Genomic DNA, 110289 nt, shown 5'->3' with positions numbered 1-110289 from the left:
AGCCGGTGCATCTCAGGCAGCACGGCGATGCCGCCACCGACCGAGACCAACGAGATCGCGCCGAAGCCCAGCACGAGTTGCCAGAAGACCGCGGCGGTCATTTGGCCGAGAGCGCCCGCCAGGCGCCCAGGATGCCGAAGGGGGCGAGCCCCAGCACGACATAGGGCAGTGGCACCCGGAACACGCCCGCCGCCAGCAGGGCGCACAACCCGACCGCCAGCAGGGCAGGGGGTGGCCTGATTTTCTGCGTCATCTTGGCCGCGGTGCCGAGCACCATCCCCGCCGCCGCCGCCGCAACCCCCGCCAGCACCGCCTTCACCGCCGGCACGTCGCCATAGGCGTCGTAGAACATCGCCAGGCCCGCCAGCAGCAGCAGCGGCCCGCCGAACATCGCCCCGGGGCCGACGATCGCCCCGGCCGTGCCATGGAACCGGTCGCCCACCATGATCGCGGCATTGAGCGCATTCGGGCCGGGCAGCACCTGCCCCAACCCCAGCGTCTCGGCGTATTCCTGGTCGGTCAGCCAGCGCTTTTCCTCGACCAGCACGCGCCGCGCCCAGGCATTGATGCCGCCGAACCCGATCAGCCCGATCCTGCCGTAGGTGAGGAACAGGTCGAGCAGGGTGGGTACGGGACGGGGCGGCGGGTCGGGCTCGGTCATCGCCCCCCAGGGGACAGCGGCGGGCGCGCTGGATCAATACCCGGCCCGAGTCGCCGCCGCTTCACCTTCTGCGGCGATCGGATTACAGCGGCGGAGGCCCATGCCGGCATCGGCCGGCCCAACACGCAAAGGCACCCCCATGATTACCCGCCGGACCCTGATCGGTACCATCGGCGCCGCCGCCAGCATCGCGGCGCCCACCGCTGCGCAGGAGGCTGCCTTCCCGAGCCGCCCGGTGCGCATCCTGCTCGCCTTCGCCCCGGGCGGCGGCACCGACCTCATCGCGCGCACAGTCGCCGCTTCCATGCAGGGCACGCTCGGCCAGCCGGTGGTGGTGGAAAATCGCCCCGGCGCCGGCGGCAACATTGCCACCGAAGCCGCCGCCACGTCGCGGCCGGATGGCTACACCGTGCTGATGGGCAATCACGGCCCGATGAGCGTGAATGTCTCCCTGTTCCGCAACATGCGCATCGACCCCGAACAGGCACTCGACCCCATCGGCCTGGTCGCCGATGCGCCGCTCGTCGTGGTGGTCGGCCCGAAATCACGCGCCCAGAACCTGCAGGAGCTGCTGACCGAGATCCGCACCGGCGACACCACCTACGGCTCGGCGTCCAACGGCTCGGCGAGCCACTTGGCCGCGGCCCTGCTGCTGCAGATGACTGGCCTGCGCGCCGAACACGTGCCCTTCCGCGGCGCCGCCCCGGCGCTGACCGACGTGGTCGCCGGCAATCTCGACTTCATGATCACGACGCTGCCCTCGGTGGTGGGCCTGATCAATGGCGGCCAGGTGCGCCCCATCGCGGTGACTGGCGAGACGCGCATCGCGGTGCTGCCCAATGTGCCGACCGTCGCCGAATCCGGCGTGCCTGGCTACAAGGCGACCGCCTGGTACGGGCTGCTGGTGCCGCGCGGCACGCCGGCCGAGCCGAAGGCGCGCCTGTTTGCCGCGCTGCGCGCGGCGCTCGCCAATCCCGACGTGATCCGCCGCCTGCGCGACGAAGGCGCCGAACCGTCGGATCTCGACGGGGAAGGCTTCGCGCGGCTGATCCGCTGGGAGCGCGAGCGCTGGGCGACGGTGATCCGCCAGGCCAGGATCACGGTCGACTGATACCATCGGCCGAAATTTTCGACCGTTGGTATCAGCTTGTTCGTACCTTCAACCGGGTGGCGCAAACCTCCGGTTTACTTGGCTTTCGCCGCACGACCGGCGGGCCGCATTCGTGGCCGCGGCACGAGTTGAAGACTCGTGCCGTTGGCATGAGAGGCAGTTTGGAATGCAGGCCACCGGCCCGCATCCCCGCCCGGTCACCCGGTCCAGGATACTGAGGTGGGTGATCGGACGTGGAGACGCGCCGAAAGGCGCGCTTCCAAACGGACTCTGAAGCCGGTATTGGCCGGCCTCGCCGCGCCAGCACCTTTGCTTTTCATCCCGCGATGTCTATGTGCCCCCGCCTGGGGAGTGTGGCGCCGTGGGCACATCGGCGATCGCGGCGGGCCCGCCGGCAACCGAGCCTTGACCGGAAGCGGTGGGACCGCCTAGGCCGCGCTACGCTTCCATGATAAGCGCCGAGCTCCGCGGGGGCCCGGGGCACGAGTCCGGCCGGTACCGGGCGGAACGCAGACGGTATTTTCGCACGGGTCAGGCCCGGCAGAACGGAGAGAGTAAACACGATGAGCGACACCGCCGAGAAGGTGAAGAAAATCGTCGTCGAGCACCTCGGCGTCGAAGAAGCCAAGGTCACCCCCGAGGCGTCGTTCATCGACGACCTGGGCGCCGACAGCCTCGACACGGTCGAGCTGGTCATGGCCTTCGAGGAAGCCTTCAGCGTCGAGATCCCCGACGATGCGGCCGAGAAGATCACGACCGTGAAGGATGCCATCGACTACATCGAGAAGCAGAAGGGCGAGTAACGCCCGAGACTGGCCCAGGGGGTAAAGCGCGTGTTCCAGAACGGTTTCTCGCCGCGACGCGTTGTCGTGACCGGCATGGGCATCGCTTGCCCGCTCGGCCTCGGTGTCGAGCATGTTTGGAAAAGGATGCTGGCCGGCGAATCCGGCATCGGCAGCATTCAGTCCTTCGACACCACCACGCTGCCCGCCAAGATCGCCGGGCAGATCCCGACCGGCGTCAAGGCGGATGGTCGGCTCGACATCAACGAATGGATCCCCGTCAAGGATCAGAAGAAGATGGATCGCTTCATCCAGTTCGCGCTCGTCGCGGCTGCGGAAGCGGTCGAGGATTCCGGCTGGGTGCCGCCCGATGAGGAAGCCCGCTGCCGCACCGGCGTTATGATCGGTTCGGGCATCGGCGGGCTAGAGACCATCCATGAGGCCGCGCAGCTTGCCGTCTCCGGCAAGGCGAAGCGCATCTCGCCCTTCTTCATCCCCTCGGCGCTGATCAACCTCGCCTCCGGCCAAGTCTCGATCAAATACGGCTTCAAGGGCCCCAACCACTCGGTCGTCACGGCCTGCGCGACCGGCGTGCATGCGCTGGGCGACGCGGCCCGGCTGATCTCGCTCGGCGATGCCGAGGTGATGGTCGCCGGTGGTGCCGAAGCGGCGGTGTGCGAACTCGGCGTGGCCGGCTTCTGCGCGGCGCGCGCCCTGTCCACCGCCTTCAACGACACGCCGGCAGCTGCCTCCCGTCCCTGGGACGAAGGCCGCGACGGCTTCGTCATGGGCGAGGGCGCCGGCGTCTTGGTGCTCGAGGAACTCGAACACGCCAAGGCGCGCGGTGCGAAAATCTACGCCGAGGTGATCGGCTACGGCATGTCCGGCGACGCTTACCACATCACCGCCCCGGCCGAGGGTCATGAAGGTGCCTTCCGCGCCATGAAGGCCGCACTCGCCTCGGCCAACATCACCCCGGCGGACATCCAGTACGTCAATGCCCATGGCACCTCGACGCCGCTCGGCGACGATCTGGAACTGGAAGCGGTGGAGCGGCTGTTCGGCGACGACGCCCGCAACGTCGCGATGTCGTCGACCAAATCGGCGATCGGCCACCTGCTCGGCGCGGCCGGCGCGGTGGAAGGGATCTTCTCGATCCTGGCGATCCGCGACAAGGTCGCCCCGCCCACGCTGAACCTGGAGAAGCCGTCGCGCGAAAGCGCCATCGACCGCGTCGCGTTGCAGGCCCAGCCGCGAAACATCAACATCGCGCTGTCGAACTCCTTCGGCTTTGGCGGCACCAACGCCAGCATCGTGTTCCGCGCCGCACCCTGATCTCGGTGCTGGCGCCGTCCGGGGCAGGACGACTGGAGGGGCTTTGCCCCTCCAGGCCACCCCACCAAAGGCCTCTGGACACCGTCACTTGGCCCTGCCCGCTGTGACCTACCTGTGCATTGGAACGTCGATTCGGGCGCGGATCGTACAGTGAGAAGGCGGACTGACCCCGCTTCCCCGCATCAGGAATCAGCCTTTCGCGGGCCTGATGCCCTGAGGACACCGATACTTGATACTTGGTTTACCCGGCGGGTTCAGTGCCCAAATTCACCTCCATGCCCAGGACGCCTTCTGTTACCGCAGACACCCTCCCGCCGAACACCAGGTATTGGTGTCCAAAGGCCCTTAGGCCTTTGGTGGGGGAGGTCTGGAGGGGGCAAAGCCCTCTCCGGTTCCGCCGCGCGACATCACCATCCTCGCGCTTATGGGGCGGCGCCCCTGCGCGGCACATGACAAGGCCCGGCGCCGCATGAGCGAGGCTACACCGCCAATCCCCGCGCCCCGCCGCCGCCGCGCCGCCGCGCTGCTTGGCCTCCTCGTGGGCATCATCCTGCTGGCCGCTGGTGGCCTCGGCGCGACCGCCGGCTGGCGCGCCTACAACCGCCCCGGCCCGCTTGCCGAGCCCGCGCAGATCGTCATCCCGCGTGGCGGCACCGAGCGCATCGCCGAAGCCCTGCTGGAACGGGGTGTGATCCGCGATGCCCGGACCTTCGCCATCGCCGCCTGGCTGACCCGTGACGCCGGCCCCCTGCGCGCCGCCGAATTCAGCTTCCCCGCCGCCGCCCCGCTCGCCGAGGTGCTGCACATCCTGCGCGAGGAACGTCCGGTCCAGCGTCGCCTGACCATCCCCGAGGGCCTCACCGCCCATCAGATCCGCGTCCTGTTGGAACGCACCGAGGGCCTGACCGGCGAGGTCCCGGCCTTCGACGAGGGCGACCTGCTGCCCGAAACCTATGCCTATGAATGGGGTGAGGCGCGGGCGGCCATCGTCCGCCGAGCCGATGCGGCGATGGACCGCGCCCTGGTCGAGGCTTGGGCCAAACGCTCCCCCGACCTGCCGCTCACCACCCCGCGCGAGGCGTTGATCCTCGCCTCCATCGTCGAGCGCGAGACCGGCAAGCCCGATGAGCGCGCCAAGGTCGCCGGCGTCTTCATCAATCGTCTGCGCCGCGGCATGCCGTTGCAATCGGACCCCACCGTCGCCTATGCCGCGACCGCCGGCGCGCCGATGGACCGGCCGATCAGCCGCGCCGACCTCGACCGCGACCACCCCTTCAATACCTACCGCAACCGCGCCCTGCCGCCGGGCCCGATCGCCAGCCCCGGCAAGGCGGCTCTGGGCGCTACGCTGCACCCCGACGCGAACGACTACCTGTACTTCGTCGCCGACGGCTCCGGCGGGCATGCCTTCTCCCGCACGCTGGACGAGCACAACCGCAATGTCGCCCGCTGGCGCGAGGTCGAGCGCGGCAGCGCTACTCCCGCGCCGGCAGAACGCTCTCCGTCCGCCCCATCAGTCGGTAGGCGATAAGCCCCATCCATTCGCGGATGCCCCATTCGAGCTGGCCGAGCCGCTCGGGGAAGGGCGCGTCGTACCAGGCCGCCCAGGAATGCCCGGTGCGGTAATTCACCGGCCAGGGCACAATGTCGCGCCAGCCCGCCGCCCGGAACACCGCCATTGATCGCGGCATGTGCGAGGCCGAGGTCACCAGCAGCCACACCTCGCCCGGCTTGGGCTGCACCATCCGGTAGGTGAACACCGCATTCTCATGCGTGTTGCGCGCCTGGTCTTCGTAGATGACGCGGTCCTGCGGAACGCCCATCGCGGTCCAGAGCTGCCGCGCCACATCCGCCTCGGTCAGGCCACCATGCACGAAGGACCCTTGGCCGCCGGTGAACACCAGCCGGGCATCCGGGTAGCGCCGCGCCAGGATGACGCCCTCGGTCATGCGTTCCGCCGCGCCATTGAGCGAGGGGATGCCGCGCGCCTCGGTGATGTTCTGCTCCACCGCACCGCCGAGCACGATGATACCGTCCACATGGGCGGGCGGCGGAGAAGGGCGGGCGAAGCGGTCCTCCAGCGGCAGCAGCAGCCACTGGTTCACCGGCGTGACCACCAGCAGGAAAAAGAAGCCGAGGCTGGCAAGGATGAGCCAGCGGCCCGAGCGCCGCCCGCGCCAGACCATGAACAGGCCAATGAAGCCGATGATGATGGCGAAGTGGCCGGGGCGTGCCGGAAACCACAGGATCTTGGACAGGGCGAAAAGCAGGTCGGTCATGGCCGCACCCGGTAGCACATCAGCGCGGTGTCCCGCTCCCTCGTCACGCTCGCCCCGCCCGCAGGCGGTCGATGAGGGCAAGGAAGGGGTCGAGTGCAACGCTCCAGTGCCCGGCCGTCGTCGCGGGCATCGGCTCCAGCCACAGGTGGTGGCGGTGCCCGACGATGCGAGAGATATTGGCCATGCATACGCGGATCTGCATGTCGCCGCGAAAGGACGGCACGATTTCCACCACCTCGCGGCCCGGCCGCGCCGTAGCGAGCAAAGCGAAGCCGGCGCCGTGCGCTCCGACAACCATAGTGGCCGCATCAACCCGTGCGACCTGTTCGGCGAAGCTCAGCGACGACATTGTGAGGATATCGAAGCCCCGCTCCGCAAGCGCGGCCTCGAGGTCGGGCTCATTCACAAGCGGCCGCTTTTGCGTATCGCGACGGGAAATATAGATCGGCCGCATCTCGGCGGCGGGCGTAGTGGACGCCGCCCGTTCGCGGATACGCGTGTAGAGTGGTCCGGCGAGGCCAGGCCGCGCCAACAGCACTAAGCGCGGATCCCCGAGATGGAGCTGGCGGACCATGATGGCATCGCCAGTGGACTCGATCGGCAGCGACGAGACCGCGCCCAGCTCAAGGCTTTCGTGCAGGAAGCGCGCAGCTTCGTCGCGGATCAGCAAGGGCATGTCGCTCGCCGCATCGCCGAGGCGCCAGGCAAGCGACGGGAACCATTGAACAAGCCAATGGAAGATATTGTTGTGAGACTCGACCGCTAGAGCGGCCTGAGCGAGTTCCCGCGCCGTCGCTTCCGCTGCGCGGGATTGAGGGGGGATCGGCCTGTTGTAAGCACGGAACACCCGGCCTTCGCGGGTCCATATTTGCCCCGTTCGGTTGACGAACACGTCGGTCAGCATCTTGACCTTGGGGTGCTGGGCGGTCGTGGCCATGCGCTCGAATCTGGCGATTGCCTCTGTGGTTTCGGTGAGGATCGTCACGGGCAGTCCGGGCGCCACATGCACGATAGTCTGGTCGCCGAGCATACACGCCTTGGCGGCGGCATTACCGGGATAGCCGTACGGCGATGCGACGAAGGGCGGTGTCTCTGTGGGCAGCAACCGGCGCAGCAGTGCCTCGGCCTGTTCGGTCACCAGGGACGCTGAGGTACCGCGGTTACGCACCTCGGCAAGGATGATGTTGCTGATTCGTACGAACCGAGGGTCCGGCAAGATCTGCGGATCGGCGAGCAGCACCGCGAGCGCCTCCGCCGCGAAGTCAGTGATCGCGAGCCGCCAGGCGATGTTCACGCGAATCCTGGGCGGCATGTCGGCGCCCACCGCAACCCGCGCGGCGACCGCAACAAAGTCCCGGCTGTTGAGGTTGATCGCGGCCACGACGATCCGCTTCACCTGGCGCGGCGGTACGGGGCGGCGCACGAGAAGGGCCGTCGCTTCGCTGGCCGCCTGGCCGTCACCGCGAACGGCGGCAGCATGCACCTTGGCCAGTATGACCTGCAGCGCCGCCGCCGCCGCGTCCGAATTCGGAAGCGCCACCATATTCAGGCTCCCATGTCCGTTTCACGAGAGCGGCATCCCGGCATCGCCATTCAGCCCTAGGCCGGCAGCAATGTTATGCTGCGCACTGCGAAGCTGCGCGGGCGATGGTCGTTGCTGGTCGGGTCGATCGCAGCGAAGGTCGAGGTATTCGGCCCATTCGGCCCAATCAGCCTGACGAGGACGGCGTTGCCATGCTGCTTGAAGGTCTCCGCATCGACGTGAAAGTTCAACTCTACGCCGGGATTGAGCAGAGCGGCCTCGACCTTCACCGTATGATCTCCGATCATCACGCGAATCCGTGCGGCGTCGAATTTCATCGTCTCGAGCACATGCATGCGAACGGTGACCGGGCGGCCGCTGGCCGATGCAACGAGCAGGCTTGGCGATGCGGACGACCACCAGTACTGATTTTCCGACCTAGCCTCGCCGACCCAGCCTTGCGCATACCAGCCTTCGTGGAAGGTGATGCCGGCATCTTCGATTTGCGAGAGGACCCAGGGCTTGGGACCGATGCCGCGCAGACCGGCTAGCAAATCTGCGCTGGCCCGCGCCGCGCGGCGATTGGACTGCCAGCGGTCGAGCCACTCCTCCGCTGCCTGGCGCAGGCTGAAGTCGGCATTGAGTCGCATCAGCCATTCGTCGCGCCGCAGCACTGCCTCGCAGGCCTCGATCTCATCGCGCGACGCCTGTCCCTCGTTTAGCCGCTGCGCGGGGAAGCTCGGTGCCCCATAGTGCTCCGACATGGCGTCGAGTGATTCCTGCATTCGCTCCGTCACGCCGACGAAATCCAGATCTTCTATCAGGGTGGCGCCGAGTTCGACTCCCTGACGCGGATCCGCGCCGCGCCGACCTAGTGCCTGCGCGAGGTACCGCGATTGCGGGTTATCGATGTAGAGCGGGTAGTGTCGGAGGAATTCGGCGATACTCAGCTGCTTCGCGACGTGATGCATCGGCAGTTCCGTCCGGTATCGGAAATACAAGTAGTGCGAGGCGACGCGGCGAACCGGGTGGCGGATGAAGGTGGCGATGCGGAGGTCTTCCGGTGGCATCAGTCTCTGCACAGGAACGCGCAGATGCCCGTGCAGGAACGCCAGACTCGGCATACGCGCGCGCGCGGGCGCGAAATCTGGATCCATGAGCGTTAGCTGCGGTGGCGGAGGGAAGACGCTTTCAACTGGCAGGAACGACAGGAAGTGGGACACCACCGTGTTGCCGCCCGTCTTTGGGATGTGCAGGAAGAAGATCGGACGCGTATCCGCGGCCTGAGCGCCGCCCTTCGCCGCCTCCGCGCGCGGAACCGGTAAAATGTCGTTCTCAGTCTCTTTGACAGTATCGGTATTGCTCATGGTGCCCGTCTCGTTCCGTTTCGGCTCACGTTGGCTCGACGCGCGCCACCAGGATGTTCTGCAGCCCGTCCGTCTGCGCGGCGAGCGCCGCCCATGTGGTCGGCACCACGCCGCCCTGCTCGTCGATGGTCCAGGCAGAGTGGCCAAGGCTTTCGAAGAACGCAGTCACCTCCGGTGCGCCGACCCCCGCGTTGCGCATCATGGCCGGCCCGAATTCCATCATGATGCGCACATCGGGCGAGCGTTCGAGGATGCGGCGCATGCCGCGCAAAGCCCGGCCCTCATGGCCTTCGACGTCCATCTTGATGACGTCGGGGCGATAGGTGGGGTCGGCGAACATGTCGTCGAGCGCGACCAGGCGGCATTCGACGCCCGGGCGCGTCTCGGCCGCGCTGCCGGCCAGCGCAACCGACCCGCCGCCCGAGAAATTGTCGTTGAACACCAGCCGCGCCGTGCCCATCGCTTCCGAAGCGCCAAGCGCATGCACCCGCGCCCAGGACGCGAAGCCGTTCAGCCGCAGCGACAGGTCCACCAGCTTGGACAGGCGCGGATTGGGCTCGAAGGCATCGACGCGTCCGGTCGGGCCGACGATCTGCGCCGCCAGCAGCGCATAGACACCGTGGTTCGCGCCGAGGTCGATCACCGTGTTGCCGGGCTTCACCAACCGGGTGAACAGCGAAGTGTAGGCCGTCTCCCACCGTCCGAGCGTCAGCAGATGGATGCCGATATCGATGCTGCGGGTGTCGACGAGGATGCGGATGCCGTTCTCGAGGAAGGTGACGGCCGTGTTGTCGCCGAGATAGACGGACTGGCTGTCCATCAACCGGTTCGAGCGAATGGCGAAATAGGCGATCGCTTCCTCGAGCCGCCGCTCGATGTGTTCGGCGCGCTCGGCCTGCTCCTTGAGGAGCTTCTCGAGCCGATCGAAGCGATCGAGCAGCCGCTGCCGGCCAGTGAGGGAATCAAGGAGATGGCCGGATTGCTCGCTCATGTGGCAGGTATCACAGTTCCCGATAGTTGAACCTGAAACATACAATGTGCGGCAGTGCCACGCCATGCCGGTGCCCGCACCTCTGCCGGCCCTTCATGGTCGCGCGGCCCGTTGACGGGCTCTCCAGACAGCCGCTCAGTCCTTCTCGTGATACGGATTGCTCGTGCCGCGCAACTGGAGGCGCACCGGCACGCCCGGCATGGTGAAGGCCTCGCGGAAGCTGTTCACCAGGTAGCGGCGGTATTCTTCCGGGATTTCCTCCGCCCGTGTGCCGAACACCGTGATGGTGGGCGGTCGCGCCTTGGTCATGGTGGCATAGCGCAGCTTCACGCGGCGCCCGCTGACCGCTGGCGGCGGGTGCCGCGCCAGCGCGTTCTCGAACCAGCGATTCAACTCGCCGGTCGGGATGCGCCGATTCCACAGCGCATAGGCCGCACGCACCGCCGGCATCAACTTGTCGAGCCCGCGCCCGGTCTGCGCCGACAGCGGCACCACCGCGATGCCCTTCAGCTGCGCTAGAGAGGCGGTCAGCACGTCATCGAGCTTCTGGCGCGTCGCCGTCCGCTCCTCGACAGCATCCCATTTGTTGAAGGCGATCACCACGGCGCGGCCCTCGCGCTCGGCCAGCCGGGCGATGCGCAGGTCCTGCTCATCCATGCCCAGCAGGGCATCGACCACCAGCAGCACCAGCTCGGCTTCCTTCAGCGCCCCCAAGGTCGAGGCGACCGACATCTGCTCCAGCTTTTCCTCGATGCGCGCCTTCTTGCGCATCCCTGCCGTATCGACGAGCCGCACCAGCCCACCGGTCGGATCGCGCCACTGCACCGCGACGGAATCGCGCGTCAGCCCCGGCTCGGGGCCGGTGATCATCCGCTCCTGGCCGATCAGCGCATTCAGCAGCGTGGACTTGCCGGCATTCGGGCGGCCAACGATGGCGAGGCGCAGCGGGCGCTCGGGGTCGTCGCCAGTGTCCTCATCCTCATCCTCGTCGGGTGCCTCGCCCAACGCCTCGGCCACCGCCTCATGCAGCGCGCCGAGGCCCTCATTGTGCTCGGCGCTGACCGCGATCGGCGTGCCGAGGCCGAGTTCGAAGGCCTCCATCGCCGCCGCCATGCCGCCGCGCCCCTCGGCCTTGTTGGCGATCAGCAGCACCGGCAGCGAGGCGCGGCGCAGCCAGGCGGCGAAGGCGCGGTCGGCCGGCATCAGCCCCGCGCGCGCGTCGATCACGAACAGCACCAGGTCGGCCGCCCGCAGCGCCGCCTCGGAGCTGTTGCGCATCCGCCCCGCCACCGTATCGGGCGGCGCCTCCTCCAGCCCCGCGGTGTCGACCAGCGTCACGTCGCGCCCGGCAATCCGCGCCGGCGCTTCCTTGCGATCGCGGGTGACGCCGGGCGTGTCGTCGACGATGGCGATCTTCCGCTGCGCCAGACGATTGAACAGCGTGGATTTGCCGACATTGGGCCGGCCGAGGATGACGACGGTAGGGTGCATGCGCTCTTTTGCTCAGCCGCCGCCCGACAAGGCAAGCAGCGTCGCGTCATCGGTGCTCGCCAGCAGCAGCCCACCGGCGACCACCGGCTGCAGCGTGAGCCCCGACGGCAGCGGCAGACGGGCCGAAACCTCGCCATTCGTCGGGTCGAGCGAGACCAGTTCCGAGGCCGAGGTGCCGACCAGCAGCCGCCCGCCCGCCAAGATGGGGCTCGACAACTCGATCCGCGGCGGCGGCTTGCCGTCCTCGGGTGCCGCGCGCAGCGAGGTCGCCCAGCGCACCTGGCCGCTCTCGCGCTCCAAGGCGGCGACCTGGCCGGCGTCATTGGCCAGGAAGACCCAGTCGCCGGCCATCCAGGCGCCCACCGGGCCGCCCGATTCCTGCTCCCACAGCCGCCGGCCCGACCGCAGGTCAACGCAAATGGTCAGGCCGCCCATGCCGACCGCGACGACGCGGCCATTGGCGACCGCCGGGCGCGCCCGCACGCTCGCGATATCCGACAGCGCGCCGCCGCCCGCGGCCGCGAGGCTCTCGGTCCACAGCACGCGCCCGTCATTGGCGCGTAGCGCGATCAATTCGCCGGAGGGGAAGCCGGCCACGACCACCTCGCCATCGACCGCCGGCGTGCCGAGGCCGAGCGGCAGGGTCGGATTCGGCGCTGCCCGATGCGTCCATTTCCGCGCCCCGTCCTCGGCGGACAACGCGACCAGCGTGCTCGAAACGGTCGGCACGAACACCGTTCCGCCAGCGACCGCGGGGGCACCGCGGGCCGGGGCGGGCAGGTCGACACGCCAGCGTACCGAACCATCGGCCACGTTGAAGGCGAGCAATTCCGAAAGGCCGGTGGCGACGAACAGGGTCTCGCCGCTCACCGCCAAGCCGCTGCCCATCGTGCCGTCATCGTCATTGGTGCGGTCGGTGTCGCGCCGCCAGCGGCGATTGCCGGTGGCGACATCGAAGGCCGAGACCGCCCCCAACGCATCGGAGACATAGACGGTCCCGCCGGCCACCACCGGCCCGGCCAGCAGCCGGCGGCGATAGGCGTTGCCGCTGCCGAACCCGGCGCTCCAGGTCCGGGCCAGGCCCGGCCCGAAGGCGATATGCCCGCCCGAATGGGGCGCATCGCCGCCGGCCACCGGCCAGTCGGCCCGAGGCACGGAAGGCGGCAGGGCGACGGCCGCGCCCTGCGCCGCCGTATCGGCCCGCAGGCTCCGTTCGGGAATGTCGAGGATCGAGCGGCGCTCGCCCGGAAAGCGCTCCCGGCGTTCGCCGAACCAGTCGCTGAGGGTGTCGCAGCCGCCGAGCAAGGCGGCCGCGCCGAACAGCGCGCCCCGGCGCGTCATCGCCCCGCCGGTCACGAGGCGAGCCCCGAGGCGACGCGCCCGGCACGGTCGCGGATCGCCTGCGGCGCGGTCACATCGCCGGCCAGCGCCTCGAAGGACCGGCGCGCTTCGTCGCGCTGCCCGGCCTTGAGCTGCACCAGCGCCGCCAATTCCCGCGCTGAGGCGCTGAACGGCGCCTCCGGGCTCATCAGCGGGGCGAGGCGGGCGGTCAGCACGGGGGGGGCGGCGGTGTCCATCGAGCGCAATACCCACATCAGTGCGGCGAGATTGCGATAGACCGGATCGGCCGCCGTATCGTTCGCCACGCGGTCATACAGCGCCAGCGCCGCGTCGCGGTCGCCCACCTCGGCCTTCAGCGCAGCGGCGCGCAGCAGGCCGATGACGCGATAGCCCTCCGGCGCCTCCGCGGTCAGCGCCTCGAAGCGCGTCGCCATGACGGCCAGGTCGGCACCTTCCGCCTCGGCGGCGCGATGGGCGGCCATGAAGGCGGTGGCGGCGGCCGTCTGCTGGCGGGTCTGGTACCAATGCCACCCTTGCCAGCCGCCAACGCCGGCAAGAACAAGCAGGAGGGCGGCGAAGATCGGCGTGCTGAAGCGCAACCAGAATTTCCGGGCGCGTTCGGCGCGGAGATCTTCCTCCACCTCGTCGAAAATGTCGGGCAAAGTCAGGCACCCCTGGGCTGCCGGCCGGCGCGGCCGTCCTGGAAAAGGGGCCGGACCATAGCCTCCCGTTGGCAAGGCGTTAAGCCCGTTCGGGGTTACCTGCCCCTCATGCGCCGGATCCTGCTGCCCCTCATGCTGCTTTTGGCCGGATGCGCGGCCGTCGGCGCCCCCGGCGCGCCGCTCATCGCCATCCCCGCGGTGGTCGAGGCCGTCTCCCTGCGCGCCTTCGGCCGCACCACAGGCGATTCGATCGTCTCGCTGGTCACCGGCGAGGATTGTTCGATCGCCCGCATCGGCCGGGGCGAGGCCTATTGCGGCCAGGACCCGGCCCCCACGCCCCCGCCCATGTGCACCCGTAGCCTCGGCGCGGTAGATTGCTGGACCGTGCCGCCCGCCGCCTGGCCGCCCTATCGCGGCGTCGCCAACGGCCCCTCCACCCTCACCGAGGCCCAGGACAACAACCGCATCGGCTGGCCGCGCCGCATCGCCCGCGCGCTGGAGCCGGCGCCCACCCCGCCGCCCGACCCCCCCCAGGGCACTGTCGAGGTGCTGGTGCCGGCGCCGCCCTACCCACCGCCGCCCCAATTCGGGGCGGCGGCGGCCGAGGCGGCGGCGCGCGCGCTCATCCCCACCCCAGGGGCCTCAGTGGGTATTGGCCTGAGCCAGAACTAGCGCCCCATGCCGCGTTTCGCCCGCCTCGCACAGCGCGGCGATGGCCGGCGCGACATCGGCCGGGCGCGCCATCCGCTCCGGCTCCTGCCCCGGAAAGGCATGGCCGCGCAGCCGCGTCGCCACCGCCCCCGGATCGGCCAGGTTCACGCGCAGCGCGGACGCCTCGGTCTCGGCTGCCCAGCAGCGGACCAGATACTCCATCCCCGCCTTGGCCGCGCCATACAGGCCCCAATAGGCGCCCGGCGCCGTCGCCACCGCATCGGTCAGCACCACCGCCCGGCCGGCCGGCGCGGCGCGCAACGGCGGGTCGCAGGTGCGGATCAGCCGCCAGGTCGCCGCCATGTTCACCGCGATCGATTCATCCATATCGCGGGGCTCGATATGTGCGACCGGCGTCAGCTTCGGCAGCGCTCCCGCCGCATGCACCAGAATGTCCAGCCGCCCGAACCGCGCCACGACCGACGGGCCGAGCATGTCGATGTCCGCCGCCCGCTTCTGCAAATCGAGCGGGAACAACGTCGCCGCAGGGCCCCCGGCGGCACGGATGGCATCATCCGTCTCCTCCAGCCCCCCCTGCGTGCGCGCGACAAGCACGCATTGCACGCCGCGCCGGCCGAGTTCGATGGCGACGGCGGCGCCGATGCCACGGGAGGCGCCGGTGATCAGCGCGACGCGGGCAGGGGTGTCGGTCATGGAAGCCTCAAGGAAATGCGGGCGGAGGCGGGCTCCGCCCGCGAATGATCGTCTGCGCAGCAAAAGTAGGCGCGCACGGAAAGGGGCAAAGCCCCTTTCTGGCTACTGCCCGGCGGGCTGCAACAGCGACAGCTGCTTGTCTGAATTGCTCTGCCAATCCGTCAGCGGGATCGCGTAATCCCCGGTGAAGCAGGCGTCGCAGAAATCCGGCTTCGATGCGTCCCGCCCTGGCTTGCCCAGCGCGCGATACAGCCCGTCGAGTGAGATGAACGCCAGGCTGTCGACACCGATAATGCGGGCCATTTCCGCCATGTCGTGCTTGGCCGCCATCAGTTCCGAGCGTTCCGGCGTATCGATGCCATAGTAGCAGGAATGCGTCGTCGGCGGGGAGGAGACGCGCATATGCACCTCCTTCGCCCCGGCCGCGCGCACCATTTCGACGATCTTGCGCGAGGTGGTGCCGCGCACGATCGAGTCATCCACCAGGATGACGCGCTTGCCTTCCAGCATCGGCTTGTTCGCCGAATGCTTCAGCTTCACGCCGAGGTTGCGGATCTGGTCGGTCGGCTCAATGAAGGTGCGTCCGACATAGTGGTTGCGGATGATGCCGAGTTCGAAGGGGATGCCGGCCTCGGCCGCGTAGCCCATCGCCGAAGGCACGCCGGAATCGGGCACCGGCACCACCACATCGGCCTCGACGCCGGATTCGCGGGCGAGCTCGGCGCCGATCCGCTTGCGCGTCTCATAGACGGGCGTGCCCTCCATCACGGAATCGGGCCGCGCGAAATAGATGTATTCGAAGATGCAGAAGCGGCTCTCGTGGCGCCCGAAGGGCTTCACGGAACGCACGCCCTCATCGTTGATGATGACGATCTCGCCCGCCTCGATGTCGCGCACGAATTCCGCCGACACGATGTCGAGCGCGCAGGTCTCCGACGCCAGCACATACCCGCCATTGGCCAACCGACCGAGCACCAGCGGCCGCACGCCGAGCGGGTCCCGCGCCCCGATCAGCGCGCCGTTATGCAGCGCGACCAGTGAATAGGCACCCTGCACCTGCTTCAGCGCGTCGATCAGCCGGTCGAGCACGGTGGAATACAGGCTGATGGCGATGAGGTGGATGAACACCTCGGAATCGGTGGTCGATTGGAACAGGCAGCCGCGCCGCACCAGCGCGCGTTTCAGCGCGGCGGCATTGGTCAGGTTGCCGTTGTGCCCTACCGCGAAGCCGCCGAACTCGAAATCGGCATACAAGGGCTGCACGTTGCGCAGCGCCGTCTCGCCCGTGGTCGCATAACGGTTGTGGCCAACGGCGGCCCCGCCGCGCAGCGAGGCGATCACCTTTGCCTCGCCGAAATTGTCGCCCACCAGGCCGAGGCCCTTATGCGCGTGGAACAGCCCCTTCTCGTCGAGCGTGACGATGCCGGCGGCTTCCTGCCCGCGATGCTGCAAGGCATGCAGCCCGAGCGCGGTGAGCGCGGCGGCATCGCCCCCGTTCCACACGCCGAAGACACCGCACTCCTCATGCGGCTTGTCGTCGTCCTGGTCGATGGTGGGGCGCATGGTGGTCCTCAGTTTCGGCTGCGCGCGGGGGGACGCAGCAGGTCATCAACGGTCGGGCCGCCCGGCCCGGGGGCTTCCACCAGGCGCGGCCGGTAGGCTTCGGGCACCTTCTCGACCAGCCGGCGCGCGGCGTCGGCGACGATGGGCAACCCGCGGGAATCCTTCACGGCGGTGGGCCAGGTGCTCGTCTCCGGGGCGAACATCCCGGCCAGGATATAGGCAAGCACCAGCACGAAAGCACCCCGCACCGCACCAAAGACCAGGCCGAGCACGCGATCGATGCCGCCGAGCATGGAATCCTGCACGCGATCGGCGATCATGTTGGTGATGATCTTCAGGATCACCAGCACCACCAGGAACACCGCGCCGGTGCCGACCGCATCGGCCAGGACCGGCGGTTCGATCCAGGCCGAGACATGCGGCCGCAGCGGCTCGCGCGCCAGGAAAGCCACGCCCGCCGCGCCGATCCAGGCGCCGAGGCTCAGCACTTCCCGCACCAGCCCGCGGAAATAGGCGACGGCGGCCGAGATCACGACGACCCCGATGAAAGCGGCATCAACCCAGTTCATGGCGCCCCCCTATAGCGGCGCGTCATGGCCGCGTCACCCGCCGGCCTTGCGCGGCTTGACGGTCTGCTCTGCGAAAACCGCAACGAGGTCCGCGAGATGCCCAATCTCGGCCAGCGCCATGCCCTCCGGCGGTGCCTGCGCCTTGCCGCCACGGGCGACGCGACGGGGCAGGGTGGCCCGGCCGAAGCCCAGCTTGGCCGCCTCGCGCAGCCGCGCCTCGGCCTGCGAGACCTGGCGTACCTCGCCCGACAGCCCGACCTCGCCGAAATAGACGCGGTCGGGGTCGGTCGGCCGGTCGGTCGCGGCCGAGACCAGCGCGGCGGCCACGGCGAGGTCGGCGGCGGGCTCGGCGATGCGCAACCCGCCGGCGATGTTCAGGTAGACGTCGTTCTGCCCGAGCGACATGCCGCAGCGCGACTCCAGCACCGCCATCAGCATCGACAGCCGCCCTGAATCCCAGCCCACCACCTGCCGTCGCGGCGACCCGCCCGCATTGCTGGGCGAGAGCAGCGCCTGGATCTCCACCAGCACCGGCCGCGTGCCCTCGATGCCCGCGAACACCGCCGACCCCGCCACATTGCCGCGTCGTTCGGCGAGGAACAGCGCGGAAGGATTGGCGACCTCCATCAACCCGGTGCCGGTCATCTCGAAGACGCCGATCTCGTCAGTGGCGCCGAAGCGGTTCTTCACCGCGCGCAGGATGCGGAACTGGTGGCCGCGATCGCCTTCGAAATACAGCGTCGCGTCGACCATGTGCTCCAGCACGCGCGGCCCGGCCAGCGTCCCTTCCTTCGTCACATGCCCGACCAGCACGATGGCGAAGCCGCGCGCCTTGGCCAGGCGGATCAGCTCGGCGGCGCAGGCGCGCACCTGCGCCACGGTGCCCGGTGCGGAATCGAGCGCATCGAGCCACACCGTCTGGATCGAATCGATCACCACCAGCGCGGCATCGGTCTCCTGTTCGAGACTAGCGACGATGTCGCGCAGCGCGGTCGCGGCGGCCAGTCCCATCGGGCTTTCCGTCAGGCCGAGCCGGGCGGCGCGCAGCCGCACCTGCTCGACCGCTTCCTCGCCCGATACATACAACACGCGCCGCCCGGCGGCGGCCACGCGGGCGGCCGCCTGCAACAGGATGGTGGACTTGCCGATGCCCGGATCGCCGCCGACAAGGATCGCCGACGCCGCGACCAGCCCGCCACCCAACACGCGGTCAAGTTCGGCGATGCCGGTCGGGATGCGCGGCGGCGGCGCGGAATGCCCCTTGAGCCCAACGAATTCCACGCGCCGCCCGCCGCCCGCCTTGGCCGCCGGGCCGGGGCCGCGCGGCGTGGGCGCTTCCTCAACGAGGGTGTTCCATTCGCCGCAGGCATCGCAGCGGCCCTGCCATTTCGGATAGGCGGCGCCGCAGGCCTGGCAGACGAAGCTGGTCTTGTCCTTGGCCATGCTCAGCGTTCTGCCAGAAAGGCGAGCACGTCACCCTGCGCGGTCACACCCTCGACATGCCGTTTGTGCCACAGCGCATGGAACAGCAGGTGCCAGGCGGCGAAGCCCTCGCGCTTACCGGCGGCCGCGCGGAACAGCGGCAGGATGCGGTCGGGCTCGGCGATCGCCGCCACCCCTGGCTGCGCTGCGACCAGCGGGGCGAGCTTGTCGGCGGCCTCCGCGATCCAGGCGCCGACCGGCACGGTGAAGCCCTGCTTCTTGCGGAACGGCTCGCTGGCCGGGAAATGCTGCTTGAGCCATTGCCGCAGCACCCATTTGCCCTGTCCGTCGCGCACCTTCATCGCATCCGGCAGGCGGAAGGCCGCGGCCGCGACGCCGCTGTCGAGGAACGGCGTGCGTCCTTCCACCGCATGGGCCATCAGGCAGCGGTCGAGCTTGGTCAGCAGGTCGTTGGGCAGCCAATCCGCGACATCGAGGGCCTGCGCGGCCTGAAGCCGCGTCCGGCCCGGGCTTGCGGCCGCCGCCGCGGCGGCCTCGATGCCGTCGCGCCAGAAGCGCGGCGGTGCGCGCAGCACGTCGAGCCGGTCGAAGGCGCCATGTGCGCGCATCGCCTTGCCGCCCATCCACCACGGCCGCATTGCCGAGCGATACCGGCCATAGCCGCCGAAGATCTCGTCGCCGCCCTCTCCGGAGAGCACGACCTTCACCTCCTGCACCGCGCGCCGCGCCAGAAACCAGGTCGGGATGATGGCGTAATCCGCCACCGGGTCGTCCATGCAGGCGACGATCTCGGGCAGGTGGCGGAACACCTCCTGCCGGGAGACGTTCAGCGTCACATGCCGCGCCCCGGCGGCCTGGGCGGCATGCGCGGCGGCCTCGCGCTCATCGGCCGCGCCGGCAACGTCGAAGCCGGCGGTGAAGGCGAGCACCGGGCGGTCGTTCAACCGCGCCATCATTGCCAGCACGGCCGCCGAATCCGTCCCGCCCGAGAGGAACATCCCATAGGGCACGTCAGACCGCTGATGCAGGTCGACGGATTGCTCGAAGGCCGCGTCGAGCCGCGCGATCGCCGCTTCCTCGGTGATGACCTCCGGCCCGCCGTCCGGCAGCGCGACGCGGCGGCGGCGCTCGACGATCCGGCCGTCGGCGATCACCACTGTCTCGCCCGGCAGCAGCCGCGTGATTCCCTGAAAGATCGTCTCCGCGCCCGTGGTGAATTGCAGCTGCAGCAGCTCATGCAGCGCCGGCTCGCGCAGTGACGGCGCCACCAGCCCAGCGGCAATCAGCGCCTGCGGTTCGGAGGCGAAGGCGATGCCCTGCTGCGTCTCGGCCATGTACAGCGGCTTGATGCCGAAGGGGTCGCGCGCCAACACGACATGCCGCGCGGCACGGTCATGGATGGCAATGGCATACATGCCGCGCAGCGTCTCGGCGAAGCCGGCACCGTCGCGGCGGTACAGATGCAGTGGCGGTTCGCAATCCGACCCGGTCGCGCAGGCGAGCTGATTCTCCATGCGCAATTCGCGGTAATTATAGACCTCGCCATTGCCGACCAGGCTGGCTGGCCCGGCATGCAGCGGCTGGTCGCCGGTCACCAGGTCGATGATGGCGAGGCGCGTATGCGACAGCGCGACATGCCCCTGCACATGATGCCCCGCCCCATCCGGGCCGCGATGCGCCAGCGCGTTGGTCATTGCCTCCAGCACGGTGGCCGAGGGTGTCTGTCCGGATTTCAGCGCGAGGCCGGCGATGCCACACATGGTTTCAGGCTGCCTTTCGCCGGGGGGCGACGTCCACCAGGAAGCCGCGCCAGCGCGCCACCACGGCGGTTTCGGTGAAGTCGCGCTCATAGGCGGCGCGGCCCTGCTGGGCGAGGCGCGCGGCGCGCTGCGGGTCGTCGGTCAGGCTGCCGATGCCGGCGGCCAGCGCCTCGGCATCCTCGACCGGCACCAGCAGGCCGGTTTCCCCATCGGTGATGAGTTCGCTCGGCCCCTGGGCCGCGGCGGCGACAACCGGCCGACCGGCCGACCAAGCCTCGAGCACGATGTTGCCCAGCGGCTCATGGCGCGATGAACAGACGAAGATGTCGCACGCCGCCAGCAGCGCGCCGATATCCGACCGCCAGCCGAGGAACCCGACACGATCGGCCACGCCAAGGTCGCGTGCCAGCGTCTCCAGCGCGCCGCGTTCCGGCCCTTCGCCGGCGATCGACAGATGCGCGCCCGGCAGCAGCGCCAGCGCTCGCAGCGCGATGTCGAAGCCCTTGTTGCGATGCAGCCGCCCCATGGCGAGCAACCGCGTCGCGCCGGGCAGTTCGGCCGGCGCCGCCCCGGCGAGGTCGGCCGCGAAATTCGGCAGGTAATGCACGCGGTTGGCCGGCCAGCCCTGGGCGATGACCCAACCGACGATGTCGCGGGTATTGCCTACCAGATGATCGCAGCGCCGGTAGTACTTCAGGTCGTAATAGCCGCCGAGCCGCCCCACCAGCGTCCAGTCTCCCTTCGGCGCGAAGCGCGCCGCGCGATTCATCCAGGCCACCGTGACGGCCGGCGCGAAGCGTGTCAGCGCGCGGTGCAGCCGCACGCCGGTCACCACGTCGAACAGCCCGCCGAAGCCGAGTTCGACCGGCGCCAGCCCGCCCGCGCGCAGCCGCGCGGCGCGTGCCGCATCGCTGCGGATGATGGGCAGCACCTCGGTTCCCGCCGCATGCAAGGCGATGCACAGCCGCTCGTAGAACGCCTCCGCCCCACCATGCGGCGCGCCGGCGATCACCTGCGCGACCCTCACCGGTAGCGATCCGGTTCGAGTGCCGCCTTCAGATAGGACAGCAGCGGAAACGCCCCGGTGCACAGCGCGAGCAACACGCCCCAGCCGCCTTCCCGATAGCCCTTGCGCGAAACATAGGATTTGAACCCGCGCGAGAAAAATCGCCGCACATTGGCGCGCAGCGTGCCGATATTGCCGCTGGCAAGCAGGTCCGCCGCCTTGGCCGAGGAATATTTGTCGAGCCGGCGCAGCATGTCCGAGATGTCGCGATCGACCAGATGCACCAGCGCGCCCTCGGTGATTTTCGGCCCTTCCTGCCCGGTCCAGTCGAGCCCCGGATGCACCCTCTGCGCCCGCCAATGCTTGGCCCCGCGCCGCGACAGGCGCGGGACGGAGGTGGTCCCGAAGGACCCCGCCCAGCCGAACCGGATCAATCGGTCGCCCACGTAGTTGTCGACCGGCACCTGATGCCAGGCATGGGTGCTGATCGCGATGGTGGTGCGGATCGCTGCCGCCAGCGCAGGGTTCACGCGCTCATCCGCATCGACTTCCAGGATCCAGTCGCCGGTACAGGCAGTGAGGCCGGCGTTGCGGCGTTCGCCCTCCAATTCCCATGACCCTTCGACGATCGTCGCCCCGGCGACGGCGGCGATGGCGGCACTTTCATCGGTGCTACGGTCCAGCACCACCACGACTTCATCGGCGAAGGCGACTGAGGCAAGGCAATCGGGCAGCCGTGTTTCCTCATTGCGCGCAACGATCAGGGCGGAGAGACGCGGCGCGCTCATGCCGCCTGCTCCCGGTCCGCCCGCGCCAGCAGCGCCGCGGCCTGTTCCGCCACCCGTGTCGCCGGCAGCGCGCCCATCGGCGCCGCACCCGGCGGCCCCTTGGCCAGCACGGCGAGCGCGCAGGCGCCCACCGGGGCGTATTCCGCGGCCGGCGTTGGCCCGAACAGCCCGACCGTTGGCGTCCCCGTCGCGGCCGAGAGATGCATCAGCCCCGAATCATTGCCTACGAACAGCGCGCAGCGTGCCAGCACGGCCGCGGCCTCCGGCAGGTCGAGCGCGCCCACCAGGTCGATCGCCCCCGGCAGGCCGGACAGCACCACGGCGGCCATCTCGCGCTCCTGTGTGCCGGGCCCGCCCAGCACCGCGATGCGCGCGCCTTCCAGCGCCCCGCCCGGCCCGGTCAGCAGCCTTGCGAGTGTCAGAAAGCGATCCGCCGGCCAGACCTTGCGCACCCAATTCGCCGTCGGACCCAAGGCCAGCACCGGCCCGCCGGCCGGCAACAGTGCCTCGGCCCGCGCTGCTTCCGCCGGCCCGAACCACGCGACCGGGCGCGGTGCCGGGCTCAGCCCGAGCGTGGCCGCGATATGCAGCAGCCGATGCCCGGCCCGCCGGCCACCGCGCATCACCGCGCGACGCTTCGCCAGCAGCAGCCAGGCGATCGCCGAGCCGCGCAGATCCACCACCAGGTCCCAGCGCGTGAAGGCCACGCTCGCCCACAGGCCGAGCCAATGCAGGCCGAAGCGCTTCTTCTCGATCGGGATCAGGCGGTCGAGCTGCGGCATGCGCGAGAACACGCCCTCGGCGACGCGGCCGACCGCGATGGTGAAGCGCGCATCGGGATGCGCCCGCATCAGATGGTCGATGACCCCGGTGGACAGCACGGCATCGCCGATCCGGGTCGAAGTGATGAACAGTATGCGCACGAGCGGCGCTTACCATGCCTGCGCGGCGGGGGGGAGGTTGCAGCGCGGCCCGATCCGCCTCACCTGTTGATCCATGTCAATCGCCCTGCTTCCCGACCGAGGCGTGTTGGAGCTGGCCGGCCCCGACCGGATCGCCTTCCTTCAGGGCCTCGTCTCCAACGACGTGGCCGCCATCCCGCCGGGGCACGCCGCCTGGGCCGCGCTGCTGACGCCGCAAGGCAAGTGGCTGGCGGACTTCTTCGTCATCCCGGCGGGCGAGGTCCTGCTGCTGGATGCCGAGCGCGCCCAGGTTCCGGCCATGGTGCAGCGGCTGTCGCGGTTTCGGCTGCGCTCCAAGGTGACGCTGCGCGATGCCTCGGATGAATGGTCGGTGCATGCCGCCTGGGGCGCGGCGCCAGCCGAGGCCGCCATCGCGGTGCCTGACCCGCGCTTGGCCGAGGCCGGTTGGCGCGTGCTGAACCAAACCGGGCTGCCCACGGATGCGAGCGCCGAGGATTACGACCGCCACCGTCTCGCGCTCGGCCTGCCGGACGGGTCGCATGACCTGGAGGCGGAGAAATCGATCCTGCTGGAAGGCGGCTTCGACGAGCTGGCCGGCATTTCCTGGACCAAGGGCTGCTACATGGGCCAGGAGCTGACGGCGCGGACGCGCTATCGCGGGCTGCTGAAGCGGCGGCTGGTGCCGGTGGATGTCGAGGGCGAGATGCCCGCCCATGGCGCCGCGCTGACCGATGCCGCGGGTGCGACGGTGGGCGAGATGCGCTCGGGCCGGGACGGGCAGGGGCTGGCATTGCTGCGCCTCGATGCGCTGGACCGCGCGCCCTTCCGCGCTGGCGAGGCGCTGGTCACCCCGCGCATCCCCGGCTGGATGCGCCTGCCCGCGCGCGAGGACGCCTGAGCCGATGACTGCGCCCGACGAAGGCCCCGGCGTGCGCCTGCCGCCGCCGCTGATGGTCGGGCTGTTGCTGGCCGGCGCCTGGGTGCTGCATCGCCTGCTGCCGGTCCCGCTCGGCCCGCCGCTGCCCGAGGCCGGCGCCCTGCTGCTGTTCGTCGCCCTGGCGCTGATCGGCTGGGCGCTGCTGGTCATGGTGCGCGCCGGAAACGACCCGCGCCCCGACAAGCCCGACACGACCATGGTCGAGGCCGGGCCGTACCGTTTCAGCCGCAACCCGATCTATCTCGGCTTCCTGCTCGCGATGCTGGGCTTCGCGCTGCGCTGGGGCGACCTGTGGGGCTGGGTGTCGCTGGTGGCGGGCCATTTCCTGCTCGACCGGCTGGTGGTGGCGAAGGAGGAAGCCTACCTCGCCACCCGCTTCGGCGCGGCCTACGCAGCCTATCGCGGCCGGGTGCGGCGCTGGATCTAGGGCTTACGCGAGCCGCTTGCGCATGAAGACCCGCCGCTGCCCCGCCGGGTAATCCTCCAGCACGCCGAACGGCTCATAGCCGAGCGCCCGGTAGAACCCCTCCGCCTGGAAGGTGTCCAGCCAGGCGGCGTGGCACCCCTGCGCCCGCGCATGCCCCTCCGCGCGCGCCATCAGCCGCCGCCCCGCACCCTGGCCGCGCAGCGCCTCGTCGACCCAGGCGGCCTCGATGAAGAGCCAACCCCAACTCATCACCCCGGCCACCCCGGCGAGCAGTCGCCCCCGCGCATCGCGCAACGCGACGTCGAAGCGCCGCGCCTCGAAGGGCACCGTTCGCCCATGGAAGGCGTGGATATGGCCCGCCATCTCGGCCCGGAAGCCGGGGGCGGGCACCTCGGCCAAGGTCAGGGCGGCGCCGGCGGGCCAGTCATCCGTGTCCATGCGATGGATCATCGACCAACTCCGGGGCCGGTGCTACGCCCGCCGCCCTGCCCATCCGGAGGCACCCATGTGCCAGTGCTGCCCGCCCGCCCTCGGCCGGCGCGGCGTCCTCCTCGCCGCGGCCGTGGCACCCGCCTGCTTCGCGGCCGGCCCGGCACGGGCGGAAGCGCTGCTGATGCCCCGCCTGCGCCTCACCCCCAGCCCCGGCGGGCCGGCTCGCGTCGCTCTCACGCTCGATGCCTGTTCAGGTCGCGCCGACCTGCGCGTGCTGGGCGGGCTGATCCGCCTCGGCCTGCCGGCAACCGTCTTCGTCACCGCGCGTTGGCTGCACGCCAACCCTGACATCGTCACCCTGCTGCGCGAGCGGTCCGACCTGTTTGCCCTGCAGAATCACGGCGCGCGCCATGTCCCGGCGGTGCTCGGCGGCGGGCGGATCTACGGCATCCCGGTTGCCGGCACGATCGAGGCGGTGCAGGCCGAGGTCGCCGGTGGCGCCGACGCCCTTCGCGCCATCGGCGCTCCATCCCCCGCCTGGTTCCGGGGGGCGACGGCGCTCTACAGCCCGGCCGCGCTGGCGGCGATCCGCGCCATGGGTTTTCGCGTCGCCGGCTTCTCCCTCAATGGCGATGACGGTGCGTCGCTGCCCGCCGCGCGGGTCGCCACCCGCATCGCGGCCGCGCGCGATGGCGACGTGGTGATTGCCCACACCAACCACCCCGAACGGCCGAGCGGACCGGGCGTGGTCGATGGCGTGGCGCGGCTCGCCGACCGCGGCGTGCGTCTGGTGTGGCTTGACGACGGACCCTCCGAGGAAGACGAGACGCCGGCGCGGTCCTGAGCGGGGCCAGGCGGGCGCTCACCTCTCATTGACGCTTTCACCGGCAGAATGTGCCGGTCATGCCGAACCGCCCCGTCACCCGCCAGGCCGCAGCACCGACCACGCCGGCCGCCGAGCGCGCGCGGGCACCGAAGCATCGCGACTTCAAGCCGGCGCTCGCGCGCGCAACGCCGGCCGCCACGCCCAGCCCGGCGCGCAGCGTACCGGCCACGGTGCAGCCGGCCGTCGCGCGCGGCCCGGCGCCCACTGCCACGCCGGTCATCGCCCGCGTGGTAGAGCCGAGGCCGGCCTCCGCCCATGCCGGTCCAACCGCATGGTCGTCCCAGGCCAATGCGGATTTCCGGGAGCGCATCGCCCAGGCCGAGCGCAGCGCCGAACACGCGCAGGATGGCTATGGGCTGCGCAACCCATCCTCCGGCGCGCTGGGGCGGTACCAGTTCGTGCCGATGGCGTTGCGCGACATCGGCTGGATGGACGCGGATGGCGGCTGGACCGCCGCCGCTGCGCGCCAGGGCGTCACCGATGAGGAGAGCTTCCTCGCCAACCCCGCCGCGCAAGAGGCGGCGATGACGGCGTTCCTGGCGCGCCAGGAGACGATCCTCGACCGCGGCGGCTCGCTGGCCGCGGTCGGCGAGAACATCACCCTGATGGACGGGTCGAGCCTCACGCTGACCGAGGGTGCCATGGTCGCCGCAGCGCATCGGCGCGGGGCGGGAACCTTGGCGCGGTATCTCGCGCATCGGCAGAACACGCCGCAGGCGCCGCTGACCGGCAGCCAGCGCGCCGCCTTCGAGAGTGTGGAAGCAAGGCTGCGGGGCTTCGCCGACATCGCCTATGTCAGCGAAAGGCCGGCAAGCCGGCTGATGGCGCGCCGGGGCGGTCCGGCGGCGGCCCAGGGCAGACCGCGTCCGGATGGAATCATCTGAACGCGTGAAGATGCCCGCCAAAAAGTACCGGGGGCAGGCGACGTGAACGGATGGGAACGCAGCCTGCCCCAGGGGCCTGATGCCGACGTCCTGCGGACCTCGTTCTCGAGTCACCGGCCGTTGTTTTCTGTGGACTGCCTGTCCGCTCCGTTCGCTGGAAATCCGGCGAATGGAGCGGGCAGGGTACCGGAGCATCTTCCTGCCAGGCGGCACCGGCCGGCAGGCGCCCGAGAGCATCCTCGATCGGCCGCCGCAGCGTGGAGGGACGCGCCCTATAGACCGCAGGCGGCATCCAGGAAGGCGCCATCCAGCGTGCCTGCCGGCGCCGCGCGGAAGCCGCCGCGCGGGCGTTCGGCATGCACCGGTTCCTGCGCGTTCGGCCGGGCAAACCAGGCGCCTTCGACCGGGCGCCACTGACGTTGCGCGCAGCGATATTCGCCAACGAAGCGCACCGATTGCGCCCGCCCACCGGTTTCGGGGATCGGGATCGGTTCACGCAGGTTGAGCAGGATCCAGGCGCGACGGACCGCCCCGGTGGTGATCAGGCCACGTTCCTGCACGAAGCCGTTGGCGACGATGCCATCGGTGCTCAGCGCGGCAATCGGCTGCCAACCGACGGGCGGTGGCGGCGGTGGCGGCGCGGCGACCGGGGGTGGCGGTTCGGCCGCGCATCCGGAGAGGACGATGAGGAGCGCTGCGAACAGTCTCCAATCGCGGCGCGCGGTCGGGGTTGATCCGGCCGCGGCGGCGGCGGGTGGCGCAATCCGATTGGTCATGGCGCGGATGGTGCCGCCCTGCGTCGGCGACGTCCATCCCGCCGGCCCCGATCGGCGCGCCTCGAACAGTCAGGATGGGCTGCCCGTGGTCTCACAGGCGATCTCCGCGGCCAGCGTCGCGGGGTGGACCAGCACTCGAAGCACGCCCTCGAGGGTCGCTGCGCCGTTGGCGCGGGCCGGTTCGTGGTCAGGCCGCGCGTCATGGGATTGGCGGTGATCTCGGATCGCATGGGCGAACCGCGCCGCGAATCGTCCGCGGCCCGCCAAGGTTCAGGCCGCGCGCCGACGGGGACCGCGCGCAGTGCGACGCGTTCAATCAAATGGACGACATCGACTGTCATGGGTGCCGAACAAATACCCGCTCAGCCGACGAAGCAGCGGCGGCGTCGGCTGCGGGAGGGGGGAGCGGCGCGCCCCGCCCATGGTGGGCCGGGCACGCTTGCCGGACCTCAGGCCATGTTCACCATGATGGTCTTCTTGTGCGTGAAGTGCTCGAGCATCGCCTCGAGCGAGGCTTCCTTGCCGAGGCCGGAGGACTTCACCCCGCCATAGGACAGGTTCGCCTGCACGACGAGGTTCTGGTTGATCTGCACCAGCCCGGCCTCCAGCCGATGCGCCAAGTCCAGCCCGACCTTGAGGTTGTTCGTCCACAGCGAGGCGGCGAGGCCGTATTCGCTGTCATTCGCCTCGGCGAGCACCGCCTCGGGCGTGTCGAAGGCCTGGATCACCGTGACCGGCCCGAAGATCTCCTCGCGCACCAGGCGGCTTTCGCCTGTCAGGCCGGTGAAGATGACGGGCTGGATGAACAGGCCCTTCTTCAGCGCCGGATCGGTCGGCATGGCCGAACACACATGGGCGGTCGCCCCCGGCGTGGCCGTGCCCTCGGCGATGAAGCCACGCACCTTCTCCAATTGGCCTTCGCTGACGATGGTGCCGATGTCGGTCTTCTCGTCGAGCGGGTCGCCCATGACCATGCCGTTCACCGCATCGGTCATCGCCTTGACGAAGCGGTCGAAGATCGGGCGTTCGACATAGATGCGGCTCGCCGCCGTGCAGGACTGGCCTTGGCGCGTGAAGCGCATCGACGTCAACGCGCCGGAGACCGTCTTGTCGAAATCGCAATCGGCGAAGACGATCATCGGCGACTTGCCGCCGAGTTCCAGCGTGACCGGGATCAGCTTCTCGGCCGCGGCGCGGGCGACGATCTTGCCGGTCTCGACCGAGCCGGTGAAGGTCACCTTGCGCACCAGCTTGTGCTCGACGAGCGGCGCGCCGCATTCTGGGCCGAAGCCCGAGACCATGTTGAACACGCCGGGCGGCAGGATGCGGTTCATGATCTCGCAGATGCGCAGCACGGCGAGCGGGGCTTCCTCGGCCGACTTCACCACCACGGCATTGCCGGCCACCAGCGCAGGCGCGACCTTCAGCGCCATCAGCAGCATCGGCACGTTCCACGGAATGATCGCACCGACCACGCCGAGTGGCTCACGCACCGTGACGGACAGCACCTTCGGGTCGAAGGGGACGGATTCGCCCTTCAACTCAGAGCCGAGGCCGCCGAAGAATTCGAAGACATCGGCGACGACGCCGGCCTCGACGCGGGATTCGGTGCGCAGCGCCTTGCCAGTTTCCAGCGCGATCAGCCGGCCGAGCTCGTCCACATGCTCCTTCAGCAGCTGGGCGCATTGATGCACCAGCGCGCCGCGCTTGCGGGCGGGCACCTTGGCCCATTCCTTCTGCGCCTTCGCGGCATCCTGCACGGCGGCATCGACATCCGCGGCATCGCCCTCGGCGGCGCGGGCGACATCAGCGCCGGTCGCCGGGTTCACGACGGCAAAGGTCTTGCCCGAGCGTGCCGGCACATAGGCGCCGCCGATGAAATGAACGCCCGACAGCGCCTTGGCGAGGGCGAAGGGGTCGGTGGAGGGGGCGGCGGGGGTGGGGTGGGGGCGGTCGAGCATGGGGCGCTCCTCGGGTCTTGCTTCGGCCGGCAGGAATAGACCCAGGCGAGGCGGGAGGGAACCGCCGTCCCGCCGCACGCCGCGGGTTGCCGCAGCGCGGCGCGCCGACTAATCACGAGGCAGCCCAAGGGAGTTCCGCATGACCAGCCCCGTCGGCCCGCTATCGGGCCTCCGCGTCCTCGACCTCACACGCGTCCTGGCCGGGCCGACCTGCACGCAGATGCTGGGCGACCTCGGCGCCGAGGTGATCAAGATCGAACGCCCCGAGGCCGGCGACGACACCCGCGGCTTCGCGCCCCCCTTCTGGCCCGAGACCAAGGAATCCGCCTATTTCATCGGCGTGAACCGCAACAAGAAGTCGGTCACGGTGGACATCGCCAAACCCGAGGGCCAGGCGCTGATCCTCAAGCTGCTTGAAAGCAGCGACATCCTCGCCGAGAACTTCAAGGTTGGCGCGCTGGCCAAGTACGGCCTGGGCTACGAACAGCTCAAGGACCGCTTCCCCCGCCTCATCTATTGCTCGATCACCGGCTTCGGGCAGACCGGCCCCTATGCACCGCGCCCCGGCTATGACGCGCTGATCCAGGCGATGGGCGGCATCATGTCGCTGACCGGCGAGCCGAACGGTTCCCCGCAGAAGGCCGGCGTGCCGGTCGCGGACCTGTTTGCCGGGCTCTATGGCTGCATCGGCATCCTCGCCGCGCTGAACCACCGCCACGCGACGGGGCAGGGGCAGCAGATCGACATCGGCATGCTGGATACGCATGTGGCGTGGCTGGCAAACCAGGGCATGAACTACCTGTCCACCGGCGAGAACCCGCCGCGCCTGGGCAACCAGCACCCCAACATCAGCCCGTACCAGGAATACCCGACGAAGGATGGCTACCTGATCCTCGCGGTGGGCAACGACCCGACCTTCGAGCGTTTCTGCAAGTCCTTCGGCCAGGAACACCTGCTGGCCGACGAACGCTTCGCCACCAACCCCAATCGCGTGGCCAATCGCGACTTGGTGACGCAAACGCTGACGCCGCTGATGAAGACCAAGACCACCACCGAATGGGTCGCGGCGCTCGAAGCGCTGAAGATCGGTTGCGGCCCGATCAACACGTTGAAGGACGTCTTCGCCGACCCGCATGTCCAGGCTCGCAACATGACGCTTGAGATGCATCATGGCAGCGGCGCGACCGTGAAGGTTATCGCAAACCCCGTGAAGCTGAGTGCGACGCCACCCACTTATCGTTCGGCACCGCCGGTGCTGGGCGAACATACCGATGCGGTGCTGTCGGGGATCCTCGGCATGAGTGCGGTGGAGATCGACACGTTGCGCGCCAAGGGCGTCCTGTAGCCGGCGAGCCCGGCAGGAAGGGGTTGGACATCATGCGCGATGGCGCGGTTCGTTGGCTCTCGCCTGCAGGCTTCTTCACCATGCGTTGGTGGGAATGGGGCCCGGCCGACGGCACTCCCGTCATCTGCGTCCATGGGCTGACGCGCACGGGCCGGGACTTCGACCCGCTGGCCCAGGCGCTGGGCGATGCCGGCCGCCGCGTGATCTGCCCCGACCTGCCGGGGCGCGGGGCCTCCGACTGGCTGCCCGACCCGATGCTGTACCAGCCACCGGTCTATGTTGCCGCGCTCTCGCATCTGCTGGCGCGCTTCGATGGTCCGGTCGATTGGGTAGGTACCTCGCTGGGCGGCATTTGCGGCATGGGGGTGGCGGCCACACCCGGCAACCCGATCCGTCGCATGGTGCTGAACGATGTCGGCTGCTTCGTCCCGGTCGAGGCGATGGCGCGCATCCGCGACTATATCGGCGATGAACCAGTCTTCCCCGATATCGCGGCGCTGGAGGCGCATCTGCGTCACATCCACGCTCCTTTCGGGCAGCTGAACGACGCCGAATGGCGCCACCTAGCCGAAACTTCCGCCCGTCCGGCGAAGAACGGCGGCGTGACGCTGCACTACGACCCGGCCATCGCCACGCCCATCCGCGCCCAGGAAGCCCAGGCACTTGATATGAAGGCGCTCTGGGGCCTCGTGAAGCAGCCCGTGCTGCTGATCCGCGGCGCCGAGAGCGACCTGCTGCTGGAAGAAACGGCCCAGTCAATGGCGGCTGGGTCAAATGTCCAGCTTGCCGAGATCGCCGGCGCGGGCCACGCGCCGGCGCTGATGGACCCGGCGCAGATCGCGCTGGTGGCGGCCTTCCTGGGTCAGTAGCCAGGCCGCGGCGTCAGCTCCAGCACCACCTGGTCGAGCCCGCCATCGACCAGCAGTTCCGCGCCATTCACATAGGCGGCGCGATGGCTGGCGAGGAAAGTCACGGCGTCGGCAATGTCCTGGGGCGTGCCGACCCGACGGCCGGGCACCATCGCCTCGCGCCGCTCCAGGATCCCCGGCGCCTGATAGAAGGACTCCGACAATGGCGTGCGGATCAGCCCGGGGCTGACCACATTGCTGCGGATGCCATCGGGTCCCCATTCCAGCGCCAATTGCCGCGAGAGCATCGCCACGCCGGCCTTGGACGGGCTGTAGGCACCGCTGCGCGGCTGCGGGTTGGACGCGGCGATGGAGGCGATATGCACCAGCGCGCCGCCGCCGGCCTCCAGCATCTGCGCCCGCGCCGCCTGGGCACAGAGCAGGTAGCCGGTGAGGTTCACCGCCAGCAGGGCGTTCCACGATGCCAGCGGGATCTCCGAAAGCGGCCCGGCGCGCAGGATGCCGGCGTTGTTCACCAGGATAGCGGCAGGGCCGAGGGCCGCGCGCGTGGCGGCGAAGGCGGCCGCGACGCTCGCCTCATCGGTGGTGTCGCAGCCGGTGGCGAAGGCGGTGGCCCCGGTGGCGCGCAGCGCCTCGGCTGCCGCCGTCACCCCCGCCGCATCTCGGTCGAGCAGCCCAACCGCCGCCCCCGCCGCGGCGAGTTCAGCCGCGATCGCCCCGCCAATGCCGCCCGCCGCCCCGGTCACGATGGCAACGCGCCCGGACAGTCCAAGCCAGTCTGATGTCATGTGGTTGTTCCTCCCGCACGGGAGGGTCGCGCGGCATGGCAAGGAAATCTACCCTCGCTCTCGCGGCGATCACGCGCCGCACGGGCCGGGTAGTCAGTCCTCCGGCCGCCATCCGTTGCGGAACATGCAGGCGCGCTGCACCTCGTGCCGGCCATCCTCGTTCACGTCGTCATTCCGATAGACGGCGGGCTGGTAGTCACCGCCCGTGGTCCTGCAGTTGGTCGTGTTGCCCGATCCCGTGCAGCGCGTCCGCACCGGCGTCCGGCCTGCGGGCGAGGCCATGACCCGCTGCATCAAGGGCGGCAGCGTCACATAGGCCTCGGCACGGCACTGCGACAGGGCCGCCTCCATATCCGTCGGTGTCGCCCCGGGCTTCGCCCATTTCTCGGCGCAGGCGGACAGGGCCAGGCTGGCCAGAATAATCGTCAGCGGCTTCATGCGGCACCTTCCGGACGTGGGGAACGGGCGACGCAAAGCCGCGACGGTCGCGCCTCGCGAAACCGGCACTCATGGCATCAGCCTGACGATTCGAACATACAATCAGAATCACGACGCGCACCATGGGGTGCGCCGCGGGCGCGCCGGTCAGTTCCGGGCGAGGCCCAGCCGCCGCCGCAGCTTCTGCCAGCCCGACATGGCGCCGACAGGCGCAGCGGGCAGTGGCGGCAGGCGCTTCGCCCCATCGGGCGGCATCAGCAAGACGCGCTTCTCGCGCAGCGCCGCGAGGCGCCGCCACGCCCGGCCCTGCTCCTCCGAGCCAGGCACGGTGCGGTGGTAGATCATCAACGCCTCCACTTCCGCCCGGTGCAGGCGGATGGCGGCGACGCCCGGATTCTCGACGCGGTCGGAGGCGCCATGCCAGGGGCGCCGCAGCACCTCGGCCGCCATGCGCGCTTCAGCCATGGCGGAGCCTTTCCGCTGCCTCGACCGCGAAATAGGTCAGTACGCCGCTGGCGCCGGCGCGCTTGAACCCCATCAGGCTTTCCATCATGGCGCGCTCATGCTCGATCCAGCCGTTCTGCACCGCGGCCATGATCATCGCGTATTCGCCCGACACCTGGTAGGCGAAAGTGGGGACGGCGAAACGATCCTTCACGCGGCGGACGATATCGAGATACGGCATGCCCGGCTTGACCATGACCATGTCGGCCCCCTCGGCGAGGTCGAGCGCCACTTCGCGCAGCGCCTCGTCCGAATTGGCCGGGTCCATCTGGTAGGTCTTCTTGTCGCCCCGCAGCGCCTTGCCGGAGCCGAGCGCATCGCGGAACGGGCCGTAGAAGGCCGAAGCATATTTCGCCGCATAGGACATGATGCGCGTGTCGATGAAGCCGCTGGCATCAAGCGCGGTGCGGATCGCGCCGACGCGCCCATCCATCATGTCCGACGGCGCGATGATGTCGATGCCGGCATCCGCCTGATTCAACGCCTGGCGGACCAGGATGGCGACGCTGTCGTCATTGTGGACGTAGTCGCCCGTCCGCGTCTCACGGATCACGCCGTCATGGCCGTGGTCGGTATAGGGGTCGAGTGCCACGTCGCCGACCAACCCGATCTCCGGATAGGCGCGCTTCAACTCGCGCGCCGCCCGGCAGATCAGGTTGTTGGCATTCAGCGCCTCGGTGCCTTCGGCATCCTTCGCCTCGGCGGGCGTCGCGGGGAAGATGGCGATCGCCGGAATGCCGAGCTTCGCCGCCTTTTCCACATGCTGCGCGACACGGTCGACGGTCACGCGCGTCTGGCCCGGCATGGAGGCGACCGGGCGTTCCTCGTTGCTGCCCTCGATGACGAAGATCGGCCAGATCAGGTCATCGACGGACAGGGTATTCTCCGCCACCAGCCGGCGCGTCCATGCGTCGCGCCGGTTCCGCCGCAAGCGGATGGCAGGATAGGCACCCGGTGTAGCCGGGGCCTCGATCGCGAAGGGCGCGCCCTGACGGCGGTCGGCGTTCATTCGGCGGCAGCCTTCATTTCCGGCCCCGTCGCAGCGGCCAGCGCCTGGTCGAGATCGGCGAGGATGTCATCGATATGCTCGATGCCGATCGACAGGCGGATATAGCCCGGCGTGACGCCGGAAGCCGCCTGTTCCTGCTCGTCGAGCTGGCTGTGCGTGGTCGTCGCGGGATGGATCGCGAGGCTGCGCGCATCGCCGATATTGGCGACGTGGTAGAACATCTTCAGGGCCTCGATGAACTTCTGGCCGGCTTCCTTGCCGCCCTTCAGCTCGATGCCCATCAGGCTGCCGTAGCCGCCCTTCAGATACGCATCGGCGCGGCGCTTCGCCTCGCCCGTCATCAGCGAGGGATGGATCACCTTCGCCACCGCCGGATGCTGCGACAGATGCGCCGCGACGCGCAGCGCATTGGCGCAGTGGCGTTCGATGCGCAGCGGCAGCGTCTCCAGACCCTGCAGCGTCAGGAAGGCGTTCATCGGGGCCATCGGCGCGCCGAGGTCGCGCAGCAGGATCACCCGCATGCGGATGATGTAGGCCACCGGCCCGAGCGGCTTGACCGCCTGCGTCCAGACCGCGCCGTGATAGGACGGGTCGGGCTTGTTCAGCGTCGGGAAGCGCTCGGCATGGGCTTCCCAATCGAAATTGCCGCCATCGACGACCACACCGCCGATCGAGGTGCCGTGCCCGCCGATCCACTTCGTCGTCGAATGCATCACGATCGCCGCGCCATGCTGCAGCGGCTTGCACAGGATGGGGGCGGCAGTGTTGTCCATGATCAGCGGCACGCCGATCTTGCGCCCCAGCGCGGCGACTTCCGCGATCGGGAAGACGTTCAGCTTCGGGTTCGGCAGCGTCTCGGCATACCAGCAGCGCGTGCGCGCGTCGGTGGCGCGCACGAAGTTCTCAGGGTCGGCCGGATCGACGAAACGAACCTCGATCCCGAAGGATTTCAGCGTATTCGCGAAGAGGTTCCAGGTGCCGCCATACAGGTCGGTGCTGGAGACGATGTTATCGCCAGCCTCGCAGAGGTTCAGCACGCAGAAGCTGGTCGCCGCCTGGCCCGAGCCGAGGGCGAGGCCGGCCACGCCGCCTTCCATCGCCGCGACGCGCTTCTCCAGCACGTCGACGGTCGGGTTCATGATGCGGCTGTAGATGTTGCCCATCTCGGCCAGGCCGAACAGCCGCGCCGCATGGCCGGTGTCCTGGAACTGGAAGGAGGTGGTCTGATGGATCGGCACCGCCACGGAGCCCGTGGAGGGGTCGGCCCGCCATCCCGCATGCAGTGCGATGGTCTCGGGGTTTGTCCAATTCGGTGCGGACATGGCTACCCTCCATTGGTGGCGTCTTTGTGGCCCTCAAGTGCCACGGGACGCGGCGTAGAGAAAGCGAAATGCGGCATTAACGCGACGCGCGGGGATGGGAGCATATCCATCGCCAAGCATGGCGGGTGGGAGAACGGCATTCCCCCAGGCCGGTGCCGGCGCTTGATGACGCGGATTCGTCGCTGCCGCGCCTGATGGCTTGCCGGCTCCGTTCGCTGGATGTCGAGCGAAGGACAGGGATGCGCAGGTCATTGAAGGCAAAGGCTGCTGGCCTGCGAATGACGCCCGCGGGCCGCCGGTATCGGGATATCGGCGCAGACTCCGAGCAGTTGCATCACCTCATCGGGTGAATATGCTCTCAGAAGCAATTGCCTCGACCTGCTTCCGCGCCGCAGCGAGTGGAAGCCGGTCAGGCCGCCAGGAGACGGCCGATCTCGCCCCAGATGCGCGCCCACCCGGCATCGCGGCCAAATTCCTCGGCGGCCCCGCCTGCCTCGGTGGCGGCGCCGTTCTGGCGATCGAGCGTCGCCAGCACTAGGGCCGTCGAAATGAAATGGCGCGTCCGATAGGCCATGGCTGGGGCGGTCGAGACGGCATCCGGCGCGGCTGGGTCGCCGAACCGCAGATGCGCGATCCCGGCCCGCAGCGCGACTTCGCGCGCCGGGCGGGTCGCCGCGGCGCGGCCGTGCTCGACGACGAAGACGGGGCGCCGCCGGTTCCAGAATTTCGGGTCGAAGAAATCCGCCACGTCGGCGCGGGCGATGGCCTCGCGTCGCACCGCAAGCGGACCATCGTTCGGCCAATCGGGCAGGGGCACCGCACGGTCCGGGGCGAATATCGTCACCTTGCGGCCCAGCGCGGTGGTCAGGTAGGCGAGGACGGGCAGCAGGTCGGGTGCCGTGATGTCCTCGACCAGCATGGCGACAGGCCCCGGCGCGCCACCGCGCAGCGCGGCAAGCAGGCGACTTTCCTCCCCGCGCCACAGCAGCGGAACGGCGGCGCGTTCGGCGCGAGCGGCATGAATGATGGCCGCCGCAGCGCGCGACGGCGCTTCTTCGAGCAGCAGGAAGCGCGGAAACGCCGCCGCCAGACTGGCAAACCGGTCATCAAGGCCGTTCTGCATGGCCATTGTCGCCGCATGCGCGACACCCAGCCGCGTGCGGACAGTGACGCCGGGCAGGGTCTCCGGCGGGGAGGCGAACCATATGGCGAGGTGAGGCGCTGCCAGCAACTCGTCGAGGCTGACGCGCCGCGGCTGCGTGTCGTCGAACAGCAGATGCGTCGCCTCGGCGGACAGGGGCCCGCAGGACGGGTCGACCAGCACGCGCCCCCGCGCGGCCAGCAGGCGCAGCGCGGCCGGGTCCGCGCTCGCCGGGTCGCCGGCCAGATGCAAGGCAACCGGGGCCCGGAACCCGGCATAGCGCGCGACGTCCAGCGCGTGGTCGAAGATAAGGTTGCCCTGCCGCACCTGCTCGAAGCGCACCGACACCACTACCGAGGGGGGCAGCTTCGACGCGACCTCGCCGGCATGGTGCAGCGTCGCGGCGATGTCGGCCTCGGCGGCGGCGACCGAACTGCGCGACGCTGCCGTCAGTTCCGCCAGCAGGGATTCGTCGCGCACGAGGCGATGCGCGGCGCGCATCATCTCCTCGAAATCGGCGCATTCATGGAAGGCGTGGGTCGGGATGTAGCCTTCGAAGGCGTGGACATGGCTGATGAGCGCCTTGCCGCGCGCCAGCGCCTCACCGACCTTGATCTTGAGGCCGGTCGAGAAGGACAGCGGCGCGAGCACGGCATCGACCTGGTCGTAGAGCGTGTCCATGCTCTCGAGCGTACCGAGCTGGCGCAGGAAGGGCAGCTTCAGCTCCTCCAGCAGGCTGCAGACTGACCCGGCCACCACGATCTCGATCGGCAGCAGCGTGCGGCGCAGATAGGCGTCGGCGACTTCCAGGAAGCGGCGGATGTTGCTGGCGTTGATGTTGTTGCGCCCGCCGACGATGCCCAGCCGCAGCACGCCATCGCCCGCTCGCTGGGGGCTTGGCGGCGCCGGCGGTTCCATGTGCAGCAGGGTGCGCACGGGCCGTTGGGTGATCGTGCTGAAGAAGGCCTCTTCTTGGGACTTGATGGCCCAGACGATATCCGCCCGGTCGAGGGCGATGCGTTCCTGTTCCTCGGTGGTGTGGAAGTATTCCGGCGCTAGGCCATTGGCGGCCAGCAATTCCCGCCGCCCGGAAAAGCGGTCATGGGTGTCGAGGATGCGCAGCACGCCGATCGGCGCGTGCTCCAGCGCCTTGGACATCCAGGTGTAATTGACCAGCAGCGCGTCGTAGCGACCCACCTTCAGCAGCCAGTCGAGCATCTGGCCGATGGCCGGGTCCCACCAGTCGTCGATGCCGTGGTCCGGGCCATCTGATGGGCGGGTATGCAGCGGCCGCGTGGCGGGGCAGAGGAACACCTCCTGCCACTGCTTGGCCATCTCCACCAGGGCATTGCGGGGCAGGCGGGTGCGCCATTCCTCATCGGATGGATAGTGCAGCAGCGCGACATGGGCGCCCTCGCGCTGCAAGGCGCGATTGACTTGCACAATGCGATTGCGGTTGCCGAAGGTGACCGGCCAAGTGGGCACCGGTGACAGCACGAGGACGCGAAGCCCATCCCAGGCCCCGCGCCTGGTCGGCGCTACCGGGGCGCTAGACGTCATCCTGCTCGTCCAGCCCGGCAAGCAATGCGGTCACCGCGTTGTAGATCGCGGAGGTCTGCCAATGAAAATCACCGGCATCCGCCTGCCGCAGCGCGAGGCCGCGCATCGTCCGGTCAGCCGGATTGCGCGACAGCAGATACGACTTCGTCTGCAGCCATGCCTCGCCGTGCCGCGCCATGCTGGCCTTCGGGTCGTTCATGTAGTCCGAGACCGCCTGCCAGGCGGCGCGGCGGCGGAACCAGCGCTGCGTCAGCCGTTCCGGGTCCACCCAGTGGTCCACGGCGCCGAGGGGGTCGTAGGCGACGAGGCCGCCCTGGGCCTTGATCCGGTCGGTCAACGCGGTCTCCTCGGCGGAGAGCAGGCTGGCACCCCCGCCGGTGCGGCCGAGTGAGGTGTTGAACCAGCCGGCGTGGCGCAACGCGGCGACACGAAAGGCGATGTTGGCACCAGCCACCCATTCGCCTTCACCCAGGAGGCGACGCTTGGAGCCGAGGTCGACGACCGTGATGCCGCCCAGCATCTGGTCGGGCAGCCAATCCGGCCGGGGTGCGCCCCACCAGGGGCGGATGCGTCCGCCCACGACCTTCACGCTGTCGCCGAACTCGTCGAAGCAGCCGGCGATGTTCTCGAGCCAGACGGCATCGGCGCGGGCGTCGTCGTCTAGGTAGGCGATGATTGGCGCCTTGGCGTGGCGTGCAGCGACGTTGCGTGCATTGGACAGGCCAGGCCGCGGCTCATGGAGCCAAGTGAGGTTGGGGCGGCCGGCGAAGGCAGAGGACTCGCGCGCCGAACGTTCCGGGTCGGGCGAATTGTCGATGACGATGACTTCGTAGGTGTCGGATGGCAGCGACTGCTTGAGGGCCGATTCAATGGCGCCGGGGAGAAGATCGTAGCGCTCATAGGTGCAGATGGCCGCGCTGATGCGGCGGGTGTGCGCAGCCATGGAGTTCTCAGCCTCGCTCGATACGGAGGAGCTGGAAGGCAATGCCCAGGATGCGCTTGTCGGCCAGCCCCCGTTCGGCGGGCGAGTGCATGTGCGGCACTTTCAGCGTCAGCCGCGTCGGCCCGTCGCCGACGCGCGGTGCGATCGGGGTGGAACGCATGAGCTTCTGGTTGCCCTCGCGGCTGAGCGGATAGAGGGCGCCATCGACTTCGAGCGCCAGCTCCTTGGCGTTCGCCGGCGTGCCGAAATGGAAGATCCGCATCGAGGCGACCAGGGGTTCGCTGCGGTCGACCCAGGCTTCGAAATGGATCTCCGCCGTCGGGCCGGTCCAGCGGAACGCGCCCTCCGGACCCCATTCGAGGTGGTAGAAGCCGTCCTGGGCCGGCAGCAGCTGATCCGCGGCGATCTCGAATTTGGCAGGCAGGGGCGGGCGGGGCGTCGGCGTCGCGGCAGGCGCGGCGGCCGGCGGGGCAATCGCAGGTTCGGCGTGCATCATCGCGGCGTCGCGAAGCTGAAGGAGGCGTTCATAGCCTTCGAGCCGCGCCCGAAGATCGGCCACCTCGATACGCAGGGATTCGATGTCTGCACTGGCGCTAGTCACGATGGGGCTTCCTTGGTCTGCGATCGAGTCCATGGACTTCACTCTCGTGTCTGATCGATGAGCGCGTGCGGGCGATTTGCTGTGGCAGATTGCATGAAAAATCTAACGCGCTTAGCCGTGGAGGTCGAGTGCCTCCGCAACTGCCGGTAGACGTTCCCGCAGGTCCTGGAGCAGTGGCGCTAGCTTTTCGGCAACAATAGCGCGGACCTCATCGGTATTGCCCTCGGGCTTGCCGCCTTCGAAGACCCGTTCCCGTGCCTTCGGGAAATACGCCTCGCTAAAAGGCAGGCCGAGAAAATCGGAAACCCGGCGAAGAACACCCATCGGGTCATCCCGAATGAGGCCATTGTAATCGATATGCAACTGACCAGGCGGCAACATGCCCTTCCAGCGCACCAGCCAAGTGCCATAGTCGGAATACCAGGAAACGCCGTTCCACCAGTTGGAGAGCGCAATCTCCTTCATCCGCTCCGCGGTCGGACCCTTCCCGCACAGCATGGCGATGTGGGACATCGCGCGCGCCACCGGATGGCGCAGCAGCGCAACGACCTTGAGGTTCGGGTTCATCGAGAGGGCGTGGCGGATTCCCTCGCGCGGCAGCACGCAGTACTGCGGCGAGATTTCCCCGCAGATCTGATCGACACTGCATCCTTCGAACAGCGTGGCATAGGCCGCGTCGTCCATCGGTTCCTGTGCCAGGGCATCGAGGCTTGCGAGCATGCGGGCGCGAACGTCGGGGCGTGGACCCTTGGCCCCGTCGCGGTCTGGAGCGGTCCAGTGACGACGCGCCTGAGCAACCTGGAATGCGCGATGGTCAGCGTCCGCCTTGGCCCAACCGGGAACATAGATGCTCGAAAAGTAGGCCACTTCCTTCACCGGCGGCATCAGGATGTCGGGGTGGCTGCGCAGATTGGCGTAGAGCCATGTCGTGCCGGCCTTCTGGGCACCGATGCAGAGGAAGTCGGGGCGTGCGGCGCGTGCTGTCTGGAGTGGCGCATAATGCGGGCTGCGGCGGTCACGCGTTGCGGTCCCCGCGGCCTCGTTCTGCGCAATCTTTTCCAGCATGAAGCACTCCAGGCAGGGTACCCGGCGGCGCCAGGCGAGACTTTCTCTTACCGCTCAACCGTGCGAGATGAAAAGCCACCTTGAATGCCATGCCAGATGAAAAGCCATCATGACCGTGCCGTCGCTCGCAGGACCGTCATCGAGCCGAGAACAACGGTTTCCTGATTTCCTGTGCATCGGCGCGCAGAAGGCCGGCACGACGTGGCTGGATGCGAATTTGCGGCGAAATCCGGAAATTTGGATGCCCTGGATCAAGGAGATCCAGTACTTCAACGACGTCCACATACCGGCGCATCGCAACTGGACCCGGGCGCATCGGCAGCGCCACGCGGAGAACGCGGCGAGGCGGCTGGTCAAGCGCAGCGAAGGCGAGCGGTTGGACCTGCGCACGATGCATGCCATCGCGTCCCTCGCCGCCGAGCCGATCTCCGACGACTGGTACGGGCGCATCTTCTCACATGCCGGGCCGCACCGGATTTGCGGCGAGATCACGCCGGAGTACAGTCTGCTGCCTCCCGAGGGCGTGGCGCATGTGAAGCGTCTTTGCCCACAGCTGAAAGTCATTTTCCTGATGCGCGACCCGATCGAGCGGTGTTGGTCGCACATCCGCATGCTCGCCTCCCGGCAGTCCGGCATCGATATCGAGAGGCTGGCCGAGCAGGACGATGTGATCGTGCGCTGCGACTACGCCCGGATCCTGGATCGCTGGACCGCGGCATTCGGTCCCGACCGAATGTTCGCAGCGGACTTCGAGCAGATAATCCGTGAACCGGAAGCACTGCTCACCGGCATCTGCGACTTCCTCGGGGTGAAGCCGCATGCCGCGACCCTCCGGCGCGCCGCCGCCGTGGTGTTCCCCGGCCAGGAGATGCCTATGCCGCCTCGAATCCGCGACATTCTCGAGGCGAGGCTTGCCGATATCTACCGTTCGAACAGGCAGCGCACAGTCCAGCCTGCTGGCGCGGCTTCGCTCGAACCGTTCGATGACAATATGAAAGGCCCTGCCGCATGAAGATCGTCGCGGTCACGAGCGTGCGAAACGAGGCGCCGTTTCTCGTGGAGTGGGTCGCCTATCATCGACTGATCGGCTTCACGGACATCGTGCTGTTCTACAACGATTGCTCCGATGGCACGGATCTCGTGGCGCAGGCGCTGGCCAAGGCAGGCCTGGTCACGGCCATCGAGAATCACGGCCTTCCCGATATGGCGCCACAGGTCGCCGCCTTTTCGCAGGCCCGTTCGTTTCCGCAGGTGAAGTCGGCCGATTGGGCGATCGCCTTCGACGTCGATGAATTCATCAATATCAAATGCGGCGACGGCAGGCTGTCAGATCTGTTCGACGCCGTGCCGGATGCCGATGCGATCATGATGCAGATGAGGCATTTCGGGTCCGCCCATCAGATCTTCATGCAGAACGACCTGGTGATCCGCCAATTCGATCTCGCGTCTCTGGTCGAGCATCCTGACAACATGATCGTCAAGACCATCCACAAGATGGGCAGGAAATTCTCGGGTATCGGCATGCACATGCCGAACTTCTATCAAAAATACGATGCCCTTCCCCGGATGTACAACGGGTCGGGTGTCTTCCTGCCCGACACCGTGCATCGGATGGAGCGCTTACGTAAGGTGCCGGATGGCTGGGGCGGCATGGATCTTGTCCAACTCAACCACTACGCGGTTCGCAGCCTCGACCAGTACCTGGTCAAGCGGCGGCGCGGATCGGGTACCGGGATGAAGAACCGCTTCAGCCGGGAATACTGGCAGCAGCGCGACGCCAACGACGTTCAGGAGACGTCGATCCATCGCATGCTGCCCGGCCTCGAGGCCGCGATCGCGACGGTGATGGCCGATCCGGCGATCAGGCAGGCGGTGGACCAGGCACGGCGCTTGAACAATCTGGAAGTCATGCTGTCGATCCGCGACGCACCGCCCTTTGCGTTTCAGGTCGCCGAAGCGATGTCGTCCACCGGCGATGCGACCTCGAACGACGCGACGGACCGGGGCGACGACGCCGGGCTTGCCGCCGCCGGCGCCTAGCCCGTCGAACCTCGCGCCGTGTCCGCATGGCGCGAGATGCCTGCTGTGACGACGCTCAGCACGCCACGCGCCGCGATGCGCGCCACGGCACGACCGGCCAGCCGCGCAAGAGTTGCGTAGTTGACGCCAGTGTAGATCGAGCTTCTTGTCAAATCGTCCAGTAAAGGCGCCGCTTGTACTCAGCCGCGAGGGCCGCACGGTCGGTGCCCGGCTTCAGCTGCGCCAGAACCAGGGTGTCGACAACCTCAACCTTGTCGAACCACTCGAAGATGGTGTCGTAGGCGGGCCGCTTGGCGGATACGTCGTGGCACAGGATGCGGGCTGTTTCCTGCGTGCCGCTGTCGATGAAGCATAGGCCTGCGCGCAGCGCGCAGGCGATGCGGAAGCGGCCGTCCACCAGCACGAGGCTCGGGCTCTCACCAAGCTGTTCCCAGACCGGCCAGGGTGCCTCCGGGTAGCCGGGCCACAGCGCGATGGAGGATTTATCGACCGGGAAGCCCCATTCGCGGGTCGGCCCGATGTCGCCATGCAGGAGGCGCAGCCTGCCGGAGGCGGTGGCTTCAACGATCCTGGGATCCTGGCGAAGAGCCTCGACCCAGCCCTTATCAGACTCGATCGATACCATCCGTTCGACACCGCTGTTGAGCACGAAGCCCGTCGACCCGCCCGCTCCGTATTCGAGATAGGCATGGCACCCGTCCAGGGCCCTCCCAAACAACGCGATCTCGCCCTCGCTCATCCGCGGTGCGGAGGGGACCTCAATGACCGTGGACGCCGTCGCAGTCTTTGCCATCATCAAGCACCTTGTTCCGAGGCGCCAATTTCGCAGGATATGTCAGTCTCCACAACCTAGGGTCGTAGCCCCGTTCCGCAGTTCCGCCGAAGCGACCCCGGCGGACCACGCATGGGATCACGCCTTTCTGACCGGTTCCGCCGCGGCGTAGTTGATCTGCCGGCGAGGCCTGTGCGAACAAAGACCCATGTCGTCGTCCCCGACCAAGCCGCCCATCCCCATCGCTGCCGACCATGGCGGCCTTCCGCTCAAGCTCGCCATCAAGGCCGCGCTCGAGGCCGAAGGTCATGCCGTGCAGGATTTCGGCACCAATTCCGCCGAGTCGGTCGACTATCCGGATTTCGCCCATCTGGTCGTCGACGCCATGACGGCCGGCGGTGCCCCCTTCGGCATCCTTGTCTGCGGCACCGGCATCGGCATGGCCATCGCCGCCAACCGCCACCCCGGCATCCGCGCCGCCGTCCTGCACGACACCACCGAAGCGCGCCTGACCCGCGCCCACAACAACGCCAACATCGCCTGCTTCGGTGCGCGCACCATCGGTGTCGAAACCGCCCTCGATGCCCTGCGCGTCTTCCTCGCCACCCCCTATGAAGCTGGCCGCCACGACCGCCGTCTTGCCAAGCTCGACCGAGGAAGCGCAAAACCCGGCGCATGATGCGCCCCGCCCCCGCCCCCCTCCGCGCGCCGGACGGCCCTGCCGCCGGCACCCCCCCCGACGCCTTCTTCCGCGCCAGCCTGGCCGCCGCGGACCCGGCCATCGCCGCCGCCGTCGCGCAGGAACTGACGCGCCAGCAGGACGGCATCGAGCTGATCGCGAGCGAGAACATCGTCTCCCGCGCCGTGCTCGAGGCGCAGGGCAGCGTGCTGACCAACAAATACGCCGAGGGCTACCCCGGCCGCCGCTACTACGGCGGCTGCGAGGCGGTGGACATCGCCGAGCGCCTGGCCATCGAGCGTGCCTGCCAGCTCTTCGGCGCCGGTTTCGCCAATGTGCAGCCCCATTCTGGCGCCCAGGCCAATCAGGCCGTCTTCTTCGCCCTGATGCAGCCGGGCGACACCTTCATGGGCCTCGACCTCGCCGCCGGTGGGCACCTGACCCATGGCGCCCCGGCCAACCAGTCCGGCAAGTGGTTCAAGGTCGCGCCCTACACCGTGCGGCGCGAGGACCAGCGCATCGACATGGACGAGGTCGCGCGCATCGCTCGCGAAACGAAGCCCAAGGTCATCGTCGCCGGTGGCTCCGCCTATGCCCGCGCCTGGGACTTCGCCCGCTTCCGCGCCATCGCCGATGAGGTCGGCGCCTATTTCATGGTGGACATGGCGCATTTCGCCGGCCTCGTGGCCGGCGGCGCGCATGACAGCCCCATCCCCCACGCCCACGTCACCACCACCACCACGCACAAGACCCTGCGCGGCCCGCGCGGCGGCATGGTGCTCACCAACGACGAGGCGATCGCCAAGAAGATCAACTCGGCGGTATTCCCGGGCCTGCAGGGCGGCCCGCTGATGCATGTCATCGCCGCCAAGGCCGTGGCCTTCGGCGAGGCTCTCAAGCCCGACTTCCGCGCCTATGCCGCCGCCGTCGTGGCGAACGCCAAGGCCCTGGCCGAGGAACTCAAGGCCCAGGGCCTCGACCTGGTCACCGATGGCACCGACAACCACCTGCTGCTGGTCGACCTGCGGCCGAAGAAGCTGACCGGCAAGGTGGCCGAGGCCGCGCTCAACCGCGCCCATCTGACCTGCAACAAGAACGCCATCCCCTTCGACCCCGAGAAGCCGATGGTCACCTCTGGCGTTCGCCTTGGCACTCCCGCAGGCACCACGCGCGGCTTCGGCATCGGCGAATTCCGCGAGATCGGCAAGCTGATCGGCGAAGTGCTGGACGGCGCCGCCCGCGCCAATGACGCGGAGGCCAACGCCGCCATCGAGACCGCCGTCTCGGCCAAGGTGCTCGAGCTCTGCCGCCGCTTCCCCGTCTACCCGGGCTGAGCGGCGCATCATGAAGTGCCCCTTCTGCGGCGCCGAGGACACCCAGGTGAAGGACAGCCGCCCGGCCGAGGACGCCGCGGCGATCCGTCGCCGGCGGGCCTGCGCCGCATGCGGGGCGCGCTTCACGACGTTCGAGCGCGTGCAACTGCGCGAAATCACGGTCCTCAAGACCGATGGTCGTCGCGTCCCCTTCGACCGTGAAAAGCTCGCCCGCTCGGTGCGCGTCGCCTTGCGCAAGCGCCCGGTCGATGAGGACCGGATCGAGCGGCTGGTGAATTCCATCCAGCGCCGCCTCGAAACCGAAGGCGAGACGGAAATCCCTTCGCGTAAGATCGGCGAATTGCTGATGGAATCGCTGAAGGAGCTGGATCAGGTCGCCTATGTCCGCTTCGCCAGCGTCTATCGCAATTTCAGCGAGGCGAAGGATTTCCAGGCTTTCCTGGGCGAGCTCGGCAGCAAGGAATAGCGCGCCGCGCCGCGCGGGGGGCAGCTCCACGCTCGACGCGTCTTGCCCGGTCTTCGCGGCTGCGGGACAACCCCAGGCTTCATGTCCGATGACCTCCAGCACATGCGCGCCGCCCTGGCGCTCGCCCGCCGCGGCCTAGGCAATGCCTGGCCGAACCCGGCGGTCGGCTGCGTGCTGGTCAAGCATGGCCGCGTCATCGGTCGTGGCTGGACCCAGCCTGGCGGCCGCCCACATGCGGAGACCGAGGCGCTGCGCCGAGCCGGCTCGCAGGCGCGCGGTGCGACCGCCTATGTCACCCTGGAACCCTGCTCCCACCACGGCCGCACCCCGCCCTGCTGCGACGCGCTGACCGCCGCCGGCGTTGCCCGCGTGGTGATGGCCATGCGCGACCCCGACCCGCGGGTGAACGGCCGCGGCGTCAACCTGCTGCGCGACGCCTGCATCCTGGTCGAGGAAGGCCTGCTGGAAGCCGAGGCCCGCGCGCTGAATGCCGGCTTCTTCCGCCGCATCGAGCAGGGCCTGCCGATCGTCACGCTGAAGCTCGCCACCACCCTCGATGGCCGCATCGCCACCGCCACGGGTGAAAGCCGCTGGATCACCGGCCCAGAGGCCCGGCGTGAGGCCCACGCCATGCGGGCCCGCCACGACGCCATCCTGGTCGGTTCCGGCACCGTGCTCGCCGATGATCCGGACCTGACCTGCCGGATCCCCGGCATGGAGCGCGTCCCCATGCTGCGCGTCGTCGCCGATGCCCGGCTGCGCACCCCTCCGACCGCCCGGCTGGTCAACACCGCGCGGCTGGCGCCGACCTGCATCGTCACCGCCCCCGGCCACCCGCCCGCCGCCCAGGCACCCTTCACCTCCGCCGGCGTCGAGTTGCTGACCGTGCCACAATCCGACGCGGGGCTCGATCTGCGCACCCTGATGGCCGCCCTGGCCCGGCGCGGCGTCACGCGCGTGCTGGCCGAGGGCGGCGCCGGGCTTGCCGCCGGTCTGCTGCGCGCCGGGCTGGTCGACCGTCTCGCCTGGTTCCACGCCCCTGGCGTGATGGGCGGGGACGGCCATCCGGCAACCGAGGGCTTGCGCCTGGCCGCGCTCGCCGCCATGCCACGCTTCCGCAGGGTGGCCGTCCGGCCGCTCGGGGCGGATATGCTCACCGAATTCGAACCCATTGCGGAGGTCGGCTGATGTTCACCGGGATCGTGACGGCCCTCGGCACCGTGCGTGACGTGCAGCCGATCGGCGGCGGCCATGATCTGCGCCTGGTGATCGGCACCTCGCCGGGCTTCCTGGCCGAACCGCTGCCGGCCGCCCTCGGCGCCTCCATCGCCTGTTCCGGCGTCTGCCTGACGGTAGTGCACCTGGCCGCCGACGCCTTCTCGGTGGATTGCTCGGCCGAGACGGTCGCCAAGAGCACCGTCGGCCACTGGAAATCAGGCACGCGCATCAATCTGGAACGCGCGCTCCGCATGGGTGACGAACTCGGGGGCCATCTCGTCGCCGGCCATGTCGACGGCGTCGCGGAAGTCGTCTCGGCCACACCGGAGAATGCCTCGGTCCGCTGGCGCTTCCGCGTCCCGCCCGAAATCGCGCCCTACATCGCCCCCAAGGGCTCGGTGGCGATCGATGGCTGCTCGCTGACGGTGAACGAGGTTGACGGAGAGGTGTTCGGGGTCAACATCATCCCCCACACCACCTCGGTCACCACCTTCGGCACGCTGCAACCCTGCGACAAGGTCAACATCGAAGTGGACATGATGGCGCGCTATGTCGCGCGGCTCCGGGAGTACCAGCGTTGAGCGCGACCACCGACACCGTCCGCACCTCCTTCTCGGAGTTCCTCTCCCCCACCGAGGAACTCCTCGAGGAAGCGCGGCGCGGCCGCATGTTCATCCTGGTCGATGACGAGGACCGCGAGAACGAGGGCGACCTCGTCATCCCCGCGCAATTCGCCACGCCGGATGCGATCAACTTCATGGCCCGCTTTGCCCGTGGCCTGATCTGCCTGGCGATGACGCGCCAGCGTGTCGAACAACTCGGCCTGCCGCTGATGGCGCAGTCAAACGGCACCCGCCACGCCACCGCCTTCACCGTCTCCATCGAGGCGCGCGACGGCGTCACCACCGGCATCTCGGCCGCCGACCGCGCCCGCACCGTTGCCGTTGCCATCAATCCAGACCTTGGCCGCGACCACATCGTCACGCCGGGCCACGTCTTCCCGCTGGTGGCGCGCGAGGGCGGCACGCTGGTCCGCGCCGGCCATACCGAGGCGGCGGTCGACTTCTCGCGCCTGGCCGGCCTCAACCCGGCCGGCGTGATCTGCGAGATCATGAATGACGACGGCACCATGGCCCGCATGCCGGACCTCGTCGCCTTCGCCCAGCATCACGGCCTCAAGCTCGGCACCATCGCCGACCTGATCGGCCATCGCCGCCGCACCGAACGCCTGGTCCGCCGCGTCGAGGAAGCGATCCTGCCGCAGGCGATCGGCGGCGAATGGCGCGCCGTGGTCTATGGGAGCACCGTCACCCCCGGCGAGCACCTCGCCCTCATCAAGGGCGACGTGACGGCCGGGGAGGAACCCGTGCTGGTGCGCATGCACGCCGCCTCGCTGATCAACGACCTCGTCTCCGGGCGCACGATCGGCGAGTTGCATGGCGCGATGCGCATGATCGCCGAGGCCGGCCGCGGCGTCGTCGTCCTGCTGCGCGACTGGCGCACCGACGGCCTCTCCGACCAGATCCGCCGCGGCCGTGGCCGCGCCATCTCGCCCGAATTGCGCGACTACGGCATCGGCGCGCAGATCCTCGCCGACCTCGGCGTGTCGCGCATGATCCGCCTTTCCAACCATCCGCGGCCGATCGTCGGCCTCGAGGGCTACGGAATCGAAGATGTCGAGATCCGGCCCATCACCTCGGACACCCCCAATTGAGCACCCTTGATTCCCCCGAGCGCGGCCCGGCCACGCTTGCCGGCCCGCCGCCGCGCATCCTTGTCCTCTCCGCGCCCTATTACCGGGACGTGGTGGACGGCATGCTGCGCGGCGCGCAGCGTGTCTTCGCCGATGTCGGCGCAACGGTCGAAGTCGCCGAGGTCGCCGGTGGCTTCGAACTGCCCGCCGCCCTGGCCATGGCGATGAAGGTGCCCGGCCGCTGGGACGGCTACCTGCTGCTCGGCTGCGTCGTGAAGGGCGAGACCGACCACTACACCTTCATCTGCGACGCCATCTGCAATGGTGTGATGAACGTCGCCACCGCCTCCGCCGCCGCAATCGGCTTCGGCCTGCTGACCGTGGACAGCCTGGACCAGGCCGTCGCCCGCTCCCGTGACGACCGTATGAACAAGGGTGGTGAAGCCGCCCATGCGGTGCTTGCGCAGATCGCGCTGGTGCGCGGCTGGGGTATCGCCGGATGAGCACACCCCCCAAGCCGGCCGGGCGCCCGCGTACCGGCGCGCGCGTCGCCGCCGTGCAGGCGCTGTTCCAATCCGAGCAGTCCGGCGAGACCGCCGAGACCGTCGCCCAGCAATTCATCCGTCACCGTATCGGTGCCGGCGAGGGCGATGACGCCTTCGACGAAGGCCGCGTCCCCCTCGCGCATATCCCGCTGTTCGAGGCGATCCTGAAGGCGGCCGCCACCCGCGCCGAAGCGACCGATGCCGAGATCCGCGCCCATCTGCAGCGCGACTGGACGCTCGAACGTCTCGACCCGGTGCTGCGCGCCCTGCTGCGCGCCGCCGCCGCCGAGCTGATGTCGGGCAAGGAACCGCCGGCTCGCGTCGTGATCAACGAATACCTCGATATCGTGCGCGGCTTCCTCGATGAGGAAACATCGCGCTTCGCCAATGGCGTGCTGGACGCCATGGCCCACACGCTGCGCCCGACGGAGTTCGGGGCGGCGCGGTGAGCCTGCCGGCCGAATTCGCCCTGATTGCGCGTCACTTCCGCCCGCTGGCGGGGGAGGGGGCGCTCGACCTTGCGGATGACGCGGCGGTGCTCGACCTTCCGGCCGGGCGGCGGCTGGTGATCGCCGCCGATGCCATGGTCGAGGGTGTCCACTACCTGCCCGACGACCCGCCCGAGACGATCGGCCGCAAGCTGCTGCGGGTCAACCTGTCCGACCTCGCGGCAATGGGTGCGGCGCCGCTCGGCTACCTGATGACGACGGTGCTGTCGCGCGGCACGCCCGATGACTGGATCGCCGGTTTTGCCCGGGGCCTGGCGGAGGATCAGCGTGCCTTCGCCCTCACGGTGCTCGGCGGCGACACGGCGGCCACGCCGGGGCCGACCTGCCTCTCGCTGACCATCCTCGGCACGGTGGCGCCGGGGGCGGTGCTCACCCGTGCTGGCGCACGGCCAGGCGACGAGATCTGGGTGTCCGGTACCATCGGTGATGGTGCTCTCGGGTTGAAGGTGTTGCGCGGTGAAGTGCCGGACGACGCGTCGGGCCATCTCGCGCGCCGATACCGGTTGCCGGAGCCGCGGCTGGCGCTGGGGCAGGCGATCGCCGGCCTTGCCAGCGCCGGCATGGATGTCTCGGACGGGCTGGTGCAGGACCTCGGCCACCTGTGCCGAGCGGCCGGCTGCGCGGCCGTGATCGACGCCGTATCCGTGCCGCTGTCCGACGCGGCGCGCCACCTGGTCACGGGCGATGGCGCGCTGCTCGCCTCGGTGCTGACCGGCGGCGATGACTACGAGTTGCTGTTCGCCGCTGTACCGGATGCGGCTCCGGCCTTGCGCGCGGCGGCCTTGCGGGCGGGCACCCCCATCACGCGTATCGGACGGATGGTCGAAGGTGGGCCGGCGGTGCGGGTAATGGATGGCAAGGGGGCGCCAATCGTGCTGGCGCGTGAGGGGTGGAGCCACTTCTGACCTGCGGCACGCCTGTCATGCAGGCAATGAAGGTCGAGGGGCGCCGCCCCTCCAGCGCCCCGCCAGGAAACGAAGGCTGCTGGACCGTCCGGCGACTACCGCAAGATCGACAGCAGGCGGGTCAGTAACGCCCGCCTGTATTCGCCGGGTTGACGGTGCTCGACGCCGGATTGCCGCCACCACCCAGACCAGGTCGACCGAGGTTGCCGAACAGGGACTGCAGCAACGACCGCTCGGTGCCCGGCACCGGTGTCTCGCGCGAGACCATAGACACCGGTCGCGCATCGGAGTCGGTCAACTCCCGCACACCGCTCACCACACCCTGGTTGTTGAAGGAAATCGCCACGACACGGCGGTCCTCCACCATCAGGTAGCGGCCCGGCTGCAGACGCGTCTGCGCGCTGATATAATACCAATTGGCCTCGTCGAAGGTGCCACGGGCCGACGGCGAGCCGAGCAACGCCTCGACATCGGAGCGGGTCTGCACACCTGGCGTGATCTGAGCGAGCTTCTCGGGGTCCACCCGGTTGCCACGCTGGACCGGCGGCGGCCCAAGATGGTCCGCCACCCATCCACAACCCGAAAGGGCCAGGACGAGCAGCAGGGGGAGCAGACGCGATGCGTTGACCGAACGGGTATGACGGGCCATGTCCGCTCATCGATAGACACCTTGATGCCACCGGGTCAACCGCCACGGGGCCGGAGCCATTCCAGATCATGGGCATCCTCGCGATGTTCCGCCGCCGGCCTCATGAACGTGCCGGCTTCGAACTCTACGGCGCGGCTGTCGGCGCCGCCCGCACTCCCGCGCTGTTCATCGGCCTTGGCGTGCCTGACACGCTGGAAGGTCGCTTCGACCTGGTCAGCCTGCATGTCGGCCTGCTGATCCGCCGCCTGCGTACCGATGGTGACGCCCGCGGCGCCGCCCTCGCCCAGGCCGTGTTCGACGCCATGTTCGCGGACATGGACGTGAACCTGCGCGAGATGGGCGTCGGCGACATGTCGGTCGGCAAGCGCGTGCGCGGCATGTGGGAAGCGTTCCACGGCCGCGCCCTGGCCTATGAAACGGCACTCGAATCGGCCGACCCGGCGGCGCTGGCCGAGGCGCTGGCCCGCAACGTCTGGCGTGGGGCGCCGCCGCCCGATGGCGCGGCCGACCGGCTGGCGGGCATCGCCCGCGCCCAGGCGGCGCATCTGGCCGGGCAGGGCATCGACCAGCTGGCCGCCGGGCGCGTCGCCTTCCTGCCCGCGGAGGGGCTGGTCGATGCAGCCTGAATTCTCCCGCCCCATCGCCCTCGCGCGGATCGCCCCCCAAGGGCGCCAGGAATGGCTGCGCGCTACCCCGGCCGAATGCGCGGCGCTGGCGAAGCGCTTCGGCATCCCCGCGGTGAACCGATTCGCCGCCGATCTGCTGCTCAAGCGCGAAGGCGGCGGCGGCGTGTCGATCGAAGGCCGCATCCTCGCGGAAGTCGTGCAGGATTGCGTCGTCACCCTCGAGCCGGTCACCCAGCAGGTCGACGAGGCCGTGCATCTGCGTGTCCTCGGTCCCGGCGAGGAATATTCGGACGACCCCGAAGCCCCCGATGAGGTCGATGCTCCGGGCGGCGTGGCCGACCTGGGCGAGGCGCTGTCCGAACAGCTTGCCCTGGCGCTGGACCCCTATCCAAGGGCGCCGGGCGCCGTCCTGCCGGATGATCTGACCGCCGAACCGGATGCCGCGCCCGAGGCCCCCGTGAGCCCCTTTGCCAACCTGGCCGCGCTACGGGGGCGGAAATAGCAACCCCGAGGCCCCCCCGCGGCTTGCGTATCAAGGGGGTGGGTGCTAATGGCCCGCCCTCCCGCTATCCTGCAAGATTGTAGATGAAAGAGGCTCGGCGCCATGGCCGTCCCGAAGAAAAAGGTTTCGCCCTCCCGCCGCGGTATGCGCCGTAGCCATGAGGCGCTGAGCGCTCCGTCGTATCAGGAGTGCTCGAACTGCGGCGAGCTGAAGCGGCCGCACCACGTCTGCTCCCACTGCGGCCACTATGACGGCCGTGAAGTGGTGGCGGCCGAGCGTGTGGGCCAGACCATCCGTTCCTGACCCGCGGTGCTGACCTCGCCGCAGGGGGCAGTTGAACATGTCCCGGACTAGCCCGCCCTTCTCTCTGGCGATCGACGCCATGGGTGGCGATGCGGCGCCGGAGGTGGTGCTTGATGGCCTGGAACTGGCCGCCGAGCGGCATCCGGAGGCGCGTTTCCTCCTCGTCGGCGACGAGGCACGGGTCGGCGGTGCGCTGGCGCGCCGCAAGCGCGCCGCGCGGGCCTGTAGCCTGCGTCATGCGCCGGATTACATCCCCGGTGACATGAAGCCTACTGCCGCTCTGCGTGTGCGCGGCTCGTCGATGCGCATCGCCATCGATGCGGTCGCCCAGGGCGAGGCCTCGGGAATCGTCTCGGCCGGCAATACCGGCGCGCTGATGGCGCTGTCAAAAATCGTCATCAAGACCATGCGCGAGATCGACCGCCCGGCGCTTGCCGCCATCGGGCCCTCGGCGCGGGGCGACGTGGTGCTGCTCGACCTCGGCGCCAACATCCAGTGCGATGCTCGCAACCTGGTGGAATTCGCCGTCATGGGCGACGCCTTCGCGCGCGCAGTGCTCGGCCTCACCAACCCGTCGATCGGCCTGCTCAATGTTGGTTCCGAGGAGCTGAAGGGCGACGACCGCGTGCGCGCCGCCGCCGAGACGCTGCGCGACTCGCATATCGGCGCCAATTTCCGCGGCTTCGTCGAAGGCCACGACATCACCGCCGGCACCACGGATGTGATCGTGACGGACGGCTTCACCGGCAATGTCGCGCTCAAGACCGGCGAGGGCGCGCTCAAGCTGATGCGCGACCTGCTGCGGCAGGTCTTCACCAGCACGGTGCCCGCGCGGCTGGGGTATCTGCTCGCCCGCCCGGCGCTTGATCGGCTGCGCGAATGGATGGACCCACGCCGCTACAATGGCGCCATCCTGATCGGGCTGAACGGCGTGGTCGTGAAGTCGCATGGCGGCACCGACGCGCTCGGTTTCGCCCATGCTGTCGATGTCGCGATGGACATGGTGACGCATGGCTTCAACGAGAGTATCCGTGACGGCCTGACCCGCCTGTCCACGACCGGACCGCGAATCGCGGCCGACTCTCGCTGAGGTTGCCGCCTTCCATGGTTCTGCGTGCCATCATCGCCGGTTGCGGCGGCTATCTGCCGGCGACCCGGCTGTCCAATGACGAACTTGCGGCGCTGAAGGGGCTCGATACGTCCGACGCCTGGATCCGCGAACGCACCGGCATCGGCTACCGCCACATCGCCGCTGCTGACGAGACCGCCTCCGACATGGGCGCGGCCGCCGCGCGCCAGGCGCTCGAACGCGCCGGTGTCGATGCGTCCGAGGTGGATGCCGTCCTGGTCGCGACCTCGACGCCCGATTCGGCCTTCCCCGCCACCGCGGCGCGCGTCCAGGCCAAGCTCGGCGTCACCAAAGGCTTCGCCTTCGACCTCGCCGCCGCCTGCACCGGCTTCATCTATGGCGTCGGCATTGCCGATGCGTTCATTCGCACCGGTCAGGCGCGCTGTGTGCTGGTGATCGGCACCGAAGTCTATTCGCGCATCCTCGACTGGACCGATCGCGGCACCTGCGTGCTGTTCGGCGACGGCGCCGGCGCGATGCTGCTGCGCGCCGGGGAGGGGGAGGGCACCACCGCCGATCGCGGCGTGCTGTCCTGCCACATGCATTCCGATGGTCGCCTGGGCGACATCCTGCATATCGAGGGCGGCGCCGGCTCGACCGGCGGGACAGGCCTGCTGCGCATGGCCGGCAAGGAAGTGTTTCGCCACGCGGTCACCAAGCTCGCCGCCGTGGTGGATGAGGCACTGGCCGCCAACGGACTCGGCCATGAGGATGTGCGCTGGCTGGTGCCGCACCAGGCCAATCGCCGTATCATCGACGCCATGGGCAAGAAGCTGCACCTGCCGCCCGATCGCGTGGTCGTGACGGTCGAACGCCACGCCAATACCTCCGCCGCCTCGGTGCCGCTGGCGCTGGCCGAGGCCTGTGGCGACGGCCGCATCACGGCGGGCGACCTCGTGGTGATGGAGGCGATCGGCGGAGGCCTGACCTGGGGCGCCGCCGTGGCGCGCTTCTAATCGCGCATTTCCACGCTTCGTGGTTGACGCCTGGGACCGATACCGGTTTTCTTGCTGTTAGAACGGGTTGCGGGCGGTTTCAGGCATGAACACGGTAACGCGGGCACAACTCGCGGAAGCGATCTACGCCAATGTGGGTCTGTCACGGAACGAGAGTGCCGCGCTGCTCGAAACCGTGCTCGAACGGATCTCGGCCGCGTTGGAAGCCGGGGAGGCGGTGAAGATTTCCGCCTTCGGCACCTTCCTGGTGCGCCAGAAGGGCCAGCGCGTCGGCCGCAACCCCAAGACCGGCGTCGAAGTGCCGATCCTGCCGCGCAAGGTGCTATCCTTTCGCCCGTCCCAGGTGTTGAAGGCGCACATCAACAATGAGCCGGTGAACGAGGGCGACGAATGAGCGAAGACCTGCCCATCGAGGCCGAGGGTCGCGCCAAGCCGCGCAAGGCACCGACTGCCTTTCGCACCATCAGCGAAGTCGCCGACGACCTTCACATCCCGCAGCATGTGCTGCGTTTCTGGGAATCGAAGTTTCCGCAGCTCAAGCCGCTCAAGCGCGGTGGGGGACGGCGCTATTACCGACCCGAGGACATCGCGCTGCTGCGGCGCATCTCCGACCTGCTGTACACCCAGGGCTACACGATCAAGGGCGTGCAGCGGCTGTTGCGTGACGGCACGGATGAAGGGCCGCAGGCCCAGACCGGCGAATTGCCCTTGGGCGACCCCTTGCCGCCGCTGGCCGCCGAGGAACAGGAGACCGCCGCCCTACGCGCCGCACTGGCCGAGCTTGAGGCCATCGCAGGCGAGTTGCGCGACCTGGTGAGGTGACGACGGGGCCCTCGGCCCCTTCGCGGCGCCGGCCGAAGGCCCGGCGCATGTCCCGCGTGGCCGAATGCCGCGCACACATCCACATCGCGCATTTCTCGCCCCCCACAGGGGTGGAAACCCACCGCGCCCGGTGCTACACGGCGCGTCCGGTCGGAGCGTAGCGCAGCCTGGTAGCGCATCAGTCTGGGGGACTGGGGGTCGTGGGTTCGAATCCCGCCGCTCCGACCATTTTTCCGATGCAAACCGCCGGCTTCGGCGCGACGGCCGAAAGTCTACTTTGGCCGAAACAAGCATCTTGAACCAAACTTGAACCGCGGGGGTCGGCGTTGGCCGGCGACTAGGGTTTGCTCAGGCCACGACCTATGCTGCGGGTCCTTGGCGCCAAGCTCCCGTGCGCCTTGTGGCGTAGGGCATCGCCCTCTCACGGCGGTAACAGGGGTTCGAATCCCCTAGGGGACGCCATTTCAGCGCATCATAGACCGGATTTCATTAGATAAATCTCTGGTGCTGGCGGGCGGTGCCCACGATGGTACCCACACGCGGCGCCGCGACCTCAGCCGAGGCTGCCGCCTGATCCCCTGCTAACCCCTGCGCTTCGCCGGCCCCCGGCGGCCGAGGAAGCGCAAGGATGGATGAGTTTCCGTGGGGCCAACTGATCACCGCGGCCGGCACTCTAGGCGGCGCTTTCGAAGCCGCCGGCGTCGAGTTCATCGGGCAGAATGGCAGCGCGCAGCACGTCGGCGTCACACCGGCAACGATTCATCGACAGTCGTAAAGCCCGCCCGCTTGAAGTATTCGATGAAGACGGTGCCTCCGCCGATCCCATCAAGCAGCTGGAAGAATGTCGCTGCCCGCTTCGGAACCTCGAGGGTATCCGCACGCGGCAACGGCAGCGTTGCCCTGCCGCCATCGACCGAGACGCCCATCAGCCGATGGACGGGGCGCCCGCACCACATGAGATCGATGAAGTGGCTGCGCGCGTTGGTGTCAGGGAAGACCTTCGTCCATGCCTCGGCAAAGTCGTCGCGATGCGGCATGCCGGCGGCGATGGAGATCGAGAGATTGGATTTGAGGGTGAAATTGGTGTGGTGCCCCGCAACCTCGATCCAGTGCCCACTAGGCCCTGACATCTCCTGACAATCCTGCAGGAAGACGGGTCGGGAGACGCACAGCCAATCGCCCTCGCCCGAACTTATAATGGCATCCATGTATGCGGCAAAATCCATGGCGTCCTCCTGCGGTTGAGCAGTGCTTCCTGTCGGGCGAGGCTGTTGCGCCGGAGCGCTAAGGCAGCAGCCCGGTGCTACCGCTGACGCCGCCCGTCGCAATCATCGGGCGCGCACTCTATCCGCTCCAAGGTGGCGGTGTGATCCTTGCGATGTAACGCGGTCCGATTGATCGGGTTGCGATGGGCATCGCGCGCAGCGCCTCCTCCCGCTCAGCAGCGCGACGGTGGCCTAGTGCGATCATTGCGCATGATGCCGGAGGCGAAGCGCCGCGTGCTAAGGGCGGCGTATCGTCGGGCACACGAAGCCGAAGCCAGGGCCGGCAGTTCTGCCCATTCCCACAAATCGGTCTCAAAAACACACACGCACAGCCATCGCCTCACTTTAAAGACGAATCTAACGGTGTTCTAACGGGTGTGTTGCGCTCCGGAGCGCTACTTTAACGACGAATAAACAGTCTCACGAATGCCGAGGATATCCGTCGTGGAAAACTGCATACCTACACTTCAGCCGCAGCCACCGGGTTCCAAGTGGTTGCTTGTACTCAGCGTTCTGTCGCCGCTGTGCGCCCTCACGGTCGCCGGTCTTGCGACTATTGCCCTCTTGCTGAGGCACTAAGCGGGCCAGACCCACCTCAATTCGCAGATCCTTGGTAAGGGTCCCAGGGCCGCGGGGATGCAGAGCCCACAGGCGGCACAGCCTCGCGAGGCAACATAAACGATGCCGCTGAGAGGAACATCAGAACGAGCGCGACGATGGCAAGCGCGGCAACCCTCATGGCGTCTGCTGCTACGCGAAAACCCAGAACTCATCAATCACACGAGCGTCGTGGTTACTGATGCTGACTAAAGATCTGGTCAGCACCAGCACTAGCCACCTATCCGATGACCCACATCAGCAGCACTGCCGAAGCCAGCCAAACCCCTGAGACAGCCCACAACCGCGGTTCACTCATCGCGTCAGCCCTCCCCTCAGTGGATCGCGCATGCGTTGCTCACATGCGACATGGAAGCGAAATACTACCATCACGTGCAGCGATGAGCATGCAAACATCCGTGAGATGCATGGGGTGCCGTGGCATGCGCGCGTTCACTGGTCGCGCTGCGGACCTGCTCACGGATGGCGATCTCGCAGACGTCGGCGAGCGCCTTCATCTCGGTATGTGCACCGAATAGCATGAAGTGTAGCCTGCCTTGTTCCCTCTCCCCGTGTCTCCTGCGCATGATCGCCGGTCGGAGGGGCAGGACATGGAAAAGATCGACGCGAAGCTGTTGGGCATGGTGTCTGTCACGCTGCTGACGCGGCTGACGGCTCACATGGAGCGAAACGGCGCCCTGCCGCTGGGATGGACCGCCGGCGAGTTGCGCCAGGCTGCCGCGGCGGCCGAGAACAACATCCTCCACGGCGCAGATCCAGAATTCCACCACGCATTCGCCAAGGCGCTATGCCGGATCGCGGATCTCAGCCTTCAGTCGATTTCGGAGGACGGTGCGGAGGAGCCACCAGCACCTACCCTCCATTCAGTTGGTCCCGAGGACGAATCCCGCGGCGGCCATGAGGCGCCGGGTGGACCTGGGCCAACGGTACCGGGGACGGGCCCGAAGAACACGGCTCCTGACGCCTAATCCTACGAAAGCCCGTCAGACTGGCCCAGCCGGGAGGCCGGCAGGGCCAGTCGTTGAATACCGGCGAGCAGTGTCCCGGCCGGCGCGAAAAAGTGCCTAACGACGTTCTGGATAGGTGAACGCCGGGCGGGCCTTGAGGCTATCGACGGTGGCTCCCGGAAGCATCCAGCGCTCCCGTTCGCCGTTCCACCGCAGAGCGCTCAGCGGGATGGCGACGTAACGCTCTCCCATGCCGAGGAACCCGCCGACTGAAAGGACGGCGATTGTGGCGCCACCGGCAGTGTCCACCATAAGGTCGTGCACTTCGCCGACATTCCTATTTTCCTCGTTTATGATGTTCGCGCCGATCAGTGTGCTGGCACGGCGAGCACTGGGCGCAGCCGTGGGAACCACGACACTCGTAGTTGGGGGAGATGCCACCGATGGAGCGGCCGGCGCGGGCGTGGTGCTCGTCTGCGCGAAGGCGAAGCTTGGCACCGCGAGTAGCGTCGCCGTTAACAGGGCGCGCCTCATGGATGAATTGAACATGACGTTCCGTCCTTTCGATCCGAATGTGGATCTGTATGTTGGAACGTCCCACAACGCTTAAGGTTACACCGCTCGGCTGCTTTGGCTTACTGCCGGTATCGGTGAACGCAGCAGTGCGCCCACCGAAGCCTCTACATGCTGGCCGTCTGCGTCACGTCAGTTGAGGCCCTTTGGCTCCTGGCGCTCCTGCGCGGCAGGTGGCACCTCCCCCCCCTCCTGGCTACTTTATCCACACACCTAACCGTTTCATGCACGCAACCTATAGGCGAGCAGCACAGCGAACTTTCTGCTACCGTTCTTCAGGAGGATCGGATGAGGATGTTCGCGCTAGTGCTGGCAGCGGCCTCGTTCGCGGGCTGCGCTTCAGCGCCTCGAGCATCGCAGCCGCAGCCGACGGCAGCACCGACGATCCAGGTTGCCCCGCTAACCGCGGCTCCGGCCTCCTACGGGGACTGGCGCAACCAGCGCATCGCAAGCCTAGCCGTGATGTCACGAAATGACCCGCGCCTGGCACCCGGCATCAGGGAGGTTGCCGAACGTGCCGTGCGAGAACGCCGAGATCTACCCCGCACGTCGGTAGAGCAACGGCGCCTGGTACAGGCGGAAATCACGACGGTGGAATTGGACGTCGAGCGCTACGCTGGCCGCGGCCGGGCGTGGACAAACAGTGCCGCCGGTCCAACGCAGCCGCCGCGGCCAGTCCAGACGTACCAGAGCGGCTGTACCCCGACCAATCCGTGCGTCGGCCCCCGTGGAGGGCTCTACTACATCACGGCGTCCGGGAATCGGGTCTACCTGAGCCGACGAAGGTGAGCGGCTGATGCGGTTCAGGCTGAACCGGAGGCGTGCAAACGTTTGCCGGACACAAAAGACCCCGCCGGCCGAAGCGGGCGGGGTTGGTTATAGCCTATTTTGGGAGGTGCATCACCCTCCGAGCGGGCCCTTCAAGCCCGCTGCAACGCTGGCTGTTTCACCTTTGCCAGCTGCCGGCGCAGAAATTCGCGGTGGCCGCCTTTCTGCTCCAGCCTAGCCAACGCAGCGATGCGCCGCTCAGGTCCCGCTGCGATCTTCTCAGCTAGCTTCTTGCGGTTGGCCTGCCCCCATAAGGTGGTCCGGGGTGAATGTTAGTGCATCGTCGGCTCGTCTGCGGCGAGAATGTGGCGGAGTTGGTGAAGCGCATGGGGCAGTGAAGGGGACTGCCACCGAAGCGCTAATGGGTATCCACCCAGTCGGTACCGCCATCACGTCGCCCACGAAGCTGACAGCGCCCCTGCATGCGGAAGGACCGGCTGAACGGCACCATCCTGCAGATCTGGCAGAAAGCCGTACTTCCGGAGGATGCGCTTCACGAGCAGGCATCGCTGCGGAACTTGACCCTGTGGGCCTTCGCCGAGCAGACCGAATACGCGCAAGAAGTTGTCGAGCCCTGGACCACAGTAGCGGGCAGGAACAGGCCATGATCCGATAAATTTCTGATCGGTTTGTTTGATGGGGGGCGGTCGACGCAGCACGGCGCTTCGGAGGAATTGGAACGATCTGCTGACCTCTATGCGCCTGAGCTTAGTGCCGGCTTGATGTAGCGCGTTGGAAGCGGCACTGTCTCATTGCCGGCGAAGGGCCGGTACCCAGCGGAGGATTCAGCAATGTCCTGGAAGACGCCGAAGATCGTCGAAATCTCTCTTGCTCTCGAGATCAACAGCTACGCCTGCGCCGAGATCGGCTAAGGCAAACGCTCCCGGGGCGGCGCCTCCGTGCTCCGGGTCATCGTGCTCGGCGCCGGTGCCGGCGGCGGGTTCCCTCAGTGGAACTCGGCCGGGGCCGGTTGCTTAAGGTCGCGTGCGGGTGATCCCGCCGCGCCGTCGCGGAGCCAGTCGAGCATCGCTGTTTCCGCCGATGGGGAACGCTGGTTGCTGGTGAATGCCAGCCCCGACCTTCGCCAGCAAATCGCCGCGACGCCCGCACTGCATCCGCGGCCCGGAACCTTGCGTAACTCGCCCGTCGCCGCCGTGCTGCTGACAGGCGCCGAGATCGACACTATCGCTGGTCTGCTGCATTTGCGCGAACGTCAGGCTTTCACGCTGCTGGCGGCGCGACCCACGCTCGCCGTCCTGGATGCGAACCCGATTTTTCGCGCGCTGAATCCTGATTTCGTGAAGCGCCGCGAAATCGTGTCCGACGAAGCCTTCGACGTCTTGGGCATGTCCGTCACGGCCTACGCCGTGCCGGGCAAGATGCCGCTGTTCGCCGAAGATGCGGCAGATGACCCTGGCGTGGCGGAGGCTGGGGAGGCGCTCGGCCTCGCTTTTTCCGCGGGCGGTGGCACCCTCCACTACATCCCCGGTTGCGCGACGATGACCGCTGCCCTGCGCGCGCGGCTCGACGGTGCAACCTGCGTGATGTTCGACGGTACGCTGTTCACCGATGATGAAATGATCCGCCTCGGGGCCGGCCCCAAGACCGGCCGCCGCATGGGCCATATGCCGATGACCGGCCGTGGCTCATCGCTCGAGGCCTTTGCGTCCATTCCCGTCGCGCGCCGCATTTTCGTTCACATTAACAACACGAACCCCGCCTTGCTCGCCGACAGCCCGGAACGCGTGATGCTGACAGCGCACGGGTGGGAAGTGGCCGATGACGGGATGGAGATCCACCTGTGAACCTGATGTCCCCTGAGGCGCTGGAAGCCGCGCTGCGCGCGATTGGGGAAGAGCGCTACCACATCCTTCATCCCTTCCATCACATGTTGCATGGCGGGAAGCTGACCAAGGGCCAGGTGCAGGCTTGGGCACTCAACCGCTACTACTATCAGGCATCCATTCCGGCGAAGGATGCGTCGCTGATTGCTCGGTTGCCGACGCCCGAACTGCGCCGCGAGTGGCGCCGCCGCCTGGAGGACCATGACGGAGACGGCGTGCATCCGGGTGGTGTCGAACGCTGGTTGGCATTGACGGATGGGCTCGGGCTCGACCGCGACTATGTGGTCTCGCTCAAGGGCCTGCTCCCGGGGACGCGCTTCGCGGTCGATGCCTATGTGCAGTTCGTTCGGGAGCGGTCGCTGCTGGAGGCGATCGCGTCATCGCTCACCGAGATGTTCTCGCCCAACATCATCTCGCAGCGCGTGTCGGGCATGCTTCGGAATTACGATTTTGTCACAGCGGAGACTCTCACCTACTTCACCCCACGCCTGACCCAGGCGCCGCAGGATGTTGCCTTCGCGCTCTCCTACGTTAAGGCACACGCTGACACCGTGGAAAAGCAGGAGCAGGTCCTCGCGGCGCTGCGCTTCAAGTGTGACCTGCTGTGGGCACAACTCGACGCACTGCACGTTGCCTATGTGGAGCCCGCGCTTCCGCCGCCGGGCGCCTTCCGCCCGTGACGCCGCGCTTCGCTCCCGGCGTGCGCCTGCACCATGACAAGGCGCGAGACCGCTGGGTGGTCATGGCGCCGGAGCGCATGTTCGTGCCCGACGAGACGGCGTTGGAAGTACTTCGACTTGTCGACGGCGCGCGGGACGTCGATGTCATCGTGGACGCGCTCGCCGCCAAGTTCGATGCACCGCGAGATTTGATAGCCACCGATGTCAACGCGATGCTGGACGACTTGGTCGTGCGAGGCGCGCTGACGATATGAATGCGCCGCTCGCATTGCTCGCCGAACTGACGCATCGGTGCCCGCTGCGCTGCCCCTATTGCTCGAACCCGGTCGAACTCGCTCGTGCCTCGGCCGAACTGACGACGGTCGAATGGGCGCGTGTGTTCGAGGAAGCCGCAGCCATCGGCTGCCTGCAGGTTCATCTATCGGGTGGTGAACCCACCGCCCGGCGCGACATCGTCGAGATCACCGCCGCGGCGCACTGCGCCGGCCTCTACACCAACCTCATCACAGCCGGCGTGCTGCTCGACGCGTCGCTGATGGCGCGGTTGAAGGCGGCGGGCCTCGACCATGTTCAACTCTCCGTGCAGGACGCTGACCCCGCAGGCGCCGAGCGTATCGGCGGGATGCGGGGTGCTCATGCGCGCAAGGAGGCCGCCGCGAGGATTGTTCGCGAAGCCGGCCTGCCGCTGACGTTGAATGCCGTCGTTCACAGGCAGAATTTGCATAACTTGGTGCTTCTGATCGAAACGGCCCGCGCCTGGGGCGCGGCGCGGCTCGAGATCGCGCATGTGCAGTATTACGGCTGGGCGCTGGCGAACCGCGACGCATTGCTGCCGACTCGCGAGCAACTTGAAGAAGCGACGCGCATTGTCGAGGTTGCGCGACAGACCCACCGGGGACGGCTCGTCATCGATTATGTCGTGCCGGACTATCATGCAGCGCGACCCAAAGCCTGCATGGGCGGCTGGGGAAACCGGTTCCTCGGGGTCTCCCCGGCGGGCCACGTGCTCCCCTGTCACGCGGCGGAGTCCATCGCAGGCATGGAATTCCCAAACGTGCGCGAGACGTCGCTCCGCGATGCCTGGGAGGATAGCGAGGCCTTCAACCGCTTCCGCGGCACAGCCTGGATGCCAGCGCCATGCCGTGGCTGCGAGCGCGCCGAGCAGGACTGGGGCGGCTGCCGCTGTCAGGCCTTCGCTTTGACTGGCAACGCCGCCGCCACTGATCCAGCCTGTGCCCTTTCGCCCCAGCACGGTCTGCTTGCCGCCGCGCTGGCCCGCTCAGGAGCGCCCGCCTTCCGATACCGCGAATTCGGCTGAACGATTCGTCCTGCTCAATACGCGTGGCGACCCGCACCCTTGATGATGCGGCCCTAGGCTCACGAGACCACCCAGACCATCGGCAAGATCCGCGTGCCGGCTGGCCGCGGGGACACGCGACGGCATTTCGGTGTATGCGGAGCCGCGCCGTGGAAACATGCTGCCCTCGGCCGTCGCTTCGAGGCCAACTCAGTCTCTTTGGGACAGATAGTGCGCAAGTGCCGCAATATCGCCGTCTGACAGCCCACGTACGGCATCATTCATCTGCGTATCGACGCCGACGCGGCTTCCGTCCCGATACCCGGTCATGGCGTGTACCAGGAATTCCTCGCGTTGGCCGGCGAGGCGGGGGATCTGAGCGCGGCCGACAAAGTCTGGCAAATGGCAGACGCCACAAAGGTGTGGCCCCGCAAGGGCCTCGCCAGCGGCGTAGAGCGCGGTGTCGCGCGGCCGGCGTTCGTCCGGCGGGCCTGGTGGCAGGCTTGCGAAATAGGCTGACAGGTCCTCGATGTCAGTGTCCGGCAGGTCGGCCGCGAACGCGAGCATCGCCGGCACATCGCGGATGCCTTCGCGGAACAGGATGAGTTGCACGGTCATGTATCCAGGCTGCTGGCCGGCCAGGGACGGGATGCCCTCGGTCTGGCTGCGGCCGTCCGCGCCATGGCAATTCGCGCAGTTGTGAGCTGCGAGGCTGGCGCCGCGGGCGGCGTCCTGCGCCACCACGGCACCGGCGGGGGCGGCGGCCAGGACGGCCGCCGCGAGTATGAGCCGAAGGCTCACTGGCGATAGGTGATGCGGTAGATCGCGCCCATCTGCTCGCCAGAGACGAGCAGCGAACCGTCCCGCATGACATGGATGTCCACTGGGCGGTCGAGGAAACGCTGGTTCGCATCGTCGCGCAAGCCGGTCATGAAATCCTCGATGCCCGTCACGTTGCCCTGCGCGTCAGTACGGGCGACGACCACGTCGTAACCGGTCAGCCGTTCGCGGTTCCAGGAACCCCTGCGGGCGATGAAGATCTGGTTCCGGTACTGTTCGGGGAACATCGTCCCCGTATAGAATCGCATGCCGAGGGAAGCGACATGCGGGCCAAGCAGGGCCGCGGGCTGCACGAACTCGCTGCAATTGCGCCCAGCGTTGTATTGCGGGTCGGCGCTACGGCTGGAGCAGAAGGGGAAGCCGTGATCTTCGCCGCTGCGGCGGACGCGGTGAAGCGTGTCATTGGGCCAGTCGTTGCCTGCCCAGTCACGGCCATTGTTGGTGGCCCAGAGTTCGTGCGTCACCGGATGGAGTGCCATGCCGACGCTGTTGCGTATACCGCGCGCCTCGATGCGCCGGTCGCTGCCGTCGGGCTTGAAGGAAACGAGAAGCGCGAAGCGGTCGCGGTCAATCTCGCAGATGTTGCAGTTCGCGCCCACATTCGTATAGATCCGGCCGTCAGGGCCGAGCGTGGCGAATTTCCAACCGTGATTACCCCCATGTTCGGCTTCGGTCGGCAAGCCGAAGGCCTCCGTCAACTCCACTGGCGCCGGCACATTGTCGAGGTTCGCCTCGATGTTGTCGTAGCGTAGCACTCGGTTGATCGCGAACACGAACAGGCTGTTGCCGACCATCACGAGGCCGTTCGGCTGCGGCAGCCGTTGAGCGATGATGCGTGTACGCGTCGTGCCATCGGCGTTGCGGGTGACTGCGTAAACACGCCCGATCGCGCGCGTGCCGACGAAGATCGTGCCGTTCGGGCCCTCCGTCATCATTCGCGCACCGGGGATGCCGTGCGCAAAGACCGTGGCCGAAAAGCCCGCCGGTAGCCGTAGCGCGCCGACCGGCACTTCACTCAACGGCGTCACCGTCAGCCTCGGCGCGTGTGGTGCGAGTGTCGACCCTTCAGGGCGACCGATCGCCCAGCCCGGTACCGCTGCGGGCTGCTGAGCGAGTACCGGGGCGGCGATGAGTGTTGCAGCCAAGCCGAGCAGAAGGCGTCTTGCAGTCATGGTGTTCTCTCCCTGCTGCCCGCTCCGGGGCGTTGCCCCCAAATGGAAGGACGAAAACGCAGATACTGCAAGGGCGAGCAGAGATGGCGCGCCTGCGTAAAATCGGTGTTCTGGTACTCGGCCACAATGTTCCCGATGCGGGAGTAGGAACGGAGATCCGTTAGGGCGGCCTCGGCATTGACACTGATGCCAGCTTTGGGGCGCGTCGTAGCTCGCACGCCTGATCCGCTGCCTGTTCGTTACTCGCCGCCATGTACGATGCCAAAGCGGGGGAGGGTAATCGCCAAGGAATTCGTCTCAACCGCCTGTTGCGGCCCGTGTGGCATCTTCCAAATGTGGCTGGGGCTGCCGCTCGAGCGCAGGTGGACGGTACCTCGTACGATATAACTAGTCATCTTCGGCTATGGACTGCGCAGGACCGGCCATATTTGGAAGCCGCGCGTGGGCTAGCAGGCTTGCAGATCGAGGACATATGCGCTGATTTCACGAGCCGGGCTTCAGCGCCAACGCTGCTATTGCGGGCCTGCGATTGCGGCAATTCGCGCTAAGGCGCGGTGCTGCTCGTCCCACCCGTCCGGGATCGCTTCGTCCGGCCGCAGGATATTCGGTGTCCGGCTTCAGCGCCCTTGAGACGGACAGGCGGCGTTGAGGAACGGAGGATTTCTGGCTCATCGTAACCCCCAAGGAGAGTGAAGATGAGCCAGAAATCCTCCGCCTCCGCCGCCAAGCCAGCGGCTGAGAAGGTGGTGCGGGACACCCGCCGCGCCACCTGCAAGCATCATTCGGCCGAGGACAAGATCCGCATCGTGCTGGAAGGTCTGCGCGGTGAGGAAAGCATCGCAGCCCTGTGCCGCCACGAAGCCATTGCCGAAAGCCTATACTACGCTTGGTCGAAGGAGTTCCTTGAAGCCGGCAAGCGCCGCCTGGCTGGGGATACCGTGAGTGCCGCCACTCACTGACAAGCAACGCTACTTCGTCTCTGAAGCTGTGGTCTACCGCCTGCTCAAGGCGCATGACCTGATCGCCAGCCCGGCCTTCATCGTGGTCACGGCGGTCGATGAGTTCCACACCAGGACCACCTCGCCCAACCAGCTGTGGCAGACCGACTTCACCTACCTCAAGGTCACCGGCTGGGGCTGGTTCTACCTCTCCACCGTGCTCGATGATTTCTCGCGCTACGTGATCGCCTGGAAGCTCTGCACCAGCATGGCCGCCAGCGATGTCACCGACACGCTGGAACTCGCACTGACCGCCTCGGGCTGCGACCGCGCGAATGTGCGGCACCGTCCGCGCCTGCTGTCCGACAATGGGCCGAGCTACATCGCCGGCGAGTTGGCCGATTGGCTGGCCGCGAACGCCATGGACCACGTCCGCGGCGCGCCCTGCCATCCGCAAACCCAGGGCAAGATCGAGCGTTGGCACCAGACGCTGAAGAACCGCATCCTGCTCAAGAATTATTACCTGCCCGGCGATCTCGAAGCCCAGGTCGAGGTCTTCATCGACCACTACAACCACAAGCGATACCACGAGAGCCTGCGCAACCTCACCCCAGCCGATGTCTACTTCGGCCGCGACCAGACTATCTTGCTCGACCGCGAACGCATCAAGCGACAGACTATCCAGCAACGCCGCTTGATCCACCAGCAGCACGCCGCGTAACCTTCAACCAAGGCGAGCCAGACACTCCAATCCTGAGCACGCTCCACCGTCTCAAATCATCCGACGACGGACACCCCCTCAACCACGCGTAGCCCAAAGCCCTGGACGCCGTCCGGAGGCTGCCTTCGCCTGTGCGCAGGACGAAGGACAAAGCTCGGCGCTAGGTAGCCGCGGGAGCTAGCGAGGCGTTCCGAATCGGCCCGTGGCGCACGTGGAGTAAGGGCCGCTTCCAGCCCTGTCGCGGGGGGATTGCCATGCAACGGCCCATCCAACCTTGGCCGAGAGCGGACTGACAGAATCAGGCTACGATTCGTCGAGAGCGGACATTCGCGGTGGCGCCGATATCGCCGTGACCCGACAATCGCCAGCGACCCCTTCGGAAGTACGTCGATTTGGCGTTGGTGCGTGGCCCAGCGCGCGATCTGGCTGAGGGCGTGCCACCGGGCGCGAACCGTCTCCTTGCGCCGGTCGTTGACTGCGAGCCCAGCAGCGCAGCGATGGAATGGGCTCGTGAATCTGCGAACTTACCACCGGACGAACAGATCTATTCCGCAGCTGCGCGCGGCCACTCCGGCGTCTCACCGCCAATCCGCCTGGTGAGGGCCGTGGCCGCCTCTGCCAAAATCGGCCGCGCCGCCGCCAGCGCCTCCGGCGTCCATCGGATCACCGGCGCAGACAGCGCGAGCGCCCCGGCGAGCCTATCGCCCGGCCCGAAGACCGGCGCGGCCATTGACCCGGTATGCGGATCCGTCGCGCCCATGGTGACGATCGGCAGTTCGAGGGCCGCGACGTAATCCGGCAGTGGCCGCGCCGCGAAGGCCCGCAGCACCTGCGCGATGGCGGAACTGTCGAGGGGCAGCGCGTCTCCGACCCGCACATGCATCCTGAGCAAATGCGGACTGTCCACGCGGAACAGGCAGAGCCGCTGATCGCCGCGCCGCACGTAAAAGGCCGCCGTCTCGCCGGTGCGGGCGACAAGCTCCTCGAGCACCGGCGTGACATGCGCCTCGAGCCGGAAGGATTGGGTGTAGATGGTGCCGAGCCGCAGCACCTCGGCATCCAGCCGATAGGACCCGTCACCGTCGCGCGCGAGGTAGCCATGCTCCACGAGCGAGATGGCAAGACGCATGATCGTGCTCTTCACCAGCCCCGTGCGGTCGGCGAGTTCCGCCAGCGGCAGGGTGCGGTCCCCCTTGCGGAACGCCGACAGCACGCTGAGGGCGCGGTCGGCCGAGGCAACACCATCGAGCGCCGGTCGTCGCTTTGCCTTTTCTGCCATGCCTATCTCCGAACCTTCGGCACCATGGTGCGCTATTCCAGCCGCGCGCGCAGGATGCTGCCCGTCTCGCTCTCCGTGATGAAGAGGTCGCGCTTCTCCGGGCCGCCCAGGCAAAGATTGGTCGTCGACGCGCCGGCGCAGGAGGCGATTGTAAGCGTCGGCTCCGCCCGCCCGTTGAAGCGCCAGACCGTGGCGACGCCGGTATGGGCGACCAACAGGTTGCCGTCGCGGTCCCAGGCCAGGCCGTCTGGCCCACCGGGACCGCCATGCAGATGGATGAAGATGCCCGCCTTGGTGACCGCGCCGTCGCCATGCAGCGGCAGCCGCCAGACTTGGTTCGCGCGCGTGACGGCGACGAGGCAGTGGGATAGGTCTGGTGCCACGACGATGCCGTTCGGGCTCGGCACCGTGTTGATCAGCAGGTCGAGCCTGCCATCCGGTCGCAGGCGGTAGACCCGCCCCGTGGGATCGTGCAGGCCGGTCTGGCCCTGATCGGTGAAGAAGATGCTGCCATCGGCGCCGAGGGCGAGATCGTTCAGCCCCTTGAACCCCTCGCTGCGCGCGGTCTCCAGCAACGGCGCGACCGCGCCGGTGGTGGGGTCGATCCGCAACAGGCCGCGCTTGTAGTCGGTGACGAGCAACATCCCGTCGGGCGCCAGCTTCATGCCGTTGGGCCACCCGTCGTACTCCGCGACCTGATCCCAGGCGCCATCCTGCGTGATGCGGAAGATTCGCCCGGATGGGATGTCCGTGACGTACAGCCTACCCTCGGCGTCGAGGCAGGGGCCTTCGAGGAAGCTGTCGATCTCCCGCCCGCCGCGGTTCCAGCGCGCCCATTCGGTCGCTCGGGGGCGGCGAAAGCGGTCGGGCAGGCGGGTGAAGACCTCGGTGCCAATGCGCGGCGGCGGTGCGAAATATCCCATCGCCCTACTGCCGCTCGATGCCGCTGGTCTCGGCGACGACACGCCAGCGCGCCGCCTCCTCGGCGAGCAGCACTGCGAAGCGGGCCGGCGGCATGCCTCCGGGTTCCGAGGCCAGGGAACCGAGGAAGTCGCGCATGTCCTGCGCCTCCAACGCCTTTGCCACCTCGGCCTGGAGACGATCCACCACGGCATCCGGTGTGCCGGTCGGCGCGGCCAGGCCCGACCAGTTCACCACACCTTCCCCATTCGGCCCGAAGGCTGGCAGCCCGGCCTCGGCGAAGGTGGGCACCGAGGGCAGCGCGGGAGTGCGGTGCGTGCCGCTCATCGCGAGTACCCGCAGCGACCCGCCCTGCACATGGCCGAGCGCCGAGCCCAGCGAGACCATGACAAGGTCCACCTGGCGCGACAGCACACTGGTAACCGCCTCCCCCGCGCCTCGGAAGGGCACGTGCAGCATCCTGATGCCGGCAGCCTGGGCGAAGGCGGCGGTCGCGAAGTGCGGCGCGCTGCCGATGCCGCCGGTACCGTAGGTGATCTTCTCCGGATCCTGCTTCGCGGCCGCGATGAGGCCGGCGAGGTCGCGCCACGGGGCGTCGCGGTTCACGGCGAGCATTACGGGGGAGAAGGCGCTGATCGTCACCGGCCGGAAGGCAGTGGCGTGGTCGAAGGGCAGACGCTGAAACAGGTAGGGCAGCATGGCATAGGTGTTGTCCATCGCCAGCAGGGTGTGCCCGTCCGGCGCGGCGCGCGCGACCTCGGCGGCGCCGATCGTGCCAGTCGCACCGGACTTGTTCTCCACGACCACCGGCTTTCCAAGGGCCTCGGAAAGCTTCGGTGCGAGGCGCCGGGCGATGGTGTCCACCGCGCCGCCCGGCGCCCAGGCGACAACAATGCGGATCGGTCGGGAGGGCCAGGCCACGGCCTGAGCGAAGGAGGGCCGGGGTTGCCCGGCGAGGGCGAGGGGCAACGTCGTGAGGCTGGACCGGATGATCTGGCGGCGGGAGAGCATAGGTGCGGTTCCTTCCCTGGCGTGCCCCAGCTGCATCTGCGGAGCTTGTATTTCGAAACGACGTTTCGTTATAAGCGGGCGCCGTCTGGGCGTGTCAAGCAATCCCGCGGCTCAAGGAAGGAGAACCGCCACGATGCCAGGACCGGGTTTCGGCCGGCGCGCTACCCTCTTAGGATCCGCAGGGGCACTCGCGCGCCCGGCATTCGCCCAGCGCGCCTGGCCGGCGGGCCGGCCCATTGAGATCGTCGTGCCCTTCGCACCCGGCGGCGGCATGGACGCCATGGCACGCACGACAGCACCCTTCCTCGCGGCGAAGTTGCCGGGCGCGCGCGTGGTGGTGAGCAACCGCCCCGGCGCCGGCGGTCAGGTGGGGACCGAGGCGGTGGCGAATGCCGCGCCGGACGGCTTCATCCTAGGCGCCTGCGCAACGCCCACGGTGCTCAGCCAGCCGATCGAGCGCCCGGTGCGCTGGCGCCCGGCTGAGCTGACCTATCTCGCCCAAGTCGTCGAAGATCCCTGTGGGCTTTTCGTCCGCACCGACAGCCTCTTCAAGGACCTACCGGAGCTGTTGGCGGCCGCGCGGGCGCGCCCGGGCGACGTCGCTTATGGCACCGCCGGCATCGGTGGCGACGACCACATAGCGATGCTTCTGCTGGAGGAAGCCGCCGGCGTGCAGCTGAACCATGTGCCCTTCAATGGCACCTCGCAGCTGCTCGTCCCGCTGCTCGGCGGGCAGCTCCAGGTCGGCGCCTTCAACATCAGCGAGGCGCTGCCCCTTCTGCGCGAACGCGCCATCCGCGGCCTCGGCCTGGCCGCCGAGGCGCGCGACCCGGCCGCGCAGGATATCGCGACCTATCGTGAGGCCGGTGTGGACGTCGTGTTCTCCGCCGGGCGCGGCATCTTCGGCCCGCCCGGCCTTCCGGATCCCATCCGTAAGGAGATCGAGGCTGCGTTCGCCGCGATCTTCTCCGATCCGGCCTGGACCGACGCGGCGGCCCGCGCCGGCCTGCCACTGAAGCCGCTGGTCGGCGCTGCCTATCGCGACGCGGCGCTGGGCGGGGAGGCGGCGCTGCGCGCCCTCTGGTCCCGGCGCCCCTGGCGCGAGTGACGCACAGTACTAGAATTTCGTTTCGAAAAGTTGGGCCGCCAAGCGGCCCGCACATTCAGGAGAGCATGAGCATGGCTGTCGGGTTCAGGATCCTGCCCCGCGCACGCAAGGTGGCCCCCGAGGCGGTCGCGCGCTTCCGCGACCTGCCCGTCGCCAATGTCAGTGATGTCATGGCCCGCATGACCGCCGGCGGGCCTCGGCTTCGCCCCATGCATGCACGCGGCGTGCTGGCCGGACCCGCCTTCACGGTGAAGACCCGCCCGGGTGACAACCTGATGGTCCACAAGGCGCTCGCGCTCGCCGAACCCGGCGATGTCATCGTCGTGGATGCTGGCGGCGACCTGACCAATGCCATCATCGGCGAGTTGATGCTCGCCCAGATGATCAGGCGCGGCTTCGGCGGCATCGTCATCAACGGCGCGATCCGCGACAGCGCCGCCATCCGCGCGCAGGGCTTCCCGGTTTTCGCTGCCGGCATCACGCATCGCGGCCCCTACAAGGACGGCCCCGGCGAGATCAACGTTCCGATCGCACTGGACGGTATGGTTATCGATCCCGGCGACCTGGTGCTGGGCGACGAGGACGGCCTGCTCTGCGTCCCCTTCGCCGAAGTGGAGGCCGTGCATGCGGCGGCCACGCAGAAGGCGGCAGCCGAGGCGCGCCAGATGGCGAATATCGAGGCCGGCACCCACGACGCATCCTGGGTCGACGCGACGCTGCGGCGTCTCGGCTGCGACGGCCTCGCCTGACCCGACCCGTTCTGAGGAAGACCCCCGATGCCCCAGCACCCCACCGCGAAGCCCGCGGTCCTCGTCACCGCTGCGAAGCTCGCGCCGGAGGCAGTCACCATCCTCGAAGCCGCCGGCTTCACCGTGCCCTGCACCTCCGCCTATCCCTCCGAGGCCGAGTTGCTGGTCGCCATCGCCGAGCATCGGCCGGTGGCGCTGCTGCACCGGCAGGGGATCATCAACGGCACTGTGATGGATGCGGCAGCGCCCGCGCTGCGGGTGATCGCGCGTCATGGCGCCGGCGTGGACGGCATAGATCTCGCGGCGGCCGATGCACGCGGACTGACCGTGACGCGCGCTGCGGGGGCCAATTCGCGCTCGGTCGCGGAGCATGCGATGGCGCTGATGCTCACCCTGCTGAAGGACCTGCCCTCGGTCGCCACCGGCATGCGTGACGGGCTTTGGGAGAAGACCTCCCGCATGACCCGCGACGTGGAGGGCGTGCAGCTCGGCATCGTCGGCTATGGCGCCATCGGATCCAAGGTCGCGCGCTTCGCGGACGCCTTCGGCATGCGAGTTGCCGCCTACGACCCTCTCCGACCGGCGGGGTCGCTGCCAGGTCCCGGGGAGCGCGTCGCTGACCTGCAGACCCTGCTGGCTCGCTCCGAGGTGCTGTCGCTGCACTGCCCGCTGGATGCGACGACGCGCGGGATGATCGGCGCGCGGGAGCTCGCCGCCCTGCCGCGCGGCGCTATCCTGGTCCACACCGCCCGCGGCGGCATCGTGGATGAGGCAGCGCTTCTGGCGGCGCTCGAGTCCGGGCAACTCGCCTGGGCAGGCGTGGACGTCTTCGCGCGGGAGCCGCTGGATACCGCCAGCCCGCTGCGCGGCCATCCCCGGGTGCTGCCCACACCGCACCTTGCCGCGAACACACCCCGCGGTGCGGTCGGCATGTCCACCATGGCAGCGGACTGCATTGTCGCGGTGCTCGCCGGGCGCGTCCCAACGATGGCCGGCGCCGTGGTCATCCCGGGTCGCCTGCCCGTGGCGGCCTGACGCGATTCACGACAGCGCGGCCGCCCGGCCTAAGCAGATCACCACTGGAGAGGAAACCATGAGAATGCCCATCATCGCCACGCGCCGTAGCATCCTGGCCACAGGGGTCGCGTCCCTACCCGCGCCGGCCCTGGCCCAGCCCGCCTGGCCGGCGGGGCGGCCCATCGAGGTCATCGTCGGCTTTGCGCCCGGCGGCGGGACCGACGTGATGGTACGCGCGCTGACGCAGTTCCTCGGCGCCGAACTGCCGGGGTCCAATTTCGTCGTCGTCAATCGGCCTGGGGCGGGCGGCGAGACGGCCTATGTCGCGCTGCAGACCGCCCGGCCGGACGGCTACACGCTCGGCACCATCAACACGCCGGGCTACCTCTCGCTCGGGGTTCAGCGCCGGGTGCGCTATGACCGCGCGCAGATCCGGCTGATCGCGCGCCTGGTGGATGACCCGAGCGCCTTCGTCGTGCACAGGGATTCGCCCTACCGGTCGTTGCGCGACTTGGTCGAGGCGGCGAAGCGCCGGCCCGGGACGATCAGCGTCGGCTCCTCCGGCATCGGCACCGACGACCATCTCGGCCTGACGCTGTTGGAGGCGGCCTCAGGCGCCGAGTTCATCCACGTTCCCTTCGCCGGAGCCGGGCCATCGCGCAATGCCGCGCTCGGCCGGCAGATCGACGTCGCCGGCCTGAACCTCGGCGAGATCGGGATGCTGGGGCAGGAGAACCCGATGCTGCGCGCCCTCGCGGGCATGGGCGAGCGGCGCTGGGAGCTGATGCCAGACGTGCCTACCTTCCGTGAGGAAGGCTACGACGTGCTGATGAGCAGCGAGCGCGGCATCGGCGCGCCGCGCGGCATCCCCGACGAGGTCGCAAGCCGGCTGGAGGATGCGATCGCGAAGGTGATTGCCGCGCCCGAATGGGCGGAGAGGGTCCGGCAGCTCGAACTGGCGATGGCCTTCCTGCGCGGGGCGGAATGGGAGGCACAGTTGCCGGCCCAGCTCGAGCGCTACCAGCGGATCTGGGAGAGGACGCCGTGGCAGTGAGGGCCGGCGCGGTGCGTGCCTAAGGACGCAGCGCCTCGCAGCCTGGCGCCTCACGCAAGCGATAGACGCGCGTCGCCGTGCCGGCGAAGAGGGCGGCGCGCTCCGCCTCCCCGGCGCCGGCCGCGAGGCGCTTGAAGGCATTCCAGAGCACGCCGTAGCCACACATGCCCTTATCCACGGGGAAGTTGCTCTCGAACATGCAGCGGCCGGCGCCATAGGCCTCGATGAGCGTGTGGACGACTGGTCGCCAAGCCTGCTCCAGCTCAGCCGAGCTCGGCGGCAGGTCGCGTAGGTGGAACTCGTGGCCGCCCACCTCCATGGCGAGGCCGCCGAGCTTCATCACAGTGTTAGGCAGGGCGGCGAGCGCTAGGACCTCCCGCCGCCATTCCGCGAAGGCTTCCTCGCGCCGTCCGCCATAGGGGCCGACGCCGAGCAGGCCACCGCAGTGATTCGCGACCACGGTCAGCTCAGGCACGGCGCGTGCGACGGCGTGCACGAGCGGCAGCTGCGTCTGGTAGGCCCAGATGTCGAGCACGAGGCCGTGCGCGGCCAGCCGGCGGGCGCCTTCGACGAAGCGGGGATCCTCGAGCGATCCCGGTGGCGGCCTTAGCAGGTTCGAGCGCACCGCGGGCGAAGGATGCCAGGCGGTCCGGTTGCGCACGCCACGGAAGCGGGACCGCGCTGTCGCGACATGCGCTTCGAGCAGAGGTACCACCCGGTCGCCGAGGGTGAGGTCCACGTATCCGACGATACCGGCGCAGGCGCGCGCGGGCCCGTAGGTGCCGCTGGCGCTCGCAGCGGCGATGCCGTTGACGAATTCGGTCTCGCCGAGCGAGCGCTCCTCGTCGGGCCCAGTCGCACGGTACATCGCGCCGCATTGAACGAAGACCGTCGCGCTGACGTTGTGGCCCTCGCCGGCGTCGCGCAGCAGGTCGTCGAGGAGGTAGCGCTCTGCCTCGCGATCCCAGAGGTGATGGTGCGGGTCAACGATTGGCAGCGCGGGATCCAGCGGTTCCTCCCGCCGCTGCGCGAGCCAATCCGGACGGACCGCGATCTGGCGCGACGGCGTGAGGCCTGGGGCGATGGGGATGGTCATGGGGTTGAGAGTGCCTGCCGTCGGGAGAGCAGGGCAAGTCGGGGCCCGCGGAGTGGCAGGCGAAGGACCGCAGGCGTCGATTTTCTTGTCCTCCGCTGAACTTTGGCACAGTGGCTGTTCGACCTTTGCGCGTGCTTGCAGTGCGTCTTCGCGTCGATCTGAAGCACGCGGAACGAACGTCAGCTTTTGGGCTCGGGCCGAAACGGTTCCAACGATTTGGATGGGCTCAAAACCGACAATCAGGAATCGATTGCCAAAGGCGGACTTCGCGAATCTCCTTCCAGCCGACTCGACGTCTCCCTTTCATCTCCACATACTTGGACGGCAGATGGCAGCGTCGATTTTGTCACCTGAAATGGCGGTGCGCCGCGGCCGTCAGCGCCACATTCCCCTCATCTGAGCGGCGATGTCGATGCGTGGGCCGATAGACGCGCTGCTCGACGGCGCACTCCCCTGACTTCCCGGCCAGCTCAGGTAATCGAAGTGATCGAGTATCTCGCGGGGAATGAAGCGGGTCCGAGAGGCATAAACGTGTCGGTCGCCCTTGGCGCGCTGCCCATGCGTATAGAATCGCTGAGGCAGCATCAGGTGCAGATCGTCCTTCGCACGGGTCATGGCGACGTAGAGCAGCCGGCGCTCTTCCTCGACTTCTCGCGTGCTGCCGGTGCCAAGATCCGACGGGATGCAGCCGTCCACGGCATTCAGCACAAACACAGATCGCCATTCCTGTCCCTTCGCCGAATGGATCGTCGATAGGATCAGGTAGTCGTTGTCGAGCGATGGCACTCCGGCCTCGTCGCTCGTCGCTGCGGGCGGATCCAGCGTCAGTTCCGTCAGGAACCGCTCCCGCGACGGGTAACCGGCGGCAATGCCCTGGAGTTGGAGTAGGTCGGCAAGGCGCGTCGAGGCGTCATCGTGCAGCCGCTCCAGGATCGGCTCATACCAGCCGCGGACCTGTTCGAGCTGCGCTGGCCATCCCGCAGCACCGCCGCGAAGTGTGGCCAGCAGCGTGACAAGTCCGGCCCACTCGCCGCCAATCCGCGGAGGCACCGGGAGGCGGCCAAGGGCCGCAATCGGGTCAGCCGCGGTGGCCATGGCTTCCAGCGTGCGGCGCGCCGTCGCCGGCCCTGCGCCAGGCACGAGCAGCATGACGCGGAACCCGCCGACGAGGTCGCGCGGGTTCTGCGCAAAGCGTAGCAGCGCCAGCACATCCTTCACATGCGCGCTGTCGAGGAACTTCAGCCCGCCGAACTTCACGAAGGGTATGCGTCGTCTCGTCAGCTCGACCTCCAGCACGGCGCTGTGGCTCGCGGTCCGGAACAGCACGGCCTGCTGCTTCAGCGTCGCACCTGCCTCGCGGTTCTCGAGGACACGGGTCGCGATGAAGCGCGCCTGCTCCGTATCGTCGCGCACGGTGACAAGCTCCGGCCGCTGCCTCCCTTCGCGATCAGTCCACAGGTTCTTCGTGAACCGCTCCTTCGCCAAGCCGATGACAGCGTTCGCAGCATCGAGGATCGGTTTCGTGGAGCGGTAGTTGCGATCGAGCGTGACGACCGCCGCCGCTGGATCGAAGGCGCTCGGGAAGTCCAGGATGTTGCGCACCGTCGCGGCGCGGAACGCATAGATCGACTGTGCGTCATCACCTACCACCGTCAGGCCGCGGCCATTGGGCTTCATGCTCAGCAAGATACTGGCCTGCAGTCGGTTGGTATCCTGGTACTCATCGACCAGAACGTGATCGAAGCGACCGCCGACATCCTCCGCCAGGACGGGATCAGCGAGCATCCGCGCCCAGTAGAGAAGCAGATCATCGAAATCGAGGACGCCCTGCGCCTGCTTGGCCTCGACATAGGCCGCGAACAGCGATCGCAGTTCAATTTCCCACGACGCGCACCAGGGAAAAGATTCGTTCAAGACATCGCACAGCGCAGCACCGCTGTTCACGACACGGGAATAGATCTCCAGGCAGGTGACCTTGGCGGGGAACCTGCGTTCAGTGCGGGAGTAGCCCAGTTCGTCGCGAACCAGATTCATCAGGTCCGCCGAGTCCTCGCGGTCGTGGATCGAGAAGTCTGGCGCGAGGCCGATCTGCTCCGCGTACTCGCGCAACAGCCGCACGCCGATGCTGTGAAACGTCCCAGCCCAAGGCAGCCCGGCCGCAAGGATGCCGGCGCGCTCCCCCATGACCTGCGTACAGATGGTCTCGGCGCGTCGGGTCAGGTCGCTCGCTGCTCGGCGGGAGAAGGTCATGAGGAGGATGCGATCAGGATCGGCGCCGTTCACGAGCAGATGCGCCACGCGATGCACAAGAGTGCTTGTCTTGCCTGAGCCGGCGCCCGCGATGATCAGTAACGGCCCGGGCGCCCCGCCGGCTGCGTTGATGCCGTATTCCACCGCTCGCCTTTGCTCCGGATTGAGCTTTTCGAGGTATGGAGCGGTCATAGTGCTGGTCGGGGCATGGCGCCGTCGAGTGTCCCAGTTTCCTATTTTGTTCGCAATCGGCAAGTGGGCCACCGTGCCAGGGCCTTGGCGAGTTCGGGCCTGTCGTTCTTCCGGCCGCTCTCGACCTCGACGAAAACCGGGGCGAGCAGCCTGTCGCCGGGCCGCAGGAAGGACCGGATGGCGGCTTCCTGGGCTTCCAGGCCGAGACCGCTGCGGCCCTGGCTCTCGGTGCTGACACGGACGTAAGCCACGAAGGATCGGGATGGGGTGGAAGGCATGGGGTTGCCCCGTTGCAATTCCCCTTCAGGCCTCCCGCCGGCAGGCGATGTCAACAAGAGTCATCCACCGATGGCAGAAATAGATAAGTATGGCGACAAGGTATGCCGTAGTTTCGGCCGATCCTCTAAGTTCGATGGCAGTGCGATGTCGCCGACCACGACTCGATACACGACCCGCCCCAGGCCTCGACAGAAGTCACTTCGCAAAGTCGGCTAAAGGTCGTTGTTCTTGTAGTCGTACCCACCCCGGTCGTCTTTCGAGAACCCGCCGTACCCCGCGGCGTGCTTCGGGTCCCCCCGTAGGCACCCCACCCCCGAGGGCGCAGCCGCCGGAGCGGAACACCCGACCCGACTTCGGGTCGCCCGCAGCCACCCATCCGGGGGCGCCGCCGCTCGCCCATTCGTCGCGGCCGTGCGCGCCGTCCAGCCGGCTGCTAGGCGGTCTGTGGCCGCACCCGCCGCGCTGCCCGGCGCAGGAGCCAGCCGGCAGGGCCGCGGGCCTCGGCAATCGCCTTTTCGAGGACACGCAACTCGCCCTCTGCCTTGCTCCGCGCGAGGGATGCGTCGAGGGCCTGTCCGCGTGCAGACTGCGCTGCAGCCAAGAGTGTCTCGACCTTACGGGCCATGTAGGCGTCGGTGCCCCGCTCTTCGAATTCCTTCAGTTTGGACTGAGCGTCGGCCAGTTCCCGGGCTAGGCGCGCGATCTTCGCATCTTTCTCAGCCACCCCCGCTACAGGCTGACGGGTCCTCTTTGATTTGCTCCCCATTCCGACAACGGACGGTTTGCTCGGTCGGTTCTTTCTGCTCACCATGCGCGGCACTCTACCCGCCCTCGGTCGCGACAGGCAGCCCCGGAAGGCCGCCGTTACTGCCAGCGGACGGTGCGAGGCGCGGCGGGTCTGCTCATCGGTTCGTGAGAGCTGGGGGACTTGGTCGAGCACTTCGTGTTCTTGATTCGTTCTCTTCACTCGGGCATGTTCCGGCCATGTCGGACACCCCACCCCAACGCCCCGACCGCCCCCCGCTGCACACCCTTCTGGACGCCGCGACGATGCGCCGAATGGAGAGCGTTCGGCGGATCGCCCTGGCCCGGGGAGAATGCGCCCAAGCCATCGGGGAGGACATGCGGGACGTGTTGCTGGCCCGGCATCCCGCGCTGCCTCTGCCAATGATAGGCGGCGCCGTTGCCTCGCTACAGTCCGAGGGCCGGCCCCAGCCACCGCGCCCGCGGGCCGTTCGGAGGTTCGCCCGCCGGCTCGGCTTCGGGTCCGTCTATAAGGAGGATGCACCATGACGCCGCGGCGGGGTTCGGTCTCGATGCTTGACGCGCCCGCCCCGGACGCTGCGGAGGCCGGGCAGTGGGTCTCGGTAGCGTGCCGCTGCGGCCATCACACGGCGCTGGGGCCGCAGAGCTATGGCGCGGCGTCGTGCCGGCTTCGGGACCTTGGCCGCTTGCTCCGATGTCGGCAATGCGGGACGCGGGGTGCGGTCAGGGTATGGTTGTCGGAGCGGTAGGTTCGACGTGAGGGCCTACCGGCTCGACTGTCCACCGGGCGTATGTCGTAGCGACGATGTGGGCGGAAGCCATCGCCACTCCACCAACAACAATATCGTAGGCGGGGACTCCCAGATCGGCGAACACCCGGACCCGAACGGCCGCGGCGCGGCCCCTATCGCCGCGCTGAGGACGACGCCGTGCTGGCCGAGATCCGCGCCATCACCGACGCGCGCCCGACCTACGGCTATCGCCGCGTCACGGCGCTGCTCAACCGCACCAGGTGCAACTACGGCGAGCCACCGCTCAATCACAAGCGCGTCTTTCGCCTCATGCGCCAGGCTTCATTGCTGCTGCAGCCCCACACCGGCCGGCGCGCCATCCGCACTCACGAGGGCACCGTCATCGCCGCGGCATCGAACCAGCGCTGAGCGTCGGACGGCTTCGAGATCGCCTGCNTCGAACGGCGCTTCGATGCGCTGCGCGCCCCGCAGCCCGTCCAGTGGCTCGCCGACAACGGCTCCGCCTACACCGCCGGCGAGACCACCGACTTCGCCGTCGCGCTGAACCTCGTCGCCTGCTTCACGCCCGTCCGCAGCCCCGAGAGCAACGGTGTCTGCGAGGCTTTCATGAAGACCTTCAAGCGCGACTACGTCCGCGTGAGCCCAAGGCCAGACGCCATCTCCATCCTGCAGCGCCTGGCCGAATGGTTCGAGGACGACAACACCATCCACCCTCACAGCGGTTTGCGCATGCGCTCGCCGCCTGAGTTCATCGCTGCGCAGTCAGCAACCCAAGCCACGTGTCCGGCTTGATGGGGGCAACTCCAGATCGGCCGGCGCCTCCGCTAACCGGCCAACTGAATGGTCTTAGGCATTCGGCGACGGAAATACTCAATCCGCTGTCGCGCCCGATGCGCGCACCAGCGGCCCCCAGGTGACCACCTCCTCGGCGACGTAACGGGCAAAGCGATCCGGCGACCAGCCCGGCATGCCCGGCGTGCCCATCTCGACGAAGCGCGCCGCGACTGCCGGATCGGTCAGCGCAACCTGCACCGCCGCATTCATACGATCGACGATCGGCCGCGGCGTGTCCTTGGCGGCGAACAGGCCGAACCAGGAATAGGCCTTGTAGTCCGGCACCCCGGCCTCGCGCATCGTCGGGACATCCGGCAGGATGGACGAACGTTCATCCGCCGTCACGAACAGGCACTTCGCCTGGCCCGAGAGATGATAGGGGCGCAGCAGGCCGTAGATGTCCTGCACGAACTGCACCTCGCCCGCCAGCAACGCGGCCAAGGTCTGGGAGCCGCTGCGATAGGGCACATGCACCACCTTGGCGCCGATGCCGGTGACGAAATTCGCATTGGCCAAATGCCCGGTGGCACCAACGCCATTCGAGCCATACTGGTACTTGTCCGGATTGGCGCGCAGCGTCTCGATCAGCTCAGCCGCCGTCTTCACGTTCCAGCCGGCCTGCGTGACCGCCAGCACCAGCGGCACGAAGACAGTCGGGGACACAGCGGTCAGGTCGGTCACGGGGTCATAGGGCAGGTTCGGATAGAGCGCCTTGGCGATGCCGGTGGAGGACAAGGTCGCATGCACGAAGGTGCTGCCATCCGGCGGTGACTTCGCGACGAAATCGGTGCCGAGCGTGCTGCCGGCGCCGGGGCGGTTCTCGATCACCACGGGCTGGCCGAGATAGGCGCTCAGCTTCGGTGCCAGGATGCGAATGGTGAGGTCCGTGCCGCCGCCCGGGCCGTAGGGCACGATGATGCGGATCGGCCCCTGCGGCCAGGTGGATTGCGCATGCACCGCCGGCGCGGCGAGCCCGGCCAGCGGCACCGCCAGCAGCCGCCGCCGCCCGACCAGGGTGGATAGGGGTCCGGATTCGTCACGCATGTTGGAAGCCTTCCTGTTCTGTGATGCGATGCCCGTGCGAGGATCGGTCTGGCTCGTTGCGGCTCAAGCGGCCGGTTTTTGGGCGCGGCGATGGTCGAGCCAATCGCGCGCCTGGTAATAGGTGCCGACGATCGGCAGGAACCACGGCGTGCCGTGGAACAGCGGATGGGTCGGCATGGCGCCGCCATCGAAGGCGTTGATCGGGCCATCCGGCTTCTCCAGGATCTTCCGTGCGATCCCGTGGCCGAGCCAGTTCATCATCACGACGCCGCTGCCATTGCAGCCGAGTGCGTAGTGGATGCCCTCATGCTCGCCGATATGCGGCAGGAAATCGAAGGGCACGGCGACCTTGCCGCCCCAGCTATGGCTGATCTTCACGCCCGCCAATTGCGGGAAGCGTTGCAGCATCAGCCGGTACAGGATCTCGGCCGTGACGGTCTCCCGCGCCGGAAAAAACCGCGCGCGGCCGCCGAACAGCAACCGCGTGCCATCTGGCGACAGCCGGTAATGGTTCACTACGCGGCGGGTTTCGGAAACCGCGCGGTCGTGCGGCAGGATCGACGCGGCCATGCCCGGCGGCAGCGGCTCCGTCGCGATCATATGCGTGGTGACGGGTATCACCCGGCGATGCAGCCCGCCGACCAGGCGGCCGGTATAGCCATTGGTGGCGATCACCACGGTGCCGGCATTCACCACGCCGCGGCTGGTCTCGACGCGCCAGCCATCCGCCGCGCGGCTGATGCCGGTGACGCGCACGCCACCTTCCGCCCGCGCGCCGGCCCGCCGCGCCGCGGCGAGCAGGCCACCGAAAAGCTGTGCAGGATGCAAATGCCCAGCGCGACCGATCATCACGCCGCCGGCGTAAATGTCGCTGCCGATCTCGTCGCGCATTTCCGCGACGCTGACCATGCGCGCCTCGGCCTCGGCATGTTCGTTCAGATGGTCGAGGCGCTTTTCCCAGCCGGCGCCATGGTCTGCGGTCCAGAGCGCGGTGAGGCGCCCGGTCGGATGCCAGCCGCATTGGATCTGATGCCGTTCGATGGTCGCCAGCAGATGCCGCATGCCGGCGGCGGAATCACGCAGCAACGCGTCGCGGCGCTGCGTCGCGCCGGCCACGGCATTGCCGCCGCCGGGGATCTTGCCGACATTGACGCCGCCGGTGACCTGGCCGCCGCTGCGCGTGCTGGCGCCCCAGCCGAGCCGTTCGGCATCCAGCACCAGCGGCGCCCGGCCGCCTTCGGCCAGCGTCAGCGCGCAGCTGACGCCGGCGTAGCCGCCACCGACGATCAGCACATCGGCAGTGCTGGGCAGGTCGCCTGGCGCTTCTTCGGGCGGGGCGAAGCCCTCCCACCACCAGGGCGTGGTCTGGAAATCCCTGGTGAAGATCGAACCGCGCGCCATCGGGCCTACTCCGCCGCCATCGGTGAGCGGAGCTGCGGCAGGCTGGCGGCGAGGCCCAGCCAAGCGGCGCGCACCTCCGCAGCCCCGCTGCCCTCCCGCGTGATCGCTTGCATCAGCCGGCGCTTGACGAAATGCCGCCAATGGATCGGCAGGGCGGCGAGGATCCGTGTCAGTTCGTCATAGGCATCGCGCGACCAGATGCGTTCGAAGCCTTCGCGTTCCGCGCCGAAATGGAAGTGGGGATGCGGCAGGTTGCTCCGGCGGCTTTCGCGCAGGGATTGCGTCGCCGCCGCATCCACCGCGCCATCGCGGATGATGACGCCGTAGTCAATCTCCGCCGCTTCCTGCGTGATGTAGGCGCAGGACACGTCGCGCAGCACGCGCGCCGGCTCGCGTTCGAGCGGATCGCCACGGCCGCCGCCGCCGGGGGAGGTGATGCGGATGATGTCGCCCGGGCCGGCGGTGAAGGTGTCGATGTTGTTCAGCAGCTTCTCGTCCGGCTGGCCGGGATTCAGCTTCATCTCCGAGGCGCGCCCGGCCTTGCCTCCGAGGATTCCCCAGGCCTGGAATCGGCAGCGGTCGCGGTTGCGCGCGGTGATGCGGGTGTTGGGGGTGAACACCTGGAATTCCATCTGCGTCGCCATGCCGCCGCGCCAGCGCCCGGCGCCGCCGGTGCCGGACGCCAGCCCGTAGCAACGGAAGCGGATCGGCACCTCGGCCTCGGTGATCTCGATCGGCGTGTTCTTCAGATAGGCGGCATCGGCACCGGAGCCATTGGTGCCATCGCCATGCGGCATGCCGCCGCCACCACCGACCACGGGATTGACCGCGGCGATCAATGCCTCCCCGGTGCGGTCATCATGCGTCATGACATTGACGATGGAGGAGGAACCGGCGGGCGCGGCCGGCATGCGTTCCGGCATGGCCAGCCCGAAGGCACCGATCAACAGGCTGCGCAGGCGGGCGCAGGTCAGGCTGCGCATGCCGACGGCGGCGGGAAAGCTCGGATTTACCACCGTGCCCTCGGGCAAGATGCAGGTGAATGGCCGGGTCAGCCCGTGGTTCAGCAGCAGGCCGGGGTTCAGTGTGTAGAGAACGTAGAAGACGCCGACCAGCATCAGCGTATGGCGCGGATTGCCACCGGTCGGTACGTTCAGCGACGAGGTGAGCTGCGGGTCGCTGCCGGTGAAATCCAGCACGGCGGAATCGCCGTTGATCCGCAGCGTCACAGCCAGCCGTGCCGGATGACCGTCCGGCCCATCCTCATCGGCGAAATCGGCGAAGAAGTACTCGCCGTCGGGGATGGAACGCAGGATGTCGCGCGCCTGATGCTCGGCATAGTCCAGCAGGGCGCCGAAGCCGGCGCGCAGCGTGTCGGCGCCGAATTTCGCGATCATCTCGCGCAGCTTGCGCTCGCCGGTGTTCAGCGCGCCGACGAAGGCCTTCAGGTCGCCGAGATTCTGCTCCGGCTTGCGTACATTGGTCATCATCACATCGACCAGCTCGGTGTTCAGCACGCCGGCGCGGTAGAGTTTCGATGGCTTGAAGCGGATGCCTTCCTGATGCACCTCGGTCAGCGCACGGGACAGGCTGGCCGGCACGGCGCCACCCATATCGGTGTTGTGGATATGGCCGGAGGCGAAGCAGAGCAGCTCGCCTTCATGGAAGATCGGCTTCCACATATGCAAGTCGGGCGCATGGGTGGAAAGGTAGCCGGAATAGGGGTCATTGGTGAAACCGATGTCGCCGGGCTCATAGTCGCCGACCATGGCGATGGCGGCGCCGTAGTCCAGCCCCGGATACCAGGTGGCGCCGAGATCGAGCGGCACCGCCGTGGTGCGGCCGGCGGCATCCAGGATCTGCACGGTGAAATCCTCCGTCTCCTTGACGAAGGTCGAATGCGCCGTGCGGTACAGCGTGTAGGCCATGTTCTCGGCCGCGGCGCGGGTGTGGTTCGCCAGGATCTCCAGCGTGACCTTGTCGATCAGGGGTGCCTTGCCATGCATCGTGGTCACTCCGCCGCCTCGAGGATGATGTTGCCGGTGGCGTCCACACGGGCGGTGAAGCCGGGTGGGATGCAGCTTGTGGTGTCGTCCTGCGCCACCACGCAGGGGCCGTTGAAGACCTGGCCTGCGCCGAGAGCGGCGCGGCGATACAGCGGTACGTCGTGCCAGGCGTCGTCGAAGAAGACGCGCAGCATCTGTGCCACTTCGGGCGGTCCATCCGCCGCGGGCGGCAGCCGGCGCAGGCTCGGCTTTGGGGAGGGGCCTTCCATCACCAAGCGGAGATTGACGATCTGCACCGGCGCCTCCCGGTCGCAGAAATCGTAGATGCCTTCATGGGCGCGGTGGAATGCCTCCGCGATGGCGGGCATGTCCGCGGCGTTCATCCAGGCGGGATTGAGCTGCACCTCGATCTCGAAGGACTGGCCGCGGTAGCGCATGTCGGCGAACCAGAAGGCAGCGGCCGCGCCGGTGAAACCCTGTTCGTCGCGCAGCCAGGCGAGCCCCTGCTTCTCCAGCGCCGCGGCTTCGCGCGCCAGCGCCGGCGCATCCGCCGCCTCCGCATTGATGAAGAGCGTGCGGATGAAATCGTTCTTCACATCCGCGACCAGCCCGCCCAGCGCGCTGACCACGCCCGGCCGCGCCGGGATCAGCACGCGCGCCATGCCGAGTTCCCGCGCCAGGAAGCAGCCCAGCATCGGGCCCGCGCCACCGAAGGTCAGCAGCGCGAAGTCGCGCGGGTCGATGCCGTAGCGAGCGACCATCTTGTTGACCTCGACGAACATGCCGGACAGAGCGATGCGGATGATCGCCTCCGCCGCCTGCTCGACGCCGAGGCCCATCGGCGTCGCGACGGTCTCGATCGCTGCGCGCGCCAGCGCCACATCCGGCCGGAAGGCGCCATAGGCAAGGTCATGCTGGCCGAGGAAGCCGCACACCGCGAAGGCATCAGTGATGGTCGGCCTGGTGCCGCCCCGCCCATAGCATGCCGGCCCCGGCGAGGAACCTGCGCTTTCCGGCCCCACCTTCAGCACGCCGAAGCCATCCACCCAGGCGACGGAACCACCGCCATCGCCGATCGAGGAAACCGCGACACTCGGTATATACAGCGGCAGGTCGCCGATCTTCTCGCCCAGGCCGAATTGCGGCTTTCCATCGATGATGAGCGCCACATCGGCGCTGGTGCCACCGATATCGAGGGTGATGACCTGCGGCAGTCCGGCTTCCCGCGCCACCCAGGCGGCGCCCATCACGCCGGATGCGGTACCGGATAACACCATGCCGACGCAGGCGGTCTTGCCGAGTTCGGCCGCCATGATGCCGCCATTGGACTTGGTGATCAGCGGCTGCGCGGTGACGCCGCGCCCGCGCAGCCCCTCGATCAGCCGGTCGAGATAGTCGCGGATGCGCGGATGCACATAGCCGTTGATCAGCGCGGTCGTCGTCCGCTCGTATTCCCGGATGACCGGCCAGACCTCGCTGGAGCGGAACACAAAGAGGTCGGGCGCGTGTTCCCGCACCAGTTCGACCACCCGCGCCTCATGCGCCGGGTTGCGATAGGCGTTGAGCAGGGACACCACGATGCCCTCCACGCCCTTTGCCTTGGCCTGCTTGATGGCGGAGACCACGGAAGCGTCGTCGAGGTCCCCCTCAACGCTGCCATCGGACAGGATGCGCTCGCTGACGCCGAAAATCCGGTCGCGCGGCACCAGGGGCGCGCCGCGGCTGGAGAACAGGGAATAGGCCTCCGGCATGCGCAGCCGGGCGAGTTCGATCACATCCTCGAAGCGCTCGGTGGTCAGCAGCGCCATGTTGGCGCCCTTGCGTTGGATGACGGTGTTGATGCCGACGGTGGTGCCGTGGACGAAGCTGGTGATGTCGGCCGGCTTCACGCCATGGCGTTCCTCCAGCAGGTCGAGACCGCGCAGGAGTTCCGCGCCCGGCGTATCCGGCGTCGTCAGCACCTTCAGGCTGTGGAGTTCCTCCGCCACCTCATCCCAGAGGCAGAAATCGATGAAGGTGCCGCCGATATCGACGCCAACACGATGACCCATGCGCCAGCCACTCCGCTGCAAATTCGTGACAGGCAGTATGGGCAGCGTGTCGCCCGGGTCGACCGAGAAGGTGCAGCCAGGGCATAACCAAAAGATATGGGCACATCGGAGGGCTGCCGGGATGAATGCGCGCCAACTCGAGATATTCCATGCGGTGATGCGCAGCGGCACGGTGACGGGGGCGGCGGCCTTTCTCGGCATCTCGCAGCCGGCGGTGAGCAAGGCGATCCACCTGGCCGAGCGGCGCCTCGGCTTCCGTCTGCTGCGCCCGATCAAGGGCCGGCTCTATCCGACGCCGGAGGCCGAACGCCTACTGCCCGACGCCGATCGCATCATCCGCGACATCGCCGCCTTCCAGCGCCTGACCGGGGAGGTGAAGGCGGGCGGTGCTGGGCTGGTGCGGGTCGCGGCCTCATCGACCAGCGCCACCGCGTTGATGCCGATGGCGGCGGCGCGGTTCCGCAGGACGCATCCTTCGGTCCGCATCTCCTCCCATCTTCTGCCGGCGCGCAACGTGGCGGAGGCGGTGATCGCGGGCGAGGTGGATTTCGGCCTGGCGCTGTCGCCCGTGCAGTTGCCCGGCTTGGCGGTGCGCAGCCTGGGCGCGCCGCGCATGATCTGCATCGCACCGGAAGGTCATGCCCTGCTCGACCGCGCGGCGGTGACGCCGGCCGACCTCGCGCATCATCCACTGATCTCCTTCGGCGCCGAGACCTATTTCGGCCAGATGCTGGACCAGGCCTTTGAAGCCGCGGGCCTGAAGCGTGAGATCGAATTGCAGGTGACGATGAGCGTCGTCGCCGCATCGCATGTGCTGCAAAGCGGCGGCGTTGCTGTGGTGGACAGCTTCATTCGCCATCTTGGCTTGGCCGGGCTGGGTTGGCGGCCGTTTCGTCCGGTGCTGCGCCTGCCGGTGACCCTGATGACACAGGCGCACCATCCGCTGTCCCGGCTCTCCGCCGCTCTCGTTGAGACCGTGGAGCAAGTGCTGGAGGACGATGCCCGCGCCCTGGCGGAACAAGGTGACGCGTGAAGTCAATTCCCGCAGATCATGACCGGCTCGGCCGCAAGCGTTGACGCGGGCATCAGCGCTTTGGCCGCACTACGTCGGACGCGGCAAGGTCGGAAGCGGCTGCTTGGCGCCGCTAGCAGTCGCGCAACTCGTGGACCACCTGCTGCGCTCCAACTTCCGGGTCACGCGACGACTGCCGAAGGCTAGGCTGCATGGGCAAGGGTGGTGATGCCCGTGCCCGAGCGCTTGTCCCGCTTCTGCCGCGCTTATACCTCGGCAATCTTCACCTATGAACGGATGCGGATCTTCATGCGAGCCGGGCTGGCGGGCAATGCCTTCAACCGCCGCTATCTTGACCATGTGGCCAAGAGCATGCTGGCCCCAATGGCCGAGGAGATCACGGCCGCGGAAGGCCGCCACCATGCGACCACGGAGCATATGTGGAACCTCCATGGCGGCACCGTCTTCAGGGGCACCCCCGGCGTCATCTGACATCTGCCAACACCGAAGGATCCCGGCCCGGCGACCGACGCCGCGGTGAGCCGCTTCCTGCGCGGCCTCTAGGCGGCGTCCAGCCCCAGCAGCCGCGCTGCGTTGGACCGCACTAGCTTGCCGATATTCACCTTCGAGACCTGCTGGTCGAGCAGCAGGCTCACCACCTGGCGGAAGCCCTCCACCGGCCGCGGCGAGCCGAGCAGGCCGAGATCCGAGGACAGGATGGTGCGGTCTACCCCAGCGACCTCAATCAGGTGCACCAACTCCTCCGGCGTGAACTTCTTCGACTTACCTTCCACCCACATGCAGATCGAATGCTCGATATGCGCGCCCAGCGAGACGAGAGTGCGGATGTCGTCGTCGGTGCAGCCGATGAGGTAGGTCGGGTGGTTGACCAGCATGCGCTTCACACCGCGCTTGCCGGCCTCTTCGAAGACCTTGATCATCTCGGCGGCATCCAGATGGCCGCCGGCGAGTATCACATCGGCCTCGGCGATGATGTCCAGCACCTGCTTGGTGTCGTCGGTGATCACGCCATTCGCGTCGGTCGCCCGCAGCGGAATGGCATCGAGCATCTTCTTGGCCGTCTGCGGGAAGGTCTTGCCCTGGCCAAGGATTTGCTCGATGTGGTTCGCCGCTGACAGCGTCGGCATCCACACGATCTTCGCGCCGATCTTCACCGCATGGTCGACCGCATGCGGGTTGATGCCGCCCGAGGCGTTGTTCAGCGCGATGCCGGAGAACAGCTTCACGCCGAGCTCCGGGAACAGCTTCTCGAGCATCACCGCGTGGGAGACGCCGAGGTAGAAGTGGTCCTTGTAGAGCAGCGCGCTGAACTTCGCCTCGGCGCAATCCAGCAGCGCCTCGTGATGATCGAGGGTGCGCGGCATAGCGGCCGGGCCCGAATGACAATGCAGGTCCACGGCGCCGACCAGCAGTTCCGCGACCTCGGCGGCGCGCGCCGTATCCTGGGTGGTGGTGCTCATCTCGTCATCCTTGTCTTGCGTATGGGTGCCGCGCCGGTCAGGCCAGCTGCGCGGCGCCGAGGTTGCGGATATCGGCCAGCGCCTTGCTGGCCGCCTGCTTCATCAGGCCCTGGTCGGAGGAATAGACGAAGGCGGTCGCGCCGATGCCGCGCAGCCATTCCGCCTCCTTCATGCCGCCGACGAAGACCATCACCGGCTTGCCGGCGCGCCTCGCCGCCGCAGCGATACGATCCACCGCGTCGCGGATCGCCGGCGCATCGTTGGTGGGCGCACCCATCGCCGCGGTCAGGTCGCCGCGGCCGATGAACAGCGCGTCAATCCCGTCCGTCGCGGCGATGGCGTCGATCTCGTCCAGCGCCTCGGGGTCCTCGATCTGCGCGACAACGGTGACGCCGGCGTCGGCCGCGGCGATGTAGTCCCACATCTTGCCCCCGCCATAGCCCGCGGCGCGCACCGAGCCAGAATAGCCGCGCTTGCCGCCACGGTAGCGGCAGGCCGCCGCAACCTGCTCCGCCAGGGCGGCAGTCGCGACATGCGGCACCAGCACCCCCGCGGCGCCGCAATCCAGCACGGAAAGCAAGTGATGCGGCGAGGGGCTCTGCACCCGCACCAGCCCCGCGGCACCGGTGGCGCGGGCAGCGAACAGGGCGGCGTCGGTGGATTGGCGGTCGAAGGGCGAATGCTCCTCATCCACCACCAGGAAATCGAAGCCGAGGCCACCCAGAATCTCCGATCCATGCAGCGTCGGCGTCTTCAGGAAGCTCCCGGCAAGGATGTCGCCGCGCAGCAGGCGCGCGCGAAAGCTGTCGGCGACAGGGGACAAGGCCATGGACGCGGTTTCCATCGATAGCGCCCGGGCGATTTGACCGAGCTGATAATGTTCTGATAGACGGAACGATAGCGCTATTATTAGACCATCCCGCTCTGCCCGCGCGAAGTCAAGGTCGCCCGGCCGCCAAGGAGAACACTCAGAATGCCGCAGATCGGTGGCGCGCCCTCGGGCGACGGGCTGCAGGCGGTGGCCATGGCCATCCGCATCCTCGAATACCTGGCGGAACAGCGCGGCGGCATCGGCGTCACCGCGCTCGCCCGCGCCTTGGGGACAACGAAGAGCCGCGTGCATCGCCACCTGCGGACGCTGGTAGAGACCGGCTACATCGTGCAGTCGCCGGAATCGGAGAAGTACCGCGTCGGTAGCCGCCTGGTGACGCTGGGCCGCACGGTGGCGGAGAATTTCGACCTCTCGGCCCTGGCGCGCGAGGAGATGCGCGCGCTGCGCGACACGCTGGGCCAATCCGTGGTGATCAGCCGCGTCGAGGTCACCGGCGCGGTGGTGCTGGCGACGCTGCCCGGGCGGGAGGCGATCGAGATCGCGGTCAAGCCCGGCTCGATCCTGCCGCCGCACTGTACGGCGCAGGGCAAGCTTGGCCTGGCCCACGCCGAGCCCGCGGTGCGGGAGCGCGTGCTGCTGTCGCGGCTCGACATGCGCACGCCGCACACCATCACCAGCCCCACCGTGCTGCGCGAGGAGCTCGCCCGAATCCTCGAACGCGGCTGGGCGGTGGCACCCAGCGAGAGCCTGCTCGGCGTCAATGCGCTGGCCGCGCCCATCTTCGAAGGCGGCGGCGGCATGGTTGGCGCCATCGCCATCCTCGGATCGATCCAGTTCATCGAGGCCGAGCCCTCCGCGCTGCAAATCCGGCATCTGCGGCAGGCGGCGGCGCGGATCTCGGCGCAGCTCGGCGACGTAGGGCGCGACGGCGTTGACAGCTTGCCGCGCTGACAACAGAGTAGGACCTGCTGCCGGGACGATGTTCTGAACTGCGATACAAACCGACAGCCAACCCTGCCCAGGAGACGTCCCATGGCCTATGATGCGTCCGATCCCCGCGCGGCCTTGGCCCCCGCCGCCGCGCCCGCGGCCGCGGCCGGCCCCTTCACGGCGGCGCATTACGCCAAGTTCTACGAGACACCGCCACAGGAAGAGGCCGACGGCCTCCGCACCTGGTATGTGCGTGGCCGCAACTTCATCGTCGCCTATTCGGAGGTGCCGGCCGGCGCGACGCTCACGTGCAGCGGACAGCCCGACGAATATGTGCTGCTGCTGCCCGACCACGGCATCGCTGCGGAAGTCACCGCGGGGGCCGAGACCAAGACCATCGACGGCTACTCGGTCACCTTCATCCCGCCGGGCGACAGCCGCATCACCATCACCGCACCGGGCCGCATCGTGAGGTTGTTCACGCCGCGCTCCGAGGATCTTGCCGCCCAGTGCAGCAACGCGGCAGACTTCATCGAGCCGGATCCGCGCATCCCGCCGCTGCAGGACTGGCCCACCCCGCCGGACGGCTTCCGCATTCGCAGCTACACGCTGGACGTGCCGAAGGAGCCAGGCCGCTTCGGCAAGATCTGGCGCTGCACTACCTTCATGGTGAACTACCTCGAACCCGCGGCCGGGCCGCGCGACCTGACCAAGCTGTCGCCGCATCACCATGACGATTTCGAGCAGTGCTCGCTGGTACTCAACGGCGCTTATACCCACCACATCCGCTGGCCCTGGACCACCAACAGCACGCATTGGCAGGATGACGAGCACGAATACTGCAAGGCGCCGTCCGTCACCGTGATCCCGCCGCCCTCGCTCCACACCTCGCGCGCCGAGGAAGCGGGCCAGATGGTCGACATCTTCTGCCCGCCGCGGGTGGATTTCTCGATGAAGCCGGGCTGGGTGCTGAACGACGCCGACTACCCGATGCCCAAGGGCTGAGAGAGGCCTGCGCTGGCGCATCGTCGCGTCAGCGCAGGTTGAGTTCGCCGAGCAACCGCGCCGTCGCGGCGTCTTCCTGCGCGATGAAGCTCTGAAACCGAGGGCGGTCGAGCAGTTCGACATCGTTGTAGGCGCGATGCATTGCCTCGATGAAGGCCGGATCCGCACCGCCTTCCAGGATCAGGCTGGCCCAGCGGTCCAGCACAGCGGCGTCGGTGCCCTTCGGTGCGAAAAAGCCGAAGCGGGTGACCAGCTCCACATCAAGGCCCGCCTCGCGCAGCGTCGGCAGGTCGGGCAGCACGGCGCTGCGTTGCGCGCCGGTCTGCACCAGCGGCAGCACGCCGCGTTCGACCAGCGGCATGATCGCGCTCGGCGCGCCCATCACCAGGTCGATGTCGCCCGCCAGCAGCGCCACGACCGCCGTCGAAACACCGGAATAGGGCACGTGCAACAGCGTGACGCCGGCCGCCCGGCAGAGCGATTCCATCACCAGATGCGGCGTGCTGCCGACGCCCGGCGTGCCGTAGCTGAGGCCTTCGGGCCGCGCCTTGGCCTCGCGCAGGAAGCCGGCAAGATCCGTGAAGCGCGCACCGCGCCGGCCCGCGAGCACATAGGGGATGGCGATCAGGTTCGCGATCGGCGCGAAATCGGCGATCGAAAGGGGCAGGTGCTGCAGCCGCGGCACCGCCGTCAGCGCGCCGGTGCCGGCGAAGAGCAGCGTGTAGCCGTCCGGCGCCGCGGTCTTAACCCGAGTGGCGCCGACCGCGCCGCCGGCGCCGGTGACGGAATCGATCACCATGGGCTGGCCCAGCGCCTGGCTGATCCGGTTCTGCAGCGGGCGGATGAACTGGTCGGCGCCGCCCGCCGCATAGGGGACGATCACGCGGATGGCGCGGTCCGGATAGCCCCGCTGCGCGTGGGCGCCGCGCGCCCCCAGCGCCAGGGCAGCGCCAGCCGCCATTGCGCCGCGTCGCGTCATGCTCATGGCCATCTCCGTCCCCTTCACGGTCACGCACTCATGCGAAACAGCCGCGCCGGCGTGGTCCACAGCACCTTCTCGCGATCCGCCGCATCGGGAACCACGCGGTGCAGCGCCGCCAGCAGCGGGCCGAAATCGACGCGCTCGCGCGCGCGCAGGAAGGGCCAATCGGATCCCCAGATGCAGCGATCGATGCCGAAGGCCTCGATCAGCGCGGCGATATAGGGGTCGGTGTCGGCATAGGGCGATCCGGTCCTGCTGAAGCGGAACACGCCCGAGAGCTTGATTACCGCATCCGTGCTGCGGCCGAGCTCCAGCAGCGCTTGGAATCCCTTCTGGCCGAGGCCGGCCTCGAGCTCCGGCCGGCCGCTGTGGTCGATGATGACGGGCAGCCCCGCGCCGCGCAGCACGGGCAGCGCCGCGATGATCGACTCGCCGTGATGGTAGTGGATCTGCGCGAACCAGCCGACCTCGCGCGCGCGCGCCAGGGCGCGCTCGCCGGCCAGGCCCAGCAGTGGCGGGCTGGTCGGGAAATCGAGGTTGAAGCGGATGCCGACGATACCGCCCTCCACCATGCGGCGGATCTCGGCCTCGGGCGTCGCGTCCGGCAGCAGCGCCACACCCTTGAGCCGCCCGCCTGCCTCGGCGATCGCCTCCAGCATGTAGCTGTTGTTGGCGCCATAGCCGCCGAGCGGATTGATCAGCACGCCATGGGTGAAGCCATGGCAGGACAGCATGTGCAGGAACTGCCGCGCGGTGCCGAGCTCATTGGGCTGGATGTCGAAGCCGCGATCGCCGCCCCAGCCCTGACGCGTGAGATCGAAAGCGTGCGCATGGGAATCGACTGCGGGCATGGCGTGCCTCATCGGAAGCCGTAGAGCGCGGCGGGGTTGTCGACGAGCAGACGCTGCCGGTCCTCGGGCGTCGGCGCGAATTCCGGGATCAGGTTCAGCATCTCCATCTCATCCACTGGCGTAGCGAGATTCGGATGCGGAAAATCCGTGCCCCACAGCACGCGATCGGGTGCGGCGTGTTGCAGGGCGCGCGCGAAGGGCAGGGCCTCGGTGAAAGGGGAGCGCGCCATGCGCTCGGCGCCGCTCAGCTTCACCCAGATCCGGGGGTCCTCCAGCAGTGCGAGCAGCGTCCGGAAGGCCGGCCCCTCGACGCCAAGCGCGGGATCGACCCGGCCCATATGGTCGATCACCACGGGCATGTCGGCGCCACGGATGAAGGCCTCCATCTCGCGCACGCCATCGCCCTGCAGATGCAGCACCAGATGCCAGCCCAGCGGCCGCACGCGGTCGGCGGCGCGGCGCACCAGCGCCATGTCCGGCCCGCCGCCCAGCGCCTTGATGAAGTTGAAGCGGATGCCGCGCACGCCGGCCTCATGCATGTCCCGCAGATCGGCATCGGGCGTCGCATCGTCGATCATCGCGATACCGCGATAGCGTACCGGGTCCGAGCGCAGCGCATCGACCATGGCGCGGTTGTCCGTGCCGTGGCAGCTCGCCTGCACGATCACCGCGCGGCCGAGGCCGAGACGGCGGTGCAGGGCGGCCAGAGCCTCCTTGGGCTTGTCCTCGGGCGTATAGGTGCGGGTGGCCGCATACGGAAAGCGGTCGGCCGGGCCGAAGACGTGGCAATGCGCGTCGCAAGCCAGGGGGGGCACAGGATAGCGGGGCTTGGTGTCCCGGCCGTCGGACGGCATGGCGTTTCCTCGGATGTTGGCGGAACGCTAGAGCGCCCCCGGCGTGGCGCAGAAGGGCGAACTGCCCGCATTCCGCATCCTGGAATGGGCCGCGTCAGGCCGGCTCGGTGGCCTCCGGCGTGCCGCGCTGCAGCCGCTTCATCGACGCGGTGATCTCAAGGCTCGCCTGCCGCAGCGCCGGGACCAGATCCTCCAGCAAGGCGCGCTGCGAGACGGCCGAGCGGAAGAAGCTCATGCCGATGGTGCCGGCGACCGTCGTGTCCAGCATGATCGGCACGGCGACGGTGTTGGACGAACGCGGCTCCACCTTGGGGTCGCGCAGCGCATAGCCCTGGCGCCGGCTGGTGGCGATCACCGTCCGCACCACGCGTTCGAGGTTGGGCGGGCGATCCTCGGGGTCGCTCGACGCTTCGAGCATGCGCAGCAGGATGCGCAGCTCCTCCTCCGGGCACCAGGCGAGATAGGCGCGGCCGAGCGCGCGCGTCACCAGGCTGTGCCGCACGCCGATCGTCGCGTGGAAGGGCGACATGGTGCTGCTGGCCGCCGTGCTGGCGCTGATCGCGATGCGTGCGCCATCCAGAACGGCAATCGCCGCCGGCCAGCGCAGCCGGCGCGTCAGGTCCGCGACCCAGGGCCGGCCCGCCTGCGCCACCAGCGGCCCGCCATGGAAGCCCGAACTGAGCGCCTGGACGTCCGAGGTGACGCGATACCCGATGCCCCGTTCCCCCTTCGCCACCAGCCCCGCGGTCATCAGCGTGCCGAGCAGGCGCATGATGGTCGGCTTGGGCAGCAGGGTGACGCGGTGGAGCTGGTCCACCGTTGTGTGCTGCTGCCGGTTCAGCTCCCGCAGGATCGACAGCGCGCGAAGGACGGACTGGACGGGCGGGTCGTTCAGCGAGCGGGCTCCGGGACGGTCATCGCGTCGTCGGAGACCGTCAGCACCAGCTTGCCGATCTGCGCATTGGCGTCCAGCACCGCCTGCGCCGCGGCCGCCTCCTCCAGGCGATGCACGCCACAGATATGGGTGCGGATGCGGCCATCCTCCAGCAACGGCCAGACCTGGTCGACCAATTCCCGCGCGATGCGGCCCTTATAGGCCGGCGGGCGCGAGCGCAGCGTGGACCCCGTCAGCGTCAGCCGGCGGATGTAGATCTCCCGCGTGCTGATCTCGGCCATGGGGGCGCGGTGGCTGGCGATCAGCACGAGCCGGCCGTCCATCGCCAGCAGCGCCATCTCGAGCGGCGTGTAGTCGCCCCCCTGCCCATCCAGGATCACATCCACGCCGCGGCCGCCCGTCAGCGCCCGCACCTGGTCGGGCCAATCGGACTGCCGGTAGTCGACCGTGTGCTGCGCGCCGTAGTCGAGACAGACCGCGCGCTTGTCGGCGGAACTGCTGGTGGCGATGACGGTCGCACGCCGGAGCTGCCGCGCCATCTGCATCGCCGCCATGCCGACGCCGCTGGTGCCACCCTGGACCAGCAGCGTCTCGCCCTCGGCGATGCGGCCCAGCCAGAAGACGTTGTTCCAGGCGGTGAAGAACACCTCGGGCAGCGTCGCAGCCTGGACGAAGCTGAAACCGCGCGGGAGGGGCATGCATTGCGGCGCCGGCACCACGCAGTATTCGGCATAGCCACCGCCCGAGACCAGGGCGCAGACCGCATCGCCCGGGCGCGGCCAGCCGACGTCCGGTGCGACCGCATCGACCACGCCCGCGATGTCGAGCCCGGGGATGTCCGTGACCCCCGGGGGCGGCGGGTAGAGCCCCTTGCGCTGCTGCACATCCGGCCGGTTCACGCCGGCGGCGGCGACACGCACCAGAACCTCGCCAGGCCCGCAGGCAGGCACCGGCCGGTCGGCCAGCGCCAGCACCTCCGGGCCGCCCTTGCCCCTGATCTCGATTGCCCGCATCGGCTCATCTCCCCAATCCGTGCGTCCCCTATCACGCCCCCCGCACGGGACGCGGGCGCTCTGGGCTATCATTCCGCATGCCGGAATACGGGCACGGCATCGTGGATGGTCCCGGCTTGCCTGCATAGGCTGCGGCGCAACGGCACGGGCTCACGCGCCGCGGAGGAACACCATGCCGCCAGGCCTCGACCGGGATGCCCGCCGCCGCCCCATCGGACTGCCACGCAGGGCGCTGCTGACCACCGCCGCCATCGCCATGGCACGGCCATCCTTGGCGCAGGGGGCCTGGCCCAGCCGGCCGACGCGCATCATCGTCCCCTTCGCGCCCGGCGGCACCACGGACATCCCCGCCCGCATCATCGCCGAATACCTGCAGCGGAAGCTCGGCAAGCCCTTCGTGGTGGAGAACCGCTCCGGCGGCGGCGGCGCGGTGGGCATCCGCGCGGCGGTGCAGTCGGCCGACGGGCATACGTTGCTGCACACCACCTCGGCGGTCGCCGTGGTGCCGGCGCTGCAGCGCGACCCGGGTTTCGATCCGCTGACCGATCTGGCGCCGATCACCATGACGGCCGCCTCGCCCATCCTGCTCGTGGTGCGCGAGGATTCGCCGTTCCGCGACTTCCCCGGCTACCTCGCCAAGGCGCGGGCGGAACCGGGCAAGGTCAGCTTCAGCTCCTCGGGCATCGGCACCACGGTGCATCTGTCTGCCGAGGTGCTGCGCGCGCGCGGCCATGTCGACCTGCTGCATGTCCCCTATCGCGGCTCGGCTCCGTCCGCCACCGCGGTGCTGGCCGGCGAGGTCGATTCCGGCTTCCTGAGCCCGATCGAGGTGTTGCCGCATATCCGCGCCGGCCGGATGCGCGCGCTGGCGAATTGCGCGCTCACGCGCACGCTGCTGCCCGATGTGCCGACCATCGCTGAATTCGTCCCGGCGTATGACGGCGTGCGGCTGTGGTTCGCGCTGTTCGGCGGGCGCGACCTGCCGCCGGCGGCGGCGGCGCTACTGATGCGCGAGCTCGCGCCGCTGCGCAACGGTTCGGTGCTGACCGAACGCATGGCCGAGGTCGGCGCCGAGACCCTGCTCGATGGGCCGGATCCGCTGGTGGCGCGCATGCGGGCCGAAGTGCCGCTCTGGAAAAGCATCGTCGAAGCCGCAGGAATCCCACGCGAATGACCGAGACCGCCGCGCCCACCGACACGCCGCTCGTGGACACGCATTTCCACCTCTACACGACGGACATGCCGCTCACCTCCTGGGCCTGGCACCACCCGCCCGAAGACGCCTCGGCCGAGACCTTCATCGGCATCATGGACCGTCACGGCATCGGCTTTGGCGTCATCGCGGCGGCAAGCCTGCATGGGCAGTACAACGATTATGTCATCCGCGCCCTCCGGCGGAATCCGCGACTTCGGGGCACCGCCTATGTGCGGCCGGAGACAGACATGTACACGCTGGAGCGGATGAAGGCCGACGGCATCGTCGGCATCCGCCTGTTCTTCCGGCGCGTGCCGGATCCGCCGGATCTGAATTCCTATGAGTATCGGCTTCTGCTGCGTCGCGTTCGGGACCTCGACTGGCATGTGCATACGCTGGTGAGCGGCGAGGCGCTGCCCGACGTCATCAAGGCCGTCGAAGATGCCGGCGTGAAGTTGGTCATCGACCATTTCGGCAAGCCGGACGAGCGGCTCGGCGTGAATTGCCCGGGCTTCAAGGCGCTGCTCGCAGCGGTGGAGCGCGGGCGCACCTGGGTGAAGATGTCTGCCGGCTTCCGCGCGCCGTCGCGCGAGGCTGCGCGCAGCTATGCGCAGGCGCTGCTGCGCGTGTCGGGCGGGGAGCGGCTGATGTGGGGCAGCGACTGGCCCTTCGCCGCCTTCGAGGACAAGGCGACCTATGCCCAGGCCGTGGCGGACCTGCACGACTGGGTACCGGATGCGGCGACACGTCGGCTGATCGGCGGCGACACGCCGATGCGGCTGTATTTCGGCGCCTGACCTATCGCAACGAACTGGGGAGGAGCAGACCATGTCCAGCATCACACGGCGGCAGATCGGCGGGCTCGCGCTTGGCGCGGGGATCGCGGCGGCATCGCGTGGGGCCTCGGCGCAGAGCTGGCCTTCGCGGCCGGTCACCATCATCGTGCCCTGGCCGGCGGGTGGTTCGACGGATGTGCTGGCGCGTTCGGTCGCCAATTACTTCGCCGAGAAGTTCGGCCAGTCCTTCGTGATCGACAACCGGTCGGGTGCCAATGGCAATATCGGCACGGCGGCGGTGGCCCGGTCGGCGCCGGACGGCTACACACTGTTGATCACGACCAACGGCCCGATCACCAACAACACGCTGCTGTTCAAGTCGATGCCATACAATCCGGCGACGGATCTGACGCCGATCGCAGCGCTCGCCGAACTGCCGATCGTGCTCGCCGCGCGCAGCCAAATGCCCTACAGCACCGTGCAGGAACTGATTGCCTATGCGAAGGCGAATCCCGACAAGGTGAATTGCGGCACGCCACCGCTCGGCTCGGCGGCCCATCTCGCGGTGGAACTGCTGATGTTCCGCACCGGGATCCGCCTGAATCTCGTTCCCTATCGCGGCTCTGCGCCGCTGACCAACGATCTGCTGGCAGGCGCGGTGGATATGGGCATCGATCTCGTCACCACCTACCTGCCCCATATCGAGAACGGCACGCTGAAGGCGCTAGGCGTGACCTCGGCCGCGCCGATCCCGCAACTGCCGCGGACGCCGCCAGTACAGGCCCAAGGTGTCGCGGACTTCCAGGCCACCGGCTGGATCTCCCTGCTCGGACCGGCGCATATGCCGGAGGCCATGATCGGCGAGCTGAACGCGGCGGCCAACCGCTATCTCGCGCTCGATGCAACCAAGGCGCTCTTGCCGCCGCTCGGCCTCACGCCGCTCGGCGGCACGCCCAACGACCTGACCCGCCGCATGGCGGCCGAGATCGCCCTGTGGCGGCCGATCATCCAGGCCGCCGGCATTTCGATCGATTGAGCGGCCGAAGCGGAGACTCGCCATCGTGTTCCATCGCCCAGGCGTGACCAACGGCGCCATCGGCAGCGTGCCCTATATGCGCGAGCTGATCCAAGCCGCGTATCCGGAGGCGAAGTTCAACGAGGATATCCGCCACCGGATGACGGAAGACGAGATCATCGCCTTCCTGGCCGATTGCGACTGCGCGATCATGGGCGGCGATGTGGTGAACGACCGCGTGCTGGAGGCACTGCCGCATATTCGCACCATCGGCATCTTCGGCGTCGGCCTGAACACGGTTGATCTCACCGCCTGCCAGCGCCATGGCGTGCGGCTGGGCTTCACGCCGGGCGTGAACCGGCTGGCTGTGGCGGAGCTTGCCCTGTGCTTCATGATCGCGGGGCTGCGCTGGGTCACGCCGCTTAGCCTGGCGATGCGCAACGGCGAGCGGCCGCGCACCCGCGTCGGCCGCAGCCTGACCGGGCGCACGGTCGGCCTGCATGGCTGCGGCCATATCGGCAAGGAGGTGGTGCGCCTCCTCAAGCCCTTCGGCTGTACCGTCATCACCCACGACATCCGAGACTATCCGGCGTTCTACGCCGCGAACGGCGTCACCCCGGTCGGCTTCGACGAATTGCTGGAACGGTCCGAGGTGCTGTCGCTGCACATCCCGCGCGGCCGCGCGACCGAGAACCTCTACGACGCAGCGACGCTCGCACGCCTGCGGCCGGATTGCGTCCTGGTCAACACTTGCCGCGGCGGCATCGTCAACGAGGAGGCGTTGCTCGAGCGGCTCGAGAGCGGCGCGCTGGTTGCCGCCTGCATCGACGTCTTCACCCATGAACCGGCGGAGAATGACCGGCTGCTGCGCCAGCCCAACCTGCTGTCCACTCCGCATGCCGGGGCCAGCACGAAGGAGGCGCGCATCGCCATGGTCCAGGCCGCGCTACGCGGCCTGGACGAAGGGACGCTGGTCGAACCCGCACAGTTCTCCGACTACCTGTAAGGCAAGGGACACACCGCAATGGCCATCGACGAGCTGCGCATCCGGCAGGAACTGGAAATGCTGAACATTGCCTTCTGGCGCGATGTCGATTCTGACTGGGGCCGCAACGCCCATGAGTTCTTCACCGAGGACGGCGTCTACACCACCAGCCACAAGGCCCGGAAAGGCCGCGAGGCAATCAGGGGCTTCTACTCCGAGCGTGAGTCGCGCGGCGACCGCGTGGCCCGGCACCTGATTCACAACTTCCATGTCATCGTGCAGGACGAGAATCACGCGACGGCGGAATGGACCATGTGCCTCTATGCCGAGGACGGCACGCCGCCGCTGATGTCGGAACCGCCTATCCTGATCGGCGCCGTGACCGACGAATGCGTGCGTGGCATCGATGGGAAGTGGCGCTATGCCTCCCGCACGACCAAGCCGCTGTTCAAGGGCAGCCGGCCGACCTCGGGCTGAGGACGGCCGGTGCGGCGGAGATCACAGATGGCGGCCGCCATCCACCAGCAGCGTGGTCCCCGTCGTCAGGCGCAGATGCGTGACCGCCGCTGCCACGGCGATGGCCACGTCATCGGCTTGGCAGACTGTCTTCAGCGGCGACAACGCGGCCTGCCTCATCACCGCCTCGCGGCTCCGCCCCGGGACGAAATCCGTATCCACCCCGGCCGGCGAGATGCCGATGATGCGGATCTCGGGGCCCAGCACCCGGGCCAGAGACATTGCCATGGTGTCGAGCCCCGCCTTCGACGCGCAATAGGCGACCGAACTGCCGAGGCCCGTGACCGCGGCGAGCGAGGAGATGTTCACCACCACCGCATCGCCGCTGCGCCGCAGCAGCGGCGCGAAGCTGCGGATGACCGAAAACGGCCCGCGCACATTGGTGATGAGGATGCTGTCGAAGCTCGCATCGTCCATGGCCTCGAGATCGCCATGCGGCACCGCTCGCGTCGTCCCGGCCGAATTCACCAGCACGTCGGCGCGGCCGTAGCGCGACTCCACCTCGGCCGCCGCGGCGCGGATCGCGGCACTGTCGGTGATCGGCATGTGCAGCGGCATGTGGCCGCTGCCTGGCAGCGCCGCGGCCAGGGCCTCGGCCCGGTCGCGCCCGGTGTTGTAGCCGATGACGATCTGCGCCCCGAGCTCCGCGAGGCGCTGCGCCGAAGCGGCGCCGATGCCACTGCTGCCGCCGGTGATCACCGCGACGCGCCCGTCCAGACTGTAGGGCCCGAGATTGCCGTTCTTCAACTCGCTCATGCCGTCTCTCTCCCATTGCCGGCGGCCGTGCCGGTGTCGGATCGCGCCTGCGGCGCCGCATCCATCTTGGGGGGGACCAGGTGGTCGCGCGACGGGCTCGGCCGGACGTTCCGGATGCCGAAATCCACACCGACATCATCGCCTGCCGCAGAATCGAGAGGCCGTAACCGATGACCGAGAATCCGGGCATGCGCATCGCCACCGCGACGCTGCATCCCTGCACGCAGCGGCAGGCCGATGCCAATTGGACCTTCGCCCGCGCCACCGTGCCGGAATTGCAGGGCTGGGTGCTCGCCCTGACCGATGCCGACGGTGTCGTCGGGCTCGGCTATGCCCACGCGGTCCCAGCGATCACAACGCATGGCGCCGGCGCCGAGGCCGCGCTGCACTTCCTGCGGCCGCTGCTGGTGGGGCGCGACGTGGCGGATCTCGCCGCGATCATGGACCTGGTCGAGGCCTCACTGGCCGGCAACCGGTCGGTGAAGGCCGCTATCGACATGGCACTGCACGACCTTGCAGCGCGGCGTGCCGGCGTACCGCTCTCGGCGCTGATGGGCGGGCGCTTCCGTGATCGCATCCCGCAATCGCGCATCCTGCCGATCAAGGCGCCGGAGGCCATGGCCGCTGCGGCGGCGGCACTGGTAGCGAAAGGCTATCGCAGCCTGAAGCTGAAGTTGTCGGGCGACGGCGCGATGGATGCCCAGCGCGTGGCCGAGGTGCGCGCGGCGGTCGGCGGCGGCATCGCGCTGACCCTCGATCCGAACCAATCCTACAGCGCGAAGGGCTTCCTCACGGCCTGGAAGCGGATCGAGCCGTTCGACATCGCGCTGGTGGAACAGCCGGTGCCGGCGGCCGATTGGAAGGGGCTGGCCCTGCTGACCCGCACCTTGCCGGTGCCGGTCGAGGCGGATGAGACCGTGGAGACCGTCGCCGATGTGCTGCGCGTGGTGGAAGGCCGGGTCGCCGATGTGGTGAATCTGAAGCTGACCAAGCTGGGCGGCGTGCGCAACTTCGTCACCGCCGCGCGCATCCTGGAAGCCGGGCAAGTCGCGACGCGCATGGGCGCGGCCTTCGGGCCGGCGCTGCTGCAGGCGGCCTCCGCCCATGCCGCGGCATCGCTGCGGCAGCTTCCCTTCGCCTGCGAGCTGTCGGAACACGACCACATCCTCGACGATCCCTTCACGCCGCTGCCGATCGAGGACGGCATGATCGCGGTGCCGGCGGGGCCGGGCTGCGGCGTCGTCTATGCCTGAGCCGGCCGGGCCTATCGGATGTCGAGCGCCTGGATCAACCGCGCATTGGCAGCGTCCTCCTCGACGAGTGCCGTGGTGAGTTGCTGGCGGTCGAGCAGCATCACCTCGTTGAAGGCGCGCCGCATGGCATCGGCGTAGGCTGGCGCCGCGGCGGCCTGCAGGAAGGCTTCGCCGAGCCGGTCGAGGATCGGCACCGGCGTCTCCTTCGGCGCGAAGAAGGCGAAACGGGTCACCAGGTCGACGTCCAGCCCCGCCTCCTTCAGCGTGACGAGGTCGGGCAGTGCGACGATGCGGGAGGCACCGGTCTGCGCCAGCGGGATGATGCCATGCGATTCGACGGTCGGCATGATGATGCCGGGCGCACCGGAAACGAGATCGATATCGCCGGCGAGCAATGCGGCCATCGCCGGCGCGATGCCCTGGTAGGGCACCTGCAGCAGCTTCACATCGGCGGCGCGCGCCAGCGCCTCCGCGGCCAGGTGCGGCGTGCTGCCGATGCCTGGCGAACCGATGCTGACGCTCTCGGGCTGCGTCCGGGCCTGGGCCAGCATTTGCTCGATCGTTCGGAAGCGGGATCCGCGCCTGGCCGCGATCATGATGGGGATGGCGACCAGGTTGCAGATCGGCGCGAAATCCGCCGCCGTATAGGGCTGGTTTTGCAGGCGCGGCACGACGGTCAGAGCCGCCGTACTGGCGAAGAGCAGGGTGTAGCCGTCGGCGGCGCTGGTGCGGACGCGATTGGCGCCGATGCCGCCCCCGCCGCCGGCGATGGAATCGATCACCACCGGCTGGCCGAGCAACTGGCCGAAATCCTGCTGCAACAGCCGGATGTACTGGTCGGTGCCGCCGGCGGCATAGGGGACGATGACGCGAATGGCGCGCGTGGGGAAGGCCTGCGCCTTGGCGCGACGCGCCGCCAGGGCGGTCGCGCCGGCGAACAGCAGGGGGCGGCGTGTGATCCGCATGGTGTCTCGTCCCTATCGTGTCTGCCGAGGTGGCATCCTGCCCGATGGCAGGTGCCCGGCCGCGTCAGCTCTGCGAGTTTTCCGTATCGTGGAATGACGGGCGGCAAATCGGGCGATGCGCGGTGACGGCTGCTAGAGCAGGTCGCGATCCGCTGACATCGCCGAATCGGGGGAAGCTGCCCGCGGATGGTGAAGATGCGGGGCGGCTGCCGTGGGCCGGAGCGGACTGACATCGCTTCAGCCTTCGGCGTCGCCCAAACGAGCGACATGGGAGGCAATGATGACCGATCACGGGATGAAGCGGGGGGCCGGGTCCCCGGCATGGACACGCCGCCTGCTGTTGAGCGGGATCGCCGCCGGGCTGAGTGCGCCGGCGCATGCGGCCTTCACCGATCGCCCGATCCGCATGATCGTTGCCTATGCCGCCGGCGGCACCGGCGACCTGGTCGGCCGCATGGTGGCGGAATCGCTGTCACAGCGCCTCGGCACGCCGGTGGTGGTGGAAAACCAGGGCGGTGCGGGCGGCGCCATCGCGGCCCGCGTGGTAAGCCGCGCGGCACCTGACGGCACCACCATCCTGCTGGCGGGCAACGCGATCTTTGCGATCCTGCCGCATATCGCGAATGTCGGCTACGACCCCGTCACCGGCTTCACGGCCATCGCCAACATCAGCGAATCGCAGCGGCTGCTCGCGGTGCGGAGCACGTTGCCGGTTACGACGTTGGCGGAGCTGGTCCAGTATGGGAAGCGCAATCCGGGGAAGCTCAACTACGGCTCCTCGGGCGTCGGGTCGACGCTGCATGTGATGACCGAGATGTTCCGCCGGGAAGCCGGCTTCGATGCCACGCACATCCCGTTCCGCGGCTCGGCGCCAGGCGTGCAGGCCATGCTGAGCGGCGACGTCGACTTCATGATCGACACGGTGGTGATCCAGCACGTGCTCCAGGGGCGGCTCCGCGGCTTGGCGGCGGTCGGCGAAAGCCGCCTGCCGCAACTGCCCGATATCCCGACGCTGGCCGAACAGGGCTATCCCAATGTGCGCACCTCGGGCTGGCAGGCGCTGATGGGACCGCCGAACATGCCGCCCGAGATTGTCGCCACCTATGCCAGCGCCGTCGAGGCCATGCTGGGCGATCCCGCCTTCCGCGAGCGTCTCGGACGCGTCGGCGTGGTGCCGAGCTTCCGCTCCCCCGCGCAGCTCGCCGAGGATCTGCGTGAGGACAACCGCCAGTTCGGCGCCATCATCCGCAGCGCCGGGATCACCGGGGAATGACTGGTCTCAGCGCGCGCGCCGCAGCCTGGGTGGCCGGGCTCTCGCTGGACGACGCGCCGGCGACGGTGGTAGAGAGCACCAAGCTGCGTATCCTCGACCTGGTGGGGGTGATGCTGGCGGCGCGGTCGCTCGACCTCGTGGCCGCTGCGAAGCGGGCGGCGCTGGCGGTGGATCTGGGCGCGGGCGCGCGTATCCTCGGCGATGCCGAGGGCGTCTCGCCGATGGCCGCGGCCTTCGTGAACGGCGTGATGACCGCCGTGCTGGAATTCGACGACACCCATATCGAGAGCTTCATCCATCCGACTGCCCCGGTCGTCGCCGTCGCTTTCCCCGAATGCCAGCGGCGCGGTCTGTCCGGCCGCGCGCTGATTGAGGCAGTGCTGGTGGGCAGCGAGCTGACCTGCCGGTTCGGCCTTGTCACGCCGGTGCGGCTGCATACGCTGGGCTTCCATCCGACGGCGGTGTTCGGGGTGTTCGGCGGCGTCTATGGGCTGGCGAAGCTGCGTGGCCATGGCGCTGGGGTGATTGCCGACGCGATCGGCGCGGCGGGCAGCCTGTCGGCCGGGATCAACGCCTCCTTCGAGGATGGCAGCTCGACCAAGATGATGCATGTCGGCATGGCTGCGACCGGCGCGATGCGTGCCCTCGCGCTGGCAGAGGCCGGCATCTCCGGGCCCCGGCCGGTGATCGACGGGCGCTTCGGCTGGTTCCGCAGCCATGTGCAGGGCCGCGACGACCTGCGCTTGGAAGCGCTCTGCGATGGGCTCGGCGAGGTGTGGGAGGTGCTGAACATCGCCTCCAAGGTGCATCCCTGCGCCTTCACCATGATGCCGCATATCGAATGCGCGCTGGTGCTGCGCCAACGGCATGCGATCCGCCCGGAGGACATCGTCGGCGTGACCTGTCGGATCGGCAAGCGGTCCTTCGCGACGATGTGCGAGCCGGTGGCCGACAAGCGCCGTCCGGCCACCACCTGGCATGGTCGCATCAGCCTGCAGCACACAGTGGCCGAGGCGCTGGTCCGCGGAAGGATGGACAAGGATGCCTATGCCGAGGCGAGCTTGCGCGACCCTGCCATCAATGCCATCGCCGATCTCGTCGAGTACGAGGATGATCCCGGCACCACCGCCACTCGATCCGGTGGCATGGTGGCAGTAAGGCTTCGCGATGGCCGGGTGGTGTCGCATCGCATCGACGACATGCGCGGCACGCGTGCCAACCCCATGGCGGAAGCGGACATCCTCGCGAAGTTCCGCGCCAATACGGAGGGTGCCCTGACGCCGACGCAGGCGGAGCGGGCGGCCGAGGGCTTTCTGCGGCTCGACAGGCTGGAGGATGTCGCACCCCTCTTCCATGGCCTGACCCTTTGAGCCCGATGGCGGCCAATCAGGACCATGGGGCATCGGCGGCCGATGAAGGATATCCAATCTTAGGCACTGCTTTGGCAGAGAACGTACTGCGCTGATCGATTTCGGATTACCTGGGCGGGCCTTGTGCAATTCATGTGGGGTCGGCTTCGGGGAAGCCGATCATGGCGCGAGAGGCGACTGGCGCGAGTTGGCAGACCAAGTTTGAGCGGTGGCTGGCCTCGAGCGGCGCCCGCTGCATCGCGGCGGCGGCGGGCATCACGGCGACGGGGGCATGCTGCTCTCTACGTTGGGTGAATTGGTGATGCCGCGAACTTCTTCGGCGACTGCCTGGGTGGAGATGCCCGATGCGACGAGGCCGATCGGGATTGATGCGCCGCTCATCAGCAGCGCGCGTCGCGCCACATCGGCGTCGCATGGGGGGGACTTGCTCGTCATGATGACGCTCCTGCTTCCGTCGAGGAGCATGCGAGGGGGAGCGGTCCGGAGCGAGTTTGGAGGTGTGAGACGTAGTGAAGAAGCGCGAGTACACGACCCGAATCCTCATAGTGGATCGAGATACCATCGCGGATCTCTAGCATAGGCATGCTCCTGTCTCCTGGAGGGCCAGCTCGTTGCCGGATGCCGCGAAGCAACAATGGCGACTTGGCTCACCGCTGTTGAAATGATGTCGCACCCGTAGCAATGGGATTCTTCAGAGATTTCCGGGGGCGAACGCCGTGCCAGAACGTGCACTGGCGCGGCCAAACTCATAGAGTTCCAACATGCGGGGCAGTTCAAAATCGAGCGGGGAGGTTTCCAGTGTCGCAGGCACCGCCGCGAATTTGAACGACGCGTTGTGGCGCCGGGCGAAGAGCTCCGCCAGCCGTAGATGCGCTCGCAGCGTGGCGCGCCCCATCAAGGTCAATGCACGAGTGATAATACTCAGCGTGCCGCCGTGGAGCTGACGTCCAATCGGCCTGGCCTGGTCACTGATATGACGTAAAGGTGCAGAGGCCCCGGCCGCCCAGCGGTATTCCTTGTGGCCAGGGCTTCCGGCAGAAGCACGATCGGCGCGTTGACGGCACCGTCGACGTGCAGCTCAGACCGGCTCGTTCCCTGCAGCAACACAGGTGGGAAGAAACGTGGCACGCTCGCCGAGGCGACGATGATGGATCGAAGAGACGAAGCGAGCGCCCTACGACCGCTGCGCCCGCACCTTCTTCAGCGCCATCACCCTCGCCGCTTCCGTCATCTTCTGGCTCGGTCAATGAGTCCCGAGGCTATTCGAATTGCACGGGGGCCTGCTTCTTCCGGTTCACGGTGAGAGTGAAGACGTCGGGTCTGGCGTAGTGCCCGCTGGCGTCGAACTTTCGTCGTGAGGCTCGCGCCGCCGCCACATCGATCTCGGCAAAAAGCAGGCCCTTCTCTCGGCGCATTGGCCCTGCGATGACGCCACCGAACGGCTTGTAGACGACGGCGTCTCCCGCGTTGATCCACTCGTCCTTGTTCGGAAAAAGCTCGTCGCGATACGGCACGCCATCGGGGATGTCGGAGGCTTTCAGTGCTGTCGCGCATCCGACTACCCAGCAGCCGCCTTCGCGCGCGATGTGCTGCATCGTCGCGAGCCAGGTCTCGCCACTGTCCCAGGTCGGGGCGACGTAGATGTCGATGTTCTGCGCATAGAGCGCATAGCGTGCTAGCGGCATGTAGTTTTCCCAGCAGATCAGTGCCCCGACGCGGCCGACCGCGGTATCCACGACGTTGAGGCCAGAGCCGTCGCCGAAGCCCCAGACCATCCGCTCTGGATTCGTCGGCATCAGCTTGCGGTGGTTGTTCGCAAGTCTGCCGTCCGCATCTATGATCGCACAGCTGTTGAACAACGTGCTGCCGCTGATCGAACCGTCGACTTCCTGGTAGCCCAAGACGATGACCACCCCGTGGTTCTTCGCCGCGTCCAGAAGCGGTCGCAACCCGTCCCGACTCAGGTCAACCGAGTTGGCCTGCGAGAGGGCGTAGAGCTCATCCGTCTTGCCCATCCCCGCCCCGGGCGGCAGCCTCCAGACGAACGTCGGATAGCCGGGAAGCCATGCCTCCGGAAATACCAGCATATCGCAGCCATTCGCTGCCGCCTCTTGCACGAGTTCGACCGCGCGCGCCATCGACCTTTCAAGATCCAGGTAGACCGGCGGTTGCTGGACAACTGCAAGCTTCATGTGATCGTTCCGCCACGCCCCGGGCTGGGACGCGGGCACCGTACCACGCCTGCTGCACTTCCTTCGCACACTGCTTTTCTCGGCAACATCACTCGCGGACCCTTCCGCGGGGCAGGTCACGTTCGCGACCTCGGAACGGTGCTTCAGTCGCTGTTCGTGATGCGAACCGGAGTGGACCCCGACTAGGCTGATGGCGCGTTACCCCCGCAGGGGCGGCCCGATCCATCAGAGGGCAGCCATCATGAATGAGGCGACCGGAATCGCGGACCACTGGGGCACAGGCGATGTTCATGCGCTGATCGTCGCGGCACTGAAGAAGGCCGGAAAGCCGCTTGACGGCCTGACCGTCGAGAATCTCGCGCCGATCGACCACTATCACGCGCGCGGTTTCACGGCGACCGTGGAACTGATACGGCATGACCGTTGCCGAGGGTCACAAACCGATGGCTGAGATGCGTTGGGGCTGACATGTGAGCCAGTTCCAAGCGTCGCAGCAGCGTTGGATGATTTCGTCCTGGGTCTCGTAGATCTGGAACGGCAGGCGGTTGGCTCGCAGGAATTCCCAGACGTTCACGACGGGGTTGAGTTCCGGCGAGACCGGCGGCAGATGC

At 68.3% G+C, this 110289-nt stretch carries 112 protein-coding genes, 2 tRNA genes and 2 pseudogenes (1 of these 116 only partly in view); 58 read left to right on the top strand and 58 right to left on the bottom strand.

Annotation, left to right across the window (positions count from 1 at the left end; translation table 11 throughout):
• Positions 1 to 101, bottom strand: the 5' end (the start) of a protein-coding gene (locus tag IEY36_RS19875) for a chromate transporter (RefSeq protein WP_188970008.1). Its footprint begins 424 nt before the window's first position; the window shows 101 of its 525 coding nt (coding positions 1-101); its start codon is at positions 99 to 101; its stop codon lies off the left edge, out of view.
• Positions 98 to 661, bottom strand: coding sequence for a chromate transporter (locus tag IEY36_RS19870; protein WP_188970006.1), 564 nt, complete (start codon positions 659 to 661; stop codon positions 98 to 100). Before IEY36_RS19870 ends, IEY36_RS19875 begins: the two co-directional genes overlap by 4 nt.
• A gap of 139 nt (positions 662 to 800) precedes the next feature.
• On the opposite strand from IEY36_RS19870, the gene IEY36_RS19865 reads away from it, so the two are divergent.
• The 4 genes from IEY36_RS19865 (at position 801) to mltG (ending at position 5420) form a co-directional block, all read left to right on the top strand.
• Positions 801 to 1772: a Bug family tripartite tricarboxylate transporter substrate binding protein gene (locus IEY36_RS19865; protein ID WP_188970004.1), complete on the top strand. Its 972-nt coding sequence runs from the start codon at positions 801 to 803 to the stop codon at positions 1770 to 1772.
• 563 nt (positions 1773 to 2335) lie between these two features.
• Positions 2336 to 2575 (top strand): acyl carrier protein, encoded by a 240-nt coding sequence (locus IEY36_RS19860; protein ID WP_188970002.1) that lies wholly within the window; start codon positions 2336 to 2338, stop codon positions 2573 to 2575.
• Positions 2576 to 2605: 30 nt separating this feature from the next.
• Entirely contained in the window at positions 2606 to 3889 is a 1284-nt protein-coding gene (fabF, locus tag IEY36_RS19855) for a beta-ketoacyl-ACP synthase II (RefSeq protein WP_188970000.1), read from the top strand.
• 469 nt (positions 3890 to 4358) lie between these two features.
• Positions 4359 to 5420, top strand: coding sequence for an endolytic transglycosylase MltG (gene mltG / locus IEY36_RS19850; RefSeq protein ID WP_188969998.1), 1062 nt, complete (start codon positions 4359 to 4361; stop codon positions 5418 to 5420).
• Here mltG and IEY36_RS19845 read toward each other — a convergent pair.
• The 7 genes from IEY36_RS19845 to IEY36_RS19815 form a co-directional block, all read right to left on the bottom strand.
• On the bottom strand, positions 5365 to 6168 hold the full coding sequence (locus IEY36_RS19845; RefSeq protein ID WP_188969996.1) for a YdcF family protein: 804 nt from the start codon (positions 6166 to 6168) through the stop codon (positions 5365 to 5367). The two genes, mltG and IEY36_RS19845, sit on opposite strands and share 56 nt — an antisense overlap.
• A gap of 43 nt (positions 6169 to 6211) precedes the next feature.
• Positions 6212 to 7711, bottom strand: a complete 1500-nt coding sequence (locus IEY36_RS19840; protein WP_188969994.1) for a glycosyltransferase family 61 protein — start codon at positions 7709 to 7711, stop codon at positions 6212 to 6214.
• 56 nt (positions 7712 to 7767) lie between these two features.
• The gene (locus tag IEY36_RS19835; protein ID WP_188969992.1) at positions 7768 to 9057 is read right to left on the bottom strand and encodes a sulfotransferase family 2 domain-containing protein; all 1290 of its coding nucleotides are present in this window, start codon (positions 9055 to 9057) and stop codon (positions 7768 to 7770) included.
• Positions 9058 to 9082: 25 nt separating this feature from the next.
• Positions 9083 to 10048: an FkbM family methyltransferase gene (locus tag IEY36_RS19830; protein WP_188969990.1), complete on the bottom strand. Its 966-nt coding sequence runs from the start codon at positions 10046 to 10048 to the stop codon at positions 9083 to 9085.
• Between the two features lie 135 nt (positions 10049 to 10183).
• Complete coding sequence (gene der, locus IEY36_RS19825) at positions 10184 to 11539, bottom strand: ribosome biogenesis GTPase Der (protein WP_188969988.1); 1356 nt, start codon at positions 11537 to 11539, stop codon at positions 10184 to 10186.
• A gap of 12 nt (positions 11540 to 11551) precedes the next feature.
• Positions 11552 to 12880 carry an outer membrane protein assembly factor BamB family protein gene (locus IEY36_RS19820; RefSeq protein ID WP_188969986.1) on the bottom strand — a complete coding sequence of 443 codons (1329 nt, stop codon included), beginning with the start codon at positions 12878 to 12880 and terminating at the stop codon, positions 11552 to 11554.
• Between the two features lie 11 nt (positions 12881 to 12891).
• Positions 12892 to 13542: a tetratricopeptide repeat protein gene (locus tag IEY36_RS19815; protein WP_188969984.1), complete on the bottom strand. Its 651-nt coding sequence runs from the start codon at positions 13540 to 13542 to the stop codon at positions 12892 to 12894.
• 132 nt (positions 13543 to 13674) lie between these two features.
• Between IEY36_RS19815 and IEY36_RS19810 the strand changes: the two genes are divergently transcribed.
• Entirely contained in the window at positions 13675 to 14214 is a 540-nt protein-coding gene (locus tag IEY36_RS19810) for a hypothetical protein (RefSeq protein WP_188969982.1), read from the top strand.
• Here the strand turns inward: IEY36_RS19810 and IEY36_RS19805 are convergent.
• The 8 genes from IEY36_RS19805 to IEY36_RS19770 form a co-directional block, all read right to left on the bottom strand.
• Positions 14185 to 14907 (bottom strand): SDR family NAD(P)-dependent oxidoreductase, encoded by a 723-nt coding sequence (locus IEY36_RS19805; RefSeq protein ID WP_188969980.1) that lies wholly within the window; start codon positions 14905 to 14907, stop codon positions 14185 to 14187. The genes IEY36_RS19810 and IEY36_RS19805 overlap by 30 nt on opposite strands.
• A gap of 102 nt (positions 14908 to 15009) precedes the next feature.
• Positions 15010 to 16470 carry an amidophosphoribosyltransferase gene (gene purF, locus IEY36_RS19800; RefSeq protein ID WP_188969978.1) on the bottom strand — a complete coding sequence of 487 codons (1461 nt, stop codon included), beginning with the start codon at positions 16468 to 16470 and terminating at the stop codon, positions 15010 to 15012.
• An 8-nt stretch (positions 16471 to 16478) separates the two neighbouring features.
• Complete coding sequence (locus IEY36_RS19795; protein ID WP_188969976.1) at positions 16479 to 17039, bottom strand: CvpA family protein; 561 nt, start codon at positions 17037 to 17039, stop codon at positions 16479 to 16481.
• Positions 17040 to 17072: 33 nt separating this feature from the next.
• Positions 17073 to 18482, bottom strand: a complete 1410-nt coding sequence (gene radA / locus IEY36_RS19790) for a DNA repair protein RadA (RefSeq protein WP_188969974.1) — start codon at positions 18480 to 18482, stop codon at positions 17073 to 17075.
• Between the two features lie 2 nt (positions 18483 to 18484).
• The gene (gene asnB, locus IEY36_RS19785; RefSeq protein ID WP_188969971.1) at positions 18485 to 20242 is read right to left on the bottom strand and encodes an asparagine synthase (glutamine-hydrolyzing); all 1758 of its coding nucleotides are present in this window, start codon (positions 20240 to 20242) and stop codon (positions 18485 to 18487) included.
• 4 nt (positions 20243 to 20246) lie between these two features.
• Entirely contained in the window at positions 20247 to 21269 is a 1023-nt protein-coding gene (locus tag IEY36_RS19780; RefSeq protein WP_188969969.1) for a glycosyltransferase, read from the bottom strand.
• Positions 21266 to 22036, bottom strand: coding sequence for a glycosyltransferase family 2 protein (locus IEY36_RS19775; RefSeq protein WP_188969967.1), 771 nt, complete (start codon positions 22034 to 22036; stop codon positions 21266 to 21268). Before IEY36_RS19775 ends, IEY36_RS19780 begins: the two co-directional genes overlap by 4 nt.
• Entirely contained in the window at positions 22033 to 22959 is a 927-nt protein-coding gene (locus tag IEY36_RS19770; RefSeq protein ID WP_188969965.1) for a glycosyltransferase family 9 protein, read from the bottom strand. The genes IEY36_RS19775 and IEY36_RS19770 overlap by 4 nt, the downstream gene beginning before the upstream one ends.
• Before the next feature lie 73 nt (positions 22960 to 23032).
• On the opposite strand from IEY36_RS19770, the gene ygfZ reads away from it, so the two are divergent.
• Both ygfZ and IEY36_RS19760 read left to right on the top strand, forming a co-directional pair.
• The gene (gene ygfZ, locus IEY36_RS19765; RefSeq protein WP_188969963.1) at positions 23033 to 23857 is read left to right on the top strand and encodes a CAF17-like 4Fe-4S cluster assembly/insertion protein YgfZ; all 825 of its coding nucleotides are present in this window, start codon (positions 23033 to 23035) and stop codon (positions 23855 to 23857) included.
• Between the two features lie 4 nt (positions 23858 to 23861).
• Positions 23862 to 24323, top strand: a complete 462-nt coding sequence (locus IEY36_RS19760; RefSeq protein ID WP_188969961.1) for a methyltransferase family protein — start codon at positions 23862 to 23864, stop codon at positions 24321 to 24323.
• Between the two features lie 3 nt (positions 24324 to 24326).
• On the opposite strand, the gene IEY36_RS19755 is transcribed toward IEY36_RS19760, so the two are convergent.
• Positions 24327 to 24773: a GNAT family N-acetyltransferase gene (locus IEY36_RS19755; protein WP_229681439.1), complete on the bottom strand. Its 447-nt coding sequence runs from the start codon at positions 24771 to 24773 to the stop codon at positions 24327 to 24329.
• A gap of 55 nt (positions 24774 to 24828) precedes the next feature.
• Here IEY36_RS19755 and IEY36_RS19750 point away from each other — a divergent pair, with 55 nt between their 5' ends.
• The gene (locus IEY36_RS19750) at positions 24829 to 25599 is read left to right on the top strand and encodes a polysaccharide deacetylase family protein (RefSeq protein WP_188969959.1); all 771 of its coding nucleotides are present in this window, start codon (positions 24829 to 24831) and stop codon (positions 25597 to 25599) included.
• A 59-nt stretch (positions 25600 to 25658) separates the two neighbouring features.
• Positions 25659 to 26525, top strand: coding sequence for a hypothetical protein (locus IEY36_RS19745; RefSeq protein WP_188969951.1), 867 nt, complete (start codon positions 25659 to 25661; stop codon positions 26523 to 26525).
• A gap of 272 nt (positions 26526 to 26797) precedes the next feature.
• Here the strand turns inward: IEY36_RS19745 and IEY36_RS19740 are convergent, their stop codons facing one another.
• Positions 26798 to 27301 carry a surface-adhesin E family protein gene (locus IEY36_RS19740; protein WP_188969949.1) on the bottom strand — a complete coding sequence of 168 codons (504 nt, stop codon included), beginning with the start codon at positions 27299 to 27301 and terminating at the stop codon, positions 26798 to 26800.
• Between the two features lie 449 nt (positions 27302 to 27750).
• A complete protein-coding gene (locus IEY36_RS19735) occupies positions 27751 to 29262 on the bottom strand; it encodes an aldehyde dehydrogenase family protein (protein ID WP_188969947.1) in 1512 nt (503 codons plus the stop codon).
• 139 nt (positions 29263 to 29401) lie between these two features.
• Here IEY36_RS19735 and IEY36_RS19730 point away from each other — a divergent pair, with 139 nt between their 5' ends.
• Both IEY36_RS19730 and IEY36_RS19725 read left to right on the top strand, forming a co-directional pair.
• Positions 29402 to 30607, top strand: coding sequence for a CaiB/BaiF CoA transferase family protein (locus IEY36_RS19730; protein ID WP_188969945.1), 1206 nt, complete (start codon positions 29402 to 29404; stop codon positions 30605 to 30607).
• Between the two features lie 32 nt (positions 30608 to 30639).
• The gene (locus IEY36_RS19725; protein ID WP_188969943.1) at positions 30640 to 31476 is read left to right on the top strand and encodes an alpha/beta fold hydrolase; all 837 of its coding nucleotides are present in this window, start codon (positions 30640 to 30642) and stop codon (positions 31474 to 31476) included.
• On the opposite strand, the gene IEY36_RS19720 is transcribed toward IEY36_RS19725, so the two are convergent.
• From IEY36_RS19720 to IEY36_RS19680, 9 genes are all read right to left on the bottom strand, one after another.
• Positions 31470 to 32264, bottom strand: coding sequence for an SDR family NAD(P)-dependent oxidoreductase (locus IEY36_RS19720; RefSeq protein ID WP_188969941.1), 795 nt, complete (start codon positions 32262 to 32264; stop codon positions 31470 to 31472). The two genes, IEY36_RS19725 and IEY36_RS19720, sit on opposite strands and share 7 nt — an antisense overlap.
• A gap of 93 nt (positions 32265 to 32357) precedes the next feature.
• Complete coding sequence (locus IEY36_RS19715) at positions 32358 to 32702, bottom strand: hypothetical protein (RefSeq protein ID WP_188969939.1); 345 nt, start codon at positions 32700 to 32702, stop codon at positions 32358 to 32360.
• Positions 32703 to 32849: 147 nt separating this feature from the next.
• Positions 32850 to 33167, bottom strand: a complete 318-nt coding sequence (locus IEY36_RS19710; RefSeq protein ID WP_188969937.1) for a hypothetical protein — start codon at positions 33165 to 33167, stop codon at positions 32850 to 32852.
• Complete coding sequence (hemB, locus tag IEY36_RS19705; protein WP_188969935.1) at positions 33160 to 34215, bottom strand: porphobilinogen synthase; 1056 nt, start codon at positions 34213 to 34215, stop codon at positions 33160 to 33162. The genes IEY36_RS19710 and hemB overlap by 8 nt, the downstream gene beginning before the upstream one ends.
• Positions 34212 to 35537 (bottom strand): O-acetylhomoserine aminocarboxypropyltransferase/cysteine synthase family protein, encoded by a 1326-nt coding sequence (locus IEY36_RS19700; RefSeq protein WP_188969933.1) that lies wholly within the window; start codon positions 35535 to 35537, stop codon positions 34212 to 34214. The genes hemB and IEY36_RS19700 overlap by 4 nt, the downstream gene beginning before the upstream one ends.
• Positions 35538 to 35946: 409 nt before the next feature.
• The gene (locus IEY36_RS19695; protein WP_188969930.1) at positions 35947 to 38238 is read right to left on the bottom strand and encodes a glycosyltransferase; all 2292 of its coding nucleotides are present in this window, start codon (positions 38236 to 38238) and stop codon (positions 35947 to 35949) included.
• On the bottom strand, positions 38228 to 39181 hold the full coding sequence (locus IEY36_RS19690) for a glycosyltransferase (RefSeq protein ID WP_188969928.1): 954 nt from the start codon (positions 39179 to 39181) through the stop codon (positions 38228 to 38230). The genes IEY36_RS19695 and IEY36_RS19690 overlap by 11 nt, the downstream gene beginning before the upstream one ends.
• Positions 39182 to 39188: 7 nt before the next feature.
• A complete protein-coding gene (locus IEY36_RS19685) occupies positions 39189 to 39782 on the bottom strand; it encodes a hypothetical protein (protein WP_188969926.1) in 594 nt (197 codons plus the stop codon).
• Positions 39783 to 39893: 111 nt separating this feature from the next.
• Positions 39894 to 40847 carry a sulfotransferase gene (locus IEY36_RS19680; protein WP_188969924.1) on the bottom strand — a complete coding sequence of 318 codons (954 nt, stop codon included), beginning with the start codon at positions 40845 to 40847 and terminating at the stop codon, positions 39894 to 39896.
• Positions 40848 to 40956: 109 nt separating this feature from the next.
• On the opposite strand from IEY36_RS19680, the gene IEY36_RS19675 reads away from it, so the two are divergent.
• Positions 40957 to 41859: a sulfotransferase family protein gene (locus IEY36_RS19675; protein WP_188969921.1), complete on the top strand. Its 903-nt coding sequence runs from the start codon at positions 40957 to 40959 to the stop codon at positions 41857 to 41859.
• On the top strand, positions 41856 to 42887 hold the full coding sequence (locus IEY36_RS19670; RefSeq protein ID WP_188969919.1) for a glycosyltransferase family 2 protein: 1032 nt from the start codon (positions 41856 to 41858) through the stop codon (positions 42885 to 42887). The genes IEY36_RS19675 and IEY36_RS19670 overlap by 4 nt, the downstream gene beginning before the upstream one ends.
• Before the next feature lie 148 nt (positions 42888 to 43035).
• On the opposite strand, the gene IEY36_RS19665 is transcribed toward IEY36_RS19670, so the two are convergent.
• Complete coding sequence (locus IEY36_RS19665) at positions 43036 to 43686, bottom strand: hypothetical protein (protein WP_188969917.1); 651 nt, start codon at positions 43684 to 43686, stop codon at positions 43036 to 43038.
• A 181-nt stretch (positions 43687 to 43867) separates the two neighbouring features.
• On the opposite strand from IEY36_RS19665, the gene rpiB reads away from it, so the two are divergent.
• From rpiB to thiL, 9 genes are all read left to right on the top strand, one after another.
• Complete coding sequence (gene rpiB, locus IEY36_RS19660) at positions 43868 to 44338, top strand: ribose 5-phosphate isomerase B (protein WP_188969915.1); 471 nt, start codon at positions 43868 to 43870, stop codon at positions 44336 to 44338.
• Positions 44338 to 45672 carry a serine hydroxymethyltransferase gene (gene glyA / locus IEY36_RS19655; protein WP_188970331.1) on the top strand — a complete coding sequence of 445 codons (1335 nt, stop codon included), beginning with the start codon at positions 44338 to 44340 and terminating at the stop codon, positions 45670 to 45672. The genes rpiB and glyA overlap by 1 nt, the downstream gene beginning before the upstream one ends.
• A gap of 10 nt (positions 45673 to 45682) precedes the next feature.
• Positions 45683 to 46138: a transcriptional regulator NrdR gene (gene nrdR, locus IEY36_RS19650; protein WP_188969913.1), complete on the top strand. Its 456-nt coding sequence runs from the start codon at positions 45683 to 45685 to the stop codon at positions 46136 to 46138.
• Positions 46139 to 46219: 81 nt separating this feature from the next.
• Complete coding sequence (gene ribD / locus IEY36_RS19645) at positions 46220 to 47326, top strand: bifunctional diaminohydroxyphosphoribosylaminopyrimidine deaminase/5-amino-6-(5-phosphoribosylamino)uracil reductase RibD (protein WP_188969911.1); 1107 nt, start codon at positions 46220 to 46222, stop codon at positions 47324 to 47326.
• On the top strand, positions 47326 to 47937 hold the full coding sequence (locus tag IEY36_RS19640; RefSeq protein WP_188969909.1) for a riboflavin synthase: 612 nt from the start codon (positions 47326 to 47328) through the stop codon (positions 47935 to 47937). Before ribD ends, IEY36_RS19640 begins: the two co-directional genes overlap by 1 nt.
• Positions 47934 to 49070, top strand: coding sequence for a 3,4-dihydroxy-2-butanone-4-phosphate synthase (ribB, locus tag IEY36_RS19635; RefSeq protein WP_188969907.1), 1137 nt, complete (start codon positions 47934 to 47936; stop codon positions 49068 to 49070). The genes IEY36_RS19640 and ribB overlap by 4 nt, the downstream gene beginning before the upstream one ends.
• On the top strand, positions 49067 to 49552 hold the full coding sequence (gene ribH / locus IEY36_RS19630; RefSeq protein ID WP_188969905.1) for a 6,7-dimethyl-8-ribityllumazine synthase: 486 nt from the start codon (positions 49067 to 49069) through the stop codon (positions 49550 to 49552). The genes ribB and ribH overlap by 4 nt, the downstream gene beginning before the upstream one ends.
• Positions 49549 to 50043, top strand: coding sequence for a transcription antitermination factor NusB (gene nusB, locus IEY36_RS19625; RefSeq protein WP_188969903.1), 495 nt, complete (start codon positions 49549 to 49551; stop codon positions 50041 to 50043). Before ribH ends, nusB begins: the two co-directional genes overlap by 4 nt.
• The gene (gene thiL, locus IEY36_RS19620) at positions 50040 to 51008 is read left to right on the top strand and encodes a thiamine-phosphate kinase (RefSeq protein WP_188969901.1); all 969 of its coding nucleotides are present in this window, start codon (positions 50040 to 50042) and stop codon (positions 51006 to 51008) included. The genes nusB and thiL overlap by 4 nt, the downstream gene beginning before the upstream one ends.
• Before the next feature lie 121 nt (positions 51009 to 51129).
• Here thiL and IEY36_RS19615 read toward each other — a convergent pair whose 3' ends face one another.
• Positions 51130 to 51657, bottom strand: a complete 528-nt coding sequence (locus tag IEY36_RS19615) for an outer membrane protein assembly factor BamE (RefSeq protein ID WP_188969899.1) — start codon at positions 51655 to 51657, stop codon at positions 51130 to 51132.
• A 68-nt stretch (positions 51658 to 51725) separates the two neighbouring features.
• Between IEY36_RS19615 and IEY36_RS19610 the strand changes: the two genes are divergently transcribed.
• The 9 genes and pseudogenes from IEY36_RS19610 to IEY36_RS19570 all read left to right on the top strand — a co-directional run bounded on the left by IEY36_RS19610 (position 51726) and on the right by IEY36_RS19570 (position 56457).
• Positions 51726 to 52283, top strand: a complete 558-nt coding sequence (locus tag IEY36_RS19610; protein WP_188969897.1) for a ubiquinol-cytochrome C chaperone family protein — start codon at positions 51726 to 51728, stop codon at positions 52281 to 52283.
• The gene (locus IEY36_RS19605) at positions 52273 to 52785 is read left to right on the top strand and encodes a YceD family protein (protein WP_188969895.1); all 513 of its coding nucleotides are present in this window, start codon (positions 52273 to 52275) and stop codon (positions 52783 to 52785) included. The genes IEY36_RS19610 and IEY36_RS19605 overlap by 11 nt, the downstream gene beginning before the upstream one ends.
• A gap of 102 nt (positions 52786 to 52887) precedes the next feature.
• A complete protein-coding gene (rpmF, locus tag IEY36_RS19600) occupies positions 52888 to 53088 on the top strand; it encodes a 50S ribosomal protein L32 (protein ID WP_137123705.1) in 201 nt (66 codons plus the stop codon).
• A gap of 37 nt (positions 53089 to 53125) precedes the next feature.
• Positions 53126 to 54178: a phosphate acyltransferase PlsX gene (gene plsX / locus IEY36_RS19595; protein WP_188969893.1), complete on the top strand. Its 1053-nt coding sequence runs from the start codon at positions 53126 to 53128 to the stop codon at positions 54176 to 54178.
• 14 nt (positions 54179 to 54192) lie between these two features.
• Positions 54193 to 55173, top strand: a complete 981-nt coding sequence (locus IEY36_RS19590) for a beta-ketoacyl-ACP synthase III (RefSeq protein WP_188969891.1) — start codon at positions 54193 to 54195, stop codon at positions 55171 to 55173.
• Positions 55174 to 55258: 85 nt separating this feature from the next.
• Positions 55259 to 55567: an integration host factor subunit alpha gene (locus IEY36_RS19585; RefSeq protein ID WP_188969889.1), complete on the top strand. Its 309-nt coding sequence runs from the start codon at positions 55259 to 55261 to the stop codon at positions 55565 to 55567.
• Positions 55564 to 55837: pseudogene (locus IEY36_RS31255) on the top strand (MerR family transcriptional regulator); the annotation flags it as partial. The gene IEY36_RS19585 and the pseudogene IEY36_RS31255, both read left to right, overlap by 4 nt.
• 309 nt (positions 55838 to 56146) lie before the next feature.
• Positions 56147 to 56223, top strand: a tRNA-Pro gene (locus IEY36_RS19575).
• 166 nt (positions 56224 to 56389) lie between these two features.
• A tRNA-Glu gene (locus tag IEY36_RS19570) sits at positions 56390 to 56457 on the top strand.
• A gap of 281 nt (positions 56458 to 56738) precedes the next feature.
• Here the strand turns inward: IEY36_RS19570 and IEY36_RS19565 are convergent.
• Positions 56739 to 57221, bottom strand: coding sequence for a hypothetical protein (locus IEY36_RS19565; protein ID WP_188969885.1), 483 nt, complete (start codon positions 57219 to 57221; stop codon positions 56739 to 56741).
• A gap of 1247 nt (positions 57222 to 58468) precedes the next feature.
• Between IEY36_RS19565 and IEY36_RS19560 the strand changes: the two genes are divergently transcribed.
• Positions 58469 to 58846, top strand: coding sequence for a hypothetical protein (locus IEY36_RS19560; protein ID WP_188969883.1), 378 nt, complete (start codon positions 58469 to 58471; stop codon positions 58844 to 58846).
• A 96-nt stretch (positions 58847 to 58942) separates the two neighbouring features.
• Here the strand turns inward: IEY36_RS19560 and IEY36_RS19555 are convergent, their stop codons facing one another.
• Positions 58943 to 59374 carry a PRC-barrel domain-containing protein gene (locus IEY36_RS19555; RefSeq protein WP_188969881.1) on the bottom strand — a complete coding sequence of 144 codons (432 nt, stop codon included), beginning with the start codon at positions 59372 to 59374 and terminating at the stop codon, positions 58943 to 58945.
• 1274 nt (positions 59375 to 60648) lie between these two features.
• On the opposite strand from IEY36_RS19555, the gene IEY36_RS19550 reads away from it, so the two are divergent.
• From IEY36_RS19550 to pqqE, 6 genes are all read left to right on the top strand, one after another.
• On the top strand, positions 60649 to 60834 hold the full coding sequence (locus IEY36_RS19550; RefSeq protein ID WP_188969880.1) for a hypothetical protein: 186 nt from the start codon (positions 60649 to 60651) through the stop codon (positions 60832 to 60834).
• A gap of 183 nt (positions 60835 to 61017) precedes the next feature.
• Positions 61018 to 61098 carry a pyrroloquinoline quinone precursor peptide PqqA gene (gene pqqA, locus IEY36_RS31415; protein ID WP_188970330.1) on the top strand — a complete coding sequence of 27 codons (81 nt, stop codon included), beginning with the start codon at positions 61018 to 61020 and terminating at the stop codon, positions 61096 to 61098.
• A 27-nt stretch (positions 61099 to 61125) separates the two neighbouring features.
• Complete coding sequence (pqqB, locus tag IEY36_RS19540; RefSeq protein WP_188969878.1) at positions 61126 to 62031, top strand: pyrroloquinoline quinone biosynthesis protein PqqB; 906 nt, start codon at positions 61126 to 61128, stop codon at positions 62029 to 62031.
• 5 nt (positions 62032 to 62036) lie between these two features.
• Positions 62037 to 62750, top strand: a complete 714-nt coding sequence (pqqC, locus tag IEY36_RS19535) for a pyrroloquinoline-quinone synthase PqqC (protein WP_188970329.1) — start codon at positions 62037 to 62039, stop codon at positions 62748 to 62750.
• Positions 62747 to 63004 carry a pyrroloquinoline quinone biosynthesis peptide chaperone PqqD gene (pqqD, locus tag IEY36_RS19530; RefSeq protein ID WP_188969876.1) on the top strand — a complete coding sequence of 86 codons (258 nt, stop codon included), beginning with the start codon at positions 62747 to 62749 and terminating at the stop codon, positions 63002 to 63004. Before pqqC ends, pqqD begins: the two co-directional genes overlap by 4 nt.
• Entirely contained in the window at positions 63001 to 64068 is a 1068-nt protein-coding gene (gene pqqE / locus IEY36_RS19525; RefSeq protein ID WP_188969874.1) for a pyrroloquinoline quinone biosynthesis protein PqqE, read from the top strand. The genes pqqD and pqqE overlap by 4 nt, the downstream gene beginning before the upstream one ends.
• Before the next feature lie 189 nt (positions 64069 to 64257).
• Here the strand turns inward: pqqE and IEY36_RS19520 are convergent, their stop codons facing one another.
• Together IEY36_RS19520 and IEY36_RS19515 are read right to left on the bottom strand one after the other, a co-directional pair.
• On the bottom strand, positions 64258 to 64788 hold the full coding sequence (locus IEY36_RS19520; protein WP_188969872.1) for a c-type cytochrome: 531 nt from the start codon (positions 64786 to 64788) through the stop codon (positions 64258 to 64260).
• A 56-nt stretch (positions 64789 to 64844) separates the two neighbouring features.
• Positions 64845 to 65897: a PQQ-dependent sugar dehydrogenase gene (locus IEY36_RS19515; RefSeq protein WP_229681438.1), complete on the bottom strand. Its 1053-nt coding sequence runs from the start codon at positions 65895 to 65897 to the stop codon at positions 64845 to 64847.
• 857 nt (positions 65898 to 66754) lie between these two features.
• Here IEY36_RS19515 and IEY36_RS19510 point away from each other — a divergent pair.
• Positions 66755 to 67718 (top strand): annotated as a pseudogene (locus IEY36_RS19510) (IS3 family transposase).
• A gap of 544 nt (positions 67719 to 68262) precedes the next feature.
• Here the strand turns inward: IEY36_RS19510 and IEY36_RS19505 are convergent.
• Genes IEY36_RS19505 through IEY36_RS19495 form a run of 3 tightly spaced genes read right to left on the bottom strand, consistent with a single transcriptional unit; the run spans position 68263 to position 70929 of the window.
• Positions 68263 to 68997: an IclR family transcriptional regulator gene (locus IEY36_RS19505; protein WP_188969868.1), complete on the bottom strand. Its 735-nt coding sequence runs from the start codon at positions 68995 to 68997 to the stop codon at positions 68263 to 68265.
• A gap of 32 nt (positions 68998 to 69029) precedes the next feature.
• Positions 69030 to 69920 carry an SMP-30/gluconolactonase/LRE family protein gene (locus tag IEY36_RS19500; RefSeq protein ID WP_188969866.1) on the bottom strand — a complete coding sequence of 297 codons (891 nt, stop codon included), beginning with the start codon at positions 69918 to 69920 and terminating at the stop codon, positions 69030 to 69032.
• Between the two features lie 4 nt (positions 69921 to 69924).
• Entirely contained in the window at positions 69925 to 70929 is a 1005-nt protein-coding gene (locus IEY36_RS19495; RefSeq protein WP_188969864.1) for a Bug family tripartite tricarboxylate transporter substrate binding protein, read from the bottom strand.
• Between the two features lie 247 nt (positions 70930 to 71176).
• Between IEY36_RS19495 and IEY36_RS19490 the strand changes: the two genes are divergently transcribed.
• The 4 genes from IEY36_RS19490 (at position 71177) to IEY36_RS19475 (ending at position 74857) form a co-directional block, all read left to right on the top strand.
• The gene (locus IEY36_RS19490) at positions 71177 to 72037 is read left to right on the top strand and encodes a tripartite tricarboxylate transporter substrate binding protein (RefSeq protein ID WP_188969862.1); all 861 of its coding nucleotides are present in this window, start codon (positions 71177 to 71179) and stop codon (positions 72035 to 72037) included.
• A 71-nt stretch (positions 72038 to 72108) separates the two neighbouring features.
• A complete protein-coding gene (locus tag IEY36_RS19485) occupies positions 72109 to 72786 on the top strand; it encodes an RraA family protein (RefSeq protein WP_188969860.1) in 678 nt (225 codons plus the stop codon).
• A 27-nt stretch (positions 72787 to 72813) separates the two neighbouring features.
• Complete coding sequence (locus tag IEY36_RS19480) at positions 72814 to 73821, top strand: hydroxyacid dehydrogenase (RefSeq protein WP_188969857.1); 1008 nt, start codon at positions 72814 to 72816, stop codon at positions 73819 to 73821.
• A gap of 64 nt (positions 73822 to 73885) precedes the next feature.
• On the top strand, positions 73886 to 74857 hold the full coding sequence (locus IEY36_RS19475; RefSeq protein WP_188969855.1) for a Bug family tripartite tricarboxylate transporter substrate binding protein: 972 nt from the start codon (positions 73886 to 73888) through the stop codon (positions 74855 to 74857).
• 19 nt (positions 74858 to 74876) lie between these two features.
• On the opposite strand, the gene IEY36_RS19470 is transcribed toward IEY36_RS19475, so the two are convergent.
• The 4 genes from IEY36_RS19470 to IEY36_RS19455 all read right to left on the bottom strand — a co-directional run bounded on the left by IEY36_RS19470 (position 74877) and on the right by IEY36_RS19455 (position 79398).
• Complete coding sequence (locus tag IEY36_RS19470; protein WP_188969853.1) at positions 74877 to 75953, bottom strand: amidohydrolase family protein; 1077 nt, start codon at positions 75951 to 75953, stop codon at positions 74877 to 74879.
• A 375-nt stretch (positions 75954 to 76328) separates the two neighbouring features.
• A complete protein-coding gene (locus IEY36_RS19465) occupies positions 76329 to 78395 on the bottom strand; it encodes an ATP-dependent helicase (protein ID WP_188969851.1) in 2067 nt (688 codons plus the stop codon).
• Between the two features lie 41 nt (positions 78396 to 78436).
• A complete protein-coding gene (locus IEY36_RS19460) occupies positions 78437 to 78646 on the bottom strand; it encodes a recombinase family protein (RefSeq protein ID WP_229681436.1) in 210 nt (69 codons plus the stop codon).
• A gap of 461 nt (positions 78647 to 79107) precedes the next feature.
• Positions 79108 to 79398 (bottom strand): hypothetical protein, encoded by a 291-nt coding sequence (locus tag IEY36_RS19455; RefSeq protein WP_188969848.1) that lies wholly within the window; start codon positions 79396 to 79398, stop codon positions 79108 to 79110.
• Positions 79399 to 80368: 970 nt separating this feature from the next.
• On the opposite strand from IEY36_RS19455, the gene IEY36_RS19450 reads away from it, so the two are divergent.
• Both IEY36_RS19450 and IEY36_RS30720 read left to right on the top strand, forming a co-directional pair.
• Positions 80369 to 80599 (top strand): IS3 family transposase, encoded by a 231-nt coding sequence (locus IEY36_RS19450; protein WP_188969846.1) that lies wholly within the window; start codon positions 80369 to 80371, stop codon positions 80597 to 80599.
• 198 nt (positions 80600 to 80797) lie between these two features.
• Entirely contained in the window at positions 80798 to 80983 is a 186-nt protein-coding gene (locus IEY36_RS30720) for a hypothetical protein (protein ID WP_229681435.1), read from the top strand.
• Positions 80984 to 81061: 78 nt separating this feature from the next.
• Here the strand turns inward: IEY36_RS30720 and IEY36_RS19440 are convergent, their stop codons facing one another.
• From IEY36_RS19440 to IEY36_RS19425, 4 genes are all read right to left on the bottom strand, one after another.
• Complete coding sequence (locus IEY36_RS19440; protein WP_188969844.1) at positions 81062 to 82069, bottom strand: Bug family tripartite tricarboxylate transporter substrate binding protein; 1008 nt, start codon at positions 82067 to 82069, stop codon at positions 81062 to 81064.
• A gap of 63 nt (positions 82070 to 82132) precedes the next feature.
• Positions 82133 to 83470 carry an NAD(P)/FAD-dependent oxidoreductase gene (locus tag IEY36_RS19435; protein ID WP_188969842.1) on the bottom strand — a complete coding sequence of 446 codons (1338 nt, stop codon included), beginning with the start codon at positions 83468 to 83470 and terminating at the stop codon, positions 82133 to 82135.
• Between the two features lie 5 nt (positions 83471 to 83475).
• A complete protein-coding gene (locus IEY36_RS19430; RefSeq protein WP_229681464.1) occupies positions 83476 to 85476 on the bottom strand; it encodes a hydantoinase B/oxoprolinase family protein in 2001 nt (666 codons plus the stop codon).
• Between the two features lie 5 nt (positions 85477 to 85481).
• The gene (locus IEY36_RS19425; RefSeq protein WP_188969840.1) at positions 85482 to 87527 is read right to left on the bottom strand and encodes a hydantoinase/oxoprolinase family protein; all 2046 of its coding nucleotides are present in this window, start codon (positions 87525 to 87527) and stop codon (positions 85482 to 85484) included.
• Between the two features lie 121 nt (positions 87528 to 87648).
• Here IEY36_RS19425 and IEY36_RS19420 point away from each other — a divergent pair, with 121 nt between their 5' ends.
• Together IEY36_RS19420 and IEY36_RS19415 are read left to right on the top strand one after the other, a co-directional pair.
• Entirely contained in the window at positions 87649 to 88560 is a 912-nt protein-coding gene (locus IEY36_RS19420) for a LysR family transcriptional regulator (protein WP_188969838.1), read from the top strand.
• A 213-nt stretch (positions 88561 to 88773) separates the two neighbouring features.
• Positions 88774 to 89031 (top strand): hypothetical protein, encoded by a 258-nt coding sequence (locus IEY36_RS19415; protein ID WP_188969836.1) that lies wholly within the window; start codon positions 88774 to 88776, stop codon positions 89029 to 89031.
• Positions 89032 to 89099: 68 nt separating this feature from the next.
• On the opposite strand, the gene IEY36_RS19410 is transcribed toward IEY36_RS19415, so the two are convergent.
• Both IEY36_RS19410 and IEY36_RS19405 read right to left on the bottom strand, forming a co-directional pair.
• Complete coding sequence (locus IEY36_RS19410; protein ID WP_188969834.1) at positions 89100 to 90020, bottom strand: DUF6282 family protein; 921 nt, start codon at positions 90018 to 90020, stop codon at positions 89100 to 89102.
• A 37-nt stretch (positions 90021 to 90057) separates the two neighbouring features.
• Positions 90058 to 90849: an HpcH/HpaI aldolase family protein gene (locus IEY36_RS19405; RefSeq protein WP_188969829.1), complete on the bottom strand. Its 792-nt coding sequence runs from the start codon at positions 90847 to 90849 to the stop codon at positions 90058 to 90060.
• Between the two features lie 144 nt (positions 90850 to 90993).
• Here IEY36_RS19405 and IEY36_RS19400 point away from each other — a divergent pair, with 144 nt between their 5' ends.
• Both IEY36_RS19400 and IEY36_RS19395 read left to right on the top strand, forming a co-directional pair.
• Positions 90994 to 91803, top strand: a complete 810-nt coding sequence (locus tag IEY36_RS19400) for an IclR family transcriptional regulator (RefSeq protein WP_188969827.1) — start codon at positions 90994 to 90996, stop codon at positions 91801 to 91803.
• A gap of 81 nt (positions 91804 to 91884) precedes the next feature.
• Positions 91885 to 92787 (top strand): cupin domain-containing protein, encoded by a 903-nt coding sequence (locus tag IEY36_RS19395; protein WP_188969825.1) that lies wholly within the window; start codon positions 91885 to 91887, stop codon positions 92785 to 92787.
• 28 nt (positions 92788 to 92815) lie between these two features.
• On the opposite strand, the gene IEY36_RS19390 is transcribed toward IEY36_RS19395, so the two are convergent.
• From IEY36_RS19390 to IEY36_RS19370, 5 genes are all read right to left on the bottom strand, one after another.
• A complete protein-coding gene (locus tag IEY36_RS19390; RefSeq protein WP_188969823.1) occupies positions 92816 to 93772 on the bottom strand; it encodes a tripartite tricarboxylate transporter substrate binding protein in 957 nt (318 codons plus the stop codon).
• 23 nt (positions 93773 to 93795) lie between these two features.
• Entirely contained in the window at positions 93796 to 94620 is an 825-nt protein-coding gene (locus tag IEY36_RS19385; protein WP_188969821.1) for an amidohydrolase family protein, read from the bottom strand.
• Positions 94621 to 94628: 8 nt separating this feature from the next.
• Positions 94629 to 95474 carry an amidohydrolase family protein gene (locus IEY36_RS19380; RefSeq protein WP_188969819.1) on the bottom strand — a complete coding sequence of 282 codons (846 nt, stop codon included), beginning with the start codon at positions 95472 to 95474 and terminating at the stop codon, positions 94629 to 94631.
• Positions 95475 to 95568: 94 nt separating this feature from the next.
• Complete coding sequence (locus tag IEY36_RS19375; RefSeq protein WP_268238164.1) at positions 95569 to 96369, bottom strand: IclR family transcriptional regulator domain-containing protein; 801 nt, start codon at positions 96367 to 96369, stop codon at positions 95569 to 95571.
• Positions 96366 to 97382 (bottom strand): NAD(P)H-quinone oxidoreductase, encoded by a 1017-nt coding sequence (locus IEY36_RS19370; RefSeq protein ID WP_188969815.1) that lies wholly within the window; start codon positions 97380 to 97382, stop codon positions 96366 to 96368. The genes IEY36_RS19375 and IEY36_RS19370 overlap by 4 nt, the downstream gene beginning before the upstream one ends.
• Positions 97383 to 97554: 172 nt before the next feature.
• Here IEY36_RS19370 and IEY36_RS19365 point away from each other — a divergent pair, with 172 nt between their 5' ends.
• The 5 genes from IEY36_RS19365 to IEY36_RS19345 are packed head-to-tail and all read left to right on the top strand — an operon-like array spanning position 97555 to position 101830.
• A complete protein-coding gene (locus IEY36_RS19365) occupies positions 97555 to 98556 on the top strand; it encodes a Bug family tripartite tricarboxylate transporter substrate binding protein (RefSeq protein ID WP_188969813.1) in 1002 nt (333 codons plus the stop codon).
• Positions 98553 to 99374, top strand: a complete 822-nt coding sequence (locus IEY36_RS19360) for an amidohydrolase family protein (RefSeq protein ID WP_188969811.1) — start codon at positions 98553 to 98555, stop codon at positions 99372 to 99374. Before IEY36_RS19365 ends, IEY36_RS19360 begins: the two co-directional genes overlap by 4 nt.
• Before the next feature lie 31 nt (positions 99375 to 99405).
• Positions 99406 to 100389, top strand: coding sequence for a Bug family tripartite tricarboxylate transporter substrate binding protein (locus IEY36_RS19355; protein WP_188969809.1), 984 nt, complete (start codon positions 99406 to 99408; stop codon positions 100387 to 100389).
• A 25-nt stretch (positions 100390 to 100414) separates the two neighbouring features.
• Complete coding sequence (locus tag IEY36_RS19350) at positions 100415 to 101374, top strand: NAD(P)-dependent oxidoreductase (RefSeq protein WP_188969807.1); 960 nt, start codon at positions 100415 to 100417, stop codon at positions 101372 to 101374.
• A gap of 18 nt (positions 101375 to 101392) precedes the next feature.
• Positions 101393 to 101830, top strand: coding sequence for a nuclear transport factor 2 family protein (locus tag IEY36_RS19345; RefSeq protein ID WP_188969805.1), 438 nt, complete (start codon positions 101393 to 101395; stop codon positions 101828 to 101830).
• A 21-nt stretch (positions 101831 to 101851) separates the two neighbouring features.
• Here IEY36_RS19345 and IEY36_RS19340 read toward each other — a convergent pair whose 3' ends face one another.
• Positions 101852 to 102625: an SDR family NAD(P)-dependent oxidoreductase gene (locus IEY36_RS19340; RefSeq protein ID WP_188969803.1), complete on the bottom strand. Its 774-nt coding sequence runs from the start codon at positions 102623 to 102625 to the stop codon at positions 101852 to 101854.
• Between the two features lie 170 nt (positions 102626 to 102795).
• Here IEY36_RS19340 and IEY36_RS19335 point away from each other — a divergent pair, with 170 nt between their 5' ends.
• Positions 102796 to 103878 (top strand): mandelate racemase/muconate lactonizing enzyme family protein, encoded by a 1083-nt coding sequence (locus IEY36_RS19335; RefSeq protein ID WP_188969801.1) that lies wholly within the window; start codon positions 102796 to 102798, stop codon positions 103876 to 103878.
• Positions 103879 to 103889: 11 nt separating this feature from the next.
• Here IEY36_RS19335 and IEY36_RS19330 read toward each other — a convergent pair whose 3' ends face one another.
• Complete coding sequence (locus IEY36_RS19330; protein WP_188969799.1) at positions 103890 to 104843, bottom strand: Bug family tripartite tricarboxylate transporter substrate binding protein; 954 nt, start codon at positions 104841 to 104843, stop codon at positions 103890 to 103892.
• 340 nt (positions 104844 to 105183) lie between these two features.
• On the opposite strand from IEY36_RS19330, the gene IEY36_RS19325 reads away from it, so the two are divergent.
• Both IEY36_RS19325 and IEY36_RS19320 read left to right on the top strand, forming a co-directional pair.
• Positions 105184 to 106116, top strand: a complete 933-nt coding sequence (locus tag IEY36_RS19325) for a Bug family tripartite tricarboxylate transporter substrate binding protein (protein WP_188969797.1) — start codon at positions 105184 to 105186, stop codon at positions 106114 to 106116.
• Positions 106113 to 107486: an MmgE/PrpD family protein gene (locus tag IEY36_RS19320; protein WP_188969795.1), complete on the top strand. Its 1374-nt coding sequence runs from the start codon at positions 106113 to 106115 to the stop codon at positions 107484 to 107486. The genes IEY36_RS19325 and IEY36_RS19320 overlap by 4 nt, the downstream gene beginning before the upstream one ends.
• 255 nt (positions 107487 to 107741) lie before the next feature.
• Here IEY36_RS19320 and IEY36_RS19315 read toward each other — a convergent pair whose 3' ends face one another.
• The 3 genes from IEY36_RS19315 to IEY36_RS19305 all read right to left on the bottom strand — a co-directional run bounded on the left by IEY36_RS19315 (position 107742) and on the right by IEY36_RS19305 (position 109678).
• Positions 107742 to 107921 carry a hypothetical protein gene (locus IEY36_RS19315; RefSeq protein WP_188969794.1) on the bottom strand — a complete coding sequence of 60 codons (180 nt, stop codon included), beginning with the start codon at positions 107919 to 107921 and terminating at the stop codon, positions 107742 to 107744.
• Positions 107922 to 108177: 256 nt separating this feature from the next.
• Positions 108178 to 108381 (bottom strand): hypothetical protein, encoded by a 204-nt coding sequence (locus IEY36_RS19310; protein ID WP_188969792.1) that lies wholly within the window; start codon positions 108379 to 108381, stop codon positions 108178 to 108180.
• A 364-nt stretch (positions 108382 to 108745) separates the two neighbouring features.
• Positions 108746 to 109678 carry a carbon-nitrogen hydrolase family protein gene (locus IEY36_RS19305; RefSeq protein WP_188969790.1) on the bottom strand — a complete coding sequence of 311 codons (933 nt, stop codon included), beginning with the start codon at positions 109676 to 109678 and terminating at the stop codon, positions 108746 to 108748.
• A gap of 241 nt (positions 109679 to 109919) precedes the next feature.
• On the opposite strand from IEY36_RS19305, the gene IEY36_RS19300 reads away from it, so the two are divergent.
• Positions 109920 to 110129 carry a hypothetical protein gene (locus IEY36_RS19300; RefSeq protein WP_188969788.1) on the top strand — a complete coding sequence of 70 codons (210 nt, stop codon included), beginning with the start codon at positions 109920 to 109922 and terminating at the stop codon, positions 110127 to 110129.
• The last annotated feature ends 160 nt before the right edge of the window (positions 110130 to 110289 follow it).

Origin of the sequence: Neoroseomonas lacus (assembly GCF_014644535.1) — a bacterium.
Classification (GTDB): Bacteria; Pseudomonadota; Alphaproteobacteria; order Acetobacterales; family Acetobacteraceae; genus Neoroseomonas; species Neoroseomonas lacus.
Note: the sequence above shows the minus strand (reverse complement) of the source record. Positions and strands in the feature narration are given on the sequence as shown.

What these genes read in the sequence shown, in the direction of transcription:
- IEY36_RS19870 (WP_188970006.1), bottom strand. Translation starts at nt 661, where the DNA reads ATGACCGAGCCCGACCCGCCGCCCCGTCCCGTACCCACCCTGCTCGAC.
- IEY36_RS19865 (WP_188970004.1), top strand. Translation starts at nt 801, where the DNA reads ATGATTACCCGCCGGACCCTGATCGGTACCATCGGCGCCGCCGCCAGC.
- IEY36_RS19860 (WP_188970002.1), top strand. Translation starts at nt 2,336, where the DNA reads ATGAGCGACACCGCCGAGAAGGTGAAGAAAATCGTCGTCGAGCACCTC.
- mltG (WP_188969998.1), top strand. Translation starts at nt 4,359, where the DNA reads ATGAGCGAGGCTACACCGCCAATCCCCGCGCCCCGCCGCCGCCGCGCC.
- IEY36_RS19845 (WP_188969996.1), bottom strand. Translation starts at nt 6,168, where the DNA reads ATGACCGACCTGCTTTTCGCCCTGTCCAAGATCCTGTGGTTTCCGGCA.
- IEY36_RS19840 (WP_188969994.1), bottom strand. Translation starts at nt 7,711, where the DNA reads ATGGTGGCGCTTCCGAATTCGGACGCGGCGGCGGCGGCGCTGCAGGTC.
- IEY36_RS19835 (WP_188969992.1), bottom strand. Translation starts at nt 9,057, where the DNA reads ATGAGCAATACCGATACTGTCAAAGAGACTGAGAACGACATTTTACCG.
- IEY36_RS19830 (WP_188969990.1), bottom strand. Translation starts at nt 10,048, where the DNA reads ATGAGCGAGCAATCCGGCCATCTCCTTGATTCCCTCACTGGCCGGCAG.
- der (WP_188969988.1), bottom strand. Translation starts at nt 11,539, where the DNA reads ATGCACCCTACCGTCGTCATCCTCGGCCGGCCCAATGTCGGCAAATCC.
- IEY36_RS19820 (WP_188969986.1), bottom strand. Translation starts at nt 12,880, where the DNA reads ATGACGCGCCGGGGCGCGCTGTTCGGCGCGGCCGCCTTGCTCGGCGGC.
- IEY36_RS19810 (WP_188969982.1), top strand. Translation starts at nt 13,675, where the DNA reads ATGCTGCTTTTGGCCGGATGCGCGGCCGTCGGCGCCCCCGGCGCGCCG.
- IEY36_RS19805 (WP_188969980.1), bottom strand. Translation starts at nt 14,907, where the DNA reads ATGACCGACACCCCTGCCCGCGTCGCGCTGATCACCGGCGCCTCCCGT.
- purF (WP_188969978.1), bottom strand. Translation starts at nt 16,470, where the DNA reads ATGCGCCCCACCATCGACCAGGACGACGACAAGCCGCATGAGGAGTGC.
- IEY36_RS19795 (WP_188969976.1), bottom strand. Translation starts at nt 17,039, where the DNA reads ATGAACTGGGTTGATGCCGCTTTCATCGGGGTCGTCGTGATCTCGGCC.
- radA (WP_188969974.1), bottom strand. Translation starts at nt 18,482, where the DNA reads ATGGCCAAGGACAAGACCAGCTTCGTCTGCCAGGCCTGCGGCGCCGCC.
- asnB (WP_188969971.1), bottom strand. Translation starts at nt 20,242, where the DNA reads ATGTGTGGCATCGCCGGCCTCGCGCTGAAATCCGGACAGACACCCTCG.
- IEY36_RS19775 (WP_188969967.1), bottom strand. Translation starts at nt 22,036, where the DNA reads ATGAGCGCGCCGCGTCTCTCCGCCCTGATCGTTGCGCGCAATGAGGAA.
- ygfZ (WP_188969963.1), top strand. Translation starts at nt 23,033, where the DNA reads ATGTCAATCGCCCTGCTTCCCGACCGAGGCGTGTTGGAGCTGGCCGGC.
- IEY36_RS19760 (WP_188969961.1), top strand. Translation starts at nt 23,862, where the DNA reads ATGACTGCGCCCGACGAAGGCCCCGGCGTGCGCCTGCCGCCGCCGCTG.
- IEY36_RS19755 (WP_229681439.1), bottom strand. Translation starts at nt 24,773, where the DNA reads ATGATCCATCGCATGGACACGGATGACTGGCCCGCCGGCGCCGCCCTG.
- IEY36_RS19750 (WP_188969959.1), top strand. Translation starts at nt 24,829, where the DNA reads ATGTGCCAGTGCTGCCCGCCCGCCCTCGGCCGGCGCGGCGTCCTCCTC.
- IEY36_RS19745 (WP_188969951.1), top strand. Translation starts at nt 25,659, where the DNA reads ATGCCGAACCGCCCCGTCACCCGCCAGGCCGCAGCACCGACCACGCCG.
- IEY36_RS19740 (WP_188969949.1), bottom strand. Translation starts at nt 27,301, where the DNA reads ATGACCAATCGGATTGCGCCACCCGCCGCCGCCGCGGCCGGATCAACC.
- IEY36_RS19735 (WP_188969947.1), bottom strand. Translation starts at nt 29,262, where the DNA reads ATGCTCGACCGCCCCCACCCCACCCCCGCCGCCCCCTCCACCGACCCC.
- IEY36_RS19730 (WP_188969945.1), top strand. Translation starts at nt 29,402, where the DNA reads ATGACCAGCCCCGTCGGCCCGCTATCGGGCCTCCGCGTCCTCGACCTC.
- IEY36_RS19725 (WP_188969943.1), top strand. Translation starts at nt 30,640, where the DNA reads ATGCGCGATGGCGCGGTTCGTTGGCTCTCGCCTGCAGGCTTCTTCACC.
- IEY36_RS19720 (WP_188969941.1), bottom strand. Translation starts at nt 32,264, where the DNA reads ATGACATCAGACTGGCTTGGACTGTCCGGGCGCGTTGCCATCGTGACC.
- IEY36_RS19715 (WP_188969939.1), bottom strand. Translation starts at nt 32,702, where the DNA reads ATGAAGCCGCTGACGATTATTCTGGCCAGCCTGGCCCTGTCCGCCTGC.
- IEY36_RS19710 (WP_188969937.1), bottom strand. Translation starts at nt 33,167, where the DNA reads ATGGCTGAAGCGCGCATGGCGGCCGAGGTGCTGCGGCGCCCCTGGCAT.
- hemB (WP_188969935.1), bottom strand. Translation starts at nt 34,215, where the DNA reads ATGAACGCCGACCGCCGTCAGGGCGCGCCCTTCGCGATCGAGGCCCCG.
- IEY36_RS19700 (WP_188969933.1), bottom strand. Translation starts at nt 35,537, where the DNA reads ATGTCCGCACCGAATTGGACAAACCCCGAGACCATCGCACTGCATGCG.
- IEY36_RS19695 (WP_188969930.1), bottom strand. Translation starts at nt 38,238, where the DNA reads ATGACGTCTAGCGCCCCGGTAGCGCCGACCAGGCGCGGGGCCTGGGAT.
- IEY36_RS19690 (WP_188969928.1), bottom strand. Translation starts at nt 39,181, where the DNA reads ATGGCTGCGCACACCCGCCGCATCAGCGCGGCCATCTGCACCTATGAG.
- IEY36_RS19680 (WP_188969924.1), bottom strand. Translation starts at nt 40,847, where the DNA reads ATGCTGGAAAAGATTGCGCAGAACGAGGCCGCGGGGACCGCAACGCGT.
- IEY36_RS19675 (WP_188969921.1), top strand. Translation starts at nt 40,957, where the DNA reads ATGACCGTGCCGTCGCTCGCAGGACCGTCATCGAGCCGAGAACAACGG.
- IEY36_RS19670 (WP_188969919.1), top strand. Translation starts at nt 41,856, where the DNA reads ATGAAGATCGTCGCGGTCACGAGCGTGCGAAACGAGGCGCCGTTTCTC.
- rpiB (WP_188969915.1), top strand. Translation starts at nt 43,868, where the DNA reads ATGTCGTCGTCCCCGACCAAGCCGCCCATCCCCATCGCTGCCGACCAT.
- glyA (WP_188970331.1), top strand. Translation starts at nt 44,338, where the DNA reads ATGCGCCCCGCCCCCGCCCCCCTCCGCGCGCCGGACGGCCCTGCCGCC.
- nrdR (WP_188969913.1), top strand. Translation starts at nt 45,683, where the DNA reads ATGAAGTGCCCCTTCTGCGGCGCCGAGGACACCCAGGTGAAGGACAGC.
- ribD (WP_188969911.1), top strand. Translation starts at nt 46,220, where the DNA reads ATGTCCGATGACCTCCAGCACATGCGCGCCGCCCTGGCGCTCGCCCGC.
- IEY36_RS19640 (WP_188969909.1), top strand. Translation starts at nt 47,326, where the DNA reads ATGTTCACCGGGATCGTGACGGCCCTCGGCACCGTGCGTGACGTGCAG.
- nusB (WP_188969903.1), top strand. Translation starts at nt 49,549, where the DNA reads ATGAGCACACCCCCCAAGCCGGCCGGGCGCCCGCGTACCGGCGCGCGC.
- IEY36_RS19615 (WP_188969899.1), bottom strand. Translation starts at nt 51,657, where the DNA reads ATGGCCCGTCATACCCGTTCGGTCAACGCATCGCGTCTGCTCCCCCTG.
- IEY36_RS19610 (WP_188969897.1), top strand. Translation starts at nt 51,726, where the DNA reads ATGGGCATCCTCGCGATGTTCCGCCGCCGGCCTCATGAACGTGCCGGC.
- IEY36_RS19605 (WP_188969895.1), top strand. Translation starts at nt 52,273, where the DNA reads ATGCAGCCTGAATTCTCCCGCCCCATCGCCCTCGCGCGGATCGCCCCC.
- rpmF (WP_137123705.1), top strand. Translation starts at nt 52,888, where the DNA reads ATGGCCGTCCCGAAGAAAAAGGTTTCGCCCTCCCGCCGCGGTATGCGC.
- plsX (WP_188969893.1), top strand. Translation starts at nt 53,126, where the DNA reads ATGTCCCGGACTAGCCCGCCCTTCTCTCTGGCGATCGACGCCATGGGT.
- IEY36_RS19590 (WP_188969891.1), top strand. Translation starts at nt 54,193, where the DNA reads ATGGTTCTGCGTGCCATCATCGCCGGTTGCGGCGGCTATCTGCCGGCG.
- IEY36_RS19585 (WP_188969889.1), top strand. Translation starts at nt 55,259, where the DNA reads ATGAACACGGTAACGCGGGCACAACTCGCGGAAGCGATCTACGCCAAT.
- IEY36_RS19565 (WP_188969885.1), bottom strand. Translation starts at nt 57,221, where the DNA reads ATGGATTTTGCCGCATACATGGATGCCATTATAAGTTCGGGCGAGGGC.
- IEY36_RS19560 (WP_188969883.1), top strand. Translation starts at nt 58,469, where the DNA reads ATGGAAAAGATCGACGCGAAGCTGTTGGGCATGGTGTCTGTCACGCTG.
- IEY36_RS19555 (WP_188969881.1), bottom strand. Translation starts at nt 59,374, where the DNA reads ATGTTCAATTCATCCATGAGGCGCGCCCTGTTAACGGCGACGCTACTC.
- IEY36_RS19550 (WP_188969880.1), top strand. Translation starts at nt 60,649, where the DNA reads ATGCGGAAGGACCGGCTGAACGGCACCATCCTGCAGATCTGGCAGAAA.
- pqqA (WP_188970330.1), top strand. Translation starts at nt 61,018, where the DNA reads ATGTCCTGGAAGACGCCGAAGATCGTCGAAATCTCTCTTGCTCTCGAG.
- pqqC (WP_188970329.1), top strand. Translation starts at nt 62,037, where the DNA reads ATGTCCCCTGAGGCGCTGGAAGCCGCGCTGCGCGCGATTGGGGAAGAG.
- pqqE (WP_188969874.1), top strand. Translation starts at nt 63,001, where the DNA reads ATGAATGCGCCGCTCGCATTGCTCGCCGAACTGACGCATCGGTGCCCG.
- IEY36_RS19505 (WP_188969868.1), bottom strand. Translation starts at nt 68,997, where the DNA reads ATGGCAGAAAAGGCAAAGCGACGACCGGCGCTCGATGGTGTTGCCTCG.
- IEY36_RS19500 (WP_188969866.1), bottom strand. Translation starts at nt 69,920, where the DNA reads ATGGGATATTTCGCACCGCCGCCGCGCATTGGCACCGAGGTCTTCACC.
- IEY36_RS19495 (WP_188969864.1), bottom strand. Translation starts at nt 70,929, where the DNA reads ATGCTCTCCCGCCGCCAGATCATCCGGTCCAGCCTCACGACGTTGCCC.
- IEY36_RS19485 (WP_188969860.1), top strand. Translation starts at nt 72,109, where the DNA reads ATGGCTGTCGGGTTCAGGATCCTGCCCCGCGCACGCAAGGTGGCCCCC.
- IEY36_RS19480 (WP_188969857.1), top strand. Translation starts at nt 72,814, where the DNA reads ATGCCCCAGCACCCCACCGCGAAGCCCGCGGTCCTCGTCACCGCTGCG.
- IEY36_RS19475 (WP_188969855.1), top strand. Translation starts at nt 73,886, where the DNA reads ATGCCCATCATCGCCACGCGCCGTAGCATCCTGGCCACAGGGGTCGCG.
- IEY36_RS19470 (WP_188969853.1), bottom strand. Translation starts at nt 75,953, where the DNA reads ATGACCATCCCCATCGCCCCAGGCCTCACGCCGTCGCGCCAGATCGCG.
- IEY36_RS19465 (WP_188969851.1), bottom strand. Translation starts at nt 78,395, where the DNA reads ATGACCGCTCCATACCTCGAAAAGCTCAATCCGGAGCAAAGGCGAGCG.
- IEY36_RS30720 (WP_229681435.1), top strand. Translation starts at nt 80,798, where the DNA reads ATGAAGACCTTCAAGCGCGACTACGTCCGCGTGAGCCCAAGGCCAGAC.
- IEY36_RS19440 (WP_188969844.1), bottom strand. Translation starts at nt 82,069, where the DNA reads ATGCGTGACGAATCCGGACCCCTATCCACCCTGGTCGGGCGGCGGCGG.
- IEY36_RS19435 (WP_188969842.1), bottom strand. Translation starts at nt 83,470, where the DNA reads ATGGCGCGCGGTTCGATCTTCACCAGGGATTTCCAGACCACGCCCTGG.
- IEY36_RS19430 (WP_229681464.1), bottom strand. Translation starts at nt 85,476, where the DNA reads ATGCATGGCAAGGCACCCCTGATCGACAAGGTCACGCTGGAGATCCTG.
- IEY36_RS19425 (WP_188969840.1), bottom strand. Translation starts at nt 87,527, where the DNA reads ATGGGTCATCGTGTTGGCGTCGATATCGGCGGCACCTTCATCGATTTC.
- IEY36_RS19420 (WP_188969838.1), top strand. Translation starts at nt 87,649, where the DNA reads ATGAATGCGCGCCAACTCGAGATATTCCATGCGGTGATGCGCAGCGGC.
- IEY36_RS19410 (WP_188969834.1), bottom strand. Translation starts at nt 90,020, where the DNA reads ATGAGCACCACCACCCAGGATACGGCGCGCGCCGCCGAGGTCGCGGAA.
- IEY36_RS19405 (WP_188969829.1), bottom strand. Translation starts at nt 90,849, where the DNA reads ATGGCCTTGTCCCCTGTCGCCGACAGCTTTCGCGCGCGCCTGCTGCGC.
- IEY36_RS19400 (WP_188969827.1), top strand. Translation starts at nt 90,994, where the DNA reads ATGCCGCAGATCGGTGGCGCGCCCTCGGGCGACGGGCTGCAGGCGGTG.
- IEY36_RS19395 (WP_188969825.1), top strand. Translation starts at nt 91,885, where the DNA reads ATGGCCTATGATGCGTCCGATCCCCGCGCGGCCTTGGCCCCCGCCGCC.
- IEY36_RS19390 (WP_188969823.1), bottom strand. Translation starts at nt 93,772, where the DNA reads ATGAGCATGACGCGACGCGGCGCAATGGCGGCTGGCGCTGCCCTGGCG.
- IEY36_RS19385 (WP_188969821.1), bottom strand. Translation starts at nt 94,620, where the DNA reads ATGCCCGCAGTCGATTCCCATGCGCACGCTTTCGATCTCACGCGTCAG.
- IEY36_RS19380 (WP_188969819.1), bottom strand. Translation starts at nt 95,474, where the DNA reads ATGCCGTCCGACGGCCGGGACACCAAGCCCCGCTATCCTGTGCCCCCC.
- IEY36_RS19370 (WP_188969815.1), bottom strand. Translation starts at nt 97,382, where the DNA reads ATGCGGGCAATCGAGATCAGGGGCAAGGGCGGCCCGGAGGTGCTGGCG.
- IEY36_RS19365 (WP_188969813.1), top strand. Translation starts at nt 97,555, where the DNA reads ATGCCGCCAGGCCTCGACCGGGATGCCCGCCGCCGCCCCATCGGACTG.
- IEY36_RS19360 (WP_188969811.1), top strand. Translation starts at nt 98,553, where the DNA reads ATGACCGAGACCGCCGCGCCCACCGACACGCCGCTCGTGGACACGCAT.
- IEY36_RS19355 (WP_188969809.1), top strand. Translation starts at nt 99,406, where the DNA reads ATGTCCAGCATCACACGGCGGCAGATCGGCGGGCTCGCGCTTGGCGCG.
- IEY36_RS19345 (WP_188969805.1), top strand. Translation starts at nt 101,393, where the DNA reads ATGGCCATCGACGAGCTGCGCATCCGGCAGGAACTGGAAATGCTGAAC.
- IEY36_RS19340 (WP_188969803.1), bottom strand. Translation starts at nt 102,625, where the DNA reads ATGAGCGAGTTGAAGAACGGCAATCTCGGGCCCTACAGTCTGGACGGG.
- IEY36_RS19335 (WP_188969801.1), top strand. Translation starts at nt 102,796, where the DNA reads ATGACCGAGAATCCGGGCATGCGCATCGCCACCGCGACGCTGCATCCC.
- IEY36_RS19330 (WP_188969799.1), bottom strand. Translation starts at nt 104,843, where the DNA reads ATGCGGATCACACGCCGCCCCCTGCTGTTCGCCGGCGCGACCGCCCTG.
- IEY36_RS19320 (WP_188969795.1), top strand. Translation starts at nt 106,113, where the DNA reads ATGACTGGTCTCAGCGCGCGCGCCGCAGCCTGGGTGGCCGGGCTCTCG.
- IEY36_RS19315 (WP_188969794.1), bottom strand. Translation starts at nt 107,921, where the DNA reads ATGACGAGCAAGTCCCCCCCATGCGACGCCGATGTGGCGCGACGCGCG.
- IEY36_RS19310 (WP_188969792.1), bottom strand. Translation starts at nt 108,381, where the DNA reads ATGGGGCGCGCCACGCTGCGAGCGCATCTACGGCTGGCGGAGCTCTTC.
- IEY36_RS19305 (WP_188969790.1), bottom strand. Translation starts at nt 109,678, where the DNA reads ATGAAGCTTGCAGTTGTCCAGCAACCGCCGGTCTACCTGGATCTTGAA.
- IEY36_RS19300 (WP_188969788.1), top strand. Translation starts at nt 109,920, where the DNA reads ATGAATGAGGCGACCGGAATCGCGGACCACTGGGGCACAGGCGATGTT.